Raw genomic sequence first — 102458 nt, forward strand, 5'->3', positions numbered from 1 at the left:
ACATGGTTGTGACCCTTGCCGCCTGGCTGGCGTCCCTGCAGGCGCTACTGCCGCCCGGCCGCGCCTTCACACGCAACCCAGACAGCACGCTCACCAAGGTTCTGTCTGCCATTGCCGCCATGTTGTTGGCCGCGCAGCTGTGGCTGGAGGATCTGCTCTACCAGGCAGACCCGCGCAATGCGACCACCATGCTCCCGCGCTGGGAAGCCTTCTTGGGCCTGCCCGACAAGTGCACGCCAGCAGGTCAGTCGCTGGCTGCCAGGCAGCGTGCCGCATATCAGCGGCTGCTGGAAGAAGGCGGGCAGTCGCGGGCGTACTTCATCAACCTGGCGGAACTTCTGGGCGAGCCTGGGGTGACCATCACCGAGTTTCAGTCGTTCACCTGCAACAGCCCCTGCGATGCGCTGCTGTCCGGGCCCGATGACCTGTTTACCTGGCGCGCGAACATTCCCCACGCACCTGAAGACCTGCATGCCTTCGACTGCAACAGCTACTGCACCGACGGCATGCAGATATACACACCGTCCCCCATTGAGTGCGCTTTCAATGAAAGAAAGCCAGCACACACGGACGTCTTCTTTTCTTACACCGGCTAGAGGCCCACATGAAACGCATCGACACCCCCACCAAACAGGTCGACCTCTTCGGCGCTGGCAAACACGGCTTTCGTGACGGTGACAACAACGCGGGCATATCGCCCACCAAGCTGGACGCGGCTTGGTTCAACGACCTGCAAGAAGAGATGATGAACATCATCGAAGGTGCAGGCTTGACGCCCACCGCAGGTGTGCGCACTCAGGTGTACCAAGCCATCCAGGTCATGATTGCCACCGCCACGCAGGACTACAAGACCAGCGTGCGTTTCACCACCACTGCCAACATCGTTTTGAACGGACTCGGCACGCAGGCCGGTGGCGATTGGGCTGGTGCGCTGACCTCCAACGACCGCATCTTGGTGAAAGACCAGACCGTGGGCACACAAAACGGTTGGTACGCCGCAGCAGCTGGAGCTTGGGTGCGTACCACTGACGCGGATGGCGCTGGTGAAGTCACACCGGGCGTGCAGACTACTGTCGAAGAAGGCGTCACACAGGCCGATACCACTTGGACGCTCACCAATGACGGCGCTGTGACCATCGGCACCACGGCCCTTACATTCGCCAAGCAGGGTGGCTCTGCTGGCATGGACTTGTCGGGCACTGCCACAGTGGCGGCGAACGCCATGACGCTGACGCTGAATCCGACAACAATTCCATTCCGCTCACCTACCCTCAGCAGTGGTGCGGTCAATAAACGCACCTTCAGCAGCCCAATTAGCTTTGTCATTCCCAGCGGAGCCTTGCTTGGTGGTATCGCTGGCCAGAGCAATCGGCTGTACCACTTGGCGATTGATGCAACAGCAGTCGGTGGTGGCGTTGAGGGTGCCGTCATCACTGCAGCGGCTGGTGCCAATCTGGATGAGATGGGCGTCATCAGCACCGAGGCGATCGCTACGGCTGCTGCGGTCACCGCGTCCATCGCAGTGACCACGGGCGTGATGACAGTGACCGCTGTTATCTCAGGCGCACTTACAGTTGGCCAGCAGCTTGTAGGCGCAGGCGTTCCGGCAGGTACGCGGCTTCTGTCCTTTGGCACCGGCACTGGTGGCACAGGAACCTACAACACCACATGCACGACCGCTGTTGCGTCCACCACGATCACCGGTGCTGCTGGCTACGCCGCCTATTCCGCCGTGGCCCGCGCCAATGTGCCCTACAAGATTGTCCAGATCGTGGACAACACACAGGCCACTCCCGGCGTTTATGCAACAACGCCAAGCCTGGTGCAGCCCTTGCTTGGTCAAGTGGGCGCTGCAATGGGTCTTCTGGGGCTCTTTGCCAATGGCGTGAACCAGACGGCTAGCCGAGCCGTCAACACCACGTACTGGAACTGGAGCGGCCGCACCCGTTGGTTACTCATTTCGCCCGCGAATAGCAGCAGCACGACGAATGTTTTGACCGTTGGCGGTAGCGCCGTACAAAGTTCTTCATTGAGTGGAGCCAACGGAAGTATTCCGATGATTGCTCCAGTCAAACCAGGCCAGAGCTATTCGGCAAGCTCCAATGCTGGCGTTGCGTCGTGGTGGGAATTCGATTAACAAGGAGTAGATAAATGCAATATTTCAGAACCACAAACGGCGAAGTTCACGCGCTTGAGCTTGGAATTGATCCGTCCAGCATCTCAGAGTTTCCCAAGGATGCAGTTCGGATCTCGCAGGAAGATGCCGACGAACTGCGCAAGCTGCCGCCACCGACTTCTGAGCAGATCGCCGAGCAATTCATTGCATCCATTCAGAATCGACTTGATGATTTCGCCCGCCAGCGCAACTACGACAGCATCCTCTCGGCTTGCACATATGCCACCAGTGCGGTGGCCAAGTTCAAGGCCGAGGGCCACGCCTGCGTGAACCTGCGTGACGCCACCTGGGCTGCAGCCTACGACATCCTGGGCAAAGTGCACACAGGTCAGCGGCCCATGCCGTCCAGCCTGGCCGACATCGAGGCCGATCTGCCTGCATTGGTGTGGCCAGCATGACGACCGCGCTGATCGCCCTGGGCTGGGCCTTGGCCTACCTGTACGGCTTCTGGCTGCTCTATGTGCTGATCATGGGCTTCTACCGCGCCTGGCTGGCCAAGCGGCTCACTCGGGTGGCGCTGGTTTTGGCCAGCCCTGCGCTGCTGATCGGCTACCTGGTCGATCTGATCGCCAACTGGACGCTGGCCACGTTGCTCTTCTGGCAGTGGCCCCAGCGCCCGCTGGAGCTGGTGACAGAGCGCCTGTCCCGCTACATCAATACGCCCACAGCATGACGCGGTGTGCATGCGGTTTGGATATGCACCACGCTGCTGGACTACTTTGACCCGAACGACGCGCACTGTGGGAGCTCATCGTGAAGCGCGTATTGATCGTAGTCCTGGCAGTGGCCGCGCTGTTGGCCGCCGTGGGTTACCTGGCCTGGCTGGTGGACGCCTTGCCCCATTAAAAAGACAGGGCGAGGGCTTCGGGTGCGCTAACACCCCAGGCCCCCGCCTCCGCCGTGAGTTAGCACGGCATCGACCGAAGACCCTGTCACCTGTACAGGCCGGGTCATTATCCGAGATGCCGATATGGAAACGATTCGTTGCGGGCAGTGCCAGAGAAAGCTGGCCGAGGCCCAATACACCAGGTTAGAGATCAAGTGCCCCAAGTGCGGCACCTTGAATGTTTTGAGAGCCAGCGCCGCTGATCACAGCAGCCCGAGCCCCACACCAGAGCGCCCCAGAGCGTCATCAAAAAGAGAGCCGACTGATGACGACAAAAAAGGGCGCTAAAACGCTCATTAAAAATACAGAAAACTGTACTAAAACCACAGAAGACTGCACGCACATCCAGCCAGCACCAATGGTGCGCTGGGTGGGTGGCAAGCGGCGCCTGGCGCCCCACATCATGCCGCTGTTTCCCGCGCACAGCTGCTACGTCGAGCCCTTTGCCGGAGCCGCTGCGCTGTTCTTCCTCAAAGACCCGGTGAAGGTGGAAGTGCTCAACGACGTGAACGGCGACCTGGTCACCCTGTACCGCGTGGTGCAGCACCACCTGGAGGAGTTTGTAAAACACTTCAAATGGGCGCTGGCCAGTCGCGAGATTTACAAGTGGCTGCAGATCACGCCGGTGGAGACGCTCACCGACATCCAGCGCGCCGCGCGCTTCTTCTACCTGCAGTCGCTGGGCTTTGGCGGCAAGGTGGAGGGCCGCAGCTTCGGCACGGCAACGACCTCCAAGGCAGCACTCAACTTGCTGCGCTTGGAAGAGCAGCTCAGCGCCGTCCACCTGCGGCTGCACCAGGTGTTTATTGAGCGCCTGGAATGGTCAGCCTGCCTGCAGCGCTACGACCGCCCCCACAGCCTGTTCTATATGGACCCACCGTACTGGAGCACCACGGGCTACGGTGTGGACTTTGGCCTGGAGCAATACGACCAAATGTCCGAGCTAATGGGCACCATGAAAGGCAAGGCCGTGGTGAGCGTGAACGACATCCCGGAGATGCGAGCAGCCTTCAAAGGCCACCACATCAAACGCGTCAGCATCCGCTACTCGGTAGGCGCATCCGGCGGCGGCCGCGACCCTAAGGGCGAGCTGATCATCTGCAACTTCAAGCCAGGCGCGTGATGCATGCCAGACCGCCCCGGTCTGGCTTTCAAGAATCGCTTGCTGGCGGGGCCAAAGAGAGCGTTACTCGGACCCATCGAAAGGACGCCCCAATGACCACCCAACAAACCCTCGAACACATCGCCCGCCGCCGCCTCAGTATGGACAGCCTGGAGACCCGCCGCTCCGACCGCTTGGACTTTCACGAAGTGGCGGTCTGGAACATCCTTGCTGCGTTGCAGGATGCCTTTGAGGCTGGCCAAGCAGCGGCCGAGAAGGCTGGTGCTGCATGAGCACCGCCCAGACCGACTACCAGGCCCGCCAAGCCCGCATTGAGGCACTTGGGCAGCAACTGCAGGCCAAGTTGGCCAGCCACGACACCAAGGCAGCTGCACAGCCTGGCAACTGGGGCTTCGCGGGTGATTTGGGTCACATCGAGGCCAGGCTGCAGGAGCTGGTGGACTTCATCAGGGATTGAGCCAAACCCTACCAGGTAGAGCCAGCCACCGAGCTGGCTTTGTCGCTTCTGGACCCTAGAACGCGCTGGCTGGCTTTGCCGCACCCACCGCCCCGGCCCGGCCCGGCCGAGATCGTCGCTCCTGGAGCGTTCTGGAGGGTCGGTTTTGAAAGCGTCCAGCCTAATCCGGGCACAATCAGACGGTGAAATGGAGCTTTTCAGCCGCCTTTAAGGCAGTGTGACCAGGCTGTGGATAACCCGAAACTGCCCCGTTTTAACCCTTGCTCCAACATCGTGGGCCTCATGCTCCACGATCGCGGCCGTTTACAAAACTTCAAATTTCCGCGCTCCTGTGTCGGAGAAATGGCTTTTAGGGACCTCCGGGGCGTCTAAAAATGAAGATAAGTTATGTGTTTGTGCCGCGAAAAAGCCCCTCGCTTTAACAGCGAGGGGCTTTCAAATTTGGTGCCGGAGAGATGAATCGAACACCCGACCTTCTCATTACGAATGAGCTGCTCTACCGACTGAGCTACACCGGCAACTAAGCCCGCAATTATAGCGAGCCGCCTCTCACCATCAGGCCGCTTCTGAGTGGTAACGGGTGGCGCGTTCCACCTCGTTTTTCGATCCCAGGAACACGGCCACGCGCTGGTGCAGCTTGGTGGGCTGGATGTCCAGGATGCGTTGTTTGCCGTCAGTCGCAGCGCCACCGGCCTGCTCGATCAGCCAGCCCATGGGGTTGGCTTCGTACATCAGGCGCAGCTTGCCTGGCTTCTCGGGTTCGCGCTTGTCCCAGGGGTACATGAACACGCCGCCGCGGGTCAGGATGCGGTGCACATCGGCCACCATGCTGGCAATCCAGCGCATGTTGAAGTCTTTGCCGCGCGGGCCATCGACGCCTTGCAGGCATTCGTCGATGTAGCGCTTCACCGGTGCGTCCCAGTGGCGCATATTGCTCATGTTGACGGCGAACTCCTGGGTGTCTTCGGGCACACGCACGTTCTCTTGCGTCAGCACAAACGAGCCTTGCTCGCGGTCCAGGGTGAACATGGCCACACCGTCGCCCACGGTCAGCACCAGCGTGGTCTGGGGGCCGTAGATGCAGTAGCCTGCGGCAACCTGCTGGGTACCAGGTTGCAAAAAGTCCTGTTCGCTCACGCTAGGGCCTTCGGGGGCCTTGAGCAACACGCTGAAGATAGTGCCGATGCTCACGTTGACGTCGATGTTGCTCGATCCATCCAGCGGGTCAAACATCAGCAGGTATTCGCCCTGCGGGTAGCGGTTGGGCACGGTGTAGATGCCTTCCATTTCCTCGCTGGCCATGGCGGCCAGGTGGCCACCCCATTCGTTGGCTTCAATCAGCACTTCGTTGGCGATGATGTCCAGCTTCTTCTGGATTTCGCCCTGCACGTTTTCGCTCTCGGCCGCACCCAGCACGCCACCCAGTGCGCCCTTGGTCACGGCCAGGCTAATGCTCTTGCACGCGCGCGCCACCACCTCCAGCAGCAAGCGCAGCTGGGGTGGAATGGTGCCTTCGCCTCCGGCGTCTTGGCTGCCGCGCTGCTTCTCGATGAGGTAGCGCGTAAGCGATATGCGTTGTGTCATGAAAACTCCCTGGGTTCTAAAAAATCAATCCGCCAGCGCGCGGTCCACGACCTCGCGCACATCGTTGCTGAGGTCGGTCTTGGCGGCCACGCGCACCAGTGCTTCGCGCGCCGCGCTGCGGTAAGGCTCGGCCAGCTTCTTCCAGCGGTCCAGCGCGCGGGCCAGGCGTGCGGCGACCTGGGGGTTGATACCGTCCAGTTCCATCACGCGGTCAGCCCAGAACACATAACCCGCCGCATCTGCACGGTGGAAACCACCAGGGTTGGCGCTGCAGAAGCTGAAGATGACGCTGCGTGCGCGGTTGGGATTGCGGATGTTGAAGTCCGGGTGGGCCAGCAGTTGGCGCACCGCGGGCAGCACCTGGCCACCGCGGTCGCTCGTTCCCGCTTGCAGGGCAAACCATTTGTCCAGCACCAGGGCCTCATCTTTGAATAGCGCGTGGAAGCGGGCCAGGGCCGGCGCTGCCAGTGTGTGGCCGCTGCCCACCAGGGCCGCGAGTGCATTGAAACGGTCGGTCATGTTGCTGGCGTCTTTGAAGCGCGCAAGCGTTCGGCCGGGCCACACGGCATCGCCGCTTTGCACGGCGGCCAGGTTCAAGAAAGTGAGGGCCATGCCTGCCAGGGCGCGGCGGCCGCTGGACACAGGGTCGGGGCGGTAGGCGCCATTGTCCTTGTGGACCTCGAAAGCCCATTCCCAATCGGCCTGCAGGGCGGTGGCCAGCTGCAGGCGCATGGCGTCGCGCACGGCGTGGATGCGCTGCGGGTCCACCACGTCCAGTTGCTCGGCGATGTAAGTTTCGCTGGGCAGGGTCAGCACCAGTTCCTTGAACGCGGCGTCCAAAGTGGGGTGGCGCAGCACGGCGCGCATGGCCGCAATATAGGCATCATTTAGCGGTGTAGTGACCGCAGTATCTGCGCCAGCAGCTATTGAATTGATAGCGCTGCGCAGTGCCAAGCGCTGGCCAGCTTCCCAGCGGTTGAACGGGTCAGGGTCGTTGGCCAGCAGGGTGAGCAGCTGGGCATCGGTGTAGTCAAAGTCCAGCACCACGGGCGCGGAGAAACCACGCAGGATGGAGGGCACGGGCTCCTCAGTTACTCCCGTGAAGGTGAGGCTCTGGCTGGCTTCGGTCAGCACAAAGAGGTGGCTGTCGGCACCGGTCACGCTGCTGCCTTGTACCTGCAGTGGCAGGGCAGCACCGCTGCTGGCACCCACCAAGCCGAGGCTCACGGGGATGACAAAGGGCTCTTTGGCCGCCTGGCCCGGCGTGGGCGCGCAGCTTTGCGTGAAGTGCAACGTGTAGGTTTGTTCTGCGGCGTTGTATTCGCCACGCGTGGCCAGGCGCGGTGTGCCAGCCTGGCTGTACCAGCGCTTGAATTGGGGCAGCAGGTTAGCCAGGGCCGAGCCAGGGTTGGCGTCGGCAATGGATTGGGCAAAGTCGTCGCAGGTCACAGCCTGGCCGTCAAAGCGCTCGAAGTACAGCGCCATGCCTTTGGCAAAGCCCGCGCGGCTGGTCAAGGTCTGCATCATGCGGACCACTTCGGCACCCTTCTCGTAGATGGTGACGGTATAGAAGTTGTTGATCTCGATGTAGCTGTCGGGCCGCACCGGATGGGCCATGGGGCCCGCGTCTTCGGGGAACTGGGCGGTGCGCAGCACGCGCACGTCTTCAATGCGCTTGACGGCGCGGGCCGATGGCTCGGCGCACAGGTCCTGGCTGAATTCCTGGTCGCGGAACACGGTCAGGCCTTCTTTCAGGCTCAGCTGGAACCAGTCGCGGCAGGTGATGCGGTTGCCGGTCCAGTTGTGGAAGTACTCGTGGCCCACCACGCTCTCGATGTTGCTGTAGTCCACATCGGTGGCGGTGGCCTGGTTCGCCAACACGTATTTGGTGTTGAAGATGTTCAGGCCCTTGTTCTCCATGGCGCCCATGTTGAAGTCGCTGGTGGCGACGATCATGAAGCGTTCCAGGTCCAGCGGCAGGCCGAAGCGGGCTTCGTCCCAAGCCACGCTGGCCATCAAGGAATTCATCGCGTGCTCGGTCTTGTCCAGATCGCCGGGGCGCACATACACCTGCAGCAAATGCTCTTTGCCCGCTCGGCTGGTAATGCGCTGCTCACGTGCCACCAACTGGCCGGCTACCAGGGCGAACAGGTAGCTCGGCTTTTTGTGCGGGTCCACCCACTTGGCAAAGTGGCGGCCGTCTTCCATCGCACCGCTGTCCACCAGGTTGCCGTTGCTCAGCAGCACAGGGTACTTGGCCTTGTCAGCGCGCAGGGTCACGGTGTACATGGCCATCACATCCGGGCGGTCCAGGAAGTAGGTGATGCGGCGGAAGCCTTCGGCCTCGCACTGCGTGAAGAAGGATTCGTTGCTCACATACAAGCCCATGAGCTTGGTGTTCTTCACCGGCGCACAGGTGGTGAAGATTTCCAGCGCAAAGGGCTCGTTGCCTTCGGGCAGGTTTTCCAGCACCAGCTGGTTGTTCTCCATCTTGAAGCTGGTGCCTTGGCCGTTTACCAGCACGCGGGCCAGGTTCAGCTCTTCGCCGTCCAGGCGCAGGGGCTGGGCCGCCACGTCGGGGTTGCGGCGCAGCGTCATCTTGTTGAGCACGCGCGTCTTGGCCGGGTCCAGGTCAAAACTCAGGTCGACGGTGTCGATCCAGTAGGCAGGGGCGGTGTAATCGCCGCGGTGGATCACCGCAGCCGGGCCCGAGGCCTCACGAAGTTGCAACATGGTGGGTCTCCAGAAATTGGGATGCGATCAGGGCGTGGTAATCAGGCACCACGGCCAGCACGTGGGGGCCGGCGAGTTCATCAGGGTGGTGGCTGCTGGCGATGCCTACGGCGCGCATGCCGGCGCGGCGTGCGGCTTCGATGCCCAGCGGCGCATCTTCAAACACGATGCAGCGCGCGGGCTCCACGCCCATGCGGCGTGCGGCCTCTAGAAAAATGGCGGGCTCGGGCTTACCAGGCAAACCTTCGTCGCCGCCCACGGTGGTGAGTGGGGCAATGGGCATCTGCAGGTGCTGGTAGGCAAAGGCCTGGTTGTGGCGGTCGCCCGCCGTGCCCACGCCCAGCTTCAGGCCACGCGCATGGGCGTGGCCGAAGAAGGCCTTGAAGCCCGCTACCTCGGCAAAGATGGGCGCAAAGATCTCGCGGTACACGGCTTCCTTCTCGTGCACATGCGCCAGGGCCTGGTCCACCGACATGTCGGGCTGGTCGAACAGGTCGCGCATGCACTCGATGCCGGTGCGGCCCGTGGTGCGGCGCATCAGGTCGGCAATGTCCACGTCCAGGCCCTGGCGCTGGGCAAACACTGCCCAGCTTTCCTTGTGCGAGGGCATGGAGTCGATCATGGTTCCGTCCATGTCGAAGATTAAGGCCCCCACGCTTGTCACTGCGTGTACTGCGCTGCCCCCCAGGGGAGCTAATTTTCCTTGGGGCGGCCCGGCGGAAAATTGCGCTTGCGTTCCGGATGCATGCACCATCATCAGATACCTTGTTTGAGCGACGCCTGGATGAACACATCCAGATCACCGTCCAGCACCTTTTGCGTAGCCGAGACTTCGACGTTGGTGCGCAGGTCCTTGATACGGCTGTTGTCCAGCACATAAGAGCGGATCTGGTGGCCCCAGCCCACGTCGGTTTTGGTGTCTTCCAGCTTTTGCTGGGCTTCTTGTTGTTTGCGCAACTCGAAGTCATACAAGCGGCTGCGCAGGCGTTTCCACGCCACGTCGCGGTTGCTGTGCTGGCTACGGCCGTCCTGGCACTGCACCACGATGCCGGTGGGGATGTGCGTCAGGCGCACGGCCGAGTCGGTCTTGTTGATGTGCTGACCGCCGGCGCCCGACGCACGGAAGGTGTCGGTGCGCACGTCGCTGGGGTTGATCTCGATCTCGATCGAGTCATCAATCTCGGGGTACACAAACACCGACGCGAACGAGGTGTGGCGGCCGCCCGAGCTGTCGAACGGGCTCTTGCGCACCAAGCGGTGCACGCCGGTTTCTGTGCGCAGCAGGCCAAAGGCATATTCGCCTTCGATCTTGATGGTGGCGCCCTTGATGCCGGCAGTGTCGCCGTCGGTGATGTCTTCCACGGTGGCGGTAAAGCCCTTGCGCTCGGCGTACTTGAGGTACTGGCGCAGCAGCATGCTGGCCCAGTCGCAGGCCTCGGTGCCGCCGGCGCCGGCCTGGATGTCCAGGAAGCAGGGCAGGGGGTCGGCCGGGTTGTTGAACATGCGGCGGAACTCCAGGCCCTCAATGATGGTCGGCCAGCTTGGCGGTTTCGCCTTCGATGGTGATCAGGCCGTCTTCGTCGCCGTCTTCCTTGCTCATCTCGAACAACTCGGTGTTGTCGGAGAGGTTGCTGGTCAGCTCATTGAGCGTGACCACCACGCCGTCCAGCATCTTCTTTTCTTTGCCCAGCTCCTGGGCACGTTTGGGGTCGTTCCAGACGCTGGGGTCTTCTAGCGATGCATTGACGGTGCGCAGGCGCTCGGCTTTGGCATCGTAGTCAAAGATACCCCCGAAGTTCCTGGGTCCTGCTCGTCAGGTCTGCCAGGGTGGTGCCGATAAGGTTGACGCGCTCTGCTTCGATCATGGTGTTCTCGTTCTGCTGAATGGGGAAAACACCGATTTTCTCATGCTTGGGCGCCCCGGCGGCGCCCCGGCCTAGCGTCCGAACAGGCCTTTGAGCGCTTCGCCCACCCCGGGTATGCCCGGCAACACCGGCAAGAGCGACTTTTGCTCGGGCGCCTGCTCGCTTTTGTCCGTCTTGCTGGAGGGTGCTTCGGCAGCTGCGCGGCGCCTGCCAGCGCTGTCTTCCAGCGGCAGCATGGCCTGCGATTTCACGCGTACGCGGGCTGACCACTCGGGGGCCCAGGCCACGCGGCGGTCGGCAGGGCGGGGCGGGTAGGCCAGGTTCAGTTCCTGTCCATAGGCCATGCCTTGCACCATGGCGCCCTTGGAATTGGCAAAAATGCCAGCCGGAATGGCGCACTGGGTCTGGCTGGTGGGCAGCAAGGTTTTGTCGGCCAGCCAGAGATCCAGGTTGGGCGTGCTCAGGTAATCCATCAGGCCCCAGCCCGGCTCGGGTGTTTCGGATGAGCTCCACAGCACCATCTCGCCGTCGTTACCACCCATGGCGTTCAAGAAATACGCACGTGCCTGCGGCTGGGCCGGCCAGGCCAGGGTGGTGGCATTGGCACCGCCCCCCGTGCTGGACAGCAGCATCGGCGGCATGAAGTCTTGCACCTGGCCGATGGAGAACTGCAAGCTGGCCGGAATGCCCTCGCCCGACACCTTGTGCTCGCCCTGCAGCGAGGCGCCCTTGGGCACCTGTTGTTTGCTCTGGGCATTGGGCCAAATGGCGTGGCCCGGTGCGGCTGTGGCGCCGCGCTCGCGGGTGGCGCGGCCGCGCATAAATTGGGCATAGTCTGCGGGTTTGGCGTTGGTCAGGTCCAGCACCTTGGGCTGGCCGGCGCGCACGGTGTCGCTGCAGCCCCAGTAGAGCAGGATGCGACCCTTGGGTTGCTCGGGCATGCCGTCGTCCGTTTCGCGGTCGCGGCTCTGGGGCACGTTGCTTTTGGCGGCCACAGGCTCTGGCGGCAGCAGAGGCAGGCTGGCACCCAGGCCCAGGCCCGCGGGAATGGTTTGGGTGGCTTGCGTTCCTGCAGGCTTGCGCTGGGTGGCCACCGCAATGTCCAGCCAGCGGCCCGGCATCATGCCCTTGGTGGCGCCAAAGCTGTTGTCGCCCAGACCTTGCATGCCCATCATGCCAGCGGCCATGCCACCCAAGGCACCCAGGTTGGGCAGCTCGTCCATATCGGCCATGCGCACCGTGGCCACGTCCATCCAGTACTGCGCCACCGGGGGGCGGACCACCTGGGATTGCGCCATGGCGGTGGTGCTGCTAACGGCCAGCACCAAGGTGCTGACGAGGGGCGAGGGTCGATTGCGGGCTTGCATGGAATCTCCTGAAGCGGTGCGGACGTTGCGCCGCATTATCAACCTGCCGTGTGTCGCTGTGTGTACGCGGCGCTTCAGGCGATAAAGCGTTCGATCAGCGCGGCCAGCACCTCCGGCTGATCGTGGTGCATCATGTGGCCGGCGTCCTCAATGCGGGCAATCTCCACATGGGGCACCACCTGCAGGCGCTCGTGGTACTGGGCCAGCGTGAACTTGCCACGCCACCACAGGTCCAGGCTGTTGTCCGAGGCCTCCACCGCCAGCACCGGCATGGTCAGGCGCTTGTAGATCTCCAGCACTTCCTCCACGCGGTAGAGCTGTGCATTCGATACCTTGTGGGCCGCGTCTCCCAGGATGCTCCACTGGCCATCTGGTGTTTCTGCGGCCCAGTGGCGGGCTAGCCAGTCGGCCTTGTCCTGCCCCAAACGTGGGTTGGTTTTCATGAGGCGGCGGGCCACACCGTCCGCGCTGTCATAGGCCTTCAGGTCCATCTCGCCCGCGTGCAGTTTTTTCAGCTCGTCCATCCACGTGGCAAACCGGCCCGGCGCTTGCGCGGGAATCGTGGCGGGCATGCCAAAGCCCTCCAGGTTCACCAGGCGGCGAATCCGCTCTGGGCGCACACCGCCGTAGAGCATGACCACATTGCCCCCCATGCTGTGGCCCACCAGGTTTACCGGCTGGCCGGGGGCGTAGTGGTCCAGCAAAAAGTCGAGGTCGGCCAAGTAGTCGGGGAACCAGAAGTTGTCGGCGCCGGGCGCGTTGGTTTTGCCGTAGCCGCGCCAGTCGGGGGCGATGATGTAGTGGTCCTGCTGCATGGCGTCCACCACAAACTGGTAACTCGCGGCTACGTCCATCCAGCCGTGCACCATCACCAGCGGCACCTTGCCGGGGGCAGGCTCGCCCCAGACCTGCACGTGGTAGGTGAGATTACGGATGGGGACAAATTCGCTGCGTGGGGCTCTTTTGACTTGGTACATTGGAGGAATCATAAGGAGACAGCGCATGCCCGTCAGTCAAGGCAGAGACAAGCCACCCCGCCAGAAGCAACCGAATCCGCCGGCCGCCTACACCGCATTGCATGCGGGCTTTGGCTGGCAAGTGCCGCAGCACTTCAACATGGCGCAGGCCTGCAGCCAGCGCTGGGCGGCGCTGCCGGATGCTACTAAAAGAGTAGCTGTTCGCGCATATTCTGCGGGCGCTACAGATACTTTTTATACCTATTCTGAGCTGCAGGCGCAGGCCAACCGACTCTCCAATGCGCTGCGAACCCTGGGCGTGCAGCGTGGCGACCGTGTGGGCATCGTGCTGCCGCAGCGTTTCGAGACGGCGGTGGCCTACATGGCTGTGCTGCAGCTGGGCGCGGTGGCTATGCCGCTGTCCATGCTCTTTGGGCCCGAGGCGCTGCAGTTCCGCCTGCACGACAGCGAGGCGGTAGTCGCCATCTGCGACGCCGGTTCGCTGCACGCTCTGAGTAGCGTGCGCGCGCAGTGTCCGCTGCTGCGCTCGGTCATCGGCGTGGGCGAACCTTCTGCCACGCGCGGTTTGGCGGACTTGCACTGGAGCGCGGTGCTGGCGCAGGAGCCTGAGACCTTCACGCTGGTGGACACCCTGGCCGAAGAGCCCGCGGTGCTGATCTACACCAGCGGAACCACGGGCAACCCCAAGGGCGCGCTGATTCCGCACCGCGCGCTGATCGGCAACCTGCCGGGCTTTGTGGCCAGCCAGAACTGGTTTGGCTTCGAGCCATTCTCCGCAGACCAAGCTCCCTCCCCCGCGCGGGGGAGGGCTGGGGTGGGGGCGAGCCGTCTTGGGGCAAAGCCCAGTCTGCCGGAGCCAAAGACCCAGAGCGTCTTTTGGTCTCCGGCAGACTGGGCGTGGACGGGCGGGCTCATGGATGCATTGCTGCCCAGCCTGTACTTTGGTCGCCCCATCGTGGCCTACAACGGCCGCTTCAGCCCGCAGACGGCACTCGAATTGATGCGCGACTGCGGCGTGACGCACACCTTCCTGTTTCCCACCGCGCTCAAGGCCATGATGAAGGCCTATCCGGGGGCCAAGGGCAAAACCGTGCGCCAGCAGTTCAAGCTCAAGCTGCAAGCCATCATGAGCGCGGGCGAGGCCGTGGGCGACGCCGTGTTTGGCTACTGCGAGGCGCAGCTGGGCGTGCCGCCCAACGAGATGTTTGGCCAGACCGAGATGAACTACATCGTCGGCAACTGCAACCGGCTTTACCCCTCCAAGCCCGGCAGCATGGGCATGGGCTACCCCGGCCACCGCGTGGCGGTGATTGACGACGAAGGCAACGAGTGCCCGGTTGGCGTGCCTGGGGATGTGGCGCTGCACCGCTATGACGTGCACGGCCACCCGGACCCCATCTTCTTCCTGGGCTACTGGAAGAACCCCGCCGCTACTGAGGGCAAGTACACCGGCGACTGGTGCCGCACCGGCGACCTGGCGGTGCGCGACGCAGACGGCTACCTCTGGTACCAGGGCCGCAGCGACGACGTGTTCAAGGCTGCGGGCTACCGCATCGGCCCCGGCGAGATCGAGAACTGCCTGGTCAAACACCCGGCCGTCATCAACGCCGCGGTGGTGCCCAAGCCCGACGCCGAGCGCGGCGCGCTGGTCAAGGCGTACGTGGTCATTGCTCCTGATTTCATAGCTGCTTGCGCAGGTGATACGGGCGCTACGGCCCAATTGCATGCCAAACTCACGGTCGAGCTGCAGGCCCACGTGAAAGGCCAGCTGGCGCCCTACGAGTACCCCAAAGAGATCGAGTTTGTGGACGCCCTGCCCATGACCACCACCGGCAAGGTGCAGCGCCGCGTCTTGCGCTTGCAAGAAGAAGCACGTTATGCCGCTGCCCGCGTTTAAGGTTCCATTTCGGCTCACGCTGCGACAGCACATTGCTTGGGTGAGTGTGAGCAAGTGGCTGGCCTTGCCCCTGTTCTCCTTCTTGCAATATGCGTTCAGCACCTGGCGCAGCGTGTTTTTGCTGACCCTGGTGCTGAACGTTGCGTTGGCCGTGTTCCTGTTTGTTGCCTTGCGCGCCTGGGAGATGAGCCTGCGCCGCCAGTTTGTGCGCGAGGCGCCGCTGCCGCGTTTTCTGGGGGCCAAGCTCATGGCGCAGTACCCGCAGCTCAGTGCGCGCGATACCGAGCTGGTGTTGCACGGCCTGCGCCAGTTTTTCATGGCGCACCTGCGCAGCGGCCGGCGATTTGTCGCCATGCCCTCCAAGGTGGTGGACGCGGCCTGGCACGAGTTCATCTTGCACACGCGCGGCTACGCGCAGTGGTGCGATGCGGCCTTTGGCAGCCTGCTGCACCACAGCCCTGCCGAAGTGCTGGGGCGTGATGCCCGCCGTAACGACGGGTTGCGCCGTGTTTGGTACTGGACCTGCAAGGAAGAGGGCATCAACCCCCGCTTGCCCAGCCGCCTGCCCTTGTTGTTTGCGCTGGACAAAAAATTTGGCATTCTCGGTGGCTACAGCTACGTGCCCGATTGCCGCGACATCGACCGCCAAAGCGGCTCTGGCGACCACTGTGGCACCAGCTTTGGGGGCGAGGGCGGAAGTGGCAGCGACGCGCCGGGCGACGCCGGTGGCTTTGGTGGCTCTGAAGGCTCGGGCGGTGGCGCAGACGGCAGCTCCGACGGTGGAGGTTGCGGGGGAGGTTGTGGCGGCGACTAGGTTATTCCTGCCGCGCTACCATCGCCCCATTGCCGCGAACCCCTCACATTTTTTACTCCCAGCTTTGCAATGAAAACCATCCAACTCGGCCGCAGCGATCTGCACGTCACCCCCATCTGCCTGGGCACCATGACCTTTGGTGAACAGGTGGACGAGCCCACTTCCCATGCCATCCTGAGCCGCTCGCTCGAGCGCGGTGTGAACTTCATCGACACGGCCGAGATGTACTCCGTGCCCCCGCGCGCCGAGACCTTTAACCTCACCGAAAAAATCATCGGCAACTGGATCAAGGCCAACCCCGGTGCGCGCGAAAAGCTGGTCATCGCCACCAAAGTGGCGGGCCCCTCACGCGGCATGCCCTGGGTGCGCAACGGCAGCAGCAACCTCACCGCCGAAGACATCGTGGCCGCGGCAGATGGCAGCTTGAAGCGCATGAACATCGATGTCATCGACCTCTACCAGATCCACTGGCCCGTGCGCCACGTGCCCATGTTTGGCGGCATGTACTACGACCCCAAAAACGAAAACGTGGGCGGCAGCGCCATTGAAGAGCAGCTGCGCGCCATGGACACGCTGGTCAAGGCCGGCAAGGTACGCGCCATCGGTCTGTCGAATGAAACCTCGTATGGCGTGCACGAGTTTGTGCGCCTGGCGGAGCAGCACGGTCTGCCACGCATTGCCACCGTCCAAAACAACTACGGCCTGTTGGCGCGCACGGTGGAAAACGGCTTGGACGAAACCATGCACCGCTTGGGCGTGTCGCTGCTGCCGTATTCGCCGCTGGCCTTTGGCCTGCTGACTGGCAAATACGACGAGGAAGGTTTGACCGGCGACAACGTCTCGCAAGATTGGCGCCTGCGCAAGTTCGAATCTACCCGCAAGCAGCGCTGGGGTCGCCCCGATGCCTTGAAGGCCGCGCGCCGCTATAACGCGCTGGCCCGCGAATTCGGCTTCACGCCCAGCCAGATGGCCCTGGCCTTCTGCTACACCAAGTGGCAGGTGGCCAGCACCATCATTGGTGTGCGCACACTGGAGCAGCTCGATGCCAACATCGACGCCTTGGGCACCGTGTTGCCCGAAGAGCTGCTCAAGAAGATCGACGAAGTGCGCTGGGAAATCCGCGACCCGGCGGTGTGACGGAAACAGAGATGCAAGGCGTATGAAAATACGCCCTTATGGCCAAAAAAGACCACGTCTCTGAAACCCCCGCGACCCAGTTGCTCAAAGCGAACAAGGTGGCGTTCACCGAGCACCCCTACGAATACCTGGAGCATGGCGGCGCGCAGCACAGCGCGGCGGTGCTGGGCTTTGACCCCTTCACCGTGGTCAAAACGCTGATCATGCAAGACCAGGACGCGAAGCCCCTGGTGGTGCTGATGCACGGCAACCGCAAGGTGTCCACCAAAAATCTGGCACGGCAGATCGGCGCCAAGTCGGTCGAGCCCTGCGCCCCCGAGGTGGCCAACCGCCACAGCGGCTACCTGGTGGGCGGCACCTCGCCCTTTGGTACGCGCAAGACCATGCCCGTCTACATCGAGTCCACCATTCTGGACTTGCCCCGCATCTGCATCAATGGCGGGCGGCGTGGGTATCTGGTGGGCATAGCGCCGAATGTGTGTGTGCAACTGCTGGGCGCCAAGCCTGTACAGTGCGCGCTGGAAGAGTGATTGGAGAACCTGTAGTGAATTCTGTGTTGTACCCCTTGTTGGCCACCGTAGCCGCCTACCTGATTGGCTCCTTGTCGTTCGCCGTCATCGTGAGCCGTGTGATGGGCCTCAACGACCCGCGCACCTACGGCAGCAAAAACCCAGGCGCCACCAACGTGCTGCGCTCCGGCTCCAAGGCTGCGGCCGTGGTCACGCTGCTGCTTGACGCCATCAAGGGCTGGCTGCCCGTGATGGCCGTGACATGGTGGGGCGAGCCCTATGGCTTGGGCGGGGGTACCGTAGCGCTGGTGGGGCTGGCTGCGTTTCTGGGCCACCTGTACCCTGTGTTTTTCAAGTTCGTGGGTGGCAAGGGGGTGGCCACGGCGCTGGGCGTGCTGGTGGGCGTGAGCGGCTGGCTGGGCCTGGCCGTGGGGCTGACCTGGCTCATCATCGCCTACTTCTTCCGCTACTCGTCGCTGGCTTCATTGGTGGCGGCGCTGTTTGCCCCGGCCTACTACGTGTTTGGCAACCAGGTGGCCTGGGCCATGGACAAAAGCGTGCTGCTGTCCATGTCGGTTATGTCACTGCTGCTGATCTGGCGCCATGCCGAAAACATCTCCCGCCTGGTGCAAGGCAAAGAGTCCAAGCTGGGCCAGAAAAAGGCGTGAACCTGCGGTGCTGCTGTGGCCTAGGCCATGGCCAGCGCCTGGCTGCCCAGCTGCAAGATGTAGAAGTGGTTAAGCGGCGCCCGCACCGCGGATGAGGGCAGCGCCGAGCGGATGCGCGGGTAGGCCTCTGCCGTGCTGTGCAGGCGCGGGTTGTTTTCCAGCTCGCCGCCGGGCTTGCCCACCACCACCACAAAGGGCTGGTTGCTCTTGGCGCTGCGGCGTACCACCACGCCCAGTTCGTCGTTGTCCAGCCGCACATAGGTGCCGGGCGGGCACAGGCCCACGGCGCGCACCAAGGCCTGGCCAATCTCGTCCACCGAACTGGTGACCCGTGTCATCACCGAGCGGGCCGATTCAATGGCGCTGCGGCCCGAACGCGATTTGCGCGGGCTGATCATGGCCGCATAACGGTCCACCACTTTCAAAATGCGCGCCAGCCGCACCGAGGGGGCCGCCGTGCGCATGTCGTCCTTGTCCACCGCATCGTCGTGGTGGCTGGAGACGATGTCCAGCCAGTCATCGTCGGCCACGCCCAGGTTGGCCAGCATCATCGCGCTCTTGATAGGGTGGACGCGGATGGCGTCTTGTTGCGCGGGCGTGGGCTTTTCGGCCTGGCCTGCCAGCTCGTCCTGCAGCGCCGTCATGGCAATGTTCATGGTGAGCGCGGCATGCACCAGGCTGTTGCGCTCTTTTTGGGGCAGGCGCAGCTCGGTGGCCACCAGGTGGCACAACACACCACACACCAGCGCGTGCGAAGCGCTGTACCCCACCGGCGAATTGCTGGCCAGCTGGAACAGCAGGTACAGGCCCACATCCGGGTCGCGTTGCAGCAGGCCCTGCATCCAGCGGTCGTATTGCAGCACCCGGTGCGAAAACTGCTGCGCACTGTTGGGGCTGCTCAAAATAATGCCTAGCCCGCTCTCCAGGTCAGACCACTGGCCCAGCAGATCCTCGTAGGCGTTTTCGTCGCGCACGTCCATGGCCTTTGGCATCAGAAGCGCCGCTCCAACACCATCTGGTCGTTGTTGCGCGTCATCTGGAAACGACTCAAAAAACTGTTGCCCAGCAGCACATAGGGCATGCCGCCGGGGGACACCACGGCCTCCACGCCACTCACCATCACATCGCCCACGCGCACGGTGTTCAGGGTGACGCGCCAGCCCTGGGTCACGCCATTGGCCGTGCTCATTTGCACAGCCTGGCCATTTTGGTAATTGAGCCCGATGCGTTTGGCATCGGCCACACTCATGGCCACCGTGGTGGCACCGGTATCCACCATGAATTGCACTACGCGGCCATTGATCTGGCCGTCGGTCAAAAAGTGTCCACCGGGGCCCACGGCCAGCACCACGCGGTTGCCGCTGAGCTGCTCACCCGCGCCGCTGCCCACGCTGGCCGGGGCATCGCCCACCCGCATGGACACGCGCTTGCCGCCCATCTCCAGGGTGATTTGCTCGCCCTGAATCGCCACCACCTTGATGCCCTTGTGCACCTCGCCCACGGCCACGGCCTTGGGGAAACCGCCGTCCACAATCAGCAGCGCCTTGTTGCCCAGCGTACCGTTGATCGCAACCGATTGCGCCCACGCCGGGGCGGCAAACAGCAGGGCGGCGGCCAGGAACAGGGTTTTCATAGGCTTAGTCGCGGAAGTTGTCGAAGCTCAGGGGAATGTCGGTCACGTCTTTGCGGATCAGCGCCATGGCGGCCTGCAGGTCGTCGCGCTTGGCGCCAGTGATGCGCACTTTTTCTTCCTGAATGGCGGCCTGCACCTTCAGTTTGCTGTCCTTCATCAGGCGCTGGATCTTCTTGGCCAGTTCGGCCTCAATGCCGTTGCGCACCTTGATCACCACCTTGACCTTGTCGCCGCCCATTTTTTGCACATCGCCACGGTCCAGAAAGCGCACATCCACTTCCTGCTTGGTGAGCTTGTTGCGCAGCACGTCCTCGATCTGGTCGAGCTGGAACTCGGCATCCCCAATCAGGGTGATTTCCTTGTCCTTGATCTCGATCTTGGCGGACGTGCCCTTGAAGTCGAAGCGGGTGGCGATTTCCTTGGCGGTGTTTTCCACCCCGTTTTTCACCTTGACCAGGTTGGCTTCGCAGACGGTATCAAAAGAAGGCATTTTTTGTATTCACTAGAGAGAAAGCACCCCTGCACGGCTCCGGGGTGCGCAATAAACCAGGGTGGCCCGCGCCGTGGGCCTGCCCAGGGCGACGGAGCCCCGGTGCGACAATCTTGACATGGTAGTCGAGAAAAATGTTCCCCTGCAGGCCTTCAACACCTTTCGCATCGTGGCCAAGGCCCACGCCCTGGCGCGCGTCACCAGCGAGGCCGACGTGCAAGCCCTGCTGGCCGATCCTGCCTGGGCAGGCGCGCCCACCTTTGTGCTGGGGGGCGGCAGCAATATTGTCCTGACCGGGGACGTGAAACCCCTGGTGCTGAAGGTCGAAGTACCCGGCCGCCGCCTGGTGGCCGAGACCGACAAACACTGGGTGGTGGAGGCGGGGGCCGGCGAAAACTGGCACGACTTTGTGACCTGGACGCTGGACCAAGGCTACCCCGGCCTGGAAAACATGGCCCTCATCCCCGGCACAGTGGGCGCATCGCCCGTGCAAAACGTGGGCGCCTACGGCGTGGAGTTGCAAGACCGTTTTGAATCGCTGGACGCCATCGACCTGCAGACCGGCCAGGTCTTCACCCTGAACGCGGCCCAATGCGCCTTTGGCTACCGCGACTCGGTGTTCAAACACGCCAGCAAGGCCGATGGCAGCAGCCACCAGGCCCTGGGTCTGAAAGACCGCGCGCTGATATTGCGCGTGCGGTTTGCCCTGCCCAAAGCCTGGAAGCCCGTGCTGGGCTACGCCGACCTGGAACGCAAGATGGCCGAGTCCGGCATCACCCAGCCCACGGCGCGCCAGATTTACAACTGGGTGTGCGAGGTGCGCCGCGCCAAGCTGCCCGACCCCAACGTCATTGGCAACGCGGGCAGCTTCTTCAAAAACCCCACCGTCACCCCCGAGCAATGCGCCGACATCATCGCCCGCGAGCCCAAGGTGGTGCACTACCCGCTGCACGACGGCTCGGTCAAGCTGGCCGCTGGCTGGCTGATCGACGCTTGCGGCTGGAAAGGCAAAAGCGTGGGCCAGGCCGGTGTGTACGAGAAGCAGGCCCTGGTGCTGGTGAACCGCGGTGCCGGGGTGAACGGCGAAGGCGCCACCGGCGGCGAGGTGATGACCCTGGCCAAAGCCATCCAGACCAGCGTGTACGAACGCTTTGGCATCTTGCTGGAGTCGGAGCCCGTGGTGGTGTAGGGCGCCTGTCCAAAGCCCCCCAACCGGCATGGCCGCGCCACAACGCGGTAGATTGCGGGCATGAACACTATTTTGGTATTGGGCGGCACCGGCTTTGTGGGTGCCCATGTGTGCGAAAAACTCGTGCGCGCTGGCTGGCATGTCACCGTGCCCACGCGCAGACGCAAAAACGCCCGCCACATCCTGCACCTGCCCAGCCTCACCGTGCTGGAGATGGATGTGCACGACCCCGCCGCCCTGGCGCGCGCCGTGCAGGGGCACCACGCCGTGGTGAACCTGGTGGCCGTGCTGCACGGCAACGCCGCCCGCTTTGACGCCGTGCACGTGGCGCTGCCCAAGGCCCTGGCTCACGCCTGCAGCGCCGCCCAGGTGCGCCAGCTGGTGCACATCAGCGCGCTGGGTGCCGATGCGCAGCACCCTGACGCCGCCCCCTCGGACTACCTGCGCAGCAAAAGCCGTGGCGAAGCCGCGCTGCAGCAGGCCGCAGCGTCCGCCCCCTGGCAGCTCACGCTGCTGCGCCCCAGCGTCATCTTTGGGGCAGAAGACAAATTCTTGAACCTGTTTGCCCGCCTGCAGACCATCGCCCCCGTGGTACCGCTGGCTGGGGCCGATGCCCGCTTCCAGCCCGTCTGGGTGCAAGACGTGGCCGACGCCGTGGTGCGCAGCGTGGCGCCCACCGCCCCCGGCGGCGTGGTGGAGGTCTGTGGCCCCAATGTCTACACCCTGCGCCAGCTGGTGCAACTGGCCGGGCAGCTCAGCGGAGTGAACGAAGGCCGCGGCCGCCCCGTCATCGGGCTGCCGCAGTGGATGGGCCGCCTGCAAGCCCTGGCCATGGAATGCCTGCCCGGCGAACCGCTGATGAGCCGCGACAACCTCGACTCCATGCGCACCCCCAACGTGGCCACCGGCCAGCACCCGGGGCTGGCGGCACTGGGCATCATTCCCGCCGCGCTGCCCCCCATCGCCCAAGAGTACCTGCGCCGCCACAGCGCAGACTAAGGTCTGCTGGGCGTACGCATGAAGCGCTAGTGCACCCGTGGGCGGCGCAAATCGCTATGAGTTTGATAGCTGCTTGCGCAACATCCACGGCCTGAAACGCCAATTTGGCTATAAGCCAAAGGGCCACCCCAACACCCGCTACAGTAGTGCCCCAGAGACCGTGCCAACGGCCCAACACGCGATTCACAGGGAGGGGAGCATGCTGCTCAAATCAGCCGACGACAAAACCAAGCGCCTGGCGCTTCTGGAAGACCTGCAAAAGTCCACCCTGCTGGACGTCCGCCAGAAAGACTGGCTGCGCACCGAGCTGCGCAACCTGCGGGCAGGCATCAAAGGCGAGCAAGCCGCAGCGTTTTACCTGGACGGCCACTACAAAGACGGCCAAAACAATGTGCTCTTGCACGACCTGCGTTTTAAGCTGGACGAGGAAGTGGCCCAGATCGACCACCTGGTCATCAATCGCACCGGCTACATGGTGCTGATTGAAACCAAAAACTATTCGGGTGACCTGGAAGTCAACGCCCATGGCGAATTCACCGTGCGTTATGGCCAAGACCGCTACGGCATCCCATCCCCTTACGAGCAGAGCCGCCGCCACGCGCGCATTCTGGGCAAGCTGCTGGAGCGGCTGGAGATCAGCACCCGCACCGACAAGCTGCCCGAGTTCCACAACGTGGTCATGATGCACCCCCAGGCCACCATTCAGCGCCCCGACCCCAAGGCCTTTGACACCAGTTTTTTCATCAAGGCAGACCAGTTCCCCGCCTGGCATGAAAAGCTGGTGGAAGGCACCAGCACGGGTGGCTTGTTCAAGGCGCTCTTCAATATGCGCAGCCCGGACACCATCAAAGAATGGGGCGAAAAGCTCAAGCGCCAGCATCGCGCGGCAGACCTTCTGGCGCTGCCAGACTTTATGCAGCCCAAGCAGCATCTTGTGCAGGCGGCGCAGACACCTAAACTCGCAGCGCCAGTGCCCAAGGCCGAGCCGGCGGCGGTTGCGCCTGCTGAGGCTGACGCCTCACTGGCCAAGAAGCTCGTCTGCGCCCACTGCCGTGAGAAGATCAGCTTCCCAGAGGGCAAATTCTGCTGGAACAACGCCAAGCGATTTGGCGGGTTGCAGTATTGCCGGGAGCATCAGGGTCTATTTTTGTGATTCGCATAGCAGCGCAGGGGTTTCGTTTGGGAGGGCAAAAGTTGTGAGCATGAATGAAGCGGATACCCGCTACCACTTGATCGATCCGCAGCTTCGCGCTAAAGGCTACGTTAGCCGGGACCACATCACGCTGGAAACCATACTCACGCCAGCGGCGGTGGAGCCCAGTGGCACCAAAGGCCGTCGCCGCAAGGGGCCGGGTCGCACCGACTACTTGCTGTGTGTGCAAGTGGGCGACATGCCCAAGCCATTGCCTGTGGCCGTACTGGAGGCCAAGAGGGAGGGCGAGGACCCGCTCAAAGGCATGCAGCAGGCCAAGCGCTATGCAGATTGCGAACGCTTTGATGTGCAATACGTGTTCTCTACCAACGGCCATTTGTATGGCGAGTTTGACCTCACCACCAGCCTGCAAAAAGGCCCTGACCTGTTCGCTGACTTCCCGCACCACCCAGACCTGCGCGCGCGCTATGCGCAAGATCGCGGCATTGATATCACCCGGCCTGAAGCTGCCATGCTGTTTCAGGCAGACAGCCCCGCCTGGGCACAAAGCCGCTACTACCAAGACGCCGCCATTCGCGCCGCCTTCGAGAAAATTCTGCTGGATCGCCAGGCGGGCAAACCAGCGCGTGTACTGCTCACACTGGCCACGGGCGCAGGCAAAACCATCATTGCCACCAACCTGCTGTGGCGCCTGAGCCAAGCCGGGCAGCTAGCCAAACCAGCGCTTTTCTTGTGCGACCGAGATGAGTTGCGCACACAGGCCTACAACAAACTCAAGGCCGCCTTTGGCGACAACGCCCGCGTCGTCAAAACCGAACGCGGAGTCAACGCGGCTGCCAATGCCCGTATCCACATTGCCACCTACCAAACGCTGGGCTTAGACGACGACGCGGACGAAGATGACGCCGACGGCTTTGCCAGTTTTCTGACCGAGCACTACGGCTCAGACGCCTTCAGCGTCATCATCATTGACGAATGCCACCGCTCTGCCTGGGGCCGCTGGTCCGAGGTGCTGACGCGCAACCCCAACGCCATCCACATCGGGCTGACCGCCACCCCGCGCAGGCTGGACGAATCCAAGAACTCCAGCGAAGAAGCGAAACAAGACTTCGTCATCACCGCCAACAACCGCCAATACTTTGGTGAGCCGGTGTATGAGTACACACTCATTCAAGCGCAAGAAGACGGTTATCTGGCCGCCTGCGAAGTCGTGCGGCGCAAGGCCAGCATCGATAAGCGTGTGTTCACCAAAAAAGAAATTCTCAAGGCCGGTGTCAAAGACATCCGCACCGGCAAGCTCTTGACCGAAGAAGACCTGACCAAGAGCGAGTACACCGGCAAAGACTTTGACGACGAACTGTTCATAGAGCTGCGCACGCCCAAGATGTGCGAAGACCTGTTTCAGCTCTTGTGCGGCAACGGTGGGCCAGAGCAAAAAGTCATCATCTTCTGCACCCGCGAGATCCATGCCGACCGCGTGGCCATGCAGATGAACAACCTGTACACCCGCTGGTGCAAAGAGCAGGGCCAAACGCCCAAAGACCACTACGCCTTCAAATGCATGGGCGGCGCCAACAATGGCTCCGACATGATCGAGCCCCTGCGCGGCTCTGGCGAGCGCGCCTTCATCGCCTGCACCGTGGACCTGCTGGAGGCAGGGGTGGACATTGAGCGGCTGAATGCCGTGGTGTTCTTTCGCTACCTGCAGTCGCCCATCAAGTTTTACCAGATGCTGGGGCGCGGAACGCGCATCCATGAGGAAACCCAGAAGTACAAGTTCTGGCTATACGACTACACCGATGTGTCGCTGCTGTTTGGCACCGACTTCATCACCAAGCCACCCAAACCCGGTAGCGGAGGCAGTGGTAGCGGAGGGGGCGGCGGTGACGACGAAGATGATGACGGAGACGGCCCCAAGGTCGCGGAAATGCGTGGCGACTTTGTGACCATCAACCCGGAAGGCCGCTTTATCCCGGTGCTGCGCGATGGCCGCGACACACTGATCCCCATTGACGAATACCGCCGCGAGGTGATTCAGCGCGTGGTGTCCGAGGCGCATAGCCTGGACGAATTCCGCGCGCTGTGGATCGAGCAGCAAAAGCGCCAGCAACTCATCAGCCACTTGCTGGGCGACAACTTCAGCCCGGATGTAATCCGCGAAATGGACCAGATGAACGACTTTGACCTGTACGACTTTTTTGGCAAATACGGCTACCACGCCCGCGCCCTGAAGCGCCCCGAGCGCGGCGCACTGTTTATCACCACCAACCAAAGCTGGTTTGACGGCATGGCCAACAACGCCGCCACCGTGCTCAAGGGCTTGGGTCAACAGTTTGCGCAGGGCGGCACCGATGCGCTGGAAAGCCCCAACCTGTGGGAGGTGCCGGAGATCAAGGTGGCGGGTGGCTTGAATGCCCTGCGTGGGTTGGGTGCGCCGGGGTCGGTGATACGTGAAGCTAAGACAAGGTTGTTCGGGATATGAGTAATTGGCCTTTAGTCGCGTTACGCGACGCAGCTGACATAGCGGCAGGAATTACGCTCGGTCGAAAGACCAAGGAAATTGAATTGCTGGAAGTGCCCTACCTCCGGGTAGCGAATGTGCAAGACGGACGCCTTGCGCTGCAGAGCGTAAAAACTGTGCTTGCAACCCGGCGGGAAATCGAAAAATGGACGTTGCGCGATGGTGACCTGCTACTCACCGAAGGCGGGGATTTGGACAAGTTGGGACGGGGGACTTGCTGGCGGGAGCAATTGCCGGTGTGCATACACCAGAACCACATTTTTCGAGTGCGATTACCCCTCGACTTGTATGACCCGGATTTTGTTTCGTTGCAGGTTGGGTCTCCATATGGAAAAGCCTACTTTCTTGCTAATGCGAAGAAAACGACAGGCATTGCATCTATCAATCAACAGGTATTGGGGGCGTTCCCCTTAATTTCCCCTCCTTTGAAGGAGCAGCGGGCAATTGCTGCCACGTTGAAGGACCAAATGGATGAAGTTGAAAAGGCACGTCAAGCAACATTGGTGCAATTGCGAGAAATCAACGCCCTTCCCGGTCGTATCCTTTCCCAAGCCTTTACCTCACAGAGGGACCACCATGGCCAATAGCCGCATTGCCAAGCTGCACCACGCTACCTTTGAAGGCATTCGCCATGTGGATGCCGATGGCAATGAATTTTGGCTGGCGCGGCCCCTAGCCAAGGTGTTGGACTATTCGGAATACCGGCACTTCTTGCCTGTGGTGGAGCGCGCGCGGGAGGCCTGCCGCAACAGTGGCCAGCCCGAGGCAGACCATTTCGAGGACATCCTCGATATGGTCGAAATTGGCTCGGGTGCGCGGCGTGAACTGCCCGATGTGCGGCTATCCCGTTATGCCTGCTATCTGGTGGTGCAAAACGGCGACCCTAGCAAACCCGTGATTGCCAACGGCCAGACCTACTTTGCTACGCAGGCGCGCCGCCAGGAATTGGCCGACGGTGCCAAGTTTGCGCAACTGAACGAAGACGAAAAGCGCCTGGCCATTCGCAACGAGCTGGCCACCCACAACAAGCAATTGGCTGCTGCGGCCAAAGACGCGGGGGTGGAAACGCCCCTGGACTACGCCATTTTCCAAGACCACGGCTACAAAGGCCTGTATGGTGGCTTGGGCAACAAAGATATTCACGCCCGCAAGGGGCTCAAGACCAGCCAAAAAATTTTGGACCACATGGGCAGCACTGAGCTGGCGGCCAACCTGTTCCGCGCCACACAAACCGAAGAGAAGCTGCGCCGCGACCAAGTGAGTGGCAAACGTGATGCCAACCAGACGCACTTTGAGGTGGGGCGCAAGGTGCGCAAAACCATTGCCGAGCTGGGCGGCACCATGCCGGAGAACCTGGCGCTACCCGACAACAGCATCCAGCAGATTGAATCTGCCAAGAAGAAACTGGCGAAGACGCTGGACAAGAAAATTCCTAAGAAATAACCCCATGGCTCGCCCTAAGAAAAGTACCTCAACCGAAGTTGTCCAAGTTGTCAAAACTGTCAAAGTGGCCAAAGCCGCAAAAGTCGTAAAAGCAAGCAAGGCCATAGCCTCCACCCAATCACTTTCGTCATTCGTTAAAAGCATTTGCGATGTGATGCGCCGATCCAACTGCGCCAGCGCATTGCAATATGTGCCGGAGCTGACGTGGATTTTGTTTCTGCGCATTCTGGACGCGCAAGAGGCCAAGGCCCGCGAGGAAGCGGATGCGGTGGGTGCAAACTTTGCCGCTGCTCTGCAAAGCCCCTACCGCTGGCAAGACTGGGCAGCGCCTTACTCCGCCAAAGAGGATCACCCTAAAACCGCAGAAGGCAAACCCTTTGGCTGGAAGCGCCAAGAGTTGTTTGCCGCAGGTGACGGCAAGTTGTTTGAGTTCATCAACAAAGAGTTGTTGCCGCACCTGCACAGCTTGGACATTGACACCCGCACCGGCCTGCCCAACCCAAATGCAAGCCGCAAGCAGCGCATCATGGGCCGCACCATGACGGCGGTGGAGAAGGTGCGCGTCGACAGTGAAGCCAACCTGCGGGACATTCTCGATAAGGTGCACCAGATCAACATCGACCATGTGGACGATCAGCACTTCTTTACCTTGTCGCAGGTGTACGAAGACTTGTTGCTCAAAATGGGCGAAAAGAACTCAGACGGCGGCCAGTTCTTTACTCCGCGTGAGGTGATTCGCGCCATGGTGCACACCGTGCAGCCCAAGCTGGGTCAAACGGTGTACGACCCCTGCTGCGGCACCGGCGGCTTTTTGGCGGTGGCCTATGAACACATTGCGCGCCAGTTGGGCAAGAGCGTCACCAGCACCGACATTGACACGCTCAAGCACGACACATTTTTTGGCCGCGAGAAAGAGAACCTGGTGTTTCCCATCGCACTGGCCAACCTGGTCTTGCATGGAATTGACCAGCCCAACCTGTGGCATGGCAATTCGCTAACCCGCCGAGCTACCTACGCAGCGCTATTTGACAAAGCCCCCAAGCAGTTTGACGTGATCCTAGCCAACCCACCGTTTGGTGGCAAAGAGGGTACGGACGCGCAAAAGAATTTCGCCTTTGAGAGTAGCGCCACGCAGGTGCTGTTTACCCAAGATATTTTGAGCGAGTTGGCCCCCAAGGGTACTTGCGCCATTGTGTTGGACGAGGGCTTGCTCTTTCGCACCAATGAGAGCGCCTTTGTGGAGACCAAACGCAAACTGGTGGACGAATGCGATCTGTGGGCCATCGTTAGCTTGCCGGGTGGGGTCTTCTCTACCGCTGGTGCGGGTGTGAAAACCAACTTGCTGTTTTTCACCAAGGGAAAGAAGACCCAGAAGACGTGGTACTACGACTTGTCGTCCGTAAAAGTGGGCAAGAAAACACCGCTGACGCTGGCGCATTTCGGGTTTGACGAGCATGGCGACCTATTGGCGGATAACAAGTTGCCCGCCATTCTTACCGCCACCTGGCATGCGGATGAGGCGAATGTGGGTAAGCCATTCCCCAGTTATGCGCGCATGCTGCAACAGCGCGGCAAGCCCGAAGGCGAGAGCCCGTATTCGTGGACAGTGGACTTTGCAGCCAAGCGCGCCAAGGCCCGCGCCGATATGCAGCCGTTTTTGGATGAAGCTGCCAAATTGAAGTCTGCCGTGGTGGAATTGAAAGAGACGCTCAAGCGCTTGAAGAAGGACAAGGCCAGTGAGGCCAAGTTGAAAGCGCTGGACGAGAAAATCAAAGAAAAAGAAAAGGCCGCTCGCGATCTGGAAACCAAGGCGGCAGACATTGATGCCGCAGTGTTTGACTTGAAGGCCGTGAACCCGACTGCCGTGGTGAATGTGGATACCCGCACGCCGGAGCAAATTGTCGAAAATATAGAGGAGCAGGGGCGTGTTGTTGCCAATGCTTTGATGCGCTTGAATCAGCTGCTTGCGGAGAAAACCTGAAAAGCGGAACAGCCAAATTACAAATGAACAAAGCCCGCCAGGCATGAAACCTGGCGGGCTTTTGTCTTTGTTCAGGGAGCGAAACCGGCTTACTTCCCCCACTTCAAGAAGATGCGCAGTCGTGACCACGCGCTTGACGCCAACTGGGGTACAACTTGTACCCCCCTTGCGCTACTGGCCCCAGGCGGGAAAATCCGCGAAACCAATTGCGCCAACACCGAAGGCCTGTTTCGCATCATCCAATCCATCCCGTCACCCAAGGCCGAGCCCTTCAAACGTTGGTTGGCGCAGGTGGGCTACGAGTTGGTGAAAGAGATTGAAAGCCTCTGACTGCCTGGGTTGCAAGGTCATCAAACTCGTGACTTCTTGTCACGGGTTGAATCTTCAGCCCCGGACAAAAAACCGTGCACCAGGTCAGCGGCAATCAGTTGGGTCACCATTTCGTTGGCGTCAACAAAATGGTTCAACTCGGACTGGACACTTGACTCGCCAGTTTCATCCTGTACCCCAAAACAAAGCCCGCCAAGCTTTCACCTGACGGGCTTTGTCTTTGGCGCTTCAATCGGGGCTTACTTCCCCAACTTCAAGAAATCATCCCCCTTGCCCAGCTCCAGCAGCCCGGCGTTGGAATACACCTGCAGCTTGGCGCGGGTGTCGGTAATGTCCAGGTTGCGCATGGTCAGTTGGCCGATGCGGTCCAGTGGGCTGAACGGCGCGTCTTCCACCTTTTCCATGCTCAGGCGCTCGGGCGCGTAGGTCAGGTTGGGGCTCTCGGTGTTCAGCAGGCTGTAGTCGTTGCCGCGGCGCAGTTCCAGGGTCACGGTGCCGGTCACGGCCTTGGCGACCCAGCGCTGGGCGGTTTCGCGCAGCATGATGGCCTGGCTGTCGAACCAGCGGCCTTGGTACAGCAGGCGGCCGAGCTTGCGGCCGTTGTCGCGGTATTGCTCGATGGTGTCTTCGTTGTGGATGCCGGTGACCAGGCGCTCGTAGGCGATGAACAGCAGCGCCAGGCCGGGGGCTTCGTAGATGCCGCGGCTCTTGGCTTCGATGATGCGGTTCTCGATCTGGTCGCTCATGCCCAGGCCGTGGCGGCCGCCGATTTCGTTGGCCTTGAGGATCAGGCTCACCAGGTCGTCAAAGCGCTGGCCGTTCAGGGCGACGGGGCGGCCTTCTTCAAAGGTGACGCTGACTTCTTCGGCCTTGACCACGCAGTCGTCGCGCCAGAACGGCACGCCCATGATGGGGTTGACGATCTTGATGCCGCTGTTCAAGAACTCCAGGTCTTTGGCCTCGTGCGTGGCGCCCAGCATGTTGCTGTCGGTGCTGTAGGCCTTCTCGGCGCTCATCTTGTAGCCAAAGCCGTTGGCGGTGATGAAGGCGCTCATCTCGGCGCGGCCGCCCAGTTCGTCGATGAACGGTCTGGTCCAGCCAGGGCTTGTAGATCTTCAGCGCGGGGTTGACCAGCAGGCCGTAGCGGTAGAAGCGCTCGATGTCGTTGCCCTTGAAGGTGCTGCCGTCGCCCCAGATGTTGACGTCGTCTTCCTTCATGGCGCTGACCAGCATGGTGCCGGTCACGGCGCGGCCCAGCGGCGTGGTGTTGAAGTAGGTGGAGCCGGCGGTGGTGATGTGGAAGGCGCCGGCCTGCAGCGCGGCAATGCCTTCAGCGGCGAGCTGCGGGCGGCAGTCGATCAGGCGGGCCTTGATGGCGCCGTATTCCATGGCCTTGCGCGGGATCTCGTCGTAGTCGGCCTCGTCGGGCTGGCCCAGGTTGGCGGTGTAGGCGTAGGGCAGGGCGCCCTTTTGCTTCATCCACAACAGCGCGGCGCTGGTGTCCAGGCCGCCAGAGAAGGCGATGCCGACTTTTTGGCCGGCGGGGATGTTTTGCAGGATGGTGTTAGACATGAAATTGGCCTCTAGCCCGCTTGGAATATGCGCGAGCAGCTATAAAAACAGGAGTGGTGTGCCGGGCAGGTCAGCCGAAGGTGAACCGCAGATCAGCCAAAGTGGCAGATGTAGTGGTAAGCGGCGTGGCCTTCCGTCACGCGGATCTGGAACTTGGCGTTGCCGGGCACGCTGAACTTGTCGCCTTCGCCGCTGGTGACCCAGGCGTCGGTGCCGTCCAGCTTGTAGTCGCAGCTGCCGCCCACGCATTCCATGATCTCGGGGGCGCCGGTGTTGAAGGTCAGGGTGGCGGGCAGGATCACGCCCACCGACTTCTTGGTGCCATCGGCCAGGGTGAAGCCGTGGCTCACGCACTTGCCGTCGAAGTACACATTGGCTTTGGTGGTGACGGAGACGTTGTCGAAATGGGTGGTGGTCATGGTGCTGCGTAAGAGGAAAGGGAAATGGGGGCCGGCGCGCCAGGCACCGGGCAGCCCGCGATTTTACGGGAGGCGGGCCGCAAAGGCCGCGTCGCTAAAGCCCACGGTCACCACGCCGTCGCTCCACACCACCACCGGGCGCTTGATGACGCTGCTGTGTTCCTGCATCACGGCCATGGCCGAGGGCGTGTCCACCACGCTGGCTTGGGTGGCCGCGTCCAGCTTGCGCCAGGTGGGGCCGCGGCGGTTGATCAGGGTGTCCAGGCCGGCTGCTTCAATCCAGCCGGGCAACAGGGCGGTGGGCACGCCTTGTTTCTTGAAGTCATGAAACTGGTGGTCTACACCGTGTTCGGTGAGCCAGGTGCGGGCTTTTTTGACGGTGTCGCAGTTGGGGATGCCGTAGAGGATGGTCATGCGCTGATTTTGACATAATCTTTGAGCCAAATTGGCACCTAGCCCCCGTAGAGTCTGCGCAAGCAGCTATCAAATTCATAGTGAAAGAGCCCCTGTGAGCAACACTCCCCGCACTCTGTACCCGCCCCTGGAGCCGTTCAAGACCGGCATGCTCGATACCGGCGAGGGGCACACGCTGTACTGGGAGCTGTGTGGCAACCCGCAGGGCCAGCCTGCGGTGTTTTTGCATGGCGGCCCGGGCTCGGGCTGCTCGGCCGACCACCGCCGCCTGTTTGACCCCGAGCGGTACTGCGTGCTGCTGTTCGACCAGCGCGGTTGCGGCCGATCGACCCCGCACGCCAGCCTGGAGGCCAACACCACCTGGCACCTGGTGGCCGACATCGAGCGCCTGCGCGCCATGCTGGGCGTGGAGCGCTGGCTGGTGTTTGGCGGCTCGTGGGGCAGCACGCTGGCGCTGGCGTACGCGCAGACGCACCCGCAGGCAGTGTCGGCGCTGATCGTGCGCGGCATTTTTACGGTGCGCCACGCGGAGCTGCAGTGGTATTACCAAGAGGGCGCGTCGTGGTTGTTCCCCGACCTGTGGGAGGCCTACCTGGCGCCCATTCCGCCCGAAGAGCGGGGCGACCTGATCGCCGCCTACCGCAAGCGCCTGGTGGGCACCGACCCGGTGGCCCAGCTGGAGGCGGCCAAAGCCTGGAGTCTGTGGGAGGGCCAGACCATCCGCCTGCTGCCCGACGCGGCCAACAAGGCCAAACACGCGGACGACGACTACGCGCTGGCGTTTGCACGCATCGAAAACCACTACTTTGTGCACGGCGGCTGGCTGGAGGAAGGGCAACTCATCCGCGACGCGCACAAGCTGGCGGGCATTCCGGGTGTCATCGTGCAGGGCCGCTACGACGTGGCGACGCCGGCCAAAACCGCCTGGGACCTGCACCGCGCCTGGCCCGAGGCCGATTTCACACTGGTGGACGACGCAGGCCATGCCTTCAACGAGCCCGGCATTTTGAGCGCACTGCTGGAGGCGACGGACCGATTTGCGAAGTAAGCACTGGGCTGGGGCGGGACGGCTGGGCGCTCTGCGCAGCGAGGTAAAGGAGGAGCCCGAAGGGCGGGGGACACGAGCGGAGCGGAGTACCCAGTTGGCCCACCCCAGCACAGCAGGTCGGCGACAATGCAGGCCTCTATGGAAACACCCAACACCCTGGCTGACTGGCTCGCCCACTGCGAGCGCCTGCACCCCAAAGGCATCAACGGTATCGAAATGGGGCTGGACCGCGTGCGCACCGTCGCCCAGCGCCTGAACCTCAGGTTTGCCTGCCCGGTCATCACCGTGGCCGGCACCAATGGCAAAGGCTCCACCTGCGCCATGCTCGAATCCATTTTGGGCCAGGCGGGCTACAAGACCGGCGTGTACACCTCGCCCCATCTGGTGCACTTTGAAGAGCGCATGCGCCTCAAGGGCGAAGCGGCGCCTGCTAGCAAATTTGTAGCTGCTCTCGCAGAGGTGGAGAGGGCTAGAGCTGGAAATGACGGCCAAAATGGCCCTGAAATCGCGCTCACCTACTTCGAGTTCACCACCTTGGCCATTCTGCTGGCGCTCTCACACGAAGGGCTGGATGTGGTGATTCTGGAAGTCGGCCTGGGCGGCCGGCTGGACGCGGTCAACATCATCGACGCCGACTGCGCCGTCATCACCAGCATCGACCTGGACCACATGGAGCTGCTGGGCAACACGCGCGAGCTGATTGGGCTGGAGAAGGCCGGCATCATGCGCACCGGCCGCCCGGTGATCGTGAGCGACCCGGTGCCGCCGCAAAGCGTGCTGGACCGCGCGCTGGAAGTGGGCGCTGACCTGTGGCGCGTGGGCACCGACTTCAATGTGTCAGGCGACAAGCAGCAGTGGGGCTGGGCCGGGCGCGGGCGGCGCTACAGCGGCCTGGCCTACCCGGCGCTGCGCGGTGCCAACCAGCTGGTCAACGCCTCGGGCGTGCTGGCGGCGCTCACGGCCCTGCGCGAGCAGTTGCCCATCACGGCCCAGGCGGTGCGGGTGGGCTTGTCGCTGGTGGAGCTGCCGGGGCGCTTCCAGATCATTCCGGGCCAGCCCACGCTGGTGCTGGACGTGGCGCACAACCCGCATTCGGTGGCGGCGCTGGCGGCCAACCTGGACGCCATGGGTTTTTACCCCTGCACCCACGCCATATTTGGCGCCATGGCCGACAAGGACCTGGCGCCCATGTTTGCCAAGGTCGCGCCGCTGATGGACCGCTGGTACTTCACCGATTTGCCGAGCCCGCGGGCGGCCACGGGCGCGGACCTGCAGGCCCAGTGGGTGGCGCAAAACACCCGCAAAGACGCGTCGGCCCAGGCCTTTGCTGACCCCATGCAGGCCCTGCGCGCTGCCATCGCTGCGGCAGACCCCACTGATAGAATCGTTGTCTTTGGATCGTTCTACACCGTGGGTGGTGTGCTGCAAGAGGGCACCCCCAAGCTGCACGCCAAACACCTCCAGCCCCAAGCTACCTGAACCGTCACCCCACACATGGCCTTTTTCAAGTTCCGCAAAGGTGGCGACGAGCAGCCCACCCCACCCCCCAGCGCCTCTGAGAGCGTGGAAGTCATGCGCAAACGCGCCCGGCACCGCCTGATTGGCGCGGCCGTGCTGGTGTTGCTGGGGGTCATCGGCTTCCCGCTGCTGTTTGACAGCCAGCCCCGGCCGATCGCGGTCGACATTCCCATCGAGATTCCAGACAAGGCCAAGGTGGCACCCCTGGGCGCGCCCCAAGTGGCGGCCAGCAGCGCGGCGCCTTCGCAGGTCAGTGGCGGCATCATTGTGGGGGACACCCCGACTCCCGTGGCCTCGGCCCCGGCCAAACCCGCCTCCAAGCCCGAGGCGAAGCCGGCACCCAAGCCCGAAACCATCATCACCGAACCCAAACCTGCGCCCAAGCCAGAGCCTAAACCTGCTTCCAAGCCAGAACCCAAGCCGGAGGCCAAACCCGCTGCGCCTGCGGACAAGCCCGCTGACAAGGCCGCGGAGGCTGCCAAAGCCCAGGCCTTGTTGGACGGCAAGCCCACGGCAGCCGCCAAGCCCGCTGACAAGAAACCAGATGCCAGCACCGGCCGATTTGTCGTGCAGGTGGGCGCGTATGTCGAAGCCGCCAAACTGCGCGAAGCGCGCCAGAAGGTAGAGAAAGCCGGCTTCAAGACCTATACGCAGGTGGTGGGCGCCAAGGATGCGCAGCGCACGCGGGTGCGCATCGGGCCGTTCGCCAGCAAGGCCGAGGCGGAAAAGGCCGTGGACAAGCTCAAGAAGCTGAACCTGCCCGCTGCCATCCTGGAACTCTGAGCGGAGCCTGCCCATGCCGACCTTGGACTGGATTTTTCTGGCCATCTTGCTGTTCTCGCTGGTGCTGGGCGCCTGGCGGGGGCTGGTGTACGAGGTGCTGTCGCTGCTGAGTTGGGTTGCGGCTTTTGTGCTGGCGCAATGGTTTGCGCTGGACGCCGCCCAGTGGATTCCCATCAGCGGTGATGCCGAGGCGGTGCGTTACGCCGGAGGCTTTGTGCTGGTGTTTGTGGCCGCGGTATTTGCGGGCGGCTTGCTGGCCTTTGTGATCAAGAAGTTGGTGGCCGCTGCAGGCATGAGTCCCGCGGACCGCATGCTGGGCGCCATTTTTGGTTTGGTGCGCGGCATGTTGCTGCTCTTGGTGGTCACTGCCGTGGTGGGCATGACCCCGCTGCACACCGCAAACTGGTGGCAGAGCGCCATGGGGCCGCGCATGACCGGCATGGTGCTCAGCAGCGTCAAACCCCTGCTGCCCGAAGAATTTGGCAAGTATTTACCCTGAGAGTGAACCCCTATGTGTGGAATCGTTGGCGTTGTTAGCAATGCACCCGTCAATCAACTGATCTATGACGCCTTGCTGCTGCTGCAGCACCGCGGCCAGGACGCCGCCGGTATCGTGACCCAGCAAGAGCGCAAGTTCTTCATGCACAAGGCCAAGGGCATGGTGAAGGACGTGTTTCGCACCCGCAATATGCGCAGCCTGCTGGGCAACTGCGGCCTGGGTCAGGTGCGCTACCCCACGGCTGGCAATGCCTTTAGCGAAGAAGAGGCACAGCCCTTCTACGTGAACGCGCCCTTCGGCATCGTGCTGGTGCACAACGGCAACCTGACCAATGCCCATGCCCTGAAGGCCGAGCTGTTCAACACCGACCACCGCCACATCAACACCGAGAGCGACTCTGAAGTGTTGCTCAACGTGCTGGCGCACGAGATCGAGAAGACCACGCGTGGCCTGCCGCTGCAGCCCATGGACATCTTTGCGGCGGTGCGCAATGTGCACAAGCGCATCAAAGGCTCCTACGCGGTGATTGCGCTGATCGCCGGCCACGGCGTGCTGGCCTTCCGTGACCCCTACGGCATCCGCCCCCTGTGTATCGGCAAGAATGGCGATGGCAATGTGATGGTGGCCAGCGAGTCTGTGACGCTGGAAGGCACGGGCTTCCAGCTCGACCGCAACATAGAGCCCGGCGAGGCCGTGTTCATTGACCTAGACGGCAAGGTGCACGCCCAGCAGTGCGCCGAAGCACCTGCGCTGACCCCCTGTATTTTTGAATTTGTCTACTTGGCCCGCCCCGATTCGGTGATGGACGGCATCTCGGTCTACCAGGCCCGCCTGAACCTGGGCGAGACTTTGGCCAAGCGTGTGATTTCCACGGTGCCGCCCAGCGAGATTGATGTGGTCATCCCCATCCCGGAATCCAGTCGCCCCAGTGCCGCGCAGTTGGCGCAATTGCTGGGCTTGCCCTACCGCGAAGGCTTTGTGAAAAACCGCTACGTCGGCCGCACCTTCATCATGCCGGGCCAGGGCGTGCGCAAAAAGTCGGTGCGCCAGAAGCTCAACGTGATCGCCAGCGAATTCAAGGGCCGCAATGTGCTGCTGGTGGACGACTCCATCGTGCGCGGCACCACCAGCAAAGAGATCGTGCAGATGGCGCGTGACGCTGGTGCGCGCAAGGTCTACCTGGCCAGTGCTGCGCCGCCGGTACGCTTCCCCAACGTCTACGGCATCGACATGCCCACCAGCAGCGAGCTGGTGGCACACAACCGCACCGTGGAGCAGGTGCGCGAGATCATTGGCTGCGACGCCCTGATTTACCAGGATGTGGACGGCATGAAAAAGGCCATCGGCTCGCTGAGCAACAAGCTGGCGGGTTTTGATGCGTCGTGCTTCGATGGCATTTACGTTACGGGCGACATTTCGTCCGATGACATCGAGCGCCTGAATGAAAAACGGGTGGGCGGCGAAGAAAGTCAGGACGACACCTCGCGCCTGGCCTTGCCCAACCCTGCGGATTGAACGATGGCAGCCCAACAGTTACCCAACGATTTGCACCTGGACACCCTGGCCGTACGCACGGCCCTGGAGCGCAGCCAGTACGGCGAGAACTCCGAAGCCCTATACCTCACCAGCGGTTACGTGCAGTCCAGCGCCGCCTCCAGCGCCGCACGGTTTGCGATGGAAGAAGAGGGCTTCACCTACTCGCGCGTGGGCAATCCGACCGTGAGCAGCATGGAGCTGCGTTTGGCCGCGCTGGAGGGCACCGAGGCTGCGGTCGCCACGTCGTCCGGCATGTCTGCCATCTTGCTGCTGGGCATGGCCTTGCTCAAGGCCGGCGACCACGTGATTTGCTCGCAGTCGGTGTTTGGCTCGGTCATCCCCATGTTCAGCCGCGAGTTTGCCAAGTTTGGTGTGGAGACCACATTTGTGCCCCAGACCGATGTGGCTGCGTGGAAGGCGGCCGTTCGCCCCAACACCAAACTGCTGTTTGCCGAAACGCCGACCAACCCGCTAACTGAGGTGTGCGATATCCAGGCCTTGGCCGACATTGCGCACAACGCGGGCGCATTTTTGGCGGTGGACAACTGCTTTGCCACGCCGGTGCTGCAACGCCCGGTGACGATGGGGGCCGACTTCATCATCCATTCGGGCACCAAGTTTCTGGATGGCCAGGGCCGTGTGATGGCCGGCGCCATCTGCTGTACCCAAAAGCAGCGCGATGAAATCTTCCTGCCGGTCATTCGCACTGCAGGCATGGTGCTCGCACCCTTCAATGCCTGGGTGTTGCTCAAGGGCATGGAAACCTTGGCCATTCGCGTCAAGGCCCAGTCGGCCAGCACGCTGGCCGTGGCCCAGTGGCTGGAGGCCCAACCCCAGGTTGGCCGCGTGTTTTACCCCGGTCTGGCTAGCCATGCCCAGCACGAGCTGGCCATGCGCCAGCAGTCAGGCTGTGGTGGGGCGGTGTTGTCGTTCGAGGTGAAGGCTCCCGATGCGGATGCCGCACGCAAAAATGCATTCCACGTCCTCGACAGCATGCAGGTGTTGTCGCTGTGCACCAACCTTGGCGATACCAAAACATTGGCTGCGCACCCCGCCAGCACCTCGCATGGCCGCTTGTCAGAGGCGCAGCGCCAACTGGCCGGCATTGGCCAAGGCCTCATCCGCGTGGCCGTTGGCCTCGAACATATTGATGATATTACCGCCGATCTGGCGCGTGGTTTGAACACAGTGACATGACAAAAATCCGCACGCGCATTGCGCCTTCTCCCACCGGCTTCCTGCACCTGGGCACCGCCCGCACCGCGCTGTATTCATGGGCCTATGCCCGCCACTTTGGTGGTGAGTTTGTGCTGCGCATCGAAGACACCGACGTGGCCCGCTCCACGCAAGACTCGGTGGACCAAATCCTGGCCTCCATGCGCTGGCTGGGTCTGGAATACGACGAAGGTCCGATTTACCAAATGCAGCGCCTGGACCGCTACAAGGCCGTGGTGGACCAGCTGATTGCCGAGGGCAAGGCTTACTACTGCTACAGCACACCCGAAGAACTGGACGCGGTGCGCGAGGCCAAGAAGGCACGTGGCGAGAAGGCGCTGTACGACGGCACATGGCGCCCTGCGCCCGGCAAGGCCTTGCCGCCCGTGCCCGAAGGCGTGAAGCCTGTGGTGCGCTTTTGCAATCCGCTGGAAGGCGATGTCACCTGGAATGATTTGGTCAAGGGCCCGATCACCATCAACAACCGCGAGATCGATGACCTCATCATCGTGCGCACCGATGGCATCCCCACCTACAACTTTGCGGTGGTGGTGGACGACTGGGACATGCAGATCAGCCACGTGTTTCGTGGCGACGAGCACATCAACAACACGCCGTGGCAGATCAACATCTTCAACGCACTGGGCGCAACGCTGCCGCAGTTCGGCCATTGCCCGGTGATCCTGGGTGATGACGGTCAGAAGTTGTCCAAGCGCCGTGGTGCCGTCAGCGTCACTGCGTATGAGGAAGGCGGCTACCTGCCCGAAGCCATGCTCAACTACCTGGCCCGCCTGGGCTGGAGCCATGGCGACGAAGAGTTGTTCACACGCGAGCAACTGGTGAGCTGGTTTGACGGCACGCACCTGAACAAGAGCCCCGCGCAATGGGACCCAGCGAAGCTGCTGTGGGTGAACGCGCAGTACATCAAGCAGGCTGACAATGCGCGCCTGGCTACCTTGGTGGCTGCACAGCTGATCAAGCAAGGCATCACGCTGTCGGACGATGTGATCGCGTCCCACTTGCCGCAGGTGTGCGGTTTGCTCAAAGACCGCTGCGACACCACCGTGGCCTTGGCCACTTGGGCTGCCAAGTTCTACAGCGAGGTGACTGTGGATGCGGCTGAGAAGGCCCAACATGTGACCGAGGCCGTGCAGCCCGCCATTGCCATGTTGAAAGACAAGCTGGAAACCTGCACCTGGGACAAGGCCAGCATTGCTGCCGCTATTAAAGAGGTGTTGACCGCGACCGGCCTGAAGATGCCGCAACTGGCCATGCCGGTGCGGGTGTTGGTCATGGGTACGGCGCAGACACCATCGCTGGATGCGGTGCTGGAATTGAGCGGAAGAGAAAAAGTTATTGCAAGACTTGCCAGAGGCTAAAAAACTTGTATATAATTTGAGGCTCGGAAGATGAAAACACTGCAAAACAACAGTTAGCAGCGTTATCAGGATTAGGGGGTATAGCTCAGCTGGGAGAGCGCTTGCATGGCATGCAAGAGGTCAGCGGTTCGATCCCGCTTACCTCCACCAAGTCTTCTGAAAAACGGATTAGTCCAAGGTTTTGACCCTATCGTCTAGAGGCCTAGGACATCACCCTTTCACGGTGAGTACCGGGGTTCGAATCCCCGTAGGGTCGCCAAGTTTTTAGCGCAAGCTAAAACGGCACAAGTCGGCAAGACTTGGCTTGAAAGTCGAAAGACCAGAGAGCGAATATTGCCTACCAGGAGTGGTAGTTCAGTTGGTTAGAATACCGGCCTGTCACGCCGGGGGTCGCGGGTTCGAGTCCCGTCCACTCCGCCAAATTGGAAAGCCATCTGTCGCAAGACAGATGGCTTTTTCTATTGGTGCGCCCAGCATGGGTGCACGCCTTGCGGCTCAATCCACTTTTGCGGCCAAACGCCACAGCGACGTCACTTCTGCCGCGCGCGCCTTATGCAATGGGTCACTTGCATCCTGTGCCTTGGGGTGCAGGGGTTTTGCGTCCAGCCGGCCCAACACAACGAGGCCTGCATTTTCAATAGCCGCCAACAGTTCTCCCCGGGAACGCAAACCCAAGTGTTCGGCCAAGTCGGACATGATCAACCAGCCTTCACCACCCGGCGCCAAGTGCACGTGCAAGCCGTTGAGAAAGCCCAGCAGCATGCGGCTGCCCTCGTCGTACACCGCGTATTCAATCGGTGAGCTTGGCCGTGCCGGCAGCCACGGCGGGTTGCAGACGATCAATGGCGCCCGGCCTTCGGGAAAGAGGTTGGCTTGCACGACTTGAACCTGTGCGCTCACGCCAAGACGGTTTAGATTGTCTTGGGCGCAGGCCAGCGCGCGCGGGTCCTGGTCGGTTGCAACCACCCGTGTCACGCCTTTGCGTGCCATCAGCGCTGCCAGCACGCCAGTGCCGGTTCCGATGTCAAATGCAAGCGCTGTGCTTGGTGTGGTCTTCAGTGCACTGGCTACCAGATCGACGTACTCCCCCCGCACGGGTGAAAACACGCCGTAGTGCGGGTGGATGCGGTTGTTGGGCGCAGCGCCCAGTGCCGCAATCTCGACGCCTTTCTTGCGCCATTCATGGGCGCTGATCAGCCCCAACAACTCGCGTAACGAAACCACAGATGCACCCGCAGTGTCATTGTTGTTGGCAATGCCCCAGGCCTCGGTGAACGCCTGCCGTGCATCGGGTGCTCTGCGCAGCGGGATGCTGAGGTCGGCATGGATGGGAATCAGCACCATGCCCAGCACCCGCGCACGCTGCGCCTGGGCCTGGCGGTGGAGGTTGAACACACTCTCCACAGGCTTTGCGGACGTGCCCTCGGCGGCCATTGAAACTTTGGCACTTTGTTTGCGTTGTGTGCGCTTGGCGGGCTGTGCCACGCGGCGCACCAGGGCTTGCAGCAACTGGCGTGCGTTCTGAAAATCGCCGCGCCATAACAGGGCTGTTCCTTCGCAGGCCAGGCGGTAGGCCGCATCGGCGGTGATGGTGTCGTCTGCAAGGACTACGCGTTTGGGTGGGGCGGCGCCGCGTTCGGAGCGCCAAAGTGCAGAGCAGGGTGTTTCGCCATCGGTCCAGCGCAGGGCTGGGGCACCAGCAGTTGCCGTGTTATCGGAACCAAAGGGGGTAACAAGGGAGGAGGCAGCGGGCATGGGTACAGTCGTTACAGGTCGTTGCCTCCCTTTTACCAGATGCAAAGGGGCAAACAAGGGCGGCACGATTAAACTGGGGTTCGTCCACCACCCGCCGCCCCGTGCCCAAGCCCAGCCCGCATTCCCATCAACCACTTGCCGAACGCCTGCGCCCGCAAAGCCTGGGCCAGGTCATTGGCCAGCAACACCTTTTGGGCGAGGGCATGGCCCTGCGCCTGGCGTTTGAGTCCGGCCAGCCGCATAGCTGCATCCTGTGGGGCCCGCCTGGCGTTGGCAAGACCACCATTGCACGCTTGATGGCCGACGCATTTGATGCACAGTTCATCAGCATCAGCGCTGTGCTGGGTGGCGTCAAGGACATCCGCGAAGCGGTGGAGCAGGCGCAGGTCGCGCTGGGTCAAGGCCGGCGCACCATTTTGTTTGTCGATGAGGTGCATCGCTTCAACAAGAGCCAGCAGGATGCTTTTCTCTCGCATGTGGAGAGCGGGTTGTTTACCTTCATCGGTGCGACTACGGAGAACCCGTCGTTTGAGGTCAACTCGGCTCTGCTGTCCCGTGCTGCCGTGTATGTGTTGCAGCCGCTTACGGCCGAAGATCTTAAGCAAATTGTGGCCAGAGCCCTCGTGGAATCTAATTTGAGTGCTATAGAAGATGTAGCGATTGATCGCCTCGTGGCCTATGCGGACGGTGATGCCCGACGGCTGCTGAACACGCTGGAGACCTTGGCGGTGGCCGCACAGCAAGAGAAGGTGGAGCAGATCACCGATGTCTGGCTGCTCAAGGTGCTGGGTGAGCGCATGCGCCGTTACGACAAAGGCGGTGAGCAGTTCTACGACTCCATCAGTGCGCTGCACAAGTCAGTGCGGGGTTCAGACCCTGATGCCGCGCTGTACTGGCTGGTACGCATGCTCGATGGAGGGGCTGACCCGCGTTACATGGCCCGCCGTCTGATTCGCATGGCAAGCGAGGACATTGGCCTGGCTGACCCGCGCGCACTGCGCATGGCGCTGGACGCGGCCGAGGTCTATGAGCGCCTGGGCAGCCCGGAAGGCGAGCTGACGCTGGCGCAGTGTGTGGTGTACCTGGCCGTGGCACCCAAATCCAATGCGGTGTACAAGGCTTACAACGAGGCCCGCGCCCTGGTCAAAAAAGACGGTACCCGGCCCGTGCCCATGCACCTGCGCAATGCACCTACCAAGCTGATGAAGCAGTTGGACTATGGCAAAGGTTACCGATACGCACACGATGAGGAAGACGGCTTCGCCGCCGGAGAAACCTACTTTCCGGATGGCATGGCCGAGACCCATTTCTACCGTCCGGTGGAGCGGGGACTGGAGATCCGCATCGCTGAAAAACTGCGCCAATTGAAGGCTCGCAACGCGGGTGAATCGCCCAAGTATTAGCTGCGCTTACAACTTGCTGTTTCCTCTGATGTACCCCCCTTGCTAGGGGTAAACCCAAGGGTATCGAGCCTCGACTTGTATGGCCCGGTGGCTACAATCTTGCCACTCGCCTGTCGTGCCATAGAAGTGGCAGGCTTTTTGCTAACGGAGTGGTAGCGATCACTGGACCGCACGACCCGTCGTCAGATTGCTGTTCGACATATTGGTGACTTGCGCGCCAGCCAAAAAATCGGAGAACCCTTATGGATATTTTGTTGCAGCAGATCATCAATGGTCTGGTGTTGGGTAGCATGTATGCGCTCATTGCGCTGGGCTACACCATGGTGTACGGCATCATTAACCTGATCAATTTCGCCCATGGTGAAGTCATGATGGTGGGTGCTCTGACCAGTTGGACCATCATCGGCATGATGCAGGAATCCATGCCGGGAACACCGGGCTACATCATTCTGATCATCGCCTTGGTTATCTCCTGTGTGGTGGCGGCGGTGCTGAATTTCACTATTGAAAAAGTGGCATATCGCCCGTTGCGCAACAGTCCCAAGCTGGCGCCCATGTTGACTGCGATGGGCATGTCCATCCTGCTCCAAACGCTGGCGATGATCATCTGGAAGCCCAACTTCAAGTCCTATCCCACACTGCTGTCCAATACGCCAATTGAAATTGGCGGTGCGGTCATCTCGCCCACGCAGGTCATGATTCTGGGCTTTACTGCGGTCTCTCTGGCGGTTCTGATGTGGCTGGTGAATTACACCAGGTTGGGCCGCGCCATGCGTGCCACGTCCGAGAACCCACGCGTCGCCGCTCTGATGGGGGTCAAGCCCGACATGGTGATCTCGGCAACCTTTGTCATCGGTGCCGTGTTGGCTGCCATCGCCGGCGTCATGTATGCCTCCAACTACGGTACGGCACAACATGCCATGGGCTTCTTGCCGGGCCTGAAGGCCTTCACGGCTGCGGTGTTTGGCGGCATTGGCAACTTGGGCGGTGCGGTCGTCGGCGCCATTCTGCTGGGGCTGATTGAATCGATTGGTGCAGGCTACATCGGCGCCCTGACCGGTGGTGTTCTCGGAAGCCACTATTCCGATATTTTCGCGTTCATCGTCCTGATCATTGTGTTGACCTTACGGCCTTCCGGCTTGTTGGGTGAGCGTGTGGCGGACCGGGCTTGAGGAGCACATTCATATGAAACAACAACAAAAAATTCTGGTATTCCTGGCAGCGGCCGTGGGCCTGCTGATACTGCCCTTGCTGCTACAAGGCTTTGGCAATGCGTGGGTGCGCATCATTGACATGGCGCTGCTGTTTGTGTTGCTGTCGTTGGGTCTCAATATCGTGGTGGGGTACGCGGGTCTGCTTGATCTTGGCTATGTGGCGTTTTTTGCCATCGGTGCCTATACCTATGGACTCATGGCATCACCCCACCTAACCGAGACTTTCCCGGCCTTGGCCGCAATGTTCCCGGATGGCTTGCATATGCCGCTGTGGGTCATCCTGCCTTTGGCTGCCGGGATTGCTGGCTTGTTTGGAGTGTTGTTAGGTGCTCCAACCCTGCGCTTGCGGGTGACTACCTTGCTATCGTGACATTGGGATTTGGTGAAATCATCCGCGTGTTCATGAACAACTCCGAACCACCTGGTCAATATAACCAATGGTCCCAAGGGCATCCTCGGTATCGATTCCCTGCATTTCTTTGGCATCAATCTTGGTAAGAAATTGTCGGTATTGGGTTTGTGAAGTGGCGTCGGTCACGCTGTATTACTACCTGTTCTTGGCATTGGTCGTATTCAGTGTTGTGATTTGCCACCGCCTCGAGTTGTCTCGCGTTGGCCGTGCCTGGATGGCGATTCGTGAAGACGAGATCGCCGCCAAGGCCATGGGCATTAACACCCGCAACCTGAAACTGCTGGCGTTCGGCATGGGTGCCACATTTGGCGGTGTGTCGGGGGCAATGTTTGCTTCCTTCCAGGGATTTATTTCACCAGAGTCCTTCAGTCTGATGGAGTCTGTGATGATTGTCGCCATGGTGGTCTTGGGTGGCGTGGGGCATTTGCCTGGCGTAATTTTGGGTGCCGTGTTGTTGTCGGCACTGCCTCAATGTGTTGCGGTTAAGGTGGCGGGTCCACTGCAAGAGATGACGGGTGGACGTCTTGATGCCTCTATCCTGCGCCAATTGTTGACGGCATTGGCGATGATCATTGTCATGCTGGCTCGCCCACGCGGATTGTGGCCATCGCCCGAGCACGGCAAATCCCTGCAAAACGTGAAGAGCTGAACGGAAACACAACATGACAGATACAGTACTAAACGTCTCCGGCGTTTCCAAGCGGTTTGGTGGCTTGCAGGCCCTCAGTGATGTGGGCATCAAGATCGAGCGCGGCCAGGTCTACGGATTGATTGGCCCCAATGGCGCCGGCAAGACGACCTTCTTCAATGTGCTGACCGGCTTGTATACGCCCGACAGTGGCAGCTTCGAGTTGGCTGGCAAGACCTACCACCCCACCGCAGTGCACACTGTGGCCAAGGCCGGTATTGCCCGTACCTTCCAGAATATTCGTCTGTTTGCCGAGATGACGGCTCTGGAGAACGTAATGGTTGGGCGCCATATTCGCACGCATTCCGGTTTGGTGGGGGCAATTTTCCGCACCGCCAGCTTCAAGGCGGAGGAAGCAGCTATCGCCAAACGCTCGCAAGAATTGCTGGACTATGTTGGTATCGGAAAATTTGCTGACTACAAAGCGCGCACGCTCAGCTACGGTGACCAGCGCCGTCTGGAGATTGCGCGCGCTCTGGCAACCGATCCGCAATTGATCGCGTTGGACGAGCCTGCCGCTGGCATGAACGCCACTGAAAAAGTCATGCTGCGCGAACTAATTGACCGTATCCGCAAGGACAACCGCACCATTTTGTTGATTGAGCACGATGTGAAGCTGGTGATGGGTCTGTGTGACCGCGTCACGGTGTTGGACTATGGCAAGCAGATTGCCGAAGGTACGCCGGCCGACGTGCAGAAAAACGAAAAAGTGATTGAAGCGTATCTGGGCACCAGCGGCCACTAGGCGGCTTCAGGAGAACAAGACAATGACAACAAAGACTTTGCTCAAAGTAACCGGGTTGAAGGTTTCCTATGGCGGCATTCAGGCCGTCAAAGGTGTAGATTTCGAAGTGCATGAGGGCGAGCTGGTCTCGTTGATCGGCTCCAACGGCGCTGGCAAGACCACCACCATGAAGGCCATCACCGGCACACAGCCCATCAATGCCGGGGATATCGAGTACCTGGGCAAGAGCATTCGCGGCCAGGGCCCCTGGGATCTGGTCAAGCAGGGCCTGGCCATGGTGCCGGAAGGCCGCGGGGTTTTTACCCGTATGACGATTGTCGAAAACTTGCAGATGGGTGCCTATATCCGCAACGATAAAGACGGCATTGCCGCAGATATGGAAAAGATGTTCACCATCTTCCCGCGTCTGCGTGAACGCAAGGACCAGCTGGCTGGCACCATGTCTGGCGGTGAACAGCAGATGTTGGCCATGGGTCGCGCACTGATGAGCCGCCCAAAGGTGTTGCTGCTGGATGAACCTTCCATGGGCTTGTCCCCCATCATGGTGGACAAGATTTTCGAGGTGGTGAAAGACGTGTACGCACAGGGCGTGACCGTGCTGCTGGTCGAGCAAAACGCCAGTCGTGCGCTTGGCATCGCCAACCGTGGTTATGTGATGGAGTCCGGCATTGTGACCATGTCGGGCAACGCGGCCGATATGCTGACCGACCCACGGGTGCGAGCGGCCTACTTGGGCGAGTAAGCGGTATCACCGACCCCAAAGGCCACCCACGCGGTGGCTTTTTTACGCCTGAACCTTGTCCGCCTCGGATGTAAACGAATCTGCAAAAAATTCTTCCGGCGGCAAGTGGGCTAGTGCCACAAAGTCCCTACGCGCTGATTCAATGACGATGGGCGCACCGCAGGCATACACCTGGTGGTTGCGCAGATCGGGGAAATCTTCCATCACCGCGCGGTGTACAAAACCACTTCGGCCTGTCCACTGATCCTCTGCGGTTGCGTTGGACACCACTGGGACATAGCGTAGATGGGGCATAGCCTGCAACTGCGCCGCAATCCAGTCCTGCATGTACAGGTCGGCAGGTCTGCGGCCTCCCCAATACAAAGTGACGCTTCGCTTGGAGCCCAGGTGTTGCATGTGTTCAATCAGGGCCTTGATGGGTGCGAATCCTGTGCCCGAGGCCAGCATGACGATGGGTTTGTCGGAGTCTTCGCGCAGAAAGAATGATCCAAATGGCCCTTCTACACGCAGGATTTCCTTCTCTTTCATCGCGCCAAATACGTGGTCGGTGAATTTGCCACCCGGCATGTGCCGGATGTGCAGTTCCATGCTGGGCCCGAGGTTGGGTGCGCTGGCCATGGAGTAGCTGCGTCGCGCACCATCGCGCAATATGAACTCCACGTATTGACTCCGCACGGTAAGCGAAGCTGTCATTGGCGGGCAACTGTAATTGCAGCACCATCACGTCGTCAGATTTTTTGACCAGGGATATCACCCGGGTTGGCATTTTCTTGATTGGCAAGGCACCGAGTTCGGTGACTTGGCGCGATTCCAGCACTAAATCAGACTGCGCTTTGGGCACAACAGGTGAGCACAAACCCTGTCGATTCTTCCTCCAGCGTCAAGGCTTTGAGCTGATGGTTCCCATGCGTAACGGTACCGGAAACCAATTTGCATTTGCAGGACCCACATGCGCCATCCTTGCAACCGTATGGCAGGCCAATACCCTGGCGTATGCCGGCTGCCAGCACGGTCTCACCGTTCGCCACATTGAATGTGCGGCCACTGGGTTGGACCACGACGGAAAAAGTGCGGTCGCTGAACTACTTGCTGTCATCTTGTAGGTATCCTAGGAATACTTGTATTGGAACGGACTAGCAATTTTGCCCTCAAACCAGACCCCCCTTGGCGCCTTGCCTGCGCGATTTCGCCGTGAACGCCTGCTGATTGTCGGTTGTGGCGATGTAGGCCTGCGTGTCGCGAGTCTCTTGCGGGGCAAGGTTGGCCTTTTGGCACTGACATCCCACGCTGAACGTGTCGCCGAGCTGCGTTCCAAAGGCATCACCCCCTTGCTGGGCAACCTGGATACCCCCGCCAGTCTGCGCAGACTGGCCGGCGTGGCTACTCGCGTGGTGCATCTGGCGCCACCTCCGTCGGAGACCTGGACGGACCCCCGCACCCAGGCTCTGGTGCGCGCTTTGCGTTTGCGCAGCCAGCCACGCAGTGTCGTTTATGGCTCCACCAGCGGTGTGTACGGCGATTGCGGTGGTGCCTGGGTGGCGGAAACCCGCACTCTGAGCGCCGGCACCCCAAGAGCCCAACGCCGTACCTATGCCGAGGCAACCATACGATTCTGGGGGCAAGCGTCGGGTGTACGCACCAGCATCCTACGCATCCCCGGTATTTATGCCCCAGACCGCGAAGGCGGCACGCCCAGGGCTCGGCTACTGAAAGGAACACCGGTGCTGCAGCATGTCGATGATGTCTACACCAACCATATCCATGCGGACGACCTGGCGCGTGCCTGCTGCCTTGCGCTATGGCGCGGTGCCCCGCAACGTGCCTATAACGTCAACGACGACAGTGATTTGTTGATGGGCGATTATTTCGACTTGGCCGCAGATTTGTACGGCTTGCAGCGACCGCCTCGGATTGCTCGGGACGCTGCCTCGACACAGCTGCCATTGGCGCTGTTGAGTTTCATGAATGAATCTCGGCGCATGGTCAACGACCGAATGAAACACGAATTGCGTCTAACCCTGCACTATCCCACAGTGCGCAGCGGTCTGGCTTAGTGCCCGCTTGGTCCCGGTGTATCTGCTTCATCGGGATGCAGTTGCCGCAAGGCGTTGAAATCATCCAGATTGGCCAAGAGCAGATCCACCAGCGCCGGCTCAAATTGCCGTCCGCTGCCCTCACGAATGGCGGTGGCTACCATCTCGGGCGACCACGACTCCTTGTAACTGAGTTGTGAGCCCAAGGAGTCGAAAACATCTGCCAACGCGGTGATGCGTGCCGAAACGGGTATATCCGTGCCCGCCAAGCCGTTGGGGTAACCCGTGCCGTCCCAACGTTCGTGGTGGGACAGGGCGATCTCTGCGGCCATTTTCATCAAGGGGCGGTGAGAGCGCTGCAGAATGTCCAGACCAAACTGAGCGTGCTGCTGCATCAGTGCCCATTCATCGGCATTCAACTTGCCGGGTTTGTGCAAAATGGCATCGGGGATGGCTACTTTGCCAATGTCGTGCAACGGCGATGCATTCTGGATGAGCAATACCTGCGCTTCGGGCAAACCGTACTTGCGGGCAAGCATCTCGCAGGCCAGTGCCACCCGTTTGACATGTGCGCCTGTTTTCTGGGTGCGCGCTTCAACGGCATCGGCCAGCGTGTACACCAGTTCCTTCTGCGTTTCCCGCAAGTCGTCTTGCAGGTGGATATTCTCAAAGGTGATCGCCACGCTCTGGGTATAAATTTCAAGCAGTTGTTGGTCCAACTTGCTCAACGCCATGGCATGTTTCAGGTACAACAGGTTTCCGCCGCCATTTTTGGCAGCAGAATACAGAACATAGGCGTCCTCAAAGTGCTGCCCAGCTTTTTTTGCCAATACTTCGGCAAAGCGCTTTGATACGATTTCTGGCAAGTTGGCGCATGCCTCGTTTGTGCTGTACTGCACGAAATCACCTGTTGCGGCGATGGTTTTCGTTTCGTGTTCACCGCTTTGCGCATTCGGCAAAATGATGCAGTACAGGGCCGACTTGTCCAGGTGCAGCAGTGAAGTGAGCTGGTCCAGCACGGCCGAAGCAAAAACTGTCAGAGACTCCGCGGTCTGAACCATCGCCGTAGCCCCCAGCACCCGGGCAAGACCATCTCGCTGGTATTCGATGATGCACAGATCACGGTACGCGCGCAGTTTGCTGTAGAGCAAGGTGCGCAACTTCTGGATGGTCAGGTCGGTCTTCTCTTTGTAGTCGTCGATATCGTATTCACGAATCACCCGGTCTTCTGGAGCCTGACCGGGCTGACCTGTACGCATCACGAGGCGTGTGCGGTGGTTCTCCAGGGTGTTGCGCACGTAGTGGACCAGGTCAAGACCCGCATGGTCGCTTTCCATGACCACGTCAATAATGGCAAGTGCAATGTCTTCGCGTGCGTTGAATATCTCGCGTCCGGCCTGGGCAGAGTGGGCACTGAGGAGTTCCAGTTCGCTACCTTGGAACTCAAAACCCTTGAGCGCCAGACGGGTCACTGCGTGCACTTCAGCATCATCATCCACCAGCAAAATGCACCAAGGCTTCTTTGACACAGCCGTTGTGTTACCGGTGGGTGGGGATTCCTCGTCGGCAAAAATTAAGTCCATGGGCTGGTCCTGCTGGTTTCTAAAAGAGCACTGGGGTCTGTGGAAGATTCTACGCAGATTGCATGTCGCCCGTTGCCCGCTTTTTCCATTGTTCGGCTGTAAGGCCACACGTCGCGCAGGAGGGTGTTAGGCGCGGTAAACGCGAACCAGTACTTTCCAGACCAACCAACTGGTCATGAGCGTGATGGGGCTGGCCCACAAAACATCGCTGAGCCAATGCGCACCGTCGGCCATGCGCGCAAACCCTATGGTCAGGCCAGCCGAGACACCCGCAAATCCCCAGGCCTTGCGGCGCTTTCGGTCAATCAGCATCAGGGACACCAGAAAGAAGCCACAAGCAACATGGCCGCTGACGAAGGAGCAGTTGTTGTTGCACTGGTCGGTTATGACCGCTGCGCGGGTGAATTGTTGCGTGCCACCAAATTCTTGTACCTGGTAGGGGCGCGCCCTTTGCCAGTGGTCCTTGAACACGCTGTTGACTACCAAGCCCGGCCCCAGGGCGCCCGCCAGAACAACAAAGGCCAAAGGCAACCGCCAATCTTTTCGCCTTGAGCCCACTGCCGTCCATATCCACCCGCCAAGTGCCACGAACACCATGACTCTGAAAACCGCAGGTACATAAAGGTTGATTAATTCCACCCACCACCACCGAAAGACACCGGTATGCGCATCCGATCCCAGAAAAATGGCGGCCGCACGCAGGTCCAGCGCTGTCCATGCGGTGGGCAACAGAGCCAGACCGGCACTACCAACCACCATCCACCAAAAAAGCGGCGGTGTCTGGTGGAGGGGTGGAGTTTCTGAGCGTTCAGGGGGCATGGGACAAAGCGTTCGCTGTATAGAGCAAGAGGCGTGATTGTCGATGATTTGTGGCCGGTCGTTCGGCGTCGCCAGCTTAGTCAAACGGACTACATCCGCTTACAAGGCACCCCAGCATTTGAATGCGAAAATGCCGGGCAGGTAATATCTCGACTCCATTTGAACGGACCCTATTTCCCATGACCATTCTTGTGACCGGCGGCGCCGGTTTTATTGGCGCCAATTTCGTTCTTGACTGGCTTGCTGCCTCCAGCGAGCCCGTGGTCAACCTCGACAAGCTCACCTACGCGGGCAACCTGCACAACCTGGACGGCATCAAGGGCGACGCGCGCCACATCTTCGTGCAGGGCGACATCGGCGACTCCGCCCTGCTGGCCCGCCTGCTGGCAGAGCACAAGCCCCGCGCGGTGGTCAACTTCGCGGCTGAGTCGCATGTGGACCGCTCCATCCACGGGCCCGAGGACTTCATCCAGACCAACGTCGTGGGCTCGTTCCGCCTGCTCGAAGCCGTGCGCGCCTACTGGACTGCGCTGCCCGAGGGCGAGCGTCCTGCCTTCCGCTTCCTGCACGTGTCCACCGACGAGGTGTACGGCTCGCTCGCACCCACCGACCCGGCCTTTGCCGAGACACGCGGCTTCGAGCCCAACAGCCCCTACAGCGCCAGCAAGGCCGCCAGCGACCACCTGGTGCGCGCCTGGCACCACACCTACGGCCTGCCGGTGCTCACCACCAACTGCAGCAACAACTACGGGCCGTATCACTTCCCCGAGAAGCTGATCCCGCTGATGATCGTGAACGCCCTGGCCGGCAAGAACCTGCCGGTGTACGGCGACGGCATGCAGGTGCGCGACTGGCTGTATGTGAAGGACCATTGCAGCGCCATCCGCCGCGTGCTGGAGGCGGGCGCCCCTGGCGAGACCTACAACGTGGGCGGCTGGAACGAGAAGCCCAACATCGAGATCGTGAACATGGTGTGCAGCCTGCTCGACGAGCTGCGCCCCCGCGCTGACGGCCAGAGCTACCGCACCCAGATCGCCTATGTGAAGGACCGCCCCGGCCACGACCGCCGCTACGCCATCGATGCCCGCAAGATCGAGCGCGAGCTGGGCTGGAAGCCTGCGGAGACCTTCGACACCGGCATCCGCAAGACCGTGCAGTGGTACCTGGAGCATGCCGACTGGGTGGCCAACGTGCAGACCGGCGCGTACCGCGACTGGGTGGAGACCCAGTACGAACAGCCGCAGCAAGCTGCCGTGGCGGGCGCCAGCGCATGAACATCCTGCTCTTCGGCAAAGGCGGCCAGGTCGGCTGGGAGTTGCAGCGCAGCCTGTCGGTGCTGGGCACCGTCACCGCGCTGGACCACGACAGCACGGACCACTGTGGCGACTTTGCCAACCCCGCCGGTGTGGCCGAGACGGTGCGCGCCCTGCGCCCCGATGTGATCGTCAATGCGGCGGCCCACACCGCCGTGGACAAGGCCGAGAGCGAGGCCGACTTCGCGCGCACGCTGAACGCCACCACCCCCGGCGCGATCGCACAGGAGGCTGCAAAGCTCGGCGCCTGGCTGGTGCACTACAGCACCGACTACGTTTTCGACGGCAGCGGCAGCCGGCCCTGGGTGGAGACCGACCAGCCTGCGCCGCTGAGCGTGTACGGCCGCACCAAGCTCGAAGGCGAGCAGCTGATCGCTGAGGCTGGTGCCAAGCACCTGATCCTGCGCACCAGTTGGGTGTACGCCGCACGCGGCGGCAACTTTGCCAAGACCATGCTGCGCCTGGCGCAGGAGCGCGAACGCCTGACGGTGATCGACGACCAGTGGGGCGCACCCACCGGCGCTGACCTGCTGGCCGATGTGACGGCCCACGCCATCCGGCACCTGCAGCAGCACCCCGAGCACGCGGGCCTGTACCACTGCGTCGCCGCAGGCGAAACGACCTGGAATGCGTATGCAAAATACGTGCTGTCGCGCGCCAGTATTGAAAATTCAGCTATTAAAATAATAGCAAACGAGGTGGCGCCTGTGCCCACCAGTGCTTTCCCGACCCCGGCGGCCCGCCCGCACAACTCGCGCCTGAACACCGCCAAGCTGCAGACCACCTTTGGCCTGCAGATGCCGCACTGGCAGGCCGGTGTGGCGCGCATGCTGGCTGAAATTCTCTGAACGGCACCCTCACATGACGCAACGCAAAGGCATCATCCTGGCCGGAGGCTCCGGCACCCGGCTGCACCCGGCCACCCTGGCCATCAGCAAGCAACTGCTGCCGGTGTACGACAAGCCCATGATCTACTACCCGCTGAGCACCCTGATGCTGGCGGGCATCCGCGACATCCTGATCATCAGCACCCCGCAGGACACGCCGCGCTTTGCGCAGCTGCTGGGCGACGGCAGCCAGTGGGGCCTGAACCTGCAATATGCGGTGCAGCCCAGCCCGGATGGTTTGGCGCAGGCGTTTGTGATCGGCGAGGCCTTTCTGGCAGGCTCCCCCAGTGCCTTGGTGCTGGGCGACAACATTTTCTACGGGCACGATTTTCACGAACTGCTGGGCAATGCCCGGCAACGCACGGACGGTGCGAGCGTGTTTGCCTACCATGTGCAAGACCCAGAGCGCTATGGCGTGGCCGAGTTTGATGACCAGGGCAAGGTGCTGTCGCTGGAAGAGAAGCCCAAACAGCCCAAGAGCAACTATGCGGTCACCGGCCTGTATTTCTACGACAACCAGGTGGTTCAGATGGCCAAGGACCTCAAGCCTTCGCCACGCGGCGAGCTGGAAATCACCGATCTGAACCGGCTGTACCTGGAGCAGGGGCAGTTGAATGTCGAGATCATGGGGCGCGGCTATGCCTGGCTGGACACCGGCACGCATGAAAGCCTGCTCGAAGCGGGCCAGTTCATTGCCACGCTGGAGCATCGCCAGGGGCTCAAGATCGCCTGCCCCGAAGAAATTTCCTGGCGGTCCGGCTGGATCGACAGCGAGCAGCTGGCGCGCCTGGCACAACCCCTGTCCAAGAACGGCTACGGCCAGTACCTGCAGCGCCTATTGAATGACAAGGTCTATTGATCCGCCATGCAAGCTATCCGGCAATCCATCCCCGACGTTGTACTGATCGAACCCAAGGTGTTCGGAGACAGCCGAGGTTTTTTCTACGAGAGCTTCAACCAGCAAGCCTTCCAGGCGGCCACGGGTGTGCAGTGCGATTTTGTGCAGGACAACCACAGCCGCAGCAGCCAGGGCGTGTTGCGCGGCCTGCATTACCAGCTTCCACCCCGGGCGCAGGGCAAGCTGGTGCGCGTGGTGCGTGGGGCGGTGTTCGATGTGGCGGTTGACATCCGCAAGGGCTCGCCCACCTTTGGCCAATGGGTGGGGGCGCTGCTGACGGAAGACAACCACCGCCAGCTCTGGGTGCCGCCAGGCCTGGCCCACGGCTTTCTGGTGCTTTCCGAATCGGCCGACTTTCTCTACAAGACCACGGACTACTACAGCCCCGAGCACGAGCGCTGCATCCGCTGGGACGACCCGCAGCTGGCCATTGCCTGGCCTTCCGTGGAGGCGACCATCCAACTGTCTGCGAAAGACCAGGCAGGGCGTTGGCTGGCCGAGGCCGACCTTTGACGGGCTCTCTGGCTCCAGCGCCCCAGGCCCCCGGAGCCGATAGCCCTCCAGCCTCATTGCGCATTGCCATCCTTGGGGCGCGGGGTATTCCTGCAAGCTACGGCGGTTTTGAGACCTTTGCCGAGCAGTTGGCTACGCGACTGGTCGCCCGTGGGCACCAGGTCACGGTCTATGCCGAGGGCGGGGATCGCCCGGTTGCAGACACCTTGTACCAAGGGGTCCGGGTCCGCACCCGGCGCCGTCCCCGTTGGGGCGCGGCCTCGGTGCTGGCCTACGATTGCGCTTGCCTGTGGGATGCGCGCCGTGACTACGACCTCGTCTACATGCTGGGCTATGGTGCGGCCTGGGCCTGCTGGTGGCCGCGCGTCTTCGGCGTGCCGGTCTGGATCAATGTTGACGGGCTGGAATGGGCCCGCAGCAAATGGGGCTGGGGTGCTCGCCTTTACCTGCGGTGCATGGAGTGGGTGACGACCAAGGTGGCCACGCGCCTCATTGCCGATGCCGAAGCCATCGCGCAGCGGTTCCGCCAGACCTATCCCGGCGGAGCACCTAGCAGTTTTATCGCCTATGGCGCCGAACTGGTGCAGATCGAGGACGCCGATCCTGCAGTGCTGTCGGCGTGGGGGTTGCAGGCCCACCGTTACATGCTGGTCGTAGCGCGGCCTGAACCCGAGAACCATGTCCTGGAGATCGTCCAGGGCTATGTGCGCCACGGAGGGGACTGGCCCCTGGTGGTTGTGGGCGATGTGTCGGGCGCGACCCCTTACCAGCGGCAGCTGCTGGGCAACTTGGCAAGTGATCGGGTGCGCTTTGTGGGGGGGGTCTATGACACGGCGCAGCTCAAGAGCCTGCGTGTGCATGCGGCCTGCTATCTCCATGGCCACTCTGTGGGCGGCACCAACCCGTCCTTGCTGGAGGCTCTGGCCTGCGGCAACTGGGTGATCGCGCATGACAACCCTTTCAACCGGGAGGTCGCGCGCGACGCTGCCGACTATTTTCAGACCCCCGAGCAACTGGCGCGCAGCCTGGACCACGTGGTGACACAAGGGGCGACTCTTCAGGCAGAGCGCAGTCGTCGTGCGCGTGGCATTGTTGCGGAGCACTACACATGGGACGGCATTGCCGATGCCTATGAAGCGTTGATGCGCGCCGAGTGCCCGCCGCCGCAGCGCCTGAAAGCAGCCCAGCGGTGAGCGCTATGGCAGGTGGATCTGGCCTATACAGCGTGATGAGGTGGTTCCCATGAGCGCTGGGCTGGTCGATGTGTTGTTGGCCACCTACAACGGGTCGAATTACCTGGCGGACCAGCTGGATTCCATCCTGGCCCAGACGCACCAGGATTTTCGGATCCTGGTCAGCGATGACGGTTCGTCGGATGACACCTTGGCGATCCTGCAGCGATACCGAGCCCGACTGGGCGCGCGCCTGGTCCTGGTGCCAAACCCTTCTCCCGGCAAGGGCGTGGTCCGCAATTTCGAGAACCTCATGGTGGCCAGCCTGGACGATGGCGTGGCACTGTGGGCTGTTTTCTGCGATCAAGACGATGTCTGGCTGCCGGAAAAAATAGCGTCGTCACTCGCTGAGATGTTGCGTATTGAGGGTGAAGATGGCGGGCAGGTGCCCTGCCTGGTGCATTCGGATCTCACGGTGGTGGATGAGGGACTGGCGGTGCTGTCCCCCTCTTTTGCCAGGTACCAGCAGATGGACCCGGCCACCTGCACCCCGCTGTCGCTCCTGAGTGTGAATCAGGTGACGGGTTGCACCATGATGGTCAACCGGGCCTTGTTGAAAATGGCGCTGCCACTTCCGGCCGAGGTCATCATGCACGACTGGTGGTGTGGCCTGGTCAGTGGCAGTGGGCGCCGGTCCTTCCTGGCGAGGCCCTTGATCCTGTATCGCCAGCACGGTGCGAACCAGGTTGGCGCCAAAGACCGGGGTTTGAAGACGCGGTTGCGGCGCATGGTCGCGGACGGCCCTGGGGTGGTGCGCCGCGTGAAGCGGCTGGGCCGTGCCACTTATCTGCAGGCTGGTGCATTGCAGCTGCGGCTGCGTGCCCAGGGGCTGGATGGGGGCTACGTGTCAGAATACCTTTCCTGGAGAGGTCGGCCTTTATGGTCCAGGTTGATCAGCTATCGCCATTATTATGTCGGTCCCGAGCTGGATCGGCTGAGCCGCTGTTTGCTGTGGTTCAAATGATTCCTTCGCAAGGTGAATTTTGATAATTGCAGGGTATCTGGTTCGGAAATTTGCAAAGGCGTAGGTAATGAAGTCTTCGGCTGAAGTAATCGAAATCGAAAGCATTGATGCCGCTGCGCCCAAGCTGGGTGAAATGCTTCTTGCAGAGCAAAAACTTTCCCGCAATGACCTGGAGAGGGCGCTAGAGGTCCAGCGCTCCATGGGGGGGCGGTTGGGGCGCCTGCTGATCAGTCTGGGGCTGGTTTCCGAGGCGGACGTGTATGCCGCACTGTCGCGCCAGGCGGGGTTGCCGTTGGTGCGCCAGGACGTTTTCCCGAAGGAAAAGCCGGAAACATCGCGTCTGAACACCAGCTTTCTGTTGGCCAACAACCTGCTTCCCCTGGGAAATGTCGATGGCTCCGATGTCGAACAGACACTGCCGGACTTCGCGTCGGTAGATCCGAAGAGCCCGACATTGCGCGATGCACTGCGCCTCGTCTTCGGGCGAGGCTGCCCAGGGGTCTTGCTTCGGGCTGGAGTCCGAAATCTCCAGTCAACTGAACGAGTGGTATCTGCAGGATGCGTCGCAAGACGAAGAAGGTGGTGGCGAGCAGGCGGAGGCTTCAGAGTTCATCGAGCATCTGAGGGACATGGCCTCGGAGGCGCCCATCATCCAGCGCGTGAGCCAGATCCTGTCCCAGGCTGTGGCGGCCCAGGCCTCCGACATTCACATCGAAACCTACGAAGAAAAATCTGTGGTGCGCATACGGGTGGACGGCGAGATGTTTCCCATTGACGATGAAATCGATAACAAGGACGCCCCCGCCGTCGTCTCGCGGATAAAGATCCTTTCGCAGCTGGATATTGCGGAACGCCGGATGCCGCAGGACGGCCGCACCAAGCTGCGTGTGCACGGCAAGGAAATGGACGCACGGGTGTCCACCATTCCCACCATGTTCGGTGAATCGGTCGTCATGCGCTTGCTGGAAAAGAACTTCGACCTGCTCTCGTTGGAGAGCCTGCACTTCACGCCACCCACTTTGAAAACCATGCGCCAGCTGCTCAGTGTGCCGCACGGGATCTTTCTGGTAACCGGGCCCACGGGTTCTGGCAAATCCACCACGCTGTATGCCTCGATGCAGGAACTGGAGGGCGAGAACCTCAAGATTCTGACGGTGGAAGATCCGGTGGAGTACCGGCTGCAATGGCTCAACCAGGTGCAGGTCCAGCCCCAGATCGGGCTGACCTTTGCGAAGGTGCTGCGGTCTTTTCTCCGCCAGGATCCTGATGTCATCATGATCGGGGAAATGCGCGATGGCGAAACCGCTGAAATTGCGGTCCAGGCGGCATTGACGGGCCACTTGGTCATGTCCACGCTGCACACCAATAGCGCGCTGGGGGCCATCGTGCGGCTCATCAACATGGGTGTGGAGCCCTATCTGATCACGGCGTCCGTTATTAGGCGTGCTGGCGCAGCGCCTGGTGCGCAAGCTGTGTGAGGAATGCAAAGCGCCTTTGCTGCCGGATCAGGCACAGGCGGCTGCAGCCTCCCTGGGCATGGCCGCGGAGGCAGGGCCAGGTGCATCTATCGGGCCGTCGGTTGTTCTGCATGCCGGGGGACTGGCTACCGAGGGCGGTTGGCCGTTCATGAGTTGCTGGTAATGTCAGAAGACGTAAAAAAGGTGGTGCTCGAAAGAGGCTCTTCGTTGGGGGGGGGGGACGGCGCCTATGCCGGGGGGAACTTGTTGCAGGATGGCGCCACCAAGGTCTTCAGAGGTCTGACGACTGCGGAAGAAGTCCTGCGCGTTGCGCGTCAAAATGATTGAATTTCAATACGATGGAATCACGTCCGATGGCAAGGCCTGCCAGGGGACGATCCGCGCGCTGAACGTGGAGACCGCGCGACTGCGACTCATTGGGCAGGGCGTAACGCCGGTTCGTATTGCAGACGAGTCGGCAGCAGTTGCCCAAGATGAGCCACAAAGCCGGGGAGGCAAGCTCAAACGTGGCGAGATCCTTTTGTTCAGCCGCGAGATGGCTCACCTCAAGCAGGCCAACATGCCGCTGGACAAGGCGCTGGTCATGCTCAAGGAGACGGCCAATACGGAGCGGCTGAAAGCGTTCATTGCCAAGGTCGAGGAAGGGGTGCGTGGCGGTAAGTCTCTGTACCAGTCGCTGCTGCCGTTTGAGCGGGATCTTGGGCGCCAATATCTGGTTCTGATTCGGGCGGGGGAAACTTCTGGTTCGCTGCATGTGGTTCTGAAAGAACTCACGGTGCAACTGGAGGCAGAAGACAAGCTTCGCAACTACGTCATTTCCTCCATGACGTACCCCGTCATCTTGCTGATTGTTGCGGTGCTGTCCGTCGTGATGCTCCTGGCATTTGTGGTTCCCCAGTTTCGGGAAATTTTTGATTCCATGGGCGACAAATTGCCTTACTCCACGCGGTTGGTGGTCGATCTCAGTGATCTGATTCGCTCGCACTGGATGGCAATCCTGTTAGGCTTGACGGTGGTCTTTTTCCTGGGCTCCCGCTGGGGCGCGACGCCTGCGGGGCGATTGCGTGTTGACAGTGTGCTGTTGGACCTCCCCCTGTTCGGCAAGGTGTTGCGGAATCTGCAGTTTGCTATTTATTTCCGCACCTTCGGCATCTTGCTGCAGCGGGGTGTACCCATGGTGGATGCGTTGCGCATTGCTGTGGACACACTGACCAATACCGCATTGCGCAAGGATATTGAACCTCTGGTGGGCATTGTAAAAACAGGCAAACGACTTTCCACAGGGTTTGTCTCTGCCTTACTTCGGGAAATCCAGCACCCCGCAGCTTATTCGGGTTGCAGAGGAAACAGGGCAGCTTGATATTACTCTGCTGGGTTTGGCAGATCGTTACGAGGATGAAGGTCGTCGCACCATGGGGCGCGTTTTGGCGGCCATGGAACCCTTGATTATTATCGTTTTGGGGGCCTTGGTTGCCTTCATTATTATTGCGATTCTGGGTGGTGTTTTGTCGATTAACGACACTATCTTGATTCTCGGATTTCGTTGCCAGAGATTTTGAAATGAATGTCGCGAATTTTGCAGCATCAAAGCAATGGCGCGAGTCGCAGTCGTTCCTCGGGCTTCACGCTGATTGAATTGCTGGTGGTTCTGGTGATTCTGACCTTGCTTGCCGGGCTGGTGGGCCCGAAGGTGCTTGATCAACTTGGCGGCGCTAAGTCCAGGACGGCCCGCATTCAGATCTCGGAAATTGAGCAGAGCCTGGACCTTTTCAAGCTGGACGTCGGGCCGTTACCCCAATGATGCTGAAGGGCCTGCGTGCCCTGGCGGATCGGCCCGCAACGGCCCAGGGATGGAATGGCCCCTACCTGAAGAAGGGGCTGCCTCCTGATCCTTGGGGTGCCGCCTATTTGTACAAGAACCCGGGGCGCAATGGCGGGCCCGACGTGTTCTCTCTGGGGGCCGACGCCAAGCCGGGTGGTGATGGCGAAAACGCCGATGTGTTTAACTAAGAAATTACCCGCAGCACAGGATGCCCACCCAGTGATCCACGTTGCATGATGAGGCGTTTGCGCGCAGTTGCGCAAGTCAGGTAAGCCGGGGGTTCACCTTGCTGGAGCTGCTGGTGGTGCTGGTGGTGGCCGCCATCGCGGTGTCGGTGGTTGGCGTCGGTGGACAGTCATTCATGGAGCGATCCCGCTACCACCAGACCGTGCGCGATATCGCCAATCAGCTCCAGCAGGCAAGGGCACTCAGCGTGCGGGAGGGGCGGTCTGTGGTTGTCACTTATCAGCCCGAAGTCCGAAAGCTCCTCATCGATGGTCGGCTGTACCTGGATATCCCCCCTGTGTTGCAGGTCCAGTGGGATGCCCTGGAGCGCGGCAGTGCTGGGGTAGCGTCTGGGTCAGGCGTCCCGCTCTTTGTGTTCAATCCCGATGGCGGTGCCCGGGGGGGGCGGTTGGCGGTGTTGCGGGGGGGGCAAGGCTTGGCCTTTCGGGTGAACTGGCTGCTGGGCACGGTAGAGCAAGCTGCTGCAGTGGCACCGTCATGACGGTGATGAGCCGTCTGTGGCAGTGCCTTGGCCTTCGTGCTGGCGGCGGGCGCAGGCAGGCCCTCCGGGGGCCATGCCAGCGAGGTTTCAGCCTGCTGGAGGCGCTTGGTCGCCATGTCCATTGCTGCTATTGCCCTTGCCAGTCTCTACCGTACGGTGGGGCAAAGCTCTAAGGGCGTGATGGATGTTGAATCTCGGATCGAAGCGGCACTGGTCGCCCGCTCGGCGCTGGCCAGCAGCACGTTTGCCGAAGATGCCGAGCGGCAGCTGAGTGGTGCTTCGGGGGAGTGGCACTGGCATGTTGAGATGCATGCAGAGCAGATTCCCTTGCGGGAGCAAGACGGGCGACCTGTGTCTGGAGAGCCTTTGCGTGCGGCCAAGGTTACCGTCTACGTCACGCGTGGCAAGGAGGGCCCTACGGTCATGACCTGGACCACCTGGAAACCTTACCGGTCAACGCCATGAACCGCCTTCAGAAAAATCGCACGCGCGGTTTTACTTTGCTGGAACTGCTGATTGCCCTGGCCGTCACGGCGGCGGTGGTTGCACTGATGTTTGCAGGCTTCGGTGTCATTGGTCGCTCTGAAGAGCGCAATCAGCGCGTGATGGAGCGCTCGGAGCGGATGCTGGTGGTCAGCCAGTGGCTGGGGCGAAAATTCGACGCGTTGCGCTTGCTCAGTCGGCGTGATGGGAATATTTTTGTCAATTTCTTCAGTGGCAACGCTGCGGGGGTCATTTGGGTCGCTCCTTTGCCAGAGCGTGGCGATGCGGGCGGACTCTATGTGTTTCGCATGAACCCTCTGCGCCATGAGAACGGCCGTATAGACCTTTCTGTTGAGGCCGTTCCCTACGATGGCGCGCTCATGGCGCTGGACTGGAGTAAGGCCTTGCGTGAGACCCTGCTGCGGGATGTGCGGACCTTGCAGTGGTACTACCAGGATGGACGCTCCGGCGAATGGACGCAGCAATGGGACGCGTCCAGAGCGGGTTACCCTGCAAGGGTTCGTGTCGAGATCGCAGACGAACGTGGCGCATGGCCGTCTCTGGTATTCCCTTTGGCGAGGGCCCGGTGATGGCCTCGCGTGTACACAATGTTCGGGGTGCGGCGCTCATCATGGTGCTCTGGCTGGTGGCGGCACTCTCGCTGGTGGTGCTTGCGGGCGCGCAGGGGGTGCGGCAACAAACCCAGCGGACAGCACTGGATATGGAGCGCCTACGTGTGGAGTCTGTTCTGGACGCCGCAATACAGCTGACAGCCCAGCGTCTGCTGCTCAGCAGAGGCAAGGATAGCCAGTATCGGGTCCAGCGACTGTCGTTGGGGCAAAGCGATGTTTGGGTGGAAATCACACCATCAGGAGGGCTGGTAGACGTCAACGTCGCCAGCGAGGTGCTGCTCCAGGCGCTTTTCCAAAGGGCGGGAGGGCTCTCGTCGGGCGAGGCCGCAATCCTCGCCTCTCGAGTGAAGGACTACATTGATCCCGACGATACCCCCGGTGGGGTGGGGGGGGCTGAGGCTGCTCAATACCGAGCTGCTGGCTGGCCTTCCATGCCCCGGAACTCGGCGCTGGATGACCTTTCCGACCTGAAATCGGTGCTCGGAATAACGGCGGGGCTCTATGAGATAATCGCGCCCCACTTGGGCGTCAACGGGCAGCAACGCATCGAAATCGACTCCGCTCCCCCCGCACTGATCGACGCTCTGACGGGTCAGCAGGGTCTTGGGGCGCGCCTCCATAAATCCCCACTGGAAATGAGGGCGGGTGTGCTTCTTTCAGGAGCCGCCGCCGAGTTCTTCACGCCTGCTCGGTCGTCAGGTGGGCAGACTGTCCGTGTGCGAGCGTTCACCCAGGCAGAAGGCGACCGTTGGTGGCAGCGCGAGGTGTGGATCGACCCCAGCGAACGCCCAGACGCATTGACGCCATGGACAACCCGCTCGGTAGAGCCTACACGCCGCTTTAACAAGCCGGAACAGGAATTCAAGCCATGACAGGTCGGGGGCAGCTATCTCTTCGTGTGCAAACCGCGCTTGATCGGTTCGCATGGGGTATGGGTGATCTCAGGCGGGTGTTGGTGGAGCATGGCGCCTGGCCCTCCAGCGCAAGCGTCGCCGTGGCTTCCGATGGGGGGCGTTGGTCTGTGACTGGGGGGCGTTTGCGCAAGCGGGTTGACGGCCGCAAGGCCGTGAGCCTGCTGGTGCCAGAAATGGAATGCCTGTGGGGGGCAGTGCAACTCCCCGCCATGCCGCGCAAAGCTTTGGGCGGTGCGGTGGAAGAAGCGCTGTGGCGCGTGTCCCCCCTGCCGCCGGATCAAATCATTTCAGCCTGGAAAGCCGAGCCGGAGGCCAGCGGAGGGTGGTCCATTCAGTGGGGAATGTGTCGGCGCAGCGTGCGCGACCAACTGCTGACCCAGCATGGGCTACCCGCAGATGCGCCTGTTTTTCTGTTGCGGGAAGGGCGAGCTTTTCCTGTGCGTAACCAGGCCTGGCAGAAGCAGAACAATCGCCAGCGATGGGTGGATGGTGCTGCCGTGGTGCTGCTCTTGCTGCTGCTGGTGGCGCTGTCCCTGCCTGCGCTGATGCCGTTGGTATTGAAGCGCCAGGCGGTGGTGAGAGCGGTCGAGCATGTCAACATGCTTGTACCCAAGGCTGCGCCCCTGCGCCAGAAGATGGATGAGCTGCGCCGCCAGGCCGGCATGGCCGAGGAGTTGCGCAAGAACGCCAGCACCGATCTGCCTCTGGCCAGCGTGGTCGATGGCCTGTCGGCTGCCTTGCCGGGGGACACCTGGCTGGATCGCATCGAAATCACCGGCTCCGAAATCCGTATCACGGGATTGACTTCCAACGCTCCAGAACTCATTGCACAGCTAGGGCGCCACCCCGCGCTTGCCGATGTCCGGGCCACTGGGGCCAGCGTGCGTGAAGGCGCGTCGAATAAGGAGCGCTTCACCTTCGAAATGCGCTGGCGCGGCGAAGGAGCAAAGCCATGAAACTGATGAATCCCTGGTTGCGCCGTGCGGTAGTCGTTGTGCTGCTGCTGTTCTTTGGAGGGCTGGCATGTGCTGGGCTGGTGTACCAGGCCCTGTGGGCCCGCTATGACAACGCACTGCAACAACTGGAACCCCGCAGTGAGCGGCTTGAGGGTGTGGTGAATGCGGGCGCTGACATTGAAGCCCTGCTGGGCACTGCCAATGGCACGGTGGCTCCGTGGCTGCATCCTGGTGGCGAGGCTGCGCAGAACGAGGTTCAACAGAAGCTGCGCCAGATGATCGTAGCCTCCGGCAGCACTCTGGTGTCTTCCCAAGCTGCTCTGGAGCCTGGGGAGGAGGGCAAGCTGGCGCGCATACGCCTCACGGCGACAGTCACGGGCGACTGGTCCAAGCTGGTGGGCTTCATGGAGAGTCTGCAAATGCACCGCCCGCCGTTCTGGGTGCGTACTGCCAGCATCACGCGCGAAGGTGCCAGCGCGGGCGCAGGGCCGCAGGCTGCGCGCCTGGCTTTGCAGCTGGAGGCGCCACTGGCGCCAGAAAAGGTCACGCCATGATGATCAAGCCTTGGTATCTGGCCCCTTTGCTAGCCGCCGCGGCCCTGGTTGCAAGCGCTTATTGGTGGCAGGCCGAAAAAGACCGCTGGGTCCCTCCGAAAGAGCGTCGGCCTGACCTGCCCAAGGTGGAACCCATGCCGCAGTCCGCGCCGATGCGCGCCAGGCAGGCGTTGGAGCGCCCCGTGTTATGGGTGTCGCGCCGGCCCCTGGATGTAGACGACAAGAAAGGCAGTGTGGCGCGTGAGCTGACGCAGTCGCGGCTAACGGCTGTACTGGAGTCGGGAGGGGAGCGTGTGGCTATATTGCAGCGCGCGGATGGCAGCACCCTCAAGATCACAGCAGCAACTCAGCCCTGGCGCATTGTGTCGTTCGATGGCCGCAAGGCCGTGTTTGCCTCGGCGGACGAGGGGCAGGTGGAGCGGCCGCTGGAGGCAGGAGGTCCTGCTGCGGCGCCTGCCAAAACCGGCCCCATCGCTGGCCCCATCGGCGACCGTGCGCGCAATCCTGCTGCAAACCAGTGACAGCAGGTGCTAAGCCACCGTAGTGCACCCCAATATATTGTGGAGTTACCCCCTATGAACATTCGGCCTTCCATTCTTTTGCTGGCTTTGCTGGCCTCTGGCTGTGCCAGCACGCAGAGTGGGCCCGTTGCAAGTCCTGCATCCCGGCCTGTGTCTACCGCTGTGCCTGCGACAGCCGAAGGCAGCACGACAGCGCCTGCTACTAAGGAGGAAGCCCAGGCGCTTGCGTCCGCTCGGCCTGTTGCACCGGCGACGGCCGAGAGCCTGCCTGCCTCCACTTCGGATGCAGCCAAGAGTCCTGAAATCAAACGGCCTGCTGCAGGCTCCCGGCTTTTCCCCGGGGACGACAACCTCTTCAAGCGCAGTATCGCGCCGCGTGTAGATCCCGTGCTGGCCCAGGGCGACAAGGTTGCCCTTAACTTCGAGAATGTCACGGTGGGCAACCTCGCTACCGCTTTGTTGGGGGACTTGCTCAAGCTCAACTACACCATTGACGCAGGCGGCGACACCGTGGTGAGCCTGCATACGCGCCAGCCGCTGCTGCGCAGTCAGGTGCTTGATGTGCTGGATGCGGTGCTCTTGCCGCACGATCTGGCCATCGTTCGCGACAACGCGGGCGTGTACCACGTTACCAAACGCACGGTCACCCTGGGCGCGCGCCCGGTGGTGGGTGCCTCCAACTTCAAGGATCTGTCGGGCTCGGGTACTGTCATTGTTCCTCTGAACCACATCGCGGCTGCCGAAATGGCCAAGATCCTGGCGCCCATCGCGCCCAAGGAGTCCATCGTCTATGTGGACAGCATGCGCAACCTGCTCGTGCTGCAGGGCAGCAAGGCCCAATTGGGCGGATGGCTGGAAATGGTGGAAGCCTTTGATGTGGACTTCCTCTCCGGTATGTCGCTGGGGGTTTTTGTGTTGGAAAACGCCAACGTCAACGTCGTGCGCGATGCCTTGCAGGCCATGCTGGGATCGGACAAATCCGCAGACCCCTACGGCGGTGCTACCCCTGCTGCGCCTGCGGGCGCTGCCCCGGGGGCTGGAGGCGCGGCGACGGCTGCCAGTGCTGCATCTGCACAGGCGACCGCCCCCCTGGGAGGGCTCATCCGGGTGTTTCCGGTCGAGCGGCTCAACGCCCTGGTGGTAGTCACCCCCCGTGCCCACCTGCTTACGCAGGTCGAAACCTGGGTGCGGCGTCTGGACCGTCCCACCGACACTCTGGAAGCCAGCCTTTTTGTCTATCCCGTGCAAAACGGCTCGGCCTTGCAGTTGGCAGAAATGCTCAACGGCCTGTTTGGCGGGCAGTCCACACAGGCCAAATCGGGCGGCGGTGTGGCAGGTGGCTCGGCGCCCACGCAATTCACCCAGGGCGCGGGCAGCACCGGTCTGGCCTCTGGCGGCGCAGGGGGCTCCAACCCCTTTGGTGGCAGCAGCACTGGTGCGGGCTCCAGCACTGGCACTAGCACGGGCACTAGCACGGGCACTGCCGGGGGCTCCGGCTTCCAGGCCATGACAAACAATAGCAATAGCAAGGCCTCACCGAACAACGCCTCGCTCACGTCCACCAGCCAGCTGGATGGCAATGTGCGCGTGGTGGCCGACGAAAAGCGCAATGCCTTGCTCATCCGTGCACCACGCACGGAATACCGTCGCATCGAACAAGCGCTGCGCGAGTTGGACAAGGCGCCGTCCCAGGTGCTCATCGAAGCCAGCATCGTGGAGGTCAGCCTCACGGGCAATCTGCAGTATGGGGTGGAATGGTTCGTGCAGAACAGCCTCTCGGGTGGCCGTGAGGGGCAGGCGCTGCTCAACATGAATAAAACAGGCGACATCGGGCCCAAGCAGCCGGGTTTCTCATACACCATCCTCAACAAGGCCGGTGTTGTGCGCGCCACGCTCAATGCCCTGGCCGAAAAATCCCAGGTGCGCCTGCTGTCCAGTCCCTCGGTGCTGGTGTTGAACAACCACAACGCCACCATCCAGGTGGGGCAGCAGCAGCCCATCAAGAGCTCCACCTCGGTCACCACTGGCAATCTGGTGACCGAATCCATTGTCTATAAGGATACGGGGGTGATGCTGTCCGTCACGCCCTCCGTCAATGCAGGGGGCTTGATCACTCTGGACATTTCGCAGCAGGTCACCGATGTGGGCGACCTGGATACCGCCACGGGCCAGCGCGCGTTCCTCACCCGCCAGATCCAGACCCGCGTGGCGGTGCGCTCCGGCGAGCCCATTGTGCTGGGGGGGCTGATCCGCGAAAACGACACCACGGGCCGCAGTGGCGTGCCCTTGCTCTCCAGCATCCCGGTGGTGGGCGCCCTGTTTGGCAACACCACCAACAACAATAACCGCACCGAACTGCTGGTGCTGATGACGCCCAGGGCGCTGGAGGACGACGACGCCCTGCGCAGCGCCAGCGCCGAGATGCGCCAGCGCATGCGCAGCATGTCTTTGCAGTCGGCGCCGTCAATGGACCGAAATGGGTCTTCCGGGCCGGCAGCGCTGCCCCCGCTTCCACGTTGAGGCTGGGGCCGCATACGGATACATGTAGTTAGTAAACGCTTTGCCCCTGTCTGTTTTCTAGGAGAATATGCATGAAATTGCCTATGTTTCAACGCCGCCGTCTGCTGGGTTATCTGGCGGCACCTGCTGTGACCGTGTTGGCTGCGGGCTTGGTTGGTTGCGCGAGCGGTTCATCGCCCGCCTCGGATCGCCAAGCGCTCCTTCAGCGCGCTACGGCGTTCTGGAGGTCGGTGCAAGACAATGATCCTGTCACTTCCTGGAATTACGAAGAGTTGTCCAAGAAACCTGGCTGGACCTTGCAGGCTTACCTGAAGCGTGAAGGCATTCTCTATCAAGCGGTACAAGTGCTGGAAGTCCGCTCGTTAGAGGGTGACAAAGCTGTGGTGGATGTCAAAGTCACCTATTCGATTCCTGTGCTGCGGATGATGGATCAGGAAGTGGTCTTGAAGGATGAGTGGGTGCGGGTGGATGGGCTCTGGTACCACGCGGAGCGCAGAGGCATTCTTTGAAGTGCGCAACTGCCGATGTGCTTCGTTGTGTTGCTGCAACAAAACATGGGTGAAAAAAATGAAAATGATGCAAGGATTGAAAACCCTGTGTTCACGGGCTAAGATACTTGCAGCCCAAACGGTTTGACGGATGGGTTGCACAGCCCGCAAGGGTGGGAAGCTTCCTTCTTTTTTCTAAGGACATTTAAGATGAAAAAATTTGCTCTGGCAGCCGTTGCGGCAGCTGCGCTGACGGCTGGTGTGGCTCAGGCTTATACGGTCGGTACGTTCTCCAACGGCCTGGTGGTTCCTAACGTGATCCACAACGGCGCTGCCAACACGACCGCTGTCGGTCTGGTGAATCAATCCGGCCGCACGATCCCCGTGTTCTGGACCTGGTTCGATGTGAACTCCGGCCACGGCGTGGACGGCTGCTTCCCCATGACCAACAAGCAGTACACCGGCTTCAACTGGGCTACGGCTTCCGGCGTTGGCATGGAAGGCAAGCGTGGTTACCTGGTGTTCGCAGTGGGTTCGGGCGGCGCCGGTCTGAGCGCTGCTACGGCTTGCGCTCCCGCAAACGCCACGCTGGCTACCCAAGCTGACGCTGCTACCTCCGGTCAGCTGGCTGGTAACGCTTTCTACGTGGACGTCGCTGGCAAGAGCGTTGCATTCACGCCCGTGATCGACGGTCCTCTGACCCTGGCTGCTGGTACCAACCTGTCGACCATGGACGCTCAGAGCCTGGTTAGCGTGGCTGGCGCTGCAGCCGTGGCTGCTACGACCCAACTGTCGCTGCGCTATTTCATCGACGGCGCTCTGAACGCTGGCAATGACACCCGCATCACTGTGTGGTCCACTGGCAACCAAATCGGTACGCACACTGTCAACATCTATGACAACGCGCAAAACCGTCAGTCCGTGAACTTCCAACTGAACGAAAGCGAACTGTCGTGGTTCGATCCTGAAACCATCCCCGGCCGCCCTGCTGCGTTCCTGGACGGTATCATCGAATGGAACCCAGGCGTTGCTCCTGCTAACGCTCCAGTGGCCCCAGCTCTGGTTGGTCCTCTGCTGTCCGCTGGTGGCGGCTCCGTGGTGGCTTACTCCACCATCGTGGCTCCTGCCTTCGGTGCTGTGCAAACGCTGCTGGGCGCACACCGCCTGTCCGGCGCATTCTAATGACTTGATGGCGCGGCTCGCTGCGCCAGCTTGGCTTAGACGGGGTGGCCTTGTGTCACCCTCAAAACAAATAGCGCCCTTGGGCGCTATTTGTTTTGGTGTGTCAGAAATAGGAAACTTGGAATGATATCGGGACGCCCTTTACAAGTGGTTGCAGCCACTCTCGCTGCTCTTTTGCTTGCTGCCTGTCAAACCTCGCCTGTGCCCGCGCAGGGGGCGCTATCGGGTGCTGCTTCCGGCACTCGTGATGCCTCTGAGCTTCAACCTGCTCGTACAGGGATTGACGTGAATATGGCCTGGGGGGGCGAACTGCGCTGTGGCGCTGCAGGTTGCCGACTGGTGGCGGTGGAGCATGAAAAGAGCACGGTGGTGCTGTATGAAGTGCAGGGGCGCAAGGCGCGGTTGCTGGACAAGCAATCCGTAGCCTATCACCCAGACAGCGCGATCTGGCTCAGCGACGACCTGGTGGTTGCGGCGGTGGAAAACAGCTTCAGCCTGGATGTGTTCCGTGTGGTGCAAGGGCGTTTGCAGCCCCTGCGCCAGATTCCCGTAGGGATTTCGCCGCGCGACGTGGTGCTGGTGAGCGCTTCTGAGGGGCGTTACAGCTTGCTGGCCACGCCCTACACGGGCAAGGAAGTGGTCTGGGTGGATTACGCCCCGGATCAACCTGAGGCTGCCACACGTGTCCAACAGGTCAAGTGGTGCGAGGCCCCATGGCACCCCGTGCGTGTGCAGCGTGCGCCTGGTGCGCCGTCAGGGGGGATGGTAGCGGCTTGCCTGGATGAGAAGAGGGTAGTGTTGGCGTCGGAAGGCAACCTGCAAGGTGCTGCGCGCAATCTGCTGACGGTGCCTGTGGAGATTCGCATCATTCCGCGCCATACCCGACCATCGCCTTCGGGGCGCTGGTTGTATGTGGCTCTGGAGACTGGCGGGCGCAACCTGCGTTTCAACATGGACAGCGGGGAACTTCAGTGGATTGTTGCCCCTCAACCGGTGGGGACTGTGAGTGTTTTGCCGCTGGCCGACGATCTTGTGATCTGGGCGATGGATTCGCGTTTGGCTTTGCAGCGCTTGGGCGCCGATGGTGCGGTGCTGGAGACACGCTGGTTGCCGGTGGATGGTTTTGCCACAGGTTTGCAACTCGCAGATGCCGATGCGGATGGTGTTCAGGACCTCGTGGTCTTCAACTCTGCCGCGCTGCCCAAAAAAATGGGCGTTGAAATTATCTATGGGCCGCTGTGGGAACAGGCGAAGCCCCAAATGCCGTAAAGAGGACGAAAGAGATGATGTTGAAGAAAATCAAGCACTTGGCTGCTGCTGTGTTTTGTATGACGCTGGCTTCTGCTTGGGCTCAGTCAACCCCGGCCAAACCGTTGGCACGCTTGGCCAATGGCGAGGTGGTGAGCGAGCAGGACCTGTCGGACTACCTGGACAGTCGAATCGATCTCAGGCAGATCGCGCGCAACGCCTGGGGAGTAGAGGGTGTTGTCCAGGAAATGGCCATGACTCGGGCGCTGGTGCTGGAGGGGGGGCGGCTGGGTTTGCCACGCAAGGTTGAGGGCGCGCCCAAGCGCTTTGACGATGTGTATGGTTTGGCTGTTTACAAGAAACAGGCGCCCGCCTGTGAGGCGCCCGCCAACGAGCAGGAAGCACGCAAGTATTTCGATTCGCATCCCCAAGCCTTTGTCGTACCAGCGCAAGCGCGGGTAGAGCGGATTATTTTGCCTGCGGCCACGGAGATTGGCGGCGGTTCGGCCATGGCTTGGCTGCAGGACCAGGCCCGCGCGGTGATTACGGGTAAGCGCAAATTTGGTTTGGTTGCCATGCGTGCAAAGGGCGAATATTCGCTGGATGCGCAAGGCGACCTGGGGTGGATAACGTTGGATGGTGACCACACCATCATGCGCGCTTTGAAGACCGTGAAGGCGGGTGAGTTGCTGGGGCCGGTGCAGGATGACGAGTTTGTCTATCTGTTCTCGGTGTTGCAAAAGCGCGAGGCGCGTCAACTGTCGTGGGACGAGGCCAAGTCGTTTGCCTCCACCCGTGCAGTGAGCTACTGCCGCGAAGAAGCGCAGACACAGATGCGTGCGGATTTGTTCAAGCGCTATGGCGTGGAGATTGACCGAGCAGCCATTCGTGATCTGATGGCCAAGGCCAATAGTGCGGCGACCAAGGCTGAGGAGAAGGTGGAAGCAAAGCCTCAGCAGTAGCGCCTTTGGCCCTGCGCAGAATTGGTCCTTGCAGGCGGATTTGTTAGACTACTGAGTTCGCCTTCTCTGGGACTTGCTGTTGCATCGCATGGCTGATATTCGCGCGTCTGTATTAATACCAGTCAAAAATGGTGGGGCCTTGCTGGGCGATGTGCTGGAGGCGGTGCTGGCCCAGCAGGCGCCTTGGCCCTTCGAGGTGATTGTGGTGGACTCCGGTTCATCGGATGGCTCTGTAGAGCTGGCTCGCCGACATGGTGTGCGCGTCGAGACCATTCCCGCTGCGGAGTTCGGCCACGGACGCACGCGCAATTTGCTGGCGTCGATGGCATCGGGGCAATTCCTGGTGTTCATCACGCAGGATGCCCGGCCTGCCAGCCCGCAGTGGTTGGCCAACATGGTGCAGGGCTGTGATTCTGATCCTGCGGTGGCAGGGGCCTTTGGGCCGCACCGGGCCCACCCCCATGCCCGGCATGTCACGCATTGCGAGTTGAACCAGCACTTTGCCGGCTTTGGTGACAAGCTGTCGGTGGTGCGCCTGGAAGACCGGGCCCGGTTTGCCGCCGACCCTGGCTATCGGCAGTGGCTGCACTTCTTTTCCAGCAACAATTCGTGCATCCGCCGCTCGGTGTGGGAGCAACTGCCCTTGCCTGAAGTGGCTTTTGCCGAAGACCAGACTTGGGCATTGCGAGCCATTGAGGCGGGCCATGCCAAGGCCTTTGTTCCCGATGCAGTGGTGTACCACTCGCACGATTTTGGCGTATGGGAAACGCTGCAGCGCAATTTTGACGAGGCGCGCTCGTTCAACCGCTATTTTGGTTACCGTATCCAGGACCATCTGCTCCAGGCGCTGCGGTCGGCCGCGCACCTGGCCAAGCGGGATCTGGCGTGGTTGCGCAGTGGCGGCCTGCGTGGCTGGCGTCTGTTCAAGAATGCGGGGTATATGGCCTGCATTGAGTTGGCGCGCGTTCTGGGGCAGTACCTGGGCACGCGCCACGACCGCTTGCCCGCTTGGCTGTTGCGTTCGGTTTCGCGCGATGAGCAATTGCAGCGTGCAGGGGCGGCCTGACCATGGCATTGAACCTTAAGAAGAAAATCTGGCGTGTCAAAGAGATGGTCCGCAAGGAGGGGGTGGTCCCCGCCCTGCGTGCCGTGGTGCGCCGCCTGCGCCAGGGGCCCGGCCGGTATGTCGATGTTTTTCGGCATTACGACTTTGCCCTGCCCTATGTGTTGCAGGCCACGCCGGGCAAGGCCGGGGTTGGAACGCTGCTGTGGTTTATTCCCGATTTCAACCTGGGCTCGGGGGGGCATCTCAATATCTTCCGCACGATCTGGCACTTGGAGCAGATGGGCTATACGTCCACCATCGTGATTGGCAAGCCTGTCATGCACCAGAATGCAGACGAGGCGCGCGACGAAATACGCGAACACTTTTTTCCATTGCAGGCCCGGGTGTTGCTGGGACTGGACCAACTGCCCCCTTGTGAGTTTGCTGTGGCCACGGGCTGGGACACGGCCTATGCGGTGCGGGCATTCACGGGTGCCCAGCACAAACTGTATTTTGTGCAGGACTACGAGCCCCATTTTTACCCGGTGGGGTCGGAATCGGTGCTTGCTGAGAACACCTACCATTTCGGGTTCTTCGGCATCACGGCCGGTGGCTGGCTGGCGCAGAAGCTGGCGCAGGAATACGGCATGACCACCCATCCGGTGGGTTTTGGCGTGGAACTCGAACGCTACCGCCGCCTGCCTCGGCGCGAGCCGGAAATTCGCCGGGTGTTCTTTTATGCCCGCCCTCCCACGCCCCGGCGTGCATTTGAACTGGGCCTGCTAGTGCTGAATGCCGTGTGGGAGCGTTTGCCCGATGTGCAGTTTGTGCTGGCGGGCTGGGACACGGCGGGCTACCACATCCCGTTTCCGCACCTGAATTGCGGCACTTTGGCGCTGGATGATCTGCCAGACCTGTACAGCCAGTGCGATGCCGCGCTGGTGCTGTCGCTCACCAATGCATCGCTGCTTCCTCTGGAGCTGATGTCCAGCGGCTGTGCCGTAGTGTCTAACCGGGGGCCAACGTGGAGTGGCTGCTCAACGACGATGTGGTGATGCTGGCGGAGTCGTCGCCCGAAAAACTGGCGGATGCCGTGTGTGCTTTGCTGCAAGACGATGCACGGCGTCACGCCATGAGCCAGCGTGCCGAGGTGTTTGCCCGGAGCCAGACCTGGGATGCTGTGGCCCGTGATTTCGAGTTGGGGCTGCAACGCGCCCGGACACAGAAACCGCGAGGCCAATCCTGATGCGTTGCGTCATTCTGGGTGGAGCTGGGTTTCTGGGGCGCCATATTGGGCGTGCCATGGCGTCTGAAGGCGCAGAGGTTTGGTCGGTAGACCGGTCATTGTCGGCTGCGGGTAGCGCTCCCTGGCTGACGGGGCAAGTGCAGGCGGATTGCTTTGACCTGGCCTCCTGGTGGGATGCTGTAGGCGGCGCCGATGTGATCGTCCACCTCGCTTCGTCCACAGTGCCAGCCACGGCCAGTGAGGACCCCATCCAGGATGTCCAGACCAATCTGGTGGGAACCTTGCGCCTTCTGCAGGAACTGCGCAAAAAGGCTGCGCGCCCCAGGTTGCTGTTTGCGTCGTCGGGCGGAGCCGTGTATGGGCGGCCGCAGTTTGTCCCGCTGAGCGAAACGCACCCGACCATGCCGATGGGGGCCTACGGGGCCACCAAGCTAGCGATTGAGCACCACCTGCGCATCGAAGAGACGCAGCATGGCCTGCCATGCCGCATTCTGCGGCTGAGCAATCCCTACGGCGAGTGGCAGCAACCCCATGGTGTCCAAGGTGTGATTGCCGTGTTTGCACACCGCGCGCTCAATGGGCAACCGCTGGATGTGTGGGGTGATGGTTCTGTGGTGCGCGATTTCGTCTATGCCTCGGATGTGGGATATGCGTTCGCAGCAGCGGCGCGCCATGAGGGGACGACCCGAATTTTCAACATTGGCGGCGGTGCAGGGCACAGCGTCAATGATATTGTGCACACCCTGGAGCGTTTGTTGGGGCATGTCCGTAGAACGGCGAGTTTTCCCCGCGCGTCCTTTCGACCCACCGGTGAATGTGTTCGACATTCAGCGTGCCCAGAAGGAGCTGTTCAGTGGGCGCCCACCATGGCTTTTGAGGATGGGTGTGGCCAAATCGGTCCAATGGCTGCGGACGGTGCCATGACGCGCCCTGTTTCCCATTCCACTGGGGTCTCATCGGCAGCGCCGCGCAATGCGCGCCAGTTGTGGGTGCTTTGGCGGTACTGGATGGTGCGCGAGTTCAAGACCCGCTATGCCGGTTCGGTACTGGGTTTTGCCTGGGCTTTTGTTCAGCCCGTTGCCACGCTGGCCATCTTCTATGTTCTTTTCGGCCTGGTGCTGGCCGTGCGGGTGCCCGGGCTGGATGTGAACAATGGCTACCTGCTGCACCTTCTGGCGGGGCCTGGCTGTGTGGTTGCCTTTCACCGATGCCATTGGCCGAGGGGTTGGGTGCTCTGGCGGCGTACGAGGACTTTCTGCGTAAGCAGCCTATGCCTGCGGAGATACTGCCGGCTGTGTCTGTTGGCGGCAGCCTGCTCGTGTTGGGTATTGGCTACGGGTTGCTGCTGGTCTTGTCGGTGGGGCAGGGTGTGGGGCCCTACGCCTCGCTGGCCTGGTTGCCTGTACTGGTGCTGGCCCAGATTGCGCTGACCTATGGCCTCACGCTGTTGCTGAGCATGGCGCATTTTCTGTGGCGCGATGTGGGCTCCATGGTGGCGTTTCGCACTACAGTTGTGGTTTTACGTGACGCCCATCGTGTACCCGCTGTCCCAGGTGCCGGAGCAGTTTCACAACTGGTTCCTGTTCAATCCTCTGGCCTGTCTGGTGCTGATGGTGCAAGGCGCGGTGTTGCACATGCCTGTGCCGCCAGGAACGCCTGTGGCCCTGGCTGTGTGGGTGGTGCTGCTCGGCGGTGGTGGGTGGTGGTTCTTCCGTTCTATGAAGTCCGCGTTGGGCGAGGCCCTTTAAGTCATGACCATCCGCTTTGAGGGCATCGAAAAGACCTATATGGTGTACGCCCGTCCCCAGGACCGCCTGTGGGAGTGGGTGACGCGCAGCCAGCGCCACCGGGTGCATGTGGCACTGACCGGTGTGGACTTTGAAGTCCAGGCGGGTGAGACGTTTGGCCTCATCGGCGAGAACGGCGCAGGCAAAAGCACTTTGCTGAAGATCGCTGCGGGCACCATCCGGCCGACGCGTGGGCAGGTAACGCAGGAGGGGCGCGTGGCCGCGTTGCTGGAACTGGGTGCGGGCTTCCACCCCGAAGAATCTGGCTACGACAACATCCGCTTCATGGCCGCCCTGCATGGCCTGGAGGGGGGCGCCATGGAGGATCTCACTGCGCGGGCGACAGCGTTCTCGGAGTTGACCAGGGAGACGCTGGAGCGGCCCGTCAAGACCTATTCCTCCGGCATGTTCATGCGGCTGGCATTTGCCGCCGCAACTGCCATTGACCCGGATGTACTGATCGTGGATGAGGCGCTTTCCGTGGGGGATCTGCATTTCCAGAAGAAGAGCCTGAACCGCATCCTGGAACTGCGAGAACGCGGTGCGACAGTGCTGTTTTGCTCCCACAACCTCTACCAGGTGCGCAGCCTTTGCCAGCGGGCCGCGTGGATCCATGGCGGGAAGATACAGGCCATCGGGGCGACCGAAGATGTGGTAACGGCCTACGAATCGCACGAGCGGCGCCGGTATGCACATTTGCGCGTCGAGTCGAATGAGGCTGTGAAAACGGACGATGCGGCCCCTGCGGCGGGCGTGTCTTCGGGGGTGCCTCTGGTGAAGATCGGTGGACTGACCATTGAAACCGGGGATGGGATCAATCCTGCACAGGTGGACTCCTTCCAGGACCTGTCGGTGGAGATCGTTGTCGAGTCTTATGCCGCCGATGCGCCATTCCATGTACTGTTTGCGATTGTCCGGCCAGACAAGGACAACGTGTTTGGTACCAGCACACAGTTTCGCGCGGAAGGCAAGCCGCTGCAGGGTGTTGGTACCCACCGCATCCGTGCGCGCTTTCCTCGGTTGTCCTTGCTGTCAGGGGAATACCTGTGGAGTGTGTATGTTCTGGATGATTCCGGCATTCAGGTGCTGGACATGGCTGAACTCATCCAGCCGTTTACCGTGCTGAACCAGAAACACCGGGAGTTTGGCGTGACCTGGCTGGAGCACGAGTGGGTGTTGGTCGAATGACGCGTGCCTGGTCTTTGGACCTGCTCTTCCCCTCCATGGCCCGTGTGCCCACGACCCTGCCCTGGCGGCTTGCTGGACGCATAGGCCGTGAATCTGCCGGTGAGCGTGAGCCATTGCTGCGCTGGCTGGAAGGTCTGTTTGCCCGGGTGTTTCCGGGGGCCACGGGGGCAGAGCACGCGCAATGGGCAAAGGCCCATTTGGCGATGCTGGCGCAGGAGATGGTGGATGCCATGGCGTTCCACCGGCTGGGCTGCAGAGGCGGGCCCGCCGTTGACCTGCAAGGGGCCGAGCATGTGAAGGGCCTCGCTCGACAGGGCAAGGGGTTCATTCTGGTGCTCAACCACTATGACCGGCTCCTGACTGCGCCGGTGGCGCTCGCGAGAGCGGGAGTCGCCACCAACGTGCTGACGATGCCGGTGCTCGACAACCCCGAGCTCCAGGCGGCACAGCGCAACTTCCTGCTGCGCAAGATCCAGGGCTACACCGCTGTGACAGGGGGGACTTGGCACACCACCAGTGATGGACTGCGCCCGGTGCACGAGAGCCTGAGGGCGGGCCAAGGCTGGGTGATTCTGGCTGATGCATGGCGGCCCGAGTTTGGTCGTCTGCGGGACCACCCGTTCCTGGGGGGGCGTTTGAGTCTGCCCACCGGCATCGAGCGCCTTGCCCAGTCCACTGGGGTCCCGTTGCTGCACGCGGTGACCTGTTCGCGAACCCCGGACAATCTGCAAGTGCGTGTCGAGCCTTTGCCGGAGAGCCCCAGGCAGGCCATTGACACAGTGGTCCAGCGTCTTGACCAAGATGTGCGGAGCCGGCCCTGGGCCTGGTGGCAATGGGGATTGTGGGATCAGATGTGGCAGCAACAGGCGCCAGAATTACAAGCAGAACCAAAGCCGGGGGACACGCATGACCAAGATTGAGCGCTACGACTACGCTTTCGAGCCGGATGGGGAGGAGTGGGCCGCTCGGTTGCTGCGCCGTGTCCCGCAGGGGGGCGGCTCCGTGCTGGAGTTAGGCCCAGGGCCTGGCGCGATGACCCGGGTACTGCTTGCGCGCGGCCATCGGGTAACGGTGGTGGAAAACGACCCGGAGGCCTTGGATGTGCTCAAGGCCCTGGGAGCCGAAGTCATCTCCGGCAATCTGGACGGTACCGATTGGTTGGATGCGATCGCCGGCCGCCGCTTCGATGCTGTGCTGGCCTGTGATGTGCTGGAGCACCTCAGGAAGCCCGAGGAGGTGCTGTCCCGCCTGAGCGAGTTTGTCGCTCCCATGGGGCGTCTGGTGATCTCCGTGCCCAACATCGCCTATGCCGGCGTGGTGGCCGCAATGCGCAATGGCATCTTCGACTACTCAGACAAGGGCCAATTGGACCGTACCCATGTCCGGTTCTTCACCCGGCGCAGCATTGAAAAGGTTCTGCTGGACTGCGGGTGGTCGCCCAGGGCCTGGGAGGCCAACCGGGTACCAGTCGAGTGCAGCGAATTTGCCTGGTACTGGAGTGCGTTGTCTGGCGAGCAGCGCCAGGCATTGTTGGCGGGCTGGCAGGATTTCGATGTCTACCAGTGGATGGCGGTGGTGACCCCCTCGGTAGACGCCTCCGCCTGGGAGTTGATCGATGCCCGTAACGCGGCAGACAAGCTGCGTGAGGACCTGCAAGCCCTGACTGTGGTGCATCAGCGTGAGCGCGCGTCACTGCTGGAGCACCAGAAGGCCTTTTCGGAAGCCAAGGACATCATCGGCAAGCTCCAGTTCGAGGCAAAGCAAATGCGTGCGGAGATGGATATCGTGCGGGCTGAAAAGACAGCGGTGGAGGCAGAACTGGCCACCAGGCTGGCTGCGCAGCCCTCTCCAGCAGGTGTTTGGTCCCGGCGCTGGCGACGACTTATGGGCCGCACCTCATAGGTGGCCATGGCGAGGGCAATATGCTGTTAGGAGTCCCCGATTTCACGCTGTCGCACGCAGGGGTGGATGCCCTGGGTGCGGACTGCCGGATTGATCCCACTGTGTCCGTGATGCGCTTTGGCCAGCGTGCCGGGGTGCTGTGCCTGGCTGACGGGGTCAGCCTGTATGCGCATACGCGCCTGGTGCTGGGGGATGTGGTCGCGGACCCCTGTGTAGGAATCCGCATTGGTGCGCGCACCATCGTGAACGTAGGGGGCTACCTATCCGGCGAGGGCGGACTGGAGATTGGCGAAGATGTGCTGATCGGGCCCCACGCCAAGCTTCTGTCTGCGGGCCATGCCATCGACGAAGGGGATGTGATCATCGCCCGTAATCGCATTACCCGGGCCAAGATCACGATCGAAGATGGTGCCTGGATAGGGGCGGGCGCCATTGTTCTGGAGGGTGTGACCATTGGCCGTGGTGCCGTGGTGGCAGCCGGGGCGCTGGTCCGGCAGGATGTACCCGCAGGGATGGTAGCGGCGGGCATGCCGGCGAGGCTGATCCGTGCGCGGCGTGGCGAGGCCTGGCCGCAGCCCGCGCTGCCCGTTACAGGGCTTCGGCGCGTTTGGTCCATTGTCAAGGGCATCTGGCGCTGAGCAGAGTGAATCGGATGCAGATGAGTACACGGAATGGAAGAAGGCGCGCATGCGGCATGCCGCGAGGGATGCTAGGTTTTGCGCGCGGAGCGATGCTGCTCGTCTCGTTGTGGGTTGTTTTCTCATCTGTCGCCTGGGCCGACGCAGTCTGGGAGTTTGTGGACGGCGATGGCGTGGTGCACATGGGAAATGGTTCCCCGCCGCCTGCTTCGCGGGGGGTGACCTGGCTCAGCCGCATTCCATCGATCAGGACGGACAAGGGTGGCAAAGAGCGCGAGCCATCAGCTCTGCAGTTTCCTGGTTTTGATGCAGCCAAACCGCACTTGGAGGCGGCAGCCCTGTCGCAGTCCCTGGATCCCGCGTTAGTGATTGCCGTGGCTGCGGCGGAGTCGGCCTTCAACGAGAAAGCAGTATCCCGCAAAGGCGCGCTGGGCCTGATGCAGGTGATGCCTGCCACCGCCGAGCGTTACGGCGTTTCTGCAGGCCGGACATCTGACGGAGACCATGCTGCCATGGAGCCTAAGGTGAATGCGCAGATCGGCACCCGCTACTTGGCCGATCTGCTGCGCATGTTCGATGGCGACAAGGAGCTGGCTTTGGCTGCCTACAACGCGGGCGAAGGTGCCGTGCTCAAGTACGGACGGCAGATACCTCCCTATCCGGAAACACAGCAGTATGTTGCCAAGGTCATGCGCATCTACCGTGCTTTGGTCCGGTAAGGCGCAGTTGCAGTGCGGACGAGACGCTGCATGATCCGCTTGAAGACCATCATGGGGTGCAGGCGCCCAATTGGACCTGAACTATTCCCATTGCCAAAATCCGTACTATTTCACGTAACAGGAGTCAATCGGTTGCCGTGCGTAGCTTTGGCTAGCGGTTTCTTGCAGGCATTTGCGCCGAGTCCGGGTACGATCGGCCGCTCATGATCTGGTTATCTGTGGTGGCATTCATCGTCGCAGCGTTGGCTGCAGGGTATATCGTGCGATGGATGCGCAGCCACGCTTCCGTGTACGGCAACGGCATGCCCCAACGCTTTCATCTGGGGGATGTTCCCCGATTGGGAGGAGCCGCGTTGCTTTTGGGCATCGGCTGCAGCTGGAGTCTTGGTGTCCTGCAGTCCTTGCAGTGGGGCGATCCCGGCTCGCTGAGGTTGGGTGCCTGGGTGTGGGGATGGCTGGTGGTGTTGCTGCCTGCAGCCCTGGGCGGCATTGCCGAAGACATGACCCAGCGCCTTTCAGTCCGGTATCGGCTGATATTGACGGGGGCGTCAGGCGTCCTGGCCGTGGTTGTGTTGAACCTGACCCTGCCCCGCATGGGCTGGCCCTGGCTTGATGCCGTGCTGGCGGCGGCCCCCTGGCTGGGGATTGCCGTTGTTGTTCTGGCTGTTGCCGGCCTGCCCCATGCGTTCAACATCATCGACGGCTACAACGGCCTGGCGGGCATGGTGGCGCTGATCGTCTGCCTGGCGCTGGCCCATGTGGCCTTGCAGGTGGGCGACCGGGCGCTGGCGGCGCTGCTGGTGTCCACCGCAGCGGCCACGGGGGGCTTTCTGGTCTGGAACTACCCGCGCGGCATGCTCTTTGCCGGGGATGGCGGGGCCTATGTGTGGGGCGTGGTGATTGCCATGGCCAGCATTTCCCTGGTGCAGCGCAATGCGGATGTTTCGCCGTGGTTTCCCATGCTGCTGCTGATCTACCCGGTGTGGGAAACGATTTTCTCCATCTACCGCAAGGCGGTGCGGGGTGTCTCGCCTGGGGTGGCCGATGCCCTGCATTTTCACCAGCTCATCTACCGCCGCATTGTGCGCGGGGTGTTTCACGACGATGAGTCGCGCCGCATGCTTATGCGCAACAACCGCACTTCGCCCTATCTGTGGGGCTTCACCTTGCTGACGGTGGTGCCTGCCGTGCTGTTCTGGAACAACACGCCGCTGCTGATGGCGTTTTGCGGCCTGTTTGTCATCAGCTACGTGATGGCCTACCTGGCGATTGTGCGGTTCAAGGTGCCCCACTGGTTGCGCCACTGAACGGCACGGCGCAGGCCTCGCGCCTTGCGAAATCCGGCGCGGGAGTGCCGCGCGAATGCGGCACAATTTGCGCCTCACCCTGTTTGTTTTCTCCGGATGGCACGCCTCCATGACCGACCTTCTTTCGATTGCCCCGCGCGACAAGGCTGAAATCCTGGCCCAGGCGCTGCCTTACATCCGCAAGTTCCATGGCAAGACCATGGTCATCAAGTACGGCGGCAACGCCATGACCGACCCGGCGCTGCAGGCCGACTTTGCCGAGGACGTGGTGCTGCTCAAGCTGGTGGGCATGAACCCCGTGGTGGTGCACGGCGGCGGGCCGCAGATCGAGACGGCGCTGAACCGCCTGGGCAAGAAGGGCGAGTTCATCCAGGGCATGCGCGTGACCGATGCCGAGACCATGGAAGTGGTCGAATGGGTGCTGGCAGGCGAGGTGCAGCAGGACATCGTGGGCCTGATCAACCAGGCGGGCGGCAAGGCCGTGGGCCTGACCGGCCGCGACGGCGGCATGATCCGCGCCCAGAAGCTCAAGATGGTGGACAACAAGAACCCTGCCATCGAGCATGACGTGGGCCAGGTGGGCGACATCGTCTCCATCGACCCCAGCGTGGTCAAGGCGCTGCAGGACGATGCGTTCATCCCCGTGATCAGCCCCATCGGCTTTGGCGAGAACAACGAGAGCTACAACATCAACGCCGACGTGGTGGCCAGCAAGCTGGCCACCGTGCTGCAGGCCGAAAAGCTGATGTTGCTCACCAACACCCCGGGCGTGCTGGACAAGGCGGGCAATCTGCTGACCGACCTGACGGCCCGCCGCATTGACGCGCTGTTTGCCGACGGCACCATCTCCGGCGGCATGCTGCCCAAGATTGCTGGCGCGCTGGATGCCGCCAAGGCGGGCGTGAACGCCGTGCACATCATCGACGGCCGGGTGCCGCACGCCATGCTGCTGGAAATCCTGACCGACCAGGCCTACGGCACCATGATCCGGTCGCACTGACTTCTGACACTTCTTTTGGACACTTCTGCGGCCTGCCATGCGCTTGCTGTTGGTCGAAGACGATGTGATGGTGGCCAGCGGCATCAAGCTGGGGTTGACCGATGCAGGCTATGCCGTGGATTGGGTCGGCAGCGGTGAGCGCGCCGAAGAGGTGCTGCGCACCGAGTCGTTCGACGCGGCCATCATCGACATCGGCCTGCCGGCCATGGATGGGCTGGAGCTGACCCGGCGCCTGCGCCGCCCCGACATGGCCAGCCCCGCCATGCCGGTACTCATCCTCACCGCGCGCGACGCTCTGCACGACCGGGTGCAGGGGCTTGACCTGGGGGCAGACGACTACATGGTCAAGCCCTTCGAGCTGCCCGAGTTGCTGGCACGCCTGCGGGCCTTGCTGCGCCGCTCGCAGGCCGCCACCACGGCGGTGCTGAGCTTTGGCCCGCTGGAGCTGGACACCGCCGGTCGCCGCGCGAGCATCCGCAGCGATGCGGGCGAACAGGTGATCGAGCTGGGGCCGCGCGAGTGGACGGTGCTGGAGTACCTGCTCATCAACGCCCCCAAGCCCGCCAGCAAGGACAAGCTCTTGCAGGCGCTGACCGGCTGGGACAAGGAGATCACGCCCAATGCGGTCGAGGTCTATGTCTCCCGCCTGCGCGGCAAGCTGGAGCCCCATGGTGTGGCGCTGCGGTCGATCCGCGGGTTTGGCTACCGGCTGGAACTCCAGGCTCCCTGACGGGGCAGCTGCCCCGGTTTTTTCTTTTTCTCGACCGCCCGCCATGCTGCTTCGGAACTCCTCCCCCAAGCGGCCCGGTTTGCGTGCCATGACGTCCGACCTGCGCACCCGGCTGCTGCTGATGCTGGTGCTGCCACTGTGTGTGCTGGCGCTGGTGGGCGTGTGGCTGGACTACCGCTCGGCCGACGAGGCGGCCGTTCGGCACGACCAGCGCCTGGTGCGGCTGTTGCCCGCGCTGGCCGATTCGGTGCTGGCGCCGCCCATCCGCGACAACGCCTCACCCCTGCTGCTGCTGGCGCCGCCGGTCGAAGACTTTCTGCGCCAGAACGCGGGTTTGCTGGTTACAGCGTGCGCGACACCTCGGGGCGGCTGCTGCTGGGCGACGACTGGGTGCACAGAGCGGTGCCCACCACCCAGGCGCCCGAGTTCCACAGCGTGGAGTTTGGTGGCGTGACCTACCGGGTGGCGGTGCTGCGTGGCCGCACCGGGGCGGGCGAGCTGGTGGTGGCGCTGGCCGACGGGTCCGACCCGCGCCAGAAATGGGCCCAGCAACTGCTGCTCAGGGTGCTGCTGCCCAACCTGGTGTTGCTGCTGGCGGCAGGTTTTGCTATCCACTGGGCGGTGCGGCAGGCGTTCAAGCCCCTGGTGGGCCTGGCCGAGGCGGTGGAGCGCCGCTCGCCGCGCGACCTGAGCCCCATCGATGAAGCCGCCTCGCCCGACGAGGTGCGCCCGCTGGTGCATTCGCTCAACCGCCTGTTCGCCCTGGTCAACGCGCAGGCCGAGGGGCAGCGCCGTTTTGTGGCCGATGCCGCGCACCAGCTGCGCACGCCGCTGGCGGGGCTGCAGGCGCAGGTCGAAGCCTGGGCCATGATGGCCAAAGCGGCAGCGCCCCCCCAGGTTTCGTTCCCGGACTTTGATCGAAAAATGCCGTTTGCGCGCGAGGACAGGGCGCAGGGTGCTATTGTTTTAGGAGTTGATCAGATCGAGAAGCTGCGCAACGCCACGCGCCGCACCTCGCAACTGGCGCACCAGTTGCTGGCACTGTCCCGGGCCGATGCGCGCAGCCTTGATGCCCAGCCGCCGCAGCGGGTGGACCTGAAGGACCTGTGCGAGTCCCTGCTGGAGAATTTTCTGGACGCCGCCACCGGCAAGGGGTTGGACCTGGGGCTGGATGTGCAGCTGGTGCACGTCACCGGCCATGGCTGGCTGCTGCGCGAGCTGCTGTCCAACCTGGTGGACAACGCCATCAAGTACACGCCTCCAGGCGGTGTCGTCACCATCCGGTGCGGACTGCGCCAGGGCCGCAGCGGCCCGCCGCGTGCCTATGTCGAGGTGGAGGATGATGGCCCCGGCGTGCCCGAAGCCGAGCGCACCCGGGTGCTGCAGCGCTTCTACCGCGTGCCGGGTGCGGGCGGCGAGGGCACGGGCCTCGGGCTGGCCATTGCGGACGAGATCGCGCGTGTGCACCGTGCAACACTCACGCTGGGCGCTGGCCCACAGGGGCGTGGGCTGCTGGTGACGGTTGTGTTCCCCCTGTAGCCCACCCTGGCACGGCGCTGCGGTCGGCGCCCGGAGGGCTGTGCGAGAATCATTTCCATACACGATTGACTTGTGCAAACAGGTGGGGCGACAGCGCACCCCTGGCGCTGACAGCCCGCCTTTCATCGCCAGTGACTGCACCAGCCGTGACGATTCTTCCTGCCTCGCTGCCCCTGCGCTTGCCCTGTTGGCAAGTGGTGGGCGCCAGACCTTACCGGAGCCCCTGTCCCGCATGTCCGAACTCTCGCCCCAGCCCGAGCCCGCGTCCACCGACGACGCGGGGGATGCCCCCGCCGCACGCAAGCGGCCCAAGCCGGGCGAGCGCCGCGTGCAGATCCTGCAGGCGCTGGCGGCAATGCTGGAGCAGCCGGGTGCCGAGCGCATCACCACCGCCGCGCTGGCTGCGCGCCTGTCGGTGAGCGAGGCGGCGCTGTACCGCCACTTTGCGAGCAAGGCGCAGATGTTCGAAGGGCTGATCGACTTCATCGAGCAGACCGTGTTCACCCTGGTGGCGCAGATCACTGGCCGCGATACCGGGGGCGGGGTGCCCGACCCGGCGCAGTCGGCCGAGGTGGGCGCCCGGCAGGCTGCGCGCATCGTGGCGCTGTTGCTGCAGTTTGGCGAGCGCAACCCTGGCATGGTGCGGGTGATGGTGGGCGATGCCCTGGTGTTTGAGCATGAGCGCCTGCAGCAGCGCATGAACCAGTTTTTTGACCGCATCGAATCCACGCTGCGCCAGTGCCTGCGCCCTGCCACGGCGGCATCGGCCACGCCCACAGTGGATGCGCAGGTGGCGGCCAGCGTGCTCACAGCCTTTGCGCTGGGGCGACTGCAGCGTTATGCTCGGTCGGGCTTCAAGCGCCTGCCGTCCGAGCACCTGGATGCCAGCCTGGCGCTGATCTTGTAAAGAACTTTTTGCCTGGCCTGCCGCAGCGGGCTGAGGCTGGGAGTGGCAGGGCAGGGCGGCTTTGCCGCGCGGTGGTGCCGCCGCAACGCGCGTTTGGGTGACCCTCCCTATTTTTTCCAGGGGTTTTGGCCATGCCCTGAAATTGCTGCAGAATAGAACGAACGTTCGTTTTTATTTGCCAGCATGCCCGCCACTTCCGAATCCAGCCCCGCCAGCCGCAGCCCGCGTGCCCGCAGCAGCACGGGCCGTGCCCTGCAAAAGGGCCAGCAAACCAAGGCGGCCATCGTCGAGGCGGCGCTGGGCCTGGCCACGCACATCGGGCTGGAGGGCCTCTCCATCGGGGCGCTGGCCGATGTTACGGGCATGAGCAAGTCGGGCGTGTTCGCCCACTTCGGCTCGCGCGAAGAGCTGCAGATCTCCGTCATCCGCGAATACCACACCCGTTTCGAGCAGGAAGTGTTCTACCCCGCCATGTCCGCCCCGCGCGGCGTGGCGCGTTTGTCGGCCCTGTTCGACAACTGGATGAAGCGCACCTCCATCGAAATCGACTCGGGCTGCATCTACATCAGCGGCGCCGTCGAATTTGATGACCGCACTGGCCCCGTGCGCGATGCACTGGCCAGCACGGTGCTGACCTGGCACGCCGCCATGCGCCGCGCCATCGAGCAGTGCAAGGTGCTGGAAGATCTGCGCGGGGATACCAATGCCGAGCAGATGCTGTTCGAGATCCACGGCCTGATCCTCGCGCTGCACTACGAAGCGCGCTTCCTGCAGACCCCGGGCTCCATGGGCCGCGCAGTGCAGGGCTTTCACAACATTCTGGCGCGCTACAGCGCCGCAAAACCAGGCGCCAGCGCAGAAGCAGCACCCGCTGCAGCTGCTGCCAAGCGCCGCAAAGTTTCCAACCAAACCACCACCTCCAAGGAGTAAACCCCATGCCTATGTACACGCCGCCCCTGCGCGACATGCAATTCGTCATGCACGAAGTGCTCAAGGTCAGCGATGAATTCAAGGCCATGCCGCCCCACGCCGAGGTGGATGTGGACACCATCAACGCCGTGCTCGAAGAGGCCGGCAAGTTCGCCGCCGAAGTGACCTTCCCGCTCAACATCAGCGGCGACACCGAAGGCTGCGTGCTGGACAAGGCCACCCACGAAGTGAAGACCCCCACGGGCTTCAAGGACGCCTATGCCAAGTACGTCGAAGGCGGCTGGGCGGCACTGTCGTGTGACCCCGCCTACGGCGGCCAGGGCCTGCCGTTCGTGCTGAACCAGTGCCTGTACGAGATGATGAACTCGGCCAACCAGGCCTGGACCATGTACCCCGGCCTGTCGCACGGCGCGTACGAAGCCCTGCACGCACACGGCACCGAAGAGCAAAAGGCCCTTTACCTGCCCAAGCTGACCAGCGGCGAGTGGACCGGCACCATGTGCCTGACCGAACCCCACTGCGGTACCGACCTGGGCCTGCTTCGCACCAAGGCCGAACCTCAGGCCGACGGCACCTACAAGATCACCGGCAACAAGATCTTCATCAGCGCCGGCGAGCACGACATGACCGCCAACATCGTCCACCTGGTGCTGGCCCGCCTGCCCGATGCGCCCAAGGGCAGCAAGGGCATCAGCCTGTTCGTCGTGCCCAAGTTCAATGTGAAGGCCGACGGCTCGCTGGGCGAGCGCAACCCCATCTTCTGCACGGGCCTGGAGCACAAGATGGGCATCCACGGCAACGCCACCGCGCAGATCGCCATCGACGGCGCCATCGGCACCATGGTGGGCCAGCCCAACAAGGGCCTGGCTGCCATGTTTGTGATGATGAACGCCGCCCGCCTGGGCGTGGGCAACCAGTCGCTGGGCCTGACCGAAGTGGCTTACCAAAACGCCCTGGCTTACGCCAAGGACCGCATCCAGATGCGCAGCCTCTCGGGCGTGAAGGCCAAGGACAAGGACGCCGACCCCATCATCGTGCACCCCGACGTGCGCAAGATGCTGCTCACCGCCAAGGCCTACGCCGAAGGCGGCCGCGCGCTGCAGATCTTCTGCACGCTGCTGCTGGACAAGGTGCACAGCCACCCCGATGAAAAGGTGCGTGCCGAATCCGAAGAGATGGTGGCGCTGCTCACCCCCATCGTGAAGGCCTTCATCACCGACAACGGCCACATCTCCACCAACGCCTGCATGCAGGTCTTCGGCGGCCACGGCTTCATCAAGGAATGGGGCATGGAGCAGTACGTGCGCGACAACCGCATCAACATGATTTATGAAGGCACCAACACCATCCAGTCGCTGGACCTGCTGGGCCGCAAGATCCTGGGCAACAACGGCGCCACGCTCAAGAAGCTGGGCAAGCTGATCGGCAAGCTGGTGGAAGAAGAGGGCGTGAACGAGAAGATGGCCGAGTTCATCAACCCGGTGGCCATGCTGGGTGACCAGATGACCAAGTTCACCACCGAGATCGGCTTCAAGGGCATGCAAAACCCCGACGAAGTGGGCGCTGCTGCGGTGGACTACCTGCGCGTGGCCGGCCACCTGGTGTTTGGCTACCTGTTCGCCCGCATGGCCCAGGTTGCGCTGCGCGAGATCGCTGCCGGCAACACCGACCCGTTCTACGGCGCCAAGCTGCAGACCGCGCGCTTCTACTTTGCCAAGCTGTTCCCCGAAACGGCGACGCTGATGCGCACGGCCCGTGCGGGCAGCAAGGTGCTGATGGACACGGATCTGGCCCTGGCCTGACCGGTGGATCTGCGGATTTCAAGCTTTTTTGGCATGGAGCGCCTATGTATAAAGCGGTAGCAGCTATTGTTTTTGTAGCGTTTGCGGCGCCCACATGGGCGCAGACAACGCCCGAAGGCCTGTGGCGCAACATCGACGACAAGACCGGCGAGGCCAAGGCCGAAATCCGGATCCGCGACATTGGCGGCGGCGTGCTGAATGGAGCGCTGGAAAAGCGCCTGTCCAAGGACGCCAAGCCCGATGAGGTCTGCGACGAATGCTCGGACGACCGCAAGGGCAAGCCCATTCTCGGGCTGGAGATCATCCGTGGCGCCAAAAAGGCCGACGGCAAAGAGGTGTGGGAAGGCGGCAAGATTCTCGACCCCGAGAACGGCCGCAACTACACCCTGCGCATGACCCCCATCGAGGGCGGCAAGAAGCTCGAAGTGCGCGGTTCGATCGGCCCGTTTGGCCGCACGCAAACCTGGATCCGCGTCCAGTAAACCCCATTCCCGTGGCCGCGCGCACCCCAGCGGTGTCGCGCAGCGCCCCAACCAGGAACCCAACCTATGTCCCGATTCCAAGTGAAAAAAGTCGCCGTGCTCGGCGCAGGCGTGATGGGCGCGCAGATTGCCGCCCACCTCGTCAACGTGAAGGTGCCCGTGGTGCTGTTCGACCTGCCTGCCAAGGAAGGCCCCAAGAACGGCATCGTCACCAAGGCCGTCGAAGGCCTGAAGAAGCTCAAGCCTTCGCCCCTGGGCGTGGCCGACGACGCGGCGTTGATCCAGCAGGCCAACTACGAAGAGCACATGCACCTGCTCAAGGAATGCGACCTCGTGATCGAGGCCATTGCCGAGCGCATGGACTGGAAGCTCGATCTGTACACCAAGATCGCGCCCCATGTGGCCAAGCACGCCATCCTGGCGTCCAACACCTCGGGCCTGTCGATCACCAAGCTGTCTGAAGTGCTGCCCGAGAGCATCAAGCCCCGTTTCTGCGGCATCCACTTCTTCAACCCCCCGCGCTACATGACGCTGGTGGAGCTGATCAACACCCCCACCACCCAGCCTGAAGTGCTCGACCAGCTCGAAGCCTTTGTCACCAGCGGCCTGGGCAAGGGCGTGGTGCGCGCGCACGACACCCCCAACTTCGTGGCCAACCGCGTGGGCATCGCCGGCATGCTGGCCACCATGAAGGAAGTCGAGAACTTCGGCCTGACCTACGACGTGGTGGACGACCTCACGGGCAAGAAGCTGGGCCGTGCATCGAGCGGCACCTTCCGCACCGCCGACGTGGTGGGCCTGGACACCATGGCCCACGTCATCAAGACGCTGCAGGACAACCTGAGTCTGGAAACCGATCCCTTCTACGAAAGCTTTGGCACGCCCGCCGTGCTGAAGAAGCTGCTGGAACTGGGCAACCTGGGCCAGAAGACCAAGGCCGGTTTCTTCAAGAAGGTCGGCCGCGACGTGATGCGCTTCGAGCTGGAAAGCGAAGAGTACGTGCCCGCTGGCCAGAAGGCCGACGAGGTGTACGGCCGCATGCTCAAGAAGCCCGCCGCCGAGCGCCTGCGCCTGCTGCGCAACGCCGAAGGCGCGCCCGGCCAGTTCCTGTGGGCCATTCTGCGCAACAGCTTCCACTACGCCGCCGTGCACCTGGCCACCATTGCCGACAACGCCCGCGACGTGGACCAGGCCATGCGCTGGGGCTTTGGCATGAAGCAAGGCCCCTTCGAGCTGTGGCAAGAAGCCGGCTGGCTCGAAGTCGCCAAGATGATTCAGGAAGACATCGACGCCGGCAAAGCGCTGTGCAAGGCACCGCTGCCCGAGTGGGTGTTCAAGGGCCCCGTGGCCGAAGCCGGTGGCGTGCACACCGCAGAAGGCTCGTGGAGCGCGTCGCAGAACAAGTTCGTGCCCCGCCGCCAACTGCCCGTGTACGAGCGCCAGATCTTCCCCGAGGCCTTGCTGGGTGAGTCCAACCTGCCCGACTGGCGCACCGCCGGTACGACCATTGCCGAATCAAAGGCGCTGCGCACCTGGACGCTGGACGGCCGGGTGCTCATCGCCAGCATCAAGAACAAGATGCACGCCATCAGCCCCGAAGTGATGGAAGCGCTGATGGAAGCGCTGGAACTGGCCGAGTCTGAGTACCAAGGCATGGTCATCTGGTCCGGCGACGCCCCCTTCAGCGTGGGTGCCGACCTGGAAGCCACCATGCCCGCCTTCATGGTCGGCGGCGCCGATGCGGTGGAAAGCATCGAGCAGGAGCTGCAGAACCTGATGATGCGCATCCGCTATGCGCAGGTGCCTGTCGTCGCAGCCCTCCATGGCATGGCGCTGGGCGGTGGTTGCGAGCTGGCCGTGTATTCGGCCAAGCGCGTGGCGCACATGGAAAGCTACATCGGCCTCGTGGAAGTGGGCGTGGGCCTGGTGCCCGGCGCGGGTGGCCTGACCTACATCGCCCGCCGCGCGGCCGAGAACATGGCCGCTTCGACGGGCAAGGACATCCTGCCCTTCCTGACCGAAGGCTTCACCGCTGCGGCCATGGCCAAGGTGGGCACCAGCGCCATTGAATCGCGCAAGCTGGGCTTCCTGCTGGACAGCGACGTCATCGTGCCCCACAAGGACGAGCTGCTGTTCGTCGCCATCAACGAAGCCAAGTCCATGGCCGCCAGCGGCTGGCGTGCACCGCACAAGCGTCTGTTCCCCGTGGCGGGCCGCAGCGGTCTGGCCACCATCAAGGCGCAGCTGGTGAACATGCGTGATGGCGGTTTCATCAGCGCCTATGACTTCAAGATCGGCGCCATGATCGCCGAGGTGGTCTGTGGCGGCGATGTGGATGCGGGTTCGATGGTGAGCGAGGAATACCTGCTCACGCTGGAGCGCAAGGTGTTCTGCCACCTGATCGCCCAGCCCAAGACGCACGAGCGCATCCTGGGCATGTTGTCCACCGGCAAGCCGGTTCGGAATTGATGATGCACCCCCTGAGTCGCTTCGCGCCTTCCCCCTCTCCTGCGGGAGGGGGACGCACCCGGTGGCCTGGCAAAGCCAGTTCCACGGGTGCACTGGGCTGGGCCGCGCCAGTATTGGGCGATGTGCGCTGCGTGCAGTGCGATGGGTATCTGGCATGAGCGCGTTGCAAGCACCTAACAAACTCCAGCGCTCGCTGATGCGCTTGGACGAGGCCCCCGCCTTCATGCGCGGCTTCGTGCAGAACATCATCCTGCGCCGGGCCGTGCCCTTCACCGGCACGGCCGGGGTGAAGTTCGTGTCGCTCACGCCCGAGCGTGTCGAGGTGCACCTGGCCAACGAGCGCCGGGTGCAGAACCACATCGGCGGCGTGCACGCCTCGGCCATGAACCTGCTGGCCGAAACGGCCACCGGCATGGTCGTGGGCATGAACGTGCGCGACGACTGCCTGCCGCTGGCCAAGGAGCTGAGCATGGCGTTCAAGAAGCGCGCCACGGGCGGCCTCAAGGCCGTGGCCACGCTCACTGCGGAGCAGCGCGCCGCCATGTTGGCCAGCGACAAGGGCGAGGTGCAGGTGAAAGTCACCGTGACCGACGAAGCCGGTGTGGAGCCGGTCGAATGTGTATTTACGTGGGCCTGGGTTCCTTCCAGCCGCCCCCCCAAGAATTGAAGGAGTTTCACCATGGCTCAAAAACAAGTCCAGGACGCCTACATCGTCGCCGCCACGCGCACGCCCATCGGGCGCTCGGGCCGCGGCTATTTCAAGAACACCCGGCCCGACGATCTGCTGGTCGCCGCCATCAAGAGCGCCATGCTGCAGGTGCCCACGCTGGACCCCAAGGCGATTGAAGACGCCATCATTGGCTGCTCGTTCCCCGAAGGCGAGCAAGGCATGAACATGGCCCGCATCGCCGTGGGGCTGGCGTTCAACCACCCCGTGGGCGGCGTGACGGTGAACCGCTTCTGTGCATCGGGTATCACCGCGCTGCAGATGGCCGCCGACCGCATCCGCGTGGGCGAGGCCGACGTGCTGATCGCCGGTGGCGCCGAGTCCATGAGCCTGGTGCCCATGGGCGGCAACAAGCCCTCGTTCAACGCCGAGATCTTTGCGAAGGACGAAAACGTGGGCATCGCCTACGGCATGGGCCTGACCGCAGAAAAGGTCGCCCAGCAGTGGAAGGTGAGCCGCGAAATGCAGGATGCGTTCGCCCTCGAATCGCACCTGCGTGCCATCAAGGCGCAAAAGGCCGGTGAGTTCACCGACGAAATCACGCCCTTCGAAATCGTGGAGCGCTCGCCCAACCTCGCCACCGGCGAAGTGGTGGAAAAGCGCCGCACCGTGAGCCTGGACGAAGGCCCACGCCCCGATACGTCCCTGGAAGGACTGGCCAAGCTCAAGCCCGTGTTTGCCGCACGCGGCAGCGTCACGGCGGGCAACAGCTCGCAGACCAGCGATGGCGCCGGTGCGCTCATCGTGGCCAGCGAAAAGGCGGTGAAGCAGTTTGGCCTGACGCCCCTGGCGCGTTTTGTGAGCTACGCCGCGCGCGGCGTGCCACCCGAGATCATGGGCATCGGCCCCATCGAGGCGATTCCTGCGGCGCTGCGGTATGCAGGGCTCAAGAGCGATGACATCGGCTGGTACGAGTTGAACGAAGCGTTTGCGGCCCAGTCGCTGGCGGTGATCAATACGCTGGGGCTGAACCCTGCGAACGTGAACCCGATGGGCGGCGCCATTGCGCTGGGCCACCCGCTGGGTGCCACGGGCGCGATCCGTGCGGCCACGGTGGTGCATGCGCTGCGTCGGCACAAGCTGAAGTACGGCATGGTCACGATGTGTGTAGGGACAGGCCAAGGCGCCGCCGGCATCATCGAGGCGTTGTAACTGGCTACTGCGCGGGCCATCTGCGTCGTTGGGCGGTGCTCGGAATCCTCACGTACAGGAAGTACGTTCCGGTTCCTGTGCTCCGTCCGCCTAGCAGCTGATCCCGCTCGCTACGCCCTGGAGGGTGGGGTGTTAAGGCAGGGGAACGGTCGGGGTAAGGCTTGAATCGCTCCCACTCAAACCGCTCGGGCTGAGCTTGTCGAAGCCAGGGTTCTGCCCTCAGCGATAGTTTTCTTTTCAAGCCGACGCAGATCGGTTTCGACACAAGGAGACAGACATGAACAAGCAAACCTTGCAGGTCAACGGGGCGGTGTCTTTGGCACTGCGTGTCTACGAACCCGAGGGCGCACCGCGCGCCAGCGTTGTCATCGGCGGCGCGATGGGGGTGCGGCAGTCGTTCTACGAGGCCTTTGCGTTGTGGATGGCCCAGCAGGGGTTTCGGGTCACCACGTTTGATTACCGAGGCCATGGCGACTCACTGCAGGGTGCGATGCGCGATGTGAAGGCGGATCTGTTTGATTGGGCGCAGGACTACGAGGCGGTGATCTCTGCCGCCAAGGCCGCGCTGCCGTCGCAGCCGCTGTATTTGCTGGGCCACAGCCTGGGCGCGCAGTTGCCAGGCCTGCTCAAGAAGCCCGAGCAGGTGGCGGGCCTGCTCAGCGTGGCCGCAGGCAGCGGCTACTGGCGTGACAACGCGCCGCAGCTCAAGCGCATCGTTCCGTATTTCTGGTGGGTGCTGGTGCCGCTGGCCACGCGGCTGTGCGGGTACTTTCCGGGGCGCACGCTCAAGAAGGTGGGCGACCTGCCTGCGGGCGTGATCCTGCAGTGGCGGCGCTGGTGTCTGGACCCTGCTTACAGCGTGGGCGCTGAGGGGCCAGCGGTGGCGCAGAGCTATGGGGCGGTGCGGTTCCCGGTGCTGGCGCTGTCGATGTCCGACGACGAACTGATGACCTTGCGTGGCACGCACAACCTGGTGAACCTGTACGCCAACACCGAGCGCCGCGTGGAGAGCATCACGCCGGCTGACCTGCAGGTGCGGCGCATCGGGCACTTTGGCTTCTTCCGCGACCAGTTCCGCCAGAGCCTGTGGCCGCGCGCAGCGGCTGCGCTGGCTGCTCTGGGCGGTGGAGTGTCGCACGCCGAAGTCTCCGGCACGACGGCCTGAGTGGGCGTTTCGCGGCACACTCGCAGCATGACCTCTTCCGCTTCCGCTTCCACTTCTTCGTCTTCATCCATCCATCCGCTGGATGAAGCGCTGCAACTGACGGCCTCGTCCGATGCGACGGGCCAGTACGAAGGGCAGACCCACCCCGGCTACTGGAACATGGTGGGCCCGTTTGGTGGCATCACCGCCGCCACGCTGCTGCAGGCCGTTCTGCAACATCCCGACCGGCTGGGCGACCCGCTGTCGCTCACCGTCAACTACGCGGGCGCTTTGACCGCTGGTGCGTTTACCGTGCAGGCCACGCCCGTGCGCACCAACCGCTCGACCCAGCACTGGACGCTGTCGATCCTGCAGGCGGGTGATGATGGCGCCCAGGTGGTCACCACCACGGCCACGGCCGTCACGGCCGTGCGGCGCGAGACCTGGAGCGTGGGCGATGTGCCCATGCCCGAAGTGCCTGCGCCGTCGGCACAGCCCGCCATTCCCCCAGGCTTTGGCGTGGAATGGCTCAACCGCTACGAGATGCGCCCCGTCACCGGCGCTATTCCGCGCGAGTGGGACGGCAGTGGCGACCACAGCCTGACCCAGCTGTGGATGCGCGATGCGCCACCCCGTCCGCTGGACTTTGTGGCGCTCGCGGCCCTGGCCGATGTGTTCTTTCCCCGCGTGTGGCTGCGCCGTGCGCGCCATGTGCCGGCAGGCACGGTGTCGATCACGGTCTACTTTCATGCCAGCGCCGCACAGCTGCAGGCCACGGGCACGGGCTATCTGCTCGGCCAGGCGCGCGGGCAGGAGTTTCGCAACGGCTTCTTCGACCAGACCGTGCAGCTGTGGAACGAAGCGGGCACCATGCTCGCCACCAGCCACCAGATCGTTTACTACAAGGAGTAGGACGTCGGCCTGTTGCACAGCGCCGTACATCATTCCTCTCGCCTTCATCCATCAGACCCCGGAGCCTTCACCACCATGACCGAAGCCACCCAAGACATCCTCGCCCACACCGAAGCGGGCGTGACCACCATTACCTTCAACCGCGTGGACAAGAAGAACTCCATCACACGCGACATGTATGCCGCCATGGCGGATGCGCTCGACGCCGCCAAGGCCGACGCCAGCGTGCGCGTGGTGGTGTTCCAGGGCGATGTGGCGATCTTCAGCGCGGGCAACGACATTGGCGACTTCTTGCAGCAGCCGCCCGCCACCCAGGACTCACCGGTGTTCCGCTTTCTGCGCGGCATTGCCACCTTCCCAAAGCCCGTGATCGCCTCGGTCTGCGGCCCGGCTGTGGGCATTGGCACGACGATGCTGTTCCACTGCGACCTCGTTTACGCGGGCGACAACGCGGCGTTCTCCATGCCGTTCGTCAACCTGGGCCTGTGTCCCGAGGCCGCATCGAGCCTACTGGTGCCGCAGATGCTGGGGTACCACCGAGCTGCGGAAGCCTTGCTGTTGGGCGAGCCGTTCATGGCCGAGGCCGCGTTGGAAGTGGGCCTGGTGAACCGTGTGGTGCCGCCGACCGAATGCAACGGGGTGGCGCAGGCGCAGGCGAAGAAGCTGGCGGCCAAGCCGTTGTCGTCGCTCATCGAAACCAAGCGGTTGATGAAGGGTGGGCAGACGGCGAAGGTGCTGGAGGTGATGGCGGAAGAGGGCGAGAGCTTTGGGCGCATGTTGCGCGAGCCTGCGGCGCGGGAAGCGTTCTCGGCGTTTATGGAAAAGAGAAAGCCAGATTTCAGCGCGGTTTGATTCGCTAGTTCTGACGTGCTTTTTGGCTGCTGGCGCTTGTACATAAAGCGCTGGCAGCTATTGTTTTTATAGTTTGTTCTCGTCCCATCCGTTCGGGTTGGGCCTGTCGAGGCTTTTGTGCGGCGGCTACCGCATGCCCGTTTTGAGTGCGGGAGCCGGGAGTCGCCCGGCGAGCGAGTAACTTTCTTTTGCTTCGCCAAAAGAAAGTCACCAAAGAAAAGGCGACCCCCAGTCTGCGACCCCTGCGCTTTGCTCCGGGGCAAACCTGCGTCGGGGCGATTGCGGGGTGCGTCGTGGAACTCGCTCTGCGCTGGCGCGCGCCGCTCGGACAGCCACGGCGAGTCAGTTCACGAAGCATGGGCGCTGCGACGCCCATGCTCACCCCACAACCGCCCCGCCGCAGGCGCAGCCAGCAGGGGTGGGGAGCCGAACATCCAAACAACCAAACAACCAAACAACCAAACAGCCGGACATCCATTCGGGCCATCGCTGCGCTCGGCCCAGCCTGCGCAGCGCGTGGCGCTTGCGCCCGCGTGACGGGGCCGAGCGCAGCGCAGCGAAGCAATGGCCCGTGTGGATGTCCGCTCCCCGGGTTCCCTTCTGGATGCGCCTGGGGCGCGCAGGGCGCGGGGTGGCATGTGTGCCGAAGGACACACGCGCTTCGTGAACTGACTCACCGCAGTTGTTCGAGCGGAGCGCCGCAGGCGCGCAGCGAAGTTCTGCGGTGCACCCCCGTGACCGAGCACCCCAGGTTGCCCCGCAGCGCAGCGAAGGGGTCGCAGACAGCAGGGTCGCCCTTTCTTTGGTGACTTTCTTTCGGCGACGCGAAAGAAAGTTACTCGCACGCCGGGCGACTCCCGGCCTCCGCCCTTCGCATAGGCATGCCATCAGCTTCCAAAAGAGTAGCGGGCCAGGCAAGACATACAAGCATCTCGCAGCAAACAGAACCCTCTAGAAATAGCAATGAGACAAGGCATTTATTTTTACAAAGCACTTGCTTGCTAAAAATAAACAGTTTTGCTATCGTGCCCGCATGGATTCACCCGTGCCGCGCACCCGCGCCATCGTCCCCGCTCCCAAGAAACCCCCGGCCCGCCCCCGCAGCAAGGCCGCAGCCTCCTCCAGCGCCAATTCCGCACCCAACGCAACCCCTGCCGAGCCAACCCCTACCCGCCGCCCCCGCGGCCGCCCCCGCAAAACCGCCGAAGAACTCGACGACGGCAACCGCCGCCGCAAGCTCATGGACGGCGCGGCCAAGCTCTTTCGCACCCAGGGCTTTGCCGCCACCAGCACGCGCGACATTGCGGCGGCCGCAGGCATGCACAGTGGCTCGCCCTTCTACCACTTCGAAAGCAAAAGCGCGCTGCTCTACGCCGTGATGAGCGAGGGCATGACCATGGCCGCGCAAAGCCAGCAGCAGGCACTCGATGCGTTGCCAGCCAAGGCCACACCGCGCGAACAGCTGCACACACTCATTCGCCACCATTTCGAGATCCTGCTCGGCCCGCGCAGCAGCTTCATCCCGGTGATGCTGTACGAATGGCGCTCGCTCACGCCCGCGCAGCGCAAGGGCATTGCCCGCATCAAGGACAGCTACGAGGCCACCTGGATGCCTGTGCTGGAAGCGCTGGCCCAGCAGGGCGCACTGCAGGCCGAGCCCGGTGTGGCGCGGCTGTTCATCTTTGGGGCGCTCAACTGGGCGGTGCAATGGTTCTCGCCCAAGAAGGGCAAGTCGCTCGACGCGCTCACCGATGAGGCACTCGCCTTGTTCATCCGTTCATAAAAAACAACCCCATCAAGGCAGAGTCACCATGGCCCCCACCGCGCGCAACGCCTACCAGTCTGTGTTTGCTCCGGGCCTGTTCCAGGGCCAGGTGGTGGTGGTCACCGGCGGCGGCTCGGGCATTGGCCGTTGCACGGCGCATGAGCTGGCGCACCTGGGCGCGCATGTGGTGCTGGTGGGGCGCAAGCCTGACAAGCTGCTGGCCGTGGCCGAAGAGATCACCGCCGACGGCGGCCGCGTGTCGTGCCAGGTGTGCGACATCCGATCTGAAGAAGGCGTGGTGGCGCTGGTGCAGCAGATCCTTGCTGCGCAGGGCCGCATCGATGCGCTGGTCAACAACGCAGGCGGGCAGTTCATGGCGCCGCTCGAATCCATCAGCGCCAAGGGCTGGGAGGCGGTGCTGCACACCAACCTCACCGGCGGCTTTCTGATGGCGCGCGAGTGCTACCGGCAGTGGATGGCGCAGCAAGGTGGCTCCATCGTCAACATCGTGGCCGACATGTGGGGCTCCATGCCGGGCATGGGGCACAGCGGCGCGGCGCGCGCGGGCATGGTCAGCTTCACCGAAACCGCCGCGCTGGAATGGGCGCACAGCGGCGTGCGGGTGAACGCCGTGGCGCCGGGCTACATCGCCTCCAGCGGCATGGACAACTACCCGCCCGAGGCGGCAGACATGCTGCGCGCCATGCCGCGCACGGTGCCGCTTGGGCGCTTTGGCAACGAGGCCGAGGTGTCGGCGGCCATCACCTTTTTGCTCAGCCCGGCAGCCAGCTTTATCAGCGGCACCACGTTGCGGGTGGACGGCGCACGGCCCCAGGTGCGCATGGGCTGGCCGCAGCGCCCGCCTGGTGCCACCGCCGCTGCACACCCGGCCGTGCGGCCATTTGACGGCTTTCACCGCGCGCAGGTGCCGCAGGTGTTTGCACCTTCCTATCCCCCCAAGACCGAGGCCGCATGACCGCCGTCTTCACTTCCCGATTCAACCCAGGCAGCGCCGAATCCACCCAGCGCCGCGCGGCGCTGCAGGTCCGCCTGGATGCCCTGCGCGCGCTGGAAGAGCGTGCCGCCGCCGCTTCGGCCCGGTCGCTGCCCCAGTTTGAAAAACGCGGCCAGCTACTGCCGCGCCAGCGTGTGGCGCTGCTGCTGGATGCGGGTGCGCCCTGGCTGCCGCTGTGCACGTTGGCGGGCTACCTGCAGGACGTGAAAGACCCCGAGAAGTCCGTGCCCGGTGGCGGGATGATTGCCGGCATTGGTTTTGTCAGCGGCGTGCGCTGCATGGTGGTGGCCAGCGACTCGGGCATCGAGGCCGGTGCCATCCAGCCCATGGGCCTGGAAAAGATCTTGCGCGTGCAGGAAATCGCGCTGCAAAACCGCTTGCCGTTCATCCACCTGGTGGAGAGCGCGGGCGCCAACCTCATGCGCTACCGCGTCGAAGGCTTTGTGCACGGCGGCGCCTTGTTCCGCAACCTCGCACGGCTGTCGGCGGCGGGCATTCCGGTCATCACCGTGCAGCACGGCTCGGGCACTGCGGGCGGCGCCTACATGCCCGGCCTGTCGGACGTGGTCATCATGGTGCAGGGCCGCTCGCGCGCCTTTCTGGCCGGTCCGCCGTTGCTCAAGGCCGCCACGGGCGAGATCGCAACGGAGGAAGAACTGGGCGGGGCCGAGATGCACACCGCTGTGTCCGGCCTGGGCGAATACCTGGCGCAGGACGACCGCGAGGCCATTGGCCTGGCGCGCGATGTGGTCGCGCAGCTGGGGTGGAATATGCCCCCGCGAACCAGCGCACCCGGCCCCACCTTGCCCGCCGACGATCTGCTGTCCCTGATGTCCGCCGACCTGCGCCAGCCTGTGGACATGCGCGAGGTGATCGCACGGCTGGTCGATGACTCCGAGCTGCTGGAGTTCAAGGCCCGCTACGGTGCCGCCACCCTCTGCGCGCAAGGGCGCATCGAGGGCCATGCCGTGGGCTTCATCAGCAACAACGGCCCCATCGATGTGGCGGGCGCCAACAAGGCCACGCACTTCATCCAGTGGATGTGCCAGCTGGGCCACCCCATCATCTACCTGCAGAACACCACGGGCTACATGGTGGGCAAGGACAGCGAGCAGGGCGGCATGATCAAGCACGGCAGCAAGATGATCCAGGCCGTGACCAACGCCACCGTGCCGCAGATCACCATCCAGTGCGGAGCCAGCTTTGGCGCAGGCAACTACGGCATGTGCGGGCGGGGCTATGCGCCGCGCTTCCTGTTCAGCTGGCCGGGCGCCAAGACGGCAGTGATGGGCGGCGAACAGGCCGCGCGCACCATGCAGATCGTGACCGAGGCAGCGCTGGCGCGCAAAGGCATCACGCCCGACCCGGCCGAGTCGCAGGCCCAGTTCGACAAGATCGTCGCCATGTTCGAGGCCCAGGCCGATGCGTTCTACACCAGCGGCCTGCTGCTGGACGACGGCGTGATCGACCCGCGCGACACGCGGGCCGTGTTGGCGTTTTGCCTGGATACCTGCGCCGAGGCCCAGGCCCGCGCGCTGCGGCCCCTGAGCTTTGGCGTGGCGCGGATGTAGGTGCTGAGCACGCAATCTCCCCGATGGCCGAGCCTCTCAAATACCTGCTGAACGACACCGTGCCGCCGCGCATTGCGGCCATGGTGCGGCGCGCTTGGCGGTCCTTCGACACCCAGGCCTTCTTGCGCCAGATTGAGCCCGGCTACGAATCGTTGGAGCTGATGGCGCGCGGCCAGCGCATTGCGCAGGCCCTGCAGGCACACCTGCCGCAAGACGTGCCGCGCGCACTGGGCGTGCTGGTCGATTCGATGGACCCGCCGATGGGCATCGATGCGGCGGGTGAGCCCGATGCGGGCGACCGCCCTTACAGCGCATTCCTGTACCTGCCGCACAGCATGTACATCGGCGCGCAGGGGCTCGCGCATTTCGAGACGGCCATGGCCGCGCAGCACGCGCTCACCCAGCGATTTACGGCAGAGTTCTGCATTCGCCCCTACCTGCTGCACCACCAAGGCGCCACGCTCGCGCGGCTGCGGGACTGGGCGCAGGATGGCAACGCCCATGTGCGCCGCCTGGTGAGCGAAGGCACGCGGCCCCGCCTGCCCTGGGCGCCGCGTTTGCCTGCATTCCAGAACAACCCGCAACTGGCCCTGCCGTTGCTCGATGCGCTCAAGGACGACCCATCGTCCTACGTGCGCCGCTCCGTGGCCAACCACCTGGGCGACATCGCCAAGGACCACCCCGACCTGGCCGTGGGCACCGCGCGCACCTGGCTGCAGGGCGCACCCGCCCCGCGCGAGGCCCTGGTGCGTCACGGCCTGCGCTTTCTCATCAAACGCGGCGACGCTGGCGCACTCGACGCCCTGGGCGTGGGCCATGCCGTGGCGCTGGATGTGCGGGCCGCGCGCGTGCTGCCCGCCCGCGCACGCATCGGCGACAAGGTGCGCATCGAGGTCGAACTGCACAACCCCACGCCCCAGCCCCAGCGCGTGCTGGCCGACCTGAAGGTGCACTACGTCAAGGCCCACGGCGGCGCGGCGCCCAAGGTGTTCAAGCTGCAGACGCTGGACATTCCGCCCGGCGCCACCGTGGCCGTGGGCAAGACGCTGTCGCTGCAGCAGATGACCACGCGCACCCACTACCCAGGCGCGCACCGGGTGGAGCTGGTGCTCAACGGGCGGCCCCAGCCACTGGGGCAGTTTCAGCTTTCGTGATCGAGGTTTGCAGGCACACCAACACACAAACGCAACAGCAGGAGACAAGCACCATGCAGTTCACGCACGAGCACCGCGAGATCCAGAAGACCCTCAAGCGTTTCATCGACGAAGAGATCAACCCCCATGTGGACGAGTGGGAGGCGGCCGAGATCTTCCCCGCGCACGAGGTCTTCAAGAAGATGGGCAACCTGGGCCTGCTGGGCTTGTGCAAGCCCGAGGAATATGGCGGCCAGGGGCTGGACTATTCGTACAGCCTGGCCATGGCTGAAACGCTGGGCCACATCCACTGTGGCGGCGTGCCCATGGCGATTGGCGTGCAGACCGACATGTGCACGCCCGCGCTGGCCCGCTATGGCAGTGACGAACTCAAGCGCAACTTTCTTGCCCCCGCGATTGCGGGCGACATGGTGGGCTGCATCGGCGTGAGTGAGCCTGCGGCGGGCAGCGATGTGTCAGGCATCAAAAGCGT

General features: G+C 62.5%; 96 protein-coding genes, 4 tRNA genes and 7 pseudogenes (1 of these 107 only partly in view). 90 read left to right on the forward strand and 17 right to left on the reverse strand.

The window, feature by feature from the left end; genetic code table 11:
- The 9 genes from U5O12_RS12320 to U5O12_RS12360 form a co-directional block, all read left to right on the forward strand.
- On the forward strand, positions 1-12 hold the final stretch of the coding sequence (locus U5O12_RS12320) for a baseplate J/gp47 family protein (RefSeq protein WP_322578924.1). 1032 nt of this gene lie to the left of the window's left edge; 12 of the gene's 1044 nt are visible here — the last part of the coding sequence; its start codon lies beyond the left edge, outside the window; the stop codon is at positions 10-12.
- A complete protein-coding gene (locus U5O12_RS12325) occupies positions 3-596 on the forward strand; it encodes a YmfQ family protein (protein WP_322578925.1) in 594 nt (197 codons plus the stop codon). Before U5O12_RS12320 ends, U5O12_RS12325 begins: the two co-directional genes overlap by 10 nt.
- A gap of 8 nt (positions 597-604) precedes the next feature.
- Positions 605-2137 (forward strand): hypothetical protein, encoded by a 1533-nt coding sequence (locus tag U5O12_RS12330; RefSeq protein WP_322578926.1) that lies wholly within the window; start codon positions 605-607, stop codon positions 2135-2137.
- 14 nt (positions 2138-2151) lie between these two features.
- A complete protein-coding gene (locus tag U5O12_RS12335; protein ID WP_322578927.1) occupies positions 2152-2574 on the forward strand; it encodes a hypothetical protein in 423 nt (140 codons plus the stop codon).
- On the forward strand, positions 2571-2849 hold the full coding sequence (locus U5O12_RS12340; protein WP_322578928.1) for a hypothetical protein: 279 nt from the start codon (positions 2571-2573) through the stop codon (positions 2847-2849). The genes U5O12_RS12335 and U5O12_RS12340 overlap by 4 nt, the downstream gene beginning before the upstream one ends.
- A 297-nt stretch (positions 2850-3146) precedes the next feature.
- Positions 3147-3350: a Com family DNA-binding transcriptional regulator gene (locus tag U5O12_RS12345; protein ID WP_322578929.1), complete on the forward strand. Its 204-nt coding sequence runs from the start codon at positions 3147-3149 to the stop codon at positions 3348-3350.
- Positions 3351-3465: 115 nt separating this feature from the next.
- Entirely contained in the window at positions 3466-4185 is a 720-nt protein-coding gene (locus U5O12_RS12350; protein ID WP_416221486.1) for a DNA adenine methylase, read from the forward strand.
- 92 nt (positions 4186-4277) lie between these two features.
- Positions 4278-4457 carry a DUF6900 domain-containing protein gene (locus tag U5O12_RS12355; RefSeq protein ID WP_322578931.1) on the forward strand — a complete coding sequence of 60 codons (180 nt, stop codon included), beginning with the start codon at positions 4278-4280 and terminating at the stop codon, positions 4455-4457.
- Positions 4454-4642: a hypothetical protein gene (locus U5O12_RS12360; RefSeq protein WP_322578932.1), complete on the forward strand. Its 189-nt coding sequence runs from the start codon at positions 4454-4456 to the stop codon at positions 4640-4642. Before U5O12_RS12355 ends, U5O12_RS12360 begins: the two co-directional genes overlap by 4 nt.
- Before the next feature lie 442 nt (positions 4643-5084).
- Here the strand turns inward: U5O12_RS12360 and U5O12_RS12365 are convergent.
- From U5O12_RS12365 to U5O12_RS12395, 7 genes and pseudogenes are all read right to left on the reverse strand, one after another.
- Positions 5085-5160: transfer RNA gene (locus U5O12_RS12365), tRNA-Thr, on the reverse strand.
- Positions 5161-5197: 37 nt separating this feature from the next.
- Positions 5198-6226, reverse strand: a complete 1029-nt coding sequence (locus U5O12_RS12370) for a class 1 fructose-bisphosphatase (RefSeq protein WP_322578933.1) — start codon at positions 6224-6226, stop codon at positions 5198-5200.
- A 24-nt stretch (positions 6227-6250) separates the two neighbouring features.
- A complete protein-coding gene (pepN, locus tag U5O12_RS12375) occupies positions 6251-8959 on the reverse strand; it encodes an aminopeptidase N (protein ID WP_322578934.1) in 2709 nt (902 codons plus the stop codon).
- Entirely contained in the window at positions 8943-9581 is a 639-nt protein-coding gene (locus U5O12_RS12380) for an HAD family phosphatase (RefSeq protein WP_322578935.1), read from the reverse strand. The genes pepN and U5O12_RS12380 overlap by 17 nt, the downstream gene beginning before the upstream one ends.
- A gap of 137 nt (positions 9582-9718) precedes the next feature.
- A pseudogene (locus tag U5O12_RS12385) lies at positions 9719-10821 on the reverse strand (PCRF domain-containing protein); the annotation flags it as partial.
- Between the two features lie 74 nt (positions 10822-10895).
- Positions 10896-12191, reverse strand: a complete 1296-nt coding sequence (locus U5O12_RS12390; protein ID WP_322578936.1) for a hypothetical protein — start codon at positions 12189-12191, stop codon at positions 10896-10898.
- A gap of 74 nt (positions 12192-12265) precedes the next feature.
- Positions 12266-13168, reverse strand: coding sequence for an alpha/beta hydrolase (locus U5O12_RS12395; protein WP_322578937.1), 903 nt, complete (start codon positions 13166-13168; stop codon positions 12266-12268).
- A gap of 25 nt (positions 13169-13193) precedes the next feature.
- Here U5O12_RS12395 and U5O12_RS12400 point away from each other — a divergent pair, with 25 nt between their 5' ends.
- The 5 genes from U5O12_RS12400 (at position 13194) to plsY (ending at position 18193) form a co-directional block, all read left to right on the forward strand.
- Positions 13194-15065, forward strand: coding sequence for an acyl-CoA synthetase (locus U5O12_RS12400; RefSeq protein ID WP_322578938.1), 1872 nt, complete (start codon positions 13194-13196; stop codon positions 15063-15065).
- The gene (locus tag U5O12_RS12405; protein WP_322578939.1) at positions 15046-15879 is read left to right on the forward strand and encodes a hypothetical protein; all 834 of its coding nucleotides are present in this window, start codon (positions 15046-15048) and stop codon (positions 15877-15879) included. Before U5O12_RS12400 ends, U5O12_RS12405 begins: the two co-directional genes overlap by 20 nt.
- Before the next feature lie 69 nt (positions 15880-15948).
- A complete protein-coding gene (locus U5O12_RS12410) occupies positions 15949-17016 on the forward strand; it encodes an aldo/keto reductase (RefSeq protein ID WP_322578940.1) in 1068 nt (355 codons plus the stop codon).
- Between the two features lie 38 nt (positions 17017-17054).
- Positions 17055-17546, forward strand: a complete 492-nt coding sequence (locus tag U5O12_RS12415) for an aminoacyl-tRNA deacylase (protein ID WP_322578941.1) — start codon at positions 17055-17057, stop codon at positions 17544-17546.
- A 14-nt stretch (positions 17547-17560) separates the two neighbouring features.
- Positions 17561-18193, forward strand: a complete 633-nt coding sequence (gene plsY, locus U5O12_RS12420; RefSeq protein WP_322578942.1) for a glycerol-3-phosphate 1-O-acyltransferase PlsY — start codon at positions 17561-17563, stop codon at positions 18191-18193.
- Between the two features lie 20 nt (positions 18194-18213).
- On the opposite strand, the gene U5O12_RS12425 is transcribed toward plsY, so the two are convergent.
- Genes U5O12_RS12425 through U5O12_RS12435 form a run of 3 tightly spaced genes read right to left on the reverse strand, consistent with a single transcriptional unit; the run spans position 18214 to position 20316 of the window.
- Complete coding sequence (locus U5O12_RS12425; protein WP_322578943.1) at positions 18214-19185, reverse strand: HD-GYP domain-containing protein; 972 nt, start codon at positions 19183-19185, stop codon at positions 18214-18216.
- Entirely contained in the window at positions 19185-19826 is a 642-nt protein-coding gene (locus U5O12_RS12430; protein ID WP_322578944.1) for a retropepsin-like aspartic protease family protein, read from the reverse strand. Before U5O12_RS12430 ends, U5O12_RS12425 begins: the two co-directional genes overlap by 1 nt.
- 4 nt (positions 19827-19830) lie before the next feature.
- Positions 19831-20316, reverse strand: a complete 486-nt coding sequence (locus tag U5O12_RS12435) for a YajQ family cyclic di-GMP-binding protein (protein ID WP_322578945.1) — start codon at positions 20314-20316, stop codon at positions 19831-19833.
- Between the two features lie 118 nt (positions 20317-20434).
- On the opposite strand from U5O12_RS12435, the gene murB reads away from it, so the two are divergent.
- From murB to U5O12_RS12475, 8 genes are all read left to right on the forward strand, one after another.
- On the forward strand, positions 20435-21505 hold the full coding sequence (gene murB / locus U5O12_RS12440; protein WP_322578946.1) for a UDP-N-acetylmuramate dehydrogenase: 1071 nt from the start codon (positions 20435-20437) through the stop codon (positions 21503-21505).
- Between the two features lie 60 nt (positions 21506-21565).
- Positions 21566-22504, forward strand: coding sequence for a complex I NDUFA9 subunit family protein (locus U5O12_RS12445; RefSeq protein WP_322578947.1), 939 nt, complete (start codon positions 21566-21568; stop codon positions 22502-22504).
- 199 nt (positions 22505-22703) lie between these two features.
- On the forward strand, positions 22704-23657 hold the full coding sequence (locus U5O12_RS12450) for a nuclease-related domain-containing protein (protein ID WP_322578948.1): 954 nt from the start codon (positions 22704-22706) through the stop codon (positions 23655-23657).
- Positions 23658-23706: 49 nt separating this feature from the next.
- Positions 23707-26139: a DEAD/DEAH box helicase family protein gene (locus U5O12_RS12455; RefSeq protein WP_322578949.1), complete on the forward strand. Its 2433-nt coding sequence runs from the start codon at positions 23707-23709 to the stop codon at positions 26137-26139.
- Positions 26136-26765, forward strand: coding sequence for a restriction endonuclease subunit S (locus U5O12_RS12460; RefSeq protein ID WP_322578950.1), 630 nt, complete (start codon positions 26136-26138; stop codon positions 26763-26765). The genes U5O12_RS12455 and U5O12_RS12460 overlap by 4 nt, the downstream gene beginning before the upstream one ends.
- Complete coding sequence (gene dinD / locus U5O12_RS12465; RefSeq protein ID WP_322578951.1) at positions 26755-27621, forward strand: DNA damage-inducible protein D; 867 nt, start codon at positions 26755-26757, stop codon at positions 27619-27621. Before U5O12_RS12460 ends, dinD begins: the two co-directional genes overlap by 11 nt.
- A gap of 4 nt (positions 27622-27625) precedes the next feature.
- Positions 27626-29602: an N-6 DNA methylase gene (locus U5O12_RS12470; protein WP_322578952.1), complete on the forward strand. Its 1977-nt coding sequence runs from the start codon at positions 27626-27628 to the stop codon at positions 29600-29602.
- A 111-nt stretch (positions 29603-29713) separates the two neighbouring features.
- Positions 29714-29932, forward strand: coding sequence for a BRO family protein (locus U5O12_RS12475; protein WP_322578953.1), 219 nt, complete (start codon positions 29714-29716; stop codon positions 29930-29932).
- Positions 29933-30171: 239 nt separating this feature from the next.
- Here the strand turns inward: U5O12_RS12475 and argG are convergent.
- The 3 genes and pseudogenes from argG to U5O12_RS12490 all read right to left on the reverse strand — a co-directional run bounded on the left by argG (position 30172) and on the right by U5O12_RS12490 (position 32337).
- Positions 30172-31504 (reverse strand): annotated as a pseudogene (gene argG, locus U5O12_RS12480) (argininosuccinate synthase).
- 92 nt (positions 31505-31596) lie between these two features.
- Positions 31597-31923 carry a pyrimidine/purine nucleoside phosphorylase gene (locus U5O12_RS12485; RefSeq protein ID WP_322578954.1) on the reverse strand — a complete coding sequence of 109 codons (327 nt, stop codon included), beginning with the start codon at positions 31921-31923 and terminating at the stop codon, positions 31597-31599.
- Between the two features lie 63 nt (positions 31924-31986).
- The gene (locus U5O12_RS12490; RefSeq protein ID WP_322578955.1) at positions 31987-32337 is read right to left on the reverse strand and encodes an arsenate reductase; all 351 of its coding nucleotides are present in this window, start codon (positions 32335-32337) and stop codon (positions 31987-31989) included.
- Positions 32338-32452: 115 nt separating this feature from the next.
- Between U5O12_RS12490 and pip the strand changes: the two genes are divergently transcribed.
- The 10 genes from pip to U5O12_RS12540 all read left to right on the forward strand — a co-directional run bounded on the left by pip (position 32453) and on the right by U5O12_RS12540 (position 40735).
- Positions 32453-33385, forward strand: a complete 933-nt coding sequence (pip, locus tag U5O12_RS12495) for a prolyl aminopeptidase (protein ID WP_322579019.1) — start codon at positions 32453-32455, stop codon at positions 33383-33385.
- A gap of 126 nt (positions 33386-33511) precedes the next feature.
- Positions 33512-34864 (forward strand): bifunctional tetrahydrofolate synthase/dihydrofolate synthase, encoded by a 1353-nt coding sequence (gene folC / locus U5O12_RS12500; protein ID WP_322578956.1) that lies wholly within the window; start codon positions 33512-33514, stop codon positions 34862-34864.
- 15 nt (positions 34865-34879) lie between these two features.
- A complete protein-coding gene (locus U5O12_RS12505) occupies positions 34880-35686 on the forward strand; it encodes an SPOR domain-containing protein (protein WP_322578957.1) in 807 nt (268 codons plus the stop codon).
- A 13-nt stretch (positions 35687-35699) separates the two neighbouring features.
- Positions 35700-36185 (forward strand): CvpA family protein, encoded by a 486-nt coding sequence (locus U5O12_RS12510; RefSeq protein WP_322578958.1) that lies wholly within the window; start codon positions 35700-35702, stop codon positions 36183-36185.
- Positions 36186-36197: 12 nt separating this feature from the next.
- Positions 36198-37700 carry an amidophosphoribosyltransferase gene (gene purF, locus U5O12_RS12515; RefSeq protein ID WP_322578959.1) on the forward strand — a complete coding sequence of 501 codons (1503 nt, stop codon included), beginning with the start codon at positions 36198-36200 and terminating at the stop codon, positions 37698-37700.
- Between the two features lie 3 nt (positions 37701-37703).
- Positions 37704-38918, forward strand: a complete 1215-nt coding sequence (locus U5O12_RS12520; RefSeq protein ID WP_322578960.1) for an O-succinylhomoserine sulfhydrylase — start codon at positions 37704-37706, stop codon at positions 38916-38918.
- Complete coding sequence (gene gltX / locus U5O12_RS12525; protein WP_322578961.1) at positions 38915-40315, forward strand: glutamate--tRNA ligase; 1401 nt, start codon at positions 38915-38917, stop codon at positions 40313-40315. Before U5O12_RS12520 ends, gltX begins: the two co-directional genes overlap by 4 nt.
- 74 nt (positions 40316-40389) lie before the next feature.
- Positions 40390-40465: transfer RNA gene (locus U5O12_RS12530), tRNA-Ala, on the forward strand.
- A gap of 33 nt (positions 40466-40498) precedes the next feature.
- A tRNA-Glu gene (locus U5O12_RS12535) sits at positions 40499-40574 on the forward strand.
- 84 nt (positions 40575-40658) lie between these two features.
- Positions 40659-40735, forward strand: a tRNA-Asp gene (locus U5O12_RS12540).
- A gap of 75 nt (positions 40736-40810) precedes the next feature.
- Here the strand turns inward: U5O12_RS12540 and U5O12_RS12545 are convergent.
- On the reverse strand, positions 40811-42070 hold the full coding sequence (locus U5O12_RS12545) for a class I SAM-dependent methyltransferase (protein WP_322578962.1): 1260 nt from the start codon (positions 42068-42070) through the stop codon (positions 40811-40813).
- A gap of 101 nt (positions 42071-42171) precedes the next feature.
- On the opposite strand from U5O12_RS12545, the gene U5O12_RS12550 reads away from it, so the two are divergent.
- From U5O12_RS12550 to U5O12_RS12570, 5 genes and pseudogenes are all read left to right on the forward strand, one after another.
- Positions 42172-43473, forward strand: coding sequence for a replication-associated recombination protein A (locus U5O12_RS12550; RefSeq protein WP_322578963.1), 1302 nt, complete (start codon positions 42172-42174; stop codon positions 43471-43473).
- Between the two features lie 242 nt (positions 43474-43715).
- Positions 43716-44645, forward strand: coding sequence for a branched-chain amino acid ABC transporter permease (locus U5O12_RS12555; protein ID WP_322578964.1), 930 nt, complete (start codon positions 43716-43718; stop codon positions 44643-44645).
- 13 nt (positions 44646-44658) lie between these two features.
- A pseudogene (locus U5O12_RS12560) lies at positions 44659-45748 on the forward strand (branched-chain amino acid ABC transporter permease).
- Positions 45749-45761: 13 nt separating this feature from the next.
- The gene (locus U5O12_RS12565; RefSeq protein WP_322578965.1) at positions 45762-46532 is read left to right on the forward strand and encodes an ABC transporter ATP-binding protein; all 771 of its coding nucleotides are present in this window, start codon (positions 45762-45764) and stop codon (positions 46530-46532) included.
- Between the two features lie 22 nt (positions 46533-46554).
- Positions 46555-47274: an ABC transporter ATP-binding protein gene (locus U5O12_RS12570; protein WP_322578966.1), complete on the forward strand. Its 720-nt coding sequence runs from the start codon at positions 46555-46557 to the stop codon at positions 47272-47274.
- 42 nt (positions 47275-47316) lie between these two features.
- Here U5O12_RS12570 and U5O12_RS12575 read toward each other — a convergent pair.
- Positions 47317-48332, reverse strand: a pseudogene (locus tag U5O12_RS12575) (CDP-6-deoxy-delta-3,4-glucoseen reductase).
- A gap of 84 nt (positions 48333-48416) precedes the next feature.
- Here U5O12_RS12575 and U5O12_RS12580 point away from each other — a divergent pair.
- The gene (locus U5O12_RS12580) at positions 48417-49328 is read left to right on the forward strand and encodes an SDR family oxidoreductase (protein ID WP_322578967.1); all 912 of its coding nucleotides are present in this window, start codon (positions 48417-48419) and stop codon (positions 49326-49328) included.
- On the opposite strand, the gene U5O12_RS12585 is transcribed toward U5O12_RS12580, so the two are convergent.
- Positions 49325-50998: a DUF3369 domain-containing protein gene (locus tag U5O12_RS12585; RefSeq protein ID WP_322578968.1), complete on the reverse strand. Its 1674-nt coding sequence runs from the start codon at positions 50996-50998 to the stop codon at positions 49325-49327. The genes U5O12_RS12580 and U5O12_RS12585 overlap by 4 nt on opposite strands.
- Before the next feature lie 18 nt (positions 50999-51016).
- The gene (locus U5O12_RS12590) at positions 51017-51415 is read right to left on the reverse strand and encodes a phosphatase PAP2 family protein (protein WP_322578969.1); all 399 of its coding nucleotides are present in this window, start codon (positions 51413-51415) and stop codon (positions 51017-51019) included.
- A 473-nt stretch (positions 51416-51888) separates the two neighbouring features.
- Between U5O12_RS12590 and rfbB the strand changes: the two genes are divergently transcribed.
- The 52 genes and pseudogenes from rfbB to U5O12_RS12855 form a co-directional block, all read left to right on the forward strand.
- Complete coding sequence (gene rfbB, locus U5O12_RS12595) at positions 51889-52983, forward strand: dTDP-glucose 4,6-dehydratase (protein ID WP_322578970.1); 1095 nt, start codon at positions 51889-51891, stop codon at positions 52981-52983.
- On the forward strand, positions 52980-53870 hold the full coding sequence (gene rfbD / locus U5O12_RS12600) for a dTDP-4-dehydrorhamnose reductase (RefSeq protein ID WP_322578971.1): 891 nt from the start codon (positions 52980-52982) through the stop codon (positions 53868-53870). Before rfbB ends, rfbD begins: the two co-directional genes overlap by 4 nt.
- Positions 53871-53883: 13 nt before the next feature.
- A complete protein-coding gene (gene rfbA, locus U5O12_RS12605; RefSeq protein WP_322578972.1) occupies positions 53884-54768 on the forward strand; it encodes a glucose-1-phosphate thymidylyltransferase RfbA in 885 nt (294 codons plus the stop codon).
- A gap of 6 nt (positions 54769-54774) precedes the next feature.
- On the forward strand, positions 54775-55320 hold the full coding sequence (gene rfbC, locus U5O12_RS12610; RefSeq protein ID WP_322578973.1) for a dTDP-4-dehydrorhamnose 3,5-epimerase: 546 nt from the start codon (positions 54775-54777) through the stop codon (positions 55318-55320).
- Positions 55317-56513 carry a DUF1972 domain-containing protein gene (locus tag U5O12_RS12615; protein ID WP_322578974.1) on the forward strand — a complete coding sequence of 399 codons (1197 nt, stop codon included), beginning with the start codon at positions 55317-55319 and terminating at the stop codon, positions 56511-56513. The genes rfbC and U5O12_RS12615 overlap by 4 nt, the downstream gene beginning before the upstream one ends.
- A gap of 49 nt (positions 56514-56562) precedes the next feature.
- The gene (locus U5O12_RS12620; RefSeq protein WP_322578975.1) at positions 56563-57516 is read left to right on the forward strand and encodes a glycosyltransferase family 2 protein; all 954 of its coding nucleotides are present in this window, start codon (positions 56563-56565) and stop codon (positions 57514-57516) included.
- 199 nt (positions 57517-57715) lie between these two features.
- Positions 57716-57964, forward strand: a pseudogene (locus U5O12_RS12625) (secretion system protein E); the annotation flags it as partial.
- A 13-nt stretch (positions 57965-57977) separates the two neighbouring features.
- Complete coding sequence (locus U5O12_RS12630) at positions 57978-58994, forward strand: GspE/PulE family protein (RefSeq protein WP_322578976.1); 1017 nt, start codon at positions 57978-57980, stop codon at positions 58992-58994.
- Between the two features lie 319 nt (positions 58995-59313).
- Positions 59314-60354 carry a type II secretion system F family protein gene (locus U5O12_RS12635; protein WP_322578977.1) on the forward strand — a complete coding sequence of 347 codons (1041 nt, stop codon included), beginning with the start codon at positions 59314-59316 and terminating at the stop codon, positions 60352-60354.
- Positions 60281-60553, forward strand: a complete 273-nt coding sequence (locus U5O12_RS12640) for a type II secretion system F family protein (RefSeq protein WP_322578978.1) — start codon at positions 60281-60283, stop codon at positions 60551-60553. The genes U5O12_RS12635 and U5O12_RS12640 overlap by 74 nt, the downstream gene beginning before the upstream one ends.
- A 5-nt stretch (positions 60554-60558) precedes the next feature.
- Positions 60559-61004, forward strand: a pseudogene (gene gspG, locus U5O12_RS12645) (type II secretion system major pseudopilin GspG).
- A gap of 41 nt (positions 61005-61045) precedes the next feature.
- Entirely contained in the window at positions 61046-61543 is a 498-nt protein-coding gene (locus tag U5O12_RS12650; protein ID WP_322578979.1) for a GspH/FimT family protein, read from the forward strand.
- A 114-nt stretch (positions 61544-61657) separates the two neighbouring features.
- Positions 61658-62008, forward strand: a complete 351-nt coding sequence (locus U5O12_RS12655; RefSeq protein ID WP_322578980.1) for a hypothetical protein — start codon at positions 61658-61660, stop codon at positions 62006-62008.
- Positions 62005-62616, forward strand: a complete 612-nt coding sequence (locus U5O12_RS12660) for a prepilin-type N-terminal cleavage/methylation domain-containing protein (protein WP_322578981.1) — start codon at positions 62005-62007, stop codon at positions 62614-62616. Before U5O12_RS12655 ends, U5O12_RS12660 begins: the two co-directional genes overlap by 4 nt.
- A complete protein-coding gene (locus U5O12_RS12665; protein WP_322578982.1) occupies positions 62577-63530 on the forward strand; it encodes a type II secretion system protein GspK in 954 nt (317 codons plus the stop codon). The genes U5O12_RS12660 and U5O12_RS12665 overlap by 40 nt, the downstream gene beginning before the upstream one ends.
- 59 nt (positions 63531-63589) lie before the next feature.
- Entirely contained in the window at positions 63590-64528 is a 939-nt protein-coding gene (locus U5O12_RS12670; protein WP_322578983.1) for a PilN domain-containing protein, read from the forward strand.
- Positions 64525-65082 carry a type II secretion system protein GspM gene (gspM, locus tag U5O12_RS12675; protein ID WP_322578984.1) on the forward strand — a complete coding sequence of 186 codons (558 nt, stop codon included), beginning with the start codon at positions 64525-64527 and terminating at the stop codon, positions 65080-65082. Before U5O12_RS12670 ends, gspM begins: the two co-directional genes overlap by 4 nt.
- Complete coding sequence (locus tag U5O12_RS12680) at positions 65079-65603, forward strand: hypothetical protein (protein ID WP_322578985.1); 525 nt, start codon at positions 65079-65081, stop codon at positions 65601-65603. Before gspM ends, U5O12_RS12680 begins: the two co-directional genes overlap by 4 nt.
- A 54-nt stretch (positions 65604-65657) precedes the next feature.
- Positions 65658-68123, forward strand: coding sequence for a type II secretion system secretin GspD (gene gspD, locus U5O12_RS12685; protein ID WP_322578986.1), 2466 nt, complete (start codon positions 65658-65660; stop codon positions 68121-68123).
- A gap of 71 nt (positions 68124-68194) precedes the next feature.
- A complete protein-coding gene (locus tag U5O12_RS12690) occupies positions 68195-68632 on the forward strand; it encodes a hypothetical protein (protein WP_322578987.1) in 438 nt (145 codons plus the stop codon).
- 189 nt (positions 68633-68821) lie between these two features.
- On the forward strand, positions 68822-69793 hold the full coding sequence (locus U5O12_RS12695) for a hypothetical protein (protein ID WP_322578988.1): 972 nt from the start codon (positions 68822-68824) through the stop codon (positions 69791-69793).
- Between the two features lie 285 nt (positions 69794-70078).
- Positions 70079-71062, forward strand: a complete 984-nt coding sequence (locus U5O12_RS12700) for a VCBS repeat-containing protein (RefSeq protein WP_322578989.1) — start codon at positions 70079-70081, stop codon at positions 71060-71062.
- A gap of 14 nt (positions 71063-71076) precedes the next feature.
- Positions 71077-72003 (forward strand): peptidylprolyl isomerase, encoded by a 927-nt coding sequence (locus U5O12_RS12705; protein WP_322578990.1) that lies wholly within the window; start codon positions 71077-71079, stop codon positions 72001-72003.
- 88 nt (positions 72004-72091) lie between these two features.
- Positions 72092-73069, forward strand: a complete 978-nt coding sequence (locus tag U5O12_RS12710) for a glycosyltransferase family 2 protein (RefSeq protein WP_322578991.1) — start codon at positions 72092-72094, stop codon at positions 73067-73069.
- A 2-nt stretch (positions 73070-73071) separates the two neighbouring features.
- On the forward strand, positions 73072-74103 hold the full coding sequence (locus tag U5O12_RS12715; RefSeq protein ID WP_322578992.1) for a glycosyl transferase family 1: 1032 nt from the start codon (positions 73072-73074) through the stop codon (positions 74101-74103).
- Positions 74073-74294, forward strand: a complete 222-nt coding sequence (locus U5O12_RS12720) for a hypothetical protein (protein WP_322578993.1) — start codon at positions 74073-74075, stop codon at positions 74292-74294. The genes U5O12_RS12715 and U5O12_RS12720 overlap by 31 nt, the downstream gene beginning before the upstream one ends.
- The gene (locus U5O12_RS12725) at positions 74294-75724 is read left to right on the forward strand and encodes an NAD-dependent epimerase/dehydratase family protein (protein WP_322578994.1); all 1431 of its coding nucleotides are present in this window, start codon (positions 74294-74296) and stop codon (positions 75722-75724) included. The genes U5O12_RS12720 and U5O12_RS12725 overlap by 1 nt, the downstream gene beginning before the upstream one ends.
- A 93-nt stretch (positions 75725-75817) precedes the next feature.
- Entirely contained in the window at positions 75818-76042 is a 225-nt protein-coding gene (locus tag U5O12_RS12730; RefSeq protein WP_322578995.1) for a hypothetical protein, read from the forward strand.
- A 3-nt stretch (positions 76043-76045) separates the two neighbouring features.
- Positions 76046-77269 (forward strand): ABC transporter ATP-binding protein, encoded by a 1224-nt coding sequence (locus tag U5O12_RS12735; protein ID WP_322578996.1) that lies wholly within the window; start codon positions 76046-76048, stop codon positions 77267-77269.
- Positions 77266-78189, forward strand: coding sequence for a hypothetical protein (locus U5O12_RS12740; RefSeq protein ID WP_322578997.1), 924 nt, complete (start codon positions 77266-77268; stop codon positions 78187-78189). Before U5O12_RS12735 ends, U5O12_RS12740 begins: the two co-directional genes overlap by 4 nt.
- On the forward strand, positions 78176-79171 hold the full coding sequence (locus tag U5O12_RS12745) for a class I SAM-dependent methyltransferase (RefSeq protein WP_322578998.1): 996 nt from the start codon (positions 78176-78178) through the stop codon (positions 79169-79171). The genes U5O12_RS12740 and U5O12_RS12745 overlap by 14 nt, the downstream gene beginning before the upstream one ends.
- Positions 79172-79191: 20 nt before the next feature.
- Entirely contained in the window at positions 79192-79809 is a 618-nt protein-coding gene (locus U5O12_RS12750) for an acyltransferase (protein ID WP_322578999.1), read from the forward strand.
- Between the two features lie 92 nt (positions 79810-79901).
- Positions 79902-80528: a lytic transglycosylase domain-containing protein gene (locus U5O12_RS12755; RefSeq protein WP_322579000.1), complete on the forward strand. Its 627-nt coding sequence runs from the start codon at positions 79902-79904 to the stop codon at positions 80526-80528.
- A gap of 203 nt (positions 80529-80731) precedes the next feature.
- On the forward strand, positions 80732-81835 hold the full coding sequence (locus tag U5O12_RS12760; RefSeq protein WP_322579001.1) for a glycosyltransferase: 1104 nt from the start codon (positions 80732-80734) through the stop codon (positions 81833-81835).
- A 109-nt stretch (positions 81836-81944) separates the two neighbouring features.
- The gene (argB, locus tag U5O12_RS12765; RefSeq protein ID WP_322579002.1) at positions 81945-82835 is read left to right on the forward strand and encodes an acetylglutamate kinase; all 891 of its coding nucleotides are present in this window, start codon (positions 81945-81947) and stop codon (positions 82833-82835) included.
- Between the two features lie 37 nt (positions 82836-82872).
- Positions 82873-83565, forward strand: a complete 693-nt coding sequence (locus U5O12_RS12770; protein WP_322579003.1) for a response regulator transcription factor — start codon at positions 82873-82875, stop codon at positions 83563-83565.
- 88 nt (positions 83566-83653) lie between these two features.
- Positions 83654-85104 (forward strand): annotated as a pseudogene (locus tag U5O12_RS21175) (ATP-binding protein).
- 232 nt (positions 85105-85336) lie between these two features.
- Positions 85337-86011: a nucleoid occlusion factor SlmA gene (gene slmA, locus U5O12_RS12785; protein WP_322579004.1), complete on the forward strand. Its 675-nt coding sequence runs from the start codon at positions 85337-85339 to the stop codon at positions 86009-86011.
- A gap of 183 nt (positions 86012-86194) precedes the next feature.
- Positions 86195-86941 (forward strand): TetR/AcrR family transcriptional regulator, encoded by a 747-nt coding sequence (locus tag U5O12_RS12790; protein WP_322579005.1) that lies wholly within the window; start codon positions 86195-86197, stop codon positions 86939-86941.
- A 5-nt stretch (positions 86942-86946) separates the two neighbouring features.
- Positions 86947-88743, forward strand: coding sequence for an acyl-CoA dehydrogenase C-terminal domain-containing protein (locus U5O12_RS12795; protein WP_322579006.1), 1797 nt, complete (start codon positions 86947-86949; stop codon positions 88741-88743).
- 44 nt (positions 88744-88787) lie between these two features.
- Positions 88788-89225, forward strand: coding sequence for a DUF2147 domain-containing protein (locus U5O12_RS12800; RefSeq protein ID WP_322579007.1), 438 nt, complete (start codon positions 88788-88790; stop codon positions 89223-89225).
- A 66-nt stretch (positions 89226-89291) separates the two neighbouring features.
- Entirely contained in the window at positions 89292-91694 is a 2403-nt protein-coding gene (locus U5O12_RS12805) for a 3-hydroxyacyl-CoA dehydrogenase/enoyl-CoA hydratase family protein (RefSeq protein WP_322579008.1), read from the forward strand.
- 154 nt (positions 91695-91848) lie between these two features.
- Entirely contained in the window at positions 91849-92361 is a 513-nt protein-coding gene (locus U5O12_RS12810; protein WP_322579009.1) for a DUF4442 domain-containing protein, read from the forward strand.
- A 12-nt stretch (positions 92362-92373) separates the two neighbouring features.
- Positions 92374-93573: an acetyl-CoA C-acyltransferase gene (locus U5O12_RS12815; protein ID WP_322579010.1), complete on the forward strand. Its 1200-nt coding sequence runs from the start codon at positions 92374-92376 to the stop codon at positions 93571-93573.
- Between the two features lie 277 nt (positions 93574-93850).
- Complete coding sequence (locus tag U5O12_RS12820; RefSeq protein WP_322579011.1) at positions 93851-94738, forward strand: alpha/beta fold hydrolase; 888 nt, start codon at positions 93851-93853, stop codon at positions 94736-94738.
- Between the two features lie 27 nt (positions 94739-94765).
- Entirely contained in the window at positions 94766-95629 is an 864-nt protein-coding gene (locus U5O12_RS12825; protein ID WP_322579012.1) for a thioesterase family protein, read from the forward strand.
- 75 nt (positions 95630-95704) lie between these two features.
- Positions 95705-96481 carry an enoyl-CoA hydratase gene (locus U5O12_RS12830; RefSeq protein WP_010462523.1) on the forward strand — a complete coding sequence of 259 codons (777 nt, stop codon included), beginning with the start codon at positions 95705-95707 and terminating at the stop codon, positions 96479-96481.
- A 1033-nt stretch (positions 96482-97514) separates the two neighbouring features.
- On the forward strand, positions 97515-98264 hold the full coding sequence (locus U5O12_RS12835; protein WP_322579013.1) for a TetR/AcrR family transcriptional regulator: 750 nt from the start codon (positions 97515-97517) through the stop codon (positions 98262-98264).
- 28 nt (positions 98265-98292) lie between these two features.
- A complete protein-coding gene (locus tag U5O12_RS12840; protein ID WP_322579014.1) occupies positions 98293-99222 on the forward strand; it encodes an SDR family oxidoreductase in 930 nt (309 codons plus the stop codon).
- Positions 99219-100832, forward strand: coding sequence for an acyl-CoA carboxylase subunit beta (locus U5O12_RS12845; RefSeq protein ID WP_322579015.1), 1614 nt, complete (start codon positions 99219-99221; stop codon positions 100830-100832). The genes U5O12_RS12840 and U5O12_RS12845 overlap by 4 nt, the downstream gene beginning before the upstream one ends.
- A gap of 23 nt (positions 100833-100855) precedes the next feature.
- Positions 100856-101986, forward strand: coding sequence for a DNA alkylation repair protein (locus U5O12_RS12850; protein ID WP_322579016.1), 1131 nt, complete (start codon positions 100856-100858; stop codon positions 101984-101986).
- Between the two features lie 53 nt (positions 101987-102039).
- Positions 102040-102458 (forward strand): acyl-CoA dehydrogenase family protein (locus U5O12_RS12855; protein ID WP_322579017.1); only part of this gene is annotated, 419 nt, incomplete at its 3' end.

The sequence above is a fragment of the Rhodoferax sp. genome, from assembly GCF_034519335.1.
In the GTDB taxonomy this organism is placed as follows: Bacteria; Pseudomonadota; Gammaproteobacteria; order Burkholderiales; family Burkholderiaceae_C; genus Allorhodoferax.

Bases quoted from the DNA above. Each gene is read 5' to 3' on its own strand.
- U5O12_RS12325 (WP_322578925.1), top strand. From the start codon at position 3: ATGGTTGTGACCCTTGCCGCCTGGCTGGCGTCCCTGCAGGCGCTACTG.
- U5O12_RS12330 (WP_322578926.1), top strand. From the start codon at position 605: ATGAAACGCATCGACACCCCCACCAAACAGGTCGACCTCTTCGGCGCT.
- U5O12_RS12335 (WP_322578927.1), top strand. From the start codon at position 2,152: ATGCAATATTTCAGAACCACAAACGGCGAAGTTCACGCGCTTGAGCTT.
- U5O12_RS12340 (WP_322578928.1), top strand. From the start codon at position 2,571: ATGACGACCGCGCTGATCGCCCTGGGCTGGGCCTTGGCCTACCTGTAC.
- U5O12_RS12345 (WP_322578929.1), top strand. From the start codon at position 3,147: ATGGAAACGATTCGTTGCGGGCAGTGCCAGAGAAAGCTGGCCGAGGCC.
- U5O12_RS12350 (WP_416221486.1), top strand. From the start codon at position 3,466: ATGCCGCTGTTTCCCGCGCACAGCTGCTACGTCGAGCCCTTTGCCGGA.
- U5O12_RS12355 (WP_322578931.1), top strand. From the start codon at position 4,278: ATGACCACCCAACAAACCCTCGAACACATCGCCCGCCGCCGCCTCAGT.
- U5O12_RS12360 (WP_322578932.1), top strand. From the start codon at position 4,454: ATGAGCACCGCCCAGACCGACTACCAGGCCCGCCAAGCCCGCATTGAG.
- U5O12_RS12370 (WP_322578933.1), bottom strand. From the start codon at position 6,226: ATGACACAACGCATATCGCTTACGCGCTACCTCATCGAGAAGCAGCGC.
- pepN (WP_322578934.1), bottom strand. From the start codon at position 8,959: ATGTTGCAACTTCGTGAGGCCTCGGGCCCGGCTGCGGTGATCCACCGC.
- U5O12_RS12380 (WP_322578935.1), bottom strand. From the start codon at position 9,581: ATGATCGACTCCATGCCCTCGCACAAGGAAAGCTGGGCAGTGTTTGCC.
- U5O12_RS12390 (WP_322578936.1), bottom strand. From the start codon at position 12,191: ATGCAAGCCCGCAATCGACCCTCGCCCCTCGTCAGCACCTTGGTGCTG.
- U5O12_RS12395 (WP_322578937.1), bottom strand. From the start codon at position 13,168: ATGTACCAAGTCAAAAGAGCCCCACGCAGCGAATTTGTCCCCATCCGT.
- U5O12_RS12400 (WP_322578938.1), top strand. From the start codon at position 13,194: ATGCCCGTCAGTCAAGGCAGAGACAAGCCACCCCGCCAGAAGCAACCG.
- U5O12_RS12405 (WP_322578939.1), top strand. From the start codon at position 15,046: ATGCCGCTGCCCGCGTTTAAGGTTCCATTTCGGCTCACGCTGCGACAG.
- U5O12_RS12410 (WP_322578940.1), top strand. From the start codon at position 15,949: ATGAAAACCATCCAACTCGGCCGCAGCGATCTGCACGTCACCCCCATC.
- U5O12_RS12415 (WP_322578941.1), top strand. From the start codon at position 17,055: ATGGCCAAAAAAGACCACGTCTCTGAAACCCCCGCGACCCAGTTGCTC.
- U5O12_RS12425 (WP_322578943.1), bottom strand. From the start codon at position 19,185: ATGCCAAAGGCCATGGACGTGCGCGACGAAAACGCCTACGAGGATCTG.
- U5O12_RS12430 (WP_322578944.1), bottom strand. From the start codon at position 19,826: ATGAAAACCCTGTTCCTGGCCGCCGCCCTGCTGTTTGCCGCCCCGGCG.
- U5O12_RS12435 (WP_322578945.1), bottom strand. From the start codon at position 20,316: ATGCCTTCTTTTGATACCGTCTGCGAAGCCAACCTGGTCAAGGTGAAA.
- murB (WP_322578946.1), top strand. From the start codon at position 20,435: ATGGTAGTCGAGAAAAATGTTCCCCTGCAGGCCTTCAACACCTTTCGC.
- U5O12_RS12445 (WP_322578947.1), top strand. From the start codon at position 21,566: ATGAACACTATTTTGGTATTGGGCGGCACCGGCTTTGTGGGTGCCCAT.
- U5O12_RS12450 (WP_322578948.1), top strand. From the start codon at position 22,704: ATGCTGCTCAAATCAGCCGACGACAAAACCAAGCGCCTGGCGCTTCTG.
- U5O12_RS12455 (WP_322578949.1), top strand. From the start codon at position 23,707: ATGAATGAAGCGGATACCCGCTACCACTTGATCGATCCGCAGCTTCGC.
- U5O12_RS12460 (WP_322578950.1), top strand. From the start codon at position 26,136: ATGAGTAATTGGCCTTTAGTCGCGTTACGCGACGCAGCTGACATAGCG.
- dinD (WP_322578951.1), top strand. From the start codon at position 26,755: ATGGCCAATAGCCGCATTGCCAAGCTGCACCACGCTACCTTTGAAGGC.
- U5O12_RS12470 (WP_322578952.1), top strand. From the start codon at position 27,626: ATGGCTCGCCCTAAGAAAAGTACCTCAACCGAAGTTGTCCAAGTTGTC.
- U5O12_RS12475 (WP_322578953.1), top strand. From the start codon at position 29,714: ATGCGCAGTCGTGACCACGCGCTTGACGCCAACTGGGGTACAACTTGT.
- U5O12_RS12485 (WP_322578954.1), bottom strand. From the start codon at position 31,923: ATGACCACCACCCATTTCGACAACGTCTCCGTCACCACCAAAGCCAAT.
- U5O12_RS12490 (WP_322578955.1), bottom strand. From the start codon at position 32,337: ATGACCATCCTCTACGGCATCCCCAACTGCGACACCGTCAAAAAAGCC.
- folC (WP_322578956.1), top strand. From the start codon at position 33,512: ATGCAGGCCTCTATGGAAACACCCAACACCCTGGCTGACTGGCTCGCC.
- U5O12_RS12505 (WP_322578957.1), top strand. From the start codon at position 34,880: ATGGCCTTTTTCAAGTTCCGCAAAGGTGGCGACGAGCAGCCCACCCCA.
- U5O12_RS12510 (WP_322578958.1), top strand. From the start codon at position 35,700: ATGCCGACCTTGGACTGGATTTTTCTGGCCATCTTGCTGTTCTCGCTG.
- purF (WP_322578959.1), top strand. From the start codon at position 36,198: ATGTGTGGAATCGTTGGCGTTGTTAGCAATGCACCCGTCAATCAACTG.
- U5O12_RS12520 (WP_322578960.1), top strand. From the start codon at position 37,704: ATGGCAGCCCAACAGTTACCCAACGATTTGCACCTGGACACCCTGGCC.
- gltX (WP_322578961.1), top strand. From the start codon at position 38,915: ATGACAAAAATCCGCACGCGCATTGCGCCTTCTCCCACCGGCTTCCTG.
- U5O12_RS12545 (WP_322578962.1), bottom strand. From the start codon at position 42,070: ATGCCCGCTGCCTCCTCCCTTGTTACCCCCTTTGGTTCCGATAACACG.
- U5O12_RS12555 (WP_322578964.1), top strand. From the start codon at position 43,716: ATGGATATTTTGTTGCAGCAGATCATCAATGGTCTGGTGTTGGGTAGC.
- U5O12_RS12565 (WP_322578965.1), top strand. From the start codon at position 45,762: ATGACAGATACAGTACTAAACGTCTCCGGCGTTTCCAAGCGGTTTGGT.
- U5O12_RS12570 (WP_322578966.1), top strand. From the start codon at position 46,555: ATGACAACAAAGACTTTGCTCAAAGTAACCGGGTTGAAGGTTTCCTAT.
- rfbB (WP_322578970.1), top strand. From the start codon at position 51,889: ATGACCATTCTTGTGACCGGCGGCGCCGGTTTTATTGGCGCCAATTTC.
- rfbD (WP_322578971.1), top strand. From the start codon at position 52,980: ATGAACATCCTGCTCTTCGGCAAAGGCGGCCAGGTCGGCTGGGAGTTG.
- rfbA (WP_322578972.1), top strand. From the start codon at position 53,884: ATGACGCAACGCAAAGGCATCATCCTGGCCGGAGGCTCCGGCACCCGG.
- rfbC (WP_322578973.1), top strand. From the start codon at position 54,775: ATGCAAGCTATCCGGCAATCCATCCCCGACGTTGTACTGATCGAACCC.
- U5O12_RS12620 (WP_322578975.1), top strand. From the start codon at position 56,563: ATGAGCGCTGGGCTGGTCGATGTGTTGTTGGCCACCTACAACGGGTCG.
- U5O12_RS12630 (WP_322578976.1), top strand. From the start codon at position 57,978: ATGCACTGCGCCTCGTCTTCGGGCGAGGCTGCCCAGGGGTCTTGCTTC.
- U5O12_RS12635 (WP_322578977.1), top strand. From the start codon at position 59,314: ATGATTGAATTTCAATACGATGGAATCACGTCCGATGGCAAGGCCTGC.
- U5O12_RS12655 (WP_322578980.1), top strand. From the start codon at position 61,658: ATGTCCATTGCTGCTATTGCCCTTGCCAGTCTCTACCGTACGGTGGGG.
- U5O12_RS12660 (WP_322578981.1), top strand. From the start codon at position 62,005: ATGAACCGCCTTCAGAAAAATCGCACGCGCGGTTTTACTTTGCTGGAA.
- U5O12_RS12665 (WP_322578982.1), top strand. From the start codon at position 62,577: ATGGCCGTCTCTGGTATTCCCTTTGGCGAGGGCCCGGTGATGGCCTCG.
- U5O12_RS12670 (WP_322578983.1), top strand. From the start codon at position 63,590: ATGGGTGATCTCAGGCGGGTGTTGGTGGAGCATGGCGCCTGGCCCTCC.
- gspM (WP_322578984.1), top strand. From the start codon at position 64,525: ATGAAACTGATGAATCCCTGGTTGCGCCGTGCGGTAGTCGTTGTGCTG.
- U5O12_RS12680 (WP_322578985.1), top strand. From the start codon at position 65,079: ATGATGATCAAGCCTTGGTATCTGGCCCCTTTGCTAGCCGCCGCGGCC.
- gspD (WP_322578986.1), top strand. From the start codon at position 65,658: ATGAACATTCGGCCTTCCATTCTTTTGCTGGCTTTGCTGGCCTCTGGC.
- U5O12_RS12690 (WP_322578987.1), top strand. From the start codon at position 68,195: ATGAAATTGCCTATGTTTCAACGCCGCCGTCTGCTGGGTTATCTGGCG.
- U5O12_RS12695 (WP_322578988.1), top strand. From the start codon at position 68,822: ATGAAAAAATTTGCTCTGGCAGCCGTTGCGGCAGCTGCGCTGACGGCT.
- U5O12_RS12705 (WP_322578990.1), top strand. From the start codon at position 71,077: ATGATGTTGAAGAAAATCAAGCACTTGGCTGCTGCTGTGTTTTGTATG.
- U5O12_RS12710 (WP_322578991.1), top strand. From the start codon at position 72,092: ATGGCTGATATTCGCGCGTCTGTATTAATACCAGTCAAAAATGGTGGG.
- U5O12_RS12715 (WP_322578992.1), top strand. From the start codon at position 73,072: ATGGCATTGAACCTTAAGAAGAAAATCTGGCGTGTCAAAGAGATGGTC.
- U5O12_RS12725 (WP_322578994.1), top strand. From the start codon at position 74,294: ATGCGTTGCGTCATTCTGGGTGGAGCTGGGTTTCTGGGGCGCCATATT.
- U5O12_RS12735 (WP_322578996.1), top strand. From the start codon at position 76,046: ATGACCATCCGCTTTGAGGGCATCGAAAAGACCTATATGGTGTACGCC.
- U5O12_RS12740 (WP_322578997.1), top strand. From the start codon at position 77,266: ATGACGCGTGCCTGGTCTTTGGACCTGCTCTTCCCCTCCATGGCCCGT.
- U5O12_RS12745 (WP_322578998.1), top strand. From the start codon at position 78,176: ATGACCAAGATTGAGCGCTACGACTACGCTTTCGAGCCGGATGGGGAG.
- U5O12_RS12750 (WP_322578999.1), top strand. From the start codon at position 79,192: ATGCTGTTAGGAGTCCCCGATTTCACGCTGTCGCACGCAGGGGTGGAT.
- U5O12_RS12755 (WP_322579000.1), top strand. From the start codon at position 79,902: ATGCTGCTCGTCTCGTTGTGGGTTGTTTTCTCATCTGTCGCCTGGGCC.
- U5O12_RS12760 (WP_322579001.1), top strand. From the start codon at position 80,732: ATGATCTGGTTATCTGTGGTGGCATTCATCGTCGCAGCGTTGGCTGCA.
- argB (WP_322579002.1), top strand. From the start codon at position 81,945: ATGACCGACCTTCTTTCGATTGCCCCGCGCGACAAGGCTGAAATCCTG.
- U5O12_RS12770 (WP_322579003.1), top strand. From the start codon at position 82,873: ATGCGCTTGCTGTTGGTCGAAGACGATGTGATGGTGGCCAGCGGCATC.
- slmA (WP_322579004.1), top strand. From the start codon at position 85,337: ATGTCCGAACTCTCGCCCCAGCCCGAGCCCGCGTCCACCGACGACGCG.
- U5O12_RS12790 (WP_322579005.1), top strand. From the start codon at position 86,195: ATGCCCGCCACTTCCGAATCCAGCCCCGCCAGCCGCAGCCCGCGTGCC.
- U5O12_RS12795 (WP_322579006.1), top strand. From the start codon at position 86,947: ATGCCTATGTACACGCCGCCCCTGCGCGACATGCAATTCGTCATGCAC.
- U5O12_RS12800 (WP_322579007.1), top strand. From the start codon at position 88,788: ATGTATAAAGCGGTAGCAGCTATTGTTTTTGTAGCGTTTGCGGCGCCC.
- U5O12_RS12805 (WP_322579008.1), top strand. From the start codon at position 89,292: ATGTCCCGATTCCAAGTGAAAAAAGTCGCCGTGCTCGGCGCAGGCGTG.
- U5O12_RS12810 (WP_322579009.1), top strand. From the start codon at position 91,849: ATGAGCGCGTTGCAAGCACCTAACAAACTCCAGCGCTCGCTGATGCGC.
- U5O12_RS12815 (WP_322579010.1), top strand. From the start codon at position 92,374: ATGGCTCAAAAACAAGTCCAGGACGCCTACATCGTCGCCGCCACGCGC.
- U5O12_RS12820 (WP_322579011.1), top strand. From the start codon at position 93,851: ATGAACAAGCAAACCTTGCAGGTCAACGGGGCGGTGTCTTTGGCACTG.
- U5O12_RS12825 (WP_322579012.1), top strand. From the start codon at position 94,766: ATGACCTCTTCCGCTTCCGCTTCCACTTCTTCGTCTTCATCCATCCAT.
- U5O12_RS12830 (WP_010462523.1), top strand. From the start codon at position 95,705: ATGACCGAAGCCACCCAAGACATCCTCGCCCACACCGAAGCGGGCGTG.
- U5O12_RS12835 (WP_322579013.1), top strand. From the start codon at position 97,515: ATGGATTCACCCGTGCCGCGCACCCGCGCCATCGTCCCCGCTCCCAAG.
- U5O12_RS12840 (WP_322579014.1), top strand. From the start codon at position 98,293: ATGGCCCCCACCGCGCGCAACGCCTACCAGTCTGTGTTTGCTCCGGGC.
- U5O12_RS12845 (WP_322579015.1), top strand. From the start codon at position 99,219: ATGACCGCCGTCTTCACTTCCCGATTCAACCCAGGCAGCGCCGAATCC.
- U5O12_RS12850 (WP_322579016.1), top strand. From the start codon at position 100,856: ATGGCCGAGCCTCTCAAATACCTGCTGAACGACACCGTGCCGCCGCGC.